The organism is Caulobacter sp. FW305-C-30-S16 (assembly GCF_058783025.1).
This window is the reverse complement of record NZ_JBYSYH010000001.1, coordinates 972,912-1,081,531: the sequence shown is the minus strand read 5'-3', so window position 1 is coordinate 1,081,531 and position 108,620 is coordinate 972,912. Positions and strand designations below refer to the sequence as shown.

At 68.8% G+C, this 108,620-nt stretch carries 113 protein-coding genes (2 of these 113 cut by a window edge); 65 read left to right on the top strand and 48 right to left on the bottom strand.

Features of this window, described 5'->3' with window-relative positions; all coding sequences use genetic code 11:
• Positions 1-711 carry the beginning of a tetratricopeptide repeat-containing sulfotransferase family protein gene (locus AC3WJT_RS05310; RefSeq protein ID WP_492342024.1) on the bottom strand. Its footprint begins 1,305 nt before the window's first position, so only the first 711 of its 2,016 coding nucleotides appear in the window; the start codon lies at positions 709-711; its stop codon lies beyond the left edge, outside the window.
• Between the two features lie 136 nt (positions 712-847).
• Here AC3WJT_RS05310 and AC3WJT_RS05305 point away from each other — a divergent pair, with 136 nt between their 5' ends.
• The 11 genes from AC3WJT_RS05305 to AC3WJT_RS05255 all read left to right on the top strand — a co-directional run bounded on the left by AC3WJT_RS05305 (position 848) and on the right by AC3WJT_RS05255 (position 7,300).
• Positions 848-1,702: an urease accessory protein UreD gene (locus AC3WJT_RS05305; RefSeq protein WP_492342023.1), complete on the top strand. Its 855-nt coding sequence runs from the start codon at positions 848-850 to the stop codon at positions 1,700-1,702.
• On the top strand, positions 1,702-2,004 hold the full coding sequence (locus AC3WJT_RS05300; RefSeq protein WP_492342022.1) for an urease subunit gamma: 303 nt from the start codon (positions 1,702-1,704) through the stop codon (positions 2,002-2,004). The genes AC3WJT_RS05305 and AC3WJT_RS05300 overlap by 1 nt, the downstream gene beginning before the upstream one ends.
• An 8-nt stretch (positions 2,005-2,012) precedes the next feature.
• A complete protein-coding gene (locus AC3WJT_RS05295) occupies positions 2,013-2,321 on the top strand; it encodes a hypothetical protein (RefSeq protein WP_492342021.1) in 309 nt (102 codons plus the stop codon).
• Positions 2,318-2,623, top strand: a complete 306-nt coding sequence (locus tag AC3WJT_RS05290; protein ID WP_492342020.1) for an urease subunit beta — start codon at positions 2,318-2,320, stop codon at positions 2,621-2,623. The genes AC3WJT_RS05295 and AC3WJT_RS05290 overlap by 4 nt, the downstream gene beginning before the upstream one ends.
• Positions 2,623-4,329 (top strand): urease subunit alpha, encoded by a 1,707-nt coding sequence (gene ureC, locus AC3WJT_RS05285; RefSeq protein ID WP_492342019.1) that lies wholly within the window; start codon positions 2,623-2,625, stop codon positions 4,327-4,329. Before AC3WJT_RS05290 ends, ureC begins: the two co-directional genes overlap by 1 nt.
• 9 nt (positions 4,330-4,338) lie before the next feature.
• On the top strand, positions 4,339-4,827 hold the full coding sequence (locus AC3WJT_RS05280; protein ID WP_492342018.1) for an urease accessory protein UreE: 489 nt from the start codon (positions 4,339-4,341) through the stop codon (positions 4,825-4,827).
• Positions 4,817-5,473: an urease accessory protein UreF gene (locus AC3WJT_RS05275; protein ID WP_492342017.1), complete on the top strand. Its 657-nt coding sequence runs from the start codon at positions 4,817-4,819 to the stop codon at positions 5,471-5,473. Before AC3WJT_RS05280 ends, AC3WJT_RS05275 begins: the two co-directional genes overlap by 11 nt.
• Positions 5,470-5,892: a DUF3995 domain-containing protein gene (locus tag AC3WJT_RS05270; protein ID WP_492342016.1), complete on the top strand. Its 423-nt coding sequence runs from the start codon at positions 5,470-5,472 to the stop codon at positions 5,890-5,892. Before AC3WJT_RS05275 ends, AC3WJT_RS05270 begins: the two co-directional genes overlap by 4 nt.
• The gene (ureG, locus tag AC3WJT_RS05265; RefSeq protein ID WP_492342015.1) at positions 5,889-6,512 is read left to right on the top strand and encodes an urease accessory protein UreG; all 624 of its coding nucleotides are present in this window, start codon (positions 5,889-5,891) and stop codon (positions 6,510-6,512) included. Before AC3WJT_RS05270 ends, ureG begins: the two co-directional genes overlap by 4 nt.
• Positions 6,513-6,578: 66 nt before the next feature.
• Positions 6,579-6,935 carry a hypothetical protein gene (locus tag AC3WJT_RS05260; protein WP_492342014.1) on the top strand — a complete coding sequence of 119 codons (357 nt, stop codon included), beginning with the start codon at positions 6,579-6,581 and terminating at the stop codon, positions 6,933-6,935.
• A 20-nt stretch (positions 6,936-6,955) separates the two neighbouring features.
• Positions 6,956-7,300, top strand: a complete 345-nt coding sequence (locus AC3WJT_RS05255) for a hypothetical protein (RefSeq protein WP_492342013.1) — start codon at positions 6,956-6,958, stop codon at positions 7,298-7,300.
• Here AC3WJT_RS05255 and alc read toward each other — a convergent pair.
• Genes alc through puuE form a run of 3 tightly spaced genes read right to left on the bottom strand, consistent with a single transcriptional unit; the run spans position 7,294 to position 9,657 of the window.
• Entirely contained in the window at positions 7,294-8,280 is a 987-nt protein-coding gene (alc, locus tag AC3WJT_RS05250) for an allantoicase (RefSeq protein ID WP_492342012.1), read from the bottom strand. The genes AC3WJT_RS05255 and alc overlap by 7 nt on opposite strands.
• The gene (gene uraD / locus AC3WJT_RS05245) at positions 8,277-8,759 is read right to left on the bottom strand and encodes a 2-oxo-4-hydroxy-4-carboxy-5-ureidoimidazoline decarboxylase (RefSeq protein WP_492342011.1); all 483 of its coding nucleotides are present in this window, start codon (positions 8,757-8,759) and stop codon (positions 8,277-8,279) included. The genes alc and uraD overlap by 4 nt, the downstream gene beginning before the upstream one ends.
• Positions 8,749-9,657 (bottom strand): allantoinase PuuE, encoded by a 909-nt coding sequence (puuE, locus tag AC3WJT_RS05240; RefSeq protein WP_492342010.1) that lies wholly within the window; start codon positions 9,655-9,657, stop codon positions 8,749-8,751. The genes uraD and puuE overlap by 11 nt, the downstream gene beginning before the upstream one ends.
• 136 nt (positions 9,658-9,793) lie before the next feature.
• Between puuE and uraH the strand changes: the two genes are divergently transcribed.
• From uraH to AC3WJT_RS05205, 7 genes are read left to right on the top strand one after another with little or no spacing between them, the layout of a single operon-like run.
• Positions 9,794-10,135, top strand: coding sequence for a hydroxyisourate hydrolase (gene uraH, locus AC3WJT_RS05235; RefSeq protein WP_492342009.1), 342 nt, complete (start codon positions 9,794-9,796; stop codon positions 10,133-10,135).
• 2 nt (positions 10,136-10,137) lie between these two features.
• On the top strand, positions 10,138-11,550 hold the full coding sequence (gene xdhA / locus AC3WJT_RS05230) for a xanthine dehydrogenase small subunit (RefSeq protein ID WP_492342008.1): 1,413 nt from the start codon (positions 10,138-10,140) through the stop codon (positions 11,548-11,550).
• Positions 11,543-13,843 carry a xanthine dehydrogenase molybdopterin binding subunit gene (xdhB, locus tag AC3WJT_RS05225; protein ID WP_492342007.1) on the top strand — a complete coding sequence of 767 codons (2,301 nt, stop codon included), beginning with the start codon at positions 11,543-11,545 and terminating at the stop codon, positions 13,841-13,843. Before xdhA ends, xdhB begins: the two co-directional genes overlap by 8 nt.
• Positions 13,840-14,943 (top strand): XdhC family protein, encoded by a 1,104-nt coding sequence (locus AC3WJT_RS05220; RefSeq protein WP_492342006.1) that lies wholly within the window; start codon positions 13,840-13,842, stop codon positions 14,941-14,943. Before xdhB ends, AC3WJT_RS05220 begins: the two co-directional genes overlap by 4 nt.
• On the top strand, positions 14,940-15,353 hold the full coding sequence (locus AC3WJT_RS05215) for a hypothetical protein (RefSeq protein WP_492342005.1): 414 nt from the start codon (positions 14,940-14,942) through the stop codon (positions 15,351-15,353). Before AC3WJT_RS05220 ends, AC3WJT_RS05215 begins: the two co-directional genes overlap by 4 nt.
• 19 nt (positions 15,354-15,372) lie before the next feature.
• Positions 15,373-16,554, top strand: coding sequence for a urate hydroxylase PuuD (locus AC3WJT_RS05210; protein ID WP_492342004.1), 1,182 nt, complete (start codon positions 15,373-15,375; stop codon positions 16,552-16,554).
• Positions 16,551-17,048, top strand: coding sequence for an ureidoglycolate lyase (locus AC3WJT_RS05205; RefSeq protein ID WP_492342003.1), 498 nt, complete (start codon positions 16,551-16,553; stop codon positions 17,046-17,048). Before AC3WJT_RS05210 ends, AC3WJT_RS05205 begins: the two co-directional genes overlap by 4 nt.
• Before the next feature lie 363 nt (positions 17,049-17,411).
• On the opposite strand, the gene aceB is transcribed toward AC3WJT_RS05205, so the two are convergent.
• Complete coding sequence (aceB, locus tag AC3WJT_RS05200; RefSeq protein ID WP_492342002.1) at positions 17,412-18,998, bottom strand: malate synthase A; 1,587 nt, start codon at positions 18,996-18,998, stop codon at positions 17,412-17,414.
• Between the two features lie 69 nt (positions 18,999-19,067).
• On the opposite strand from aceB, the gene AC3WJT_RS05195 reads away from it, so the two are divergent.
• The gene (locus AC3WJT_RS05195) at positions 19,068-19,919 is read left to right on the top strand and encodes a MaoC/PaaZ C-terminal domain-containing protein (RefSeq protein WP_492342001.1); all 852 of its coding nucleotides are present in this window, start codon (positions 19,068-19,070) and stop codon (positions 19,917-19,919) included.
• A gap of 119 nt (positions 19,920-20,038) precedes the next feature.
• On the opposite strand, the gene AC3WJT_RS05190 is transcribed toward AC3WJT_RS05195, so the two are convergent.
• Positions 20,039-21,613, bottom strand: a complete 1,575-nt coding sequence (locus tag AC3WJT_RS05190) for an AMP-binding protein (protein WP_492342000.1) — start codon at positions 21,611-21,613, stop codon at positions 20,039-20,041.
• A gap of 105 nt (positions 21,614-21,718) precedes the next feature.
• Here AC3WJT_RS05190 and AC3WJT_RS05185 point away from each other — a divergent pair, with 105 nt between their 5' ends.
• From AC3WJT_RS05185 to mhpA, 4 genes are read left to right on the top strand one after another with little or no spacing between them, the layout of a single operon-like run.
• Positions 21,719-22,366, top strand: a complete 648-nt coding sequence (locus tag AC3WJT_RS05185; RefSeq protein WP_492341999.1) for a TetR/AcrR family transcriptional regulator — start codon at positions 21,719-21,721, stop codon at positions 22,364-22,366.
• Entirely contained in the window at positions 22,363-23,289 is a 927-nt protein-coding gene (locus AC3WJT_RS05180) for a VOC family protein (RefSeq protein WP_492341998.1), read from the top strand. The genes AC3WJT_RS05185 and AC3WJT_RS05180 overlap by 4 nt, the downstream gene beginning before the upstream one ends.
• Before the next feature lie 11 nt (positions 23,290-23,300).
• Positions 23,301-24,149 (top strand): fumarylacetoacetate hydrolase family protein, encoded by an 849-nt coding sequence (locus tag AC3WJT_RS05175; RefSeq protein WP_492341997.1) that lies wholly within the window; start codon positions 23,301-23,303, stop codon positions 24,147-24,149.
• On the top strand, positions 24,149-25,570 hold the full coding sequence (gene mhpA / locus AC3WJT_RS05170) for a bifunctional 3-(3-hydroxy-phenyl)propionate/3-hydroxycinnamic acid hydroxylase MhpA (protein WP_492341996.1): 1,422 nt from the start codon (positions 24,149-24,151) through the stop codon (positions 25,568-25,570). The genes AC3WJT_RS05175 and mhpA overlap by 1 nt, the downstream gene beginning before the upstream one ends.
• A gap of 335 nt (positions 25,571-25,905) precedes the next feature.
• Here the strand turns inward: mhpA and AC3WJT_RS05165 are convergent, their stop codons facing one another.
• Positions 25,906-26,499 carry a malonic semialdehyde reductase gene (locus tag AC3WJT_RS05165; RefSeq protein WP_492341995.1) on the bottom strand — a complete coding sequence of 198 codons (594 nt, stop codon included), beginning with the start codon at positions 26,497-26,499 and terminating at the stop codon, positions 25,906-25,908.
• 87 nt (positions 26,500-26,586) lie between these two features.
• On the opposite strand from AC3WJT_RS05165, the gene rutB reads away from it, so the two are divergent.
• Genes rutB through AC3WJT_RS05140 form a run of 5 tightly spaced genes read left to right on the top strand, consistent with a single transcriptional unit; the run spans position 26,587 to position 30,129 of the window.
• A complete protein-coding gene (gene rutB, locus AC3WJT_RS05160; protein ID WP_492341994.1) occupies positions 26,587-27,291 on the top strand; it encodes a pyrimidine utilization protein B in 705 nt (234 codons plus the stop codon).
• Positions 27,292-27,302: 11 nt separating this feature from the next.
• Positions 27,303-27,692, top strand: a complete 390-nt coding sequence (gene rutC / locus AC3WJT_RS05155) for a pyrimidine utilization protein C (protein WP_492341993.1) — start codon at positions 27,303-27,305, stop codon at positions 27,690-27,692.
• A 4-nt stretch (positions 27,693-27,696) separates the two neighbouring features.
• Positions 27,697-28,506, top strand: coding sequence for a pyrimidine utilization protein D (rutD, locus tag AC3WJT_RS05150; RefSeq protein ID WP_492341992.1), 810 nt, complete (start codon positions 27,697-27,699; stop codon positions 28,504-28,506).
• Positions 28,507-28,520: 14 nt separating this feature from the next.
• Positions 28,521-29,591 carry a pyrimidine utilization protein A gene (gene rutA / locus AC3WJT_RS05145; protein WP_492341991.1) on the top strand — a complete coding sequence of 357 codons (1,071 nt, stop codon included), beginning with the start codon at positions 28,521-28,523 and terminating at the stop codon, positions 29,589-29,591.
• A 10-nt stretch (positions 29,592-29,601) separates the two neighbouring features.
• Positions 29,602-30,129: a P-loop NTPase family protein gene (locus tag AC3WJT_RS05140; RefSeq protein ID WP_492341990.1), complete on the top strand. Its 528-nt coding sequence runs from the start codon at positions 29,602-29,604 to the stop codon at positions 30,127-30,129.
• An 89-nt stretch (positions 30,130-30,218) separates the two neighbouring features.
• On the opposite strand, the gene AC3WJT_RS05135 is transcribed toward AC3WJT_RS05140, so the two are convergent.
• The 4 genes from AC3WJT_RS05135 to AC3WJT_RS05120 form a co-directional block, all read right to left on the bottom strand.
• Positions 30,219-31,142 carry an isopenicillin N synthase family dioxygenase gene (locus AC3WJT_RS05135; protein ID WP_492341989.1) on the bottom strand — a complete coding sequence of 308 codons (924 nt, stop codon included), beginning with the start codon at positions 31,140-31,142 and terminating at the stop codon, positions 30,219-30,221.
• Between the two features lie 175 nt (positions 31,143-31,317).
• Positions 31,318-32,172 carry a ribokinase gene (locus tag AC3WJT_RS05130; protein ID WP_492341988.1) on the bottom strand — a complete coding sequence of 285 codons (855 nt, stop codon included), beginning with the start codon at positions 32,170-32,172 and terminating at the stop codon, positions 31,318-31,320.
• The gene (locus AC3WJT_RS05125; protein ID WP_492341987.1) at positions 32,169-33,107 is read right to left on the bottom strand and encodes a nucleoside hydrolase; all 939 of its coding nucleotides are present in this window, start codon (positions 33,105-33,107) and stop codon (positions 32,169-32,171) included. The genes AC3WJT_RS05130 and AC3WJT_RS05125 overlap by 4 nt, the downstream gene beginning before the upstream one ends.
• A gap of 11 nt (positions 33,108-33,118) precedes the next feature.
• On the bottom strand, positions 33,119-33,784 hold the full coding sequence (locus AC3WJT_RS05120) for a glutathione S-transferase family protein (RefSeq protein ID WP_492341986.1): 666 nt from the start codon (positions 33,782-33,784) through the stop codon (positions 33,119-33,121).
• Positions 33,785-33,899: 115 nt separating this feature from the next.
• Between AC3WJT_RS05120 and AC3WJT_RS05115 the strand changes: the two genes are divergently transcribed.
• The 4 genes from AC3WJT_RS05115 (at position 33,900) to AC3WJT_RS05100 (ending at position 38,596) form a co-directional block, all read left to right on the top strand.
• Positions 33,900-35,771 carry an acyltransferase family protein gene (locus AC3WJT_RS05115; protein WP_492341985.1) on the top strand — a complete coding sequence of 624 codons (1,872 nt, stop codon included), beginning with the start codon at positions 33,900-33,902 and terminating at the stop codon, positions 35,769-35,771.
• A 9-nt stretch (positions 35,772-35,780) separates the two neighbouring features.
• Complete coding sequence (locus AC3WJT_RS05110; protein WP_492341984.1) at positions 35,781-36,479, top strand: GDSL-type esterase/lipase family protein; 699 nt, start codon at positions 35,781-35,783, stop codon at positions 36,477-36,479.
• 64 nt (positions 36,480-36,543) lie between these two features.
• Positions 36,544-38,238, top strand: a complete 1,695-nt coding sequence (locus tag AC3WJT_RS05105; protein ID WP_492341983.1) for an alpha/beta hydrolase family protein — start codon at positions 36,544-36,546, stop codon at positions 38,236-38,238.
• Positions 38,239-38,248: 10 nt separating this feature from the next.
• A complete protein-coding gene (locus tag AC3WJT_RS05100) occupies positions 38,249-38,596 on the top strand; it encodes a hypothetical protein (RefSeq protein WP_492341982.1) in 348 nt (115 codons plus the stop codon).
• Here the strand turns inward: AC3WJT_RS05100 and AC3WJT_RS05095 are convergent.
• The 5 genes from AC3WJT_RS05095 to AC3WJT_RS05075 form a co-directional block, all read right to left on the bottom strand.
• Entirely contained in the window at positions 38,593-39,429 is an 837-nt protein-coding gene (locus tag AC3WJT_RS05095) for a TauD/TfdA dioxygenase family protein (protein WP_492341981.1), read from the bottom strand. The genes AC3WJT_RS05100 and AC3WJT_RS05095 overlap by 4 nt on opposite strands.
• Positions 39,430-39,508: 79 nt before the next feature.
• Complete coding sequence (locus AC3WJT_RS05090) at positions 39,509-40,438, bottom strand: formylglycine-generating enzyme family protein (protein WP_492341980.1); 930 nt, start codon at positions 40,436-40,438, stop codon at positions 39,509-39,511.
• Positions 40,435-41,043: a TetR/AcrR family transcriptional regulator gene (locus AC3WJT_RS05085; RefSeq protein ID WP_492341979.1), complete on the bottom strand. Its 609-nt coding sequence runs from the start codon at positions 41,041-41,043 to the stop codon at positions 40,435-40,437. Before AC3WJT_RS05085 ends, AC3WJT_RS05090 begins: the two co-directional genes overlap by 4 nt.
• Before the next feature lie 39 nt (positions 41,044-41,082).
• The gene (locus tag AC3WJT_RS05080) at positions 41,083-41,499 is read right to left on the bottom strand and encodes a hypothetical protein (RefSeq protein ID WP_492341978.1); all 417 of its coding nucleotides are present in this window, start codon (positions 41,497-41,499) and stop codon (positions 41,083-41,085) included.
• A complete protein-coding gene (locus tag AC3WJT_RS05075; RefSeq protein ID WP_492341977.1) occupies positions 41,499-42,404 on the bottom strand; it encodes a haloalkane dehalogenase in 906 nt (301 codons plus the stop codon). The genes AC3WJT_RS05080 and AC3WJT_RS05075 overlap by 1 nt, the downstream gene beginning before the upstream one ends.
• A gap of 105 nt (positions 42,405-42,509) precedes the next feature.
• Between AC3WJT_RS05075 and AC3WJT_RS05070 the strand changes: the two genes are divergently transcribed.
• Positions 42,510-43,580 carry an MBL fold metallo-hydrolase gene (locus tag AC3WJT_RS05070; RefSeq protein WP_492341976.1) on the top strand — a complete coding sequence of 357 codons (1,071 nt, stop codon included), beginning with the start codon at positions 42,510-42,512 and terminating at the stop codon, positions 43,578-43,580.
• A gap of 14 nt (positions 43,581-43,594) precedes the next feature.
• Positions 43,595-45,247, top strand: coding sequence for a sulfatase-like hydrolase/transferase (locus tag AC3WJT_RS05065; protein ID WP_492341975.1), 1,653 nt, complete (start codon positions 43,595-43,597; stop codon positions 45,245-45,247).
• On the opposite strand, the gene AC3WJT_RS05060 is transcribed toward AC3WJT_RS05065, so the two are convergent.
• The 5 genes from AC3WJT_RS05060 to AC3WJT_RS05040 all read right to left on the bottom strand — a co-directional run bounded on the left by AC3WJT_RS05060 (position 45,240) and on the right by AC3WJT_RS05040 (position 49,483).
• On the bottom strand, positions 45,240-46,040 hold the full coding sequence (locus tag AC3WJT_RS05060) for a TrmH family RNA methyltransferase (RefSeq protein WP_492341974.1): 801 nt from the start codon (positions 46,038-46,040) through the stop codon (positions 45,240-45,242). The genes AC3WJT_RS05065 and AC3WJT_RS05060 overlap by 8 nt on opposite strands.
• Positions 46,041-46,083: 43 nt before the next feature.
• Positions 46,084-46,857, bottom strand: a complete 774-nt coding sequence (locus AC3WJT_RS05055; RefSeq protein WP_492341973.1) for a DUF6985 domain-containing protein — start codon at positions 46,855-46,857, stop codon at positions 46,084-46,086.
• A 5-nt stretch (positions 46,858-46,862) separates the two neighbouring features.
• Positions 46,863-48,017: an acyl-CoA dehydrogenase family protein gene (locus tag AC3WJT_RS05050; protein ID WP_492341972.1), complete on the bottom strand. Its 1,155-nt coding sequence runs from the start codon at positions 48,015-48,017 to the stop codon at positions 46,863-46,865.
• A gap of 231 nt (positions 48,018-48,248) precedes the next feature.
• Entirely contained in the window at positions 48,249-49,307 is a 1,059-nt protein-coding gene (locus AC3WJT_RS05045; RefSeq protein ID WP_492341971.1) for a threonine aldolase family protein, read from the bottom strand.
• Positions 49,308-49,312: 5 nt separating this feature from the next.
• Positions 49,313-49,483 (bottom strand): hypothetical protein, encoded by a 171-nt coding sequence (locus AC3WJT_RS05040; RefSeq protein ID WP_492341970.1) that lies wholly within the window; start codon positions 49,481-49,483, stop codon positions 49,313-49,315.
• A 206-nt stretch (positions 49,484-49,689) separates the two neighbouring features.
• On the opposite strand from AC3WJT_RS05040, the gene AC3WJT_RS05035 reads away from it, so the two are divergent.
• Complete coding sequence (locus AC3WJT_RS05035) at positions 49,690-50,967, top strand: MFS transporter (protein ID WP_492341969.1); 1,278 nt, start codon at positions 49,690-49,692, stop codon at positions 50,965-50,967.
• Between the two features lie 79 nt (positions 50,968-51,046).
• On the opposite strand, the gene AC3WJT_RS05030 is transcribed toward AC3WJT_RS05035, so the two are convergent.
• On the bottom strand, positions 51,047-52,195 hold the full coding sequence (locus AC3WJT_RS05030; RefSeq protein WP_492341968.1) for an epoxide hydrolase family protein: 1,149 nt from the start codon (positions 52,193-52,195) through the stop codon (positions 51,047-51,049).
• A gap of 151 nt (positions 52,196-52,346) precedes the next feature.
• Complete coding sequence (locus AC3WJT_RS05025) at positions 52,347-52,949, bottom strand: TetR/AcrR family transcriptional regulator (protein ID WP_492341967.1); 603 nt, start codon at positions 52,947-52,949, stop codon at positions 52,347-52,349.
• Between the two features lie 68 nt (positions 52,950-53,017).
• On the opposite strand from AC3WJT_RS05025, the gene AC3WJT_RS05020 reads away from it, so the two are divergent.
• Entirely contained in the window at positions 53,018-54,082 is a 1,065-nt protein-coding gene (locus AC3WJT_RS05020) for a DUF2855 family protein (RefSeq protein WP_492341966.1), read from the top strand.
• Positions 54,083-54,224: 142 nt separating this feature from the next.
• Here the strand turns inward: AC3WJT_RS05020 and AC3WJT_RS05015 are convergent, their stop codons facing one another.
• On the bottom strand, positions 54,225-55,292 hold the full coding sequence (locus AC3WJT_RS05015) for a beta-N-acetylglucosaminidase domain-containing protein (protein WP_492341965.1): 1,068 nt from the start codon (positions 55,290-55,292) through the stop codon (positions 54,225-54,227).
• A gap of 112 nt (positions 55,293-55,404) precedes the next feature.
• Between AC3WJT_RS05015 and AC3WJT_RS05010 the strand changes: the two genes are divergently transcribed.
• Positions 55,405-56,796, top strand: a complete 1,392-nt coding sequence (locus tag AC3WJT_RS05010; protein WP_492341964.1) for a carotenoid oxygenase family protein — start codon at positions 55,405-55,407, stop codon at positions 56,794-56,796.
• Positions 56,797-56,996: 200 nt separating this feature from the next.
• Here the strand turns inward: AC3WJT_RS05010 and secA are convergent, their stop codons facing one another.
• Positions 56,997-59,768, bottom strand: a complete 2,772-nt coding sequence (gene secA / locus AC3WJT_RS05005) for a preprotein translocase subunit SecA (RefSeq protein ID WP_492341963.1) — start codon at positions 59,766-59,768, stop codon at positions 56,997-56,999.
• 304 nt (positions 59,769-60,072) lie between these two features.
• Between secA and AC3WJT_RS05000 the strand changes: the two genes are divergently transcribed.
• The 5 genes from AC3WJT_RS05000 to AC3WJT_RS04980 all read left to right on the top strand — a co-directional run bounded on the left by AC3WJT_RS05000 (position 60,073) and on the right by AC3WJT_RS04980 (position 63,802).
• Positions 60,073-61,080: a peptidylprolyl isomerase gene (locus tag AC3WJT_RS05000; RefSeq protein ID WP_492341962.1), complete on the top strand. Its 1,008-nt coding sequence runs from the start codon at positions 60,073-60,075 to the stop codon at positions 61,078-61,080.
• Entirely contained in the window at positions 61,077-62,516 is a 1,440-nt protein-coding gene (gene argJ / locus AC3WJT_RS04995) for a bifunctional glutamate N-acetyltransferase/amino-acid acetyltransferase ArgJ (protein WP_492341961.1), read from the top strand. Before AC3WJT_RS05000 ends, argJ begins: the two co-directional genes overlap by 4 nt.
• Before the next feature lie 91 nt (positions 62,517-62,607).
• Positions 62,608-63,171 carry a lysophospholipid acyltransferase family protein gene (locus AC3WJT_RS04990; RefSeq protein WP_492341960.1) on the top strand — a complete coding sequence of 188 codons (564 nt, stop codon included), beginning with the start codon at positions 62,608-62,610 and terminating at the stop codon, positions 63,169-63,171.
• Between the two features lie 50 nt (positions 63,172-63,221).
• The gene (gene mutT, locus AC3WJT_RS04985; RefSeq protein WP_492341959.1) at positions 63,222-63,641 is read left to right on the top strand and encodes an 8-oxo-dGTP diphosphatase MutT; all 420 of its coding nucleotides are present in this window, start codon (positions 63,222-63,224) and stop codon (positions 63,639-63,641) included.
• A complete protein-coding gene (locus AC3WJT_RS04980) occupies positions 63,557-63,802 on the top strand; it encodes a Flp family type IVb pilin (RefSeq protein ID WP_492341958.1) in 246 nt (81 codons plus the stop codon). The genes mutT and AC3WJT_RS04980 overlap by 85 nt, the downstream gene beginning before the upstream one ends.
• Before the next feature lie 48 nt (positions 63,803-63,850).
• Here AC3WJT_RS04980 and AC3WJT_RS04975 read toward each other — a convergent pair whose 3' ends face one another.
• Positions 63,851-64,765 (bottom strand): methyltransferase domain-containing protein, encoded by a 915-nt coding sequence (locus AC3WJT_RS04975; RefSeq protein ID WP_492341957.1) that lies wholly within the window; start codon positions 64,763-64,765, stop codon positions 63,851-63,853.
• On the opposite strand from AC3WJT_RS04975, the gene AC3WJT_RS04970 reads away from it, so the two are divergent.
• Genes AC3WJT_RS04970 through AC3WJT_RS04950 form a run of 5 tightly spaced genes read left to right on the top strand, consistent with a single transcriptional unit; the run spans position 64,764 to position 67,696 of the window.
• A complete protein-coding gene (locus AC3WJT_RS04970) occupies positions 64,764-65,546 on the top strand; it encodes a ComF family protein (protein WP_492341956.1) in 783 nt (260 codons plus the stop codon). The two genes, AC3WJT_RS04975 and AC3WJT_RS04970, sit on opposite strands and share 2 nt — an antisense overlap.
• Before the next feature lie 29 nt (positions 65,547-65,575).
• Positions 65,576-65,833: a glutaredoxin 3 gene (grxC, locus tag AC3WJT_RS04965; RefSeq protein WP_492342372.1), complete on the top strand. Its 258-nt coding sequence runs from the start codon at positions 65,576-65,578 to the stop codon at positions 65,831-65,833.
• Positions 65,830-66,651, top strand: a complete 822-nt coding sequence (locus AC3WJT_RS04960; protein ID WP_492341955.1) for a carbon-nitrogen hydrolase family protein — start codon at positions 65,830-65,832, stop codon at positions 66,649-66,651. Before grxC ends, AC3WJT_RS04960 begins: the two co-directional genes overlap by 4 nt.
• On the top strand, positions 66,648-67,082 hold the full coding sequence (locus AC3WJT_RS04955; RefSeq protein WP_492341954.1) for a DUF1178 family protein: 435 nt from the start codon (positions 66,648-66,650) through the stop codon (positions 67,080-67,082). The genes AC3WJT_RS04960 and AC3WJT_RS04955 overlap by 4 nt, the downstream gene beginning before the upstream one ends.
• A 17-nt stretch (positions 67,083-67,099) precedes the next feature.
• Positions 67,100-67,696: an SMI1/KNR4 family protein gene (locus AC3WJT_RS04950; protein WP_492341953.1), complete on the top strand. Its 597-nt coding sequence runs from the start codon at positions 67,100-67,102 to the stop codon at positions 67,694-67,696.
• Between the two features lie 22 nt (positions 67,697-67,718).
• On the opposite strand, the gene AC3WJT_RS04945 is transcribed toward AC3WJT_RS04950, so the two are convergent.
• Positions 67,719-68,231 carry a GNAT family N-acetyltransferase gene (locus AC3WJT_RS04945; RefSeq protein ID WP_492341952.1) on the bottom strand — a complete coding sequence of 171 codons (513 nt, stop codon included), beginning with the start codon at positions 68,229-68,231 and terminating at the stop codon, positions 67,719-67,721.
• On the bottom strand, positions 68,231-68,986 hold the full coding sequence (gene ubiG, locus AC3WJT_RS04940) for a bifunctional 2-polyprenyl-6-hydroxyphenol methylase/3-demethylubiquinol 3-O-methyltransferase UbiG (RefSeq protein ID WP_492341951.1): 756 nt from the start codon (positions 68,984-68,986) through the stop codon (positions 68,231-68,233). The genes AC3WJT_RS04945 and ubiG overlap by 1 nt, the downstream gene beginning before the upstream one ends.
• Before the next feature lie 164 nt (positions 68,987-69,150).
• Between ubiG and AC3WJT_RS04935 the strand changes: the two genes are divergently transcribed.
• From AC3WJT_RS04935 to AC3WJT_RS04910, 6 genes are all read left to right on the top strand, one after another.
• On the top strand, positions 69,151-70,413 hold the full coding sequence (locus AC3WJT_RS04935) for an aspartate kinase (RefSeq protein ID WP_492341950.1): 1,263 nt from the start codon (positions 69,151-69,153) through the stop codon (positions 70,411-70,413).
• Positions 70,414-70,576: 163 nt separating this feature from the next.
• On the top strand, positions 70,577-72,841 hold the full coding sequence (ptsP, locus tag AC3WJT_RS04930) for a phosphoenolpyruvate--protein phosphotransferase (protein WP_492341949.1): 2,265 nt from the start codon (positions 70,577-70,579) through the stop codon (positions 72,839-72,841).
• 145 nt (positions 72,842-72,986) lie between these two features.
• Positions 72,987-73,988, top strand: a complete 1,002-nt coding sequence (locus AC3WJT_RS04925; protein ID WP_492341948.1) for a helix-turn-helix domain-containing protein — start codon at positions 72,987-72,989, stop codon at positions 73,986-73,988.
• A gap of 57 nt (positions 73,989-74,045) precedes the next feature.
• On the top strand, positions 74,046-75,188 hold the full coding sequence (gene ispG, locus AC3WJT_RS04920) for a flavodoxin-dependent (E)-4-hydroxy-3-methylbut-2-enyl-diphosphate synthase (RefSeq protein WP_492341947.1): 1,143 nt from the start codon (positions 74,046-74,048) through the stop codon (positions 75,186-75,188).
• A gap of 131 nt (positions 75,189-75,319) precedes the next feature.
• Entirely contained in the window at positions 75,320-75,781 is a 462-nt protein-coding gene (locus AC3WJT_RS04915) for a hypothetical protein (RefSeq protein WP_492341946.1), read from the top strand.
• A 462-nt stretch (positions 75,782-76,243) separates the two neighbouring features.
• Positions 76,244-76,681, top strand: a complete 438-nt coding sequence (locus AC3WJT_RS04910) for a hypothetical protein (RefSeq protein ID WP_492341945.1) — start codon at positions 76,244-76,246, stop codon at positions 76,679-76,681.
• 172 nt (positions 76,682-76,853) lie between these two features.
• Here AC3WJT_RS04910 and AC3WJT_RS04905 read toward each other — a convergent pair whose 3' ends face one another.
• Positions 76,854-77,927, bottom strand: coding sequence for a Zn-dependent alcohol dehydrogenase (locus AC3WJT_RS04905; RefSeq protein WP_492341944.1), 1,074 nt, complete (start codon positions 77,925-77,927; stop codon positions 76,854-76,856).
• Positions 77,928-78,072: 145 nt separating this feature from the next.
• Here AC3WJT_RS04905 and AC3WJT_RS04900 point away from each other — a divergent pair, with 145 nt between their 5' ends.
• Both AC3WJT_RS04900 and AC3WJT_RS04895 read left to right on the top strand, forming a co-directional pair.
• Positions 78,073-79,674, top strand: coding sequence for a carboxylesterase/lipase family protein (locus tag AC3WJT_RS04900; RefSeq protein ID WP_492341943.1), 1,602 nt, complete (start codon positions 78,073-78,075; stop codon positions 79,672-79,674).
• Between the two features lie 85 nt (positions 79,675-79,759).
• Complete coding sequence (locus AC3WJT_RS04895; protein ID WP_492341942.1) at positions 79,760-80,380, top strand: TIGR02466 family protein; 621 nt, start codon at positions 79,760-79,762, stop codon at positions 80,378-80,380.
• 12 nt (positions 80,381-80,392) lie between these two features.
• On the opposite strand, the gene AC3WJT_RS04890 is transcribed toward AC3WJT_RS04895, so the two are convergent.
• A complete protein-coding gene (locus AC3WJT_RS04890) occupies positions 80,393-81,022 on the bottom strand; it encodes a DUF998 domain-containing protein (RefSeq protein ID WP_492341941.1) in 630 nt (209 codons plus the stop codon).
• Positions 81,023-81,197: 175 nt separating this feature from the next.
• Here AC3WJT_RS04890 and AC3WJT_RS04885 point away from each other — a divergent pair, with 175 nt between their 5' ends.
• Positions 81,198-81,893 carry a hypothetical protein gene (locus AC3WJT_RS04885; RefSeq protein ID WP_492341940.1) on the top strand — a complete coding sequence of 232 codons (696 nt, stop codon included), beginning with the start codon at positions 81,198-81,200 and terminating at the stop codon, positions 81,891-81,893.
• Between the two features lie 33 nt (positions 81,894-81,926).
• Here the strand turns inward: AC3WJT_RS04885 and AC3WJT_RS04880 are convergent, their stop codons facing one another.
• Genes AC3WJT_RS04880 through AC3WJT_RS04870 form a run of 3 tightly spaced genes read right to left on the bottom strand, consistent with a single transcriptional unit; the run spans position 81,927 to position 83,604 of the window.
• The gene (locus tag AC3WJT_RS04880; RefSeq protein WP_492341939.1) at positions 81,927-82,463 is read right to left on the bottom strand and encodes a hypothetical protein; all 537 of its coding nucleotides are present in this window, start codon (positions 82,461-82,463) and stop codon (positions 81,927-81,929) included.
• A gap of 9 nt (positions 82,464-82,472) precedes the next feature.
• Entirely contained in the window at positions 82,473-83,255 is a 783-nt protein-coding gene (locus AC3WJT_RS04875) for an SDR family oxidoreductase (RefSeq protein ID WP_492341938.1), read from the bottom strand.
• A gap of 25 nt (positions 83,256-83,280) precedes the next feature.
• Positions 83,281-83,604: an Mpo1-like protein gene (locus AC3WJT_RS04870; RefSeq protein WP_492341937.1), complete on the bottom strand. Its 324-nt coding sequence runs from the start codon at positions 83,602-83,604 to the stop codon at positions 83,281-83,283.
• 116 nt (positions 83,605-83,720) lie between these two features.
• Here AC3WJT_RS04870 and AC3WJT_RS04865 point away from each other — a divergent pair, with 116 nt between their 5' ends.
• Positions 83,721-83,930, top strand: a complete 210-nt coding sequence (locus AC3WJT_RS04865; RefSeq protein WP_492341936.1) for a flagellar hook protein FlgE — start codon at positions 83,721-83,723, stop codon at positions 83,928-83,930.
• Here AC3WJT_RS04865 and AC3WJT_RS04860 read toward each other — a convergent pair.
• Positions 83,927-84,388, bottom strand: a complete 462-nt coding sequence (locus AC3WJT_RS04860) for an SRPBCC family protein (protein ID WP_492341935.1) — start codon at positions 84,386-84,388, stop codon at positions 83,927-83,929. The two genes, AC3WJT_RS04865 and AC3WJT_RS04860, sit on opposite strands and share 4 nt — an antisense overlap.
• A gap of 12 nt (positions 84,389-84,400) precedes the next feature.
• Positions 84,401-84,757 (bottom strand): ArsR/SmtB family transcription factor, encoded by a 357-nt coding sequence (locus AC3WJT_RS04855; protein WP_492341934.1) that lies wholly within the window; start codon positions 84,755-84,757, stop codon positions 84,401-84,403.
• A 229-nt stretch (positions 84,758-84,986) separates the two neighbouring features.
• Here AC3WJT_RS04855 and AC3WJT_RS04850 point away from each other — a divergent pair, with 229 nt between their 5' ends.
• A complete protein-coding gene (locus AC3WJT_RS04850; protein WP_492341933.1) occupies positions 84,987-85,184 on the top strand; it encodes a hypothetical protein in 198 nt (65 codons plus the stop codon).
• A 6-nt stretch (positions 85,185-85,190) separates the two neighbouring features.
• Here AC3WJT_RS04850 and AC3WJT_RS04845 read toward each other — a convergent pair whose 3' ends face one another.
• From AC3WJT_RS04845 to AC3WJT_RS04825, 5 genes are all read right to left on the bottom strand, one after another.
• Positions 85,191-85,805 carry a hypothetical protein gene (locus AC3WJT_RS04845; protein ID WP_492341932.1) on the bottom strand — a complete coding sequence of 205 codons (615 nt, stop codon included), beginning with the start codon at positions 85,803-85,805 and terminating at the stop codon, positions 85,191-85,193.
• A gap of 263 nt (positions 85,806-86,068) precedes the next feature.
• On the bottom strand, positions 86,069-88,021 hold the full coding sequence (gene rpoD, locus AC3WJT_RS04840) for an RNA polymerase sigma factor RpoD (RefSeq protein ID WP_492341931.1): 1,953 nt from the start codon (positions 88,019-88,021) through the stop codon (positions 86,069-86,071).
• Between the two features lie 71 nt (positions 88,022-88,092).
• Complete coding sequence (gene dnaG / locus AC3WJT_RS04835; protein ID WP_492341930.1) at positions 88,093-89,994, bottom strand: DNA primase; 1,902 nt, start codon at positions 89,992-89,994, stop codon at positions 88,093-88,095.
• Positions 89,995-90,213: 219 nt separating this feature from the next.
• A complete protein-coding gene (locus AC3WJT_RS04830; protein ID WP_492341929.1) occupies positions 90,214-90,831 on the bottom strand; it encodes a glutathione S-transferase family protein in 618 nt (205 codons plus the stop codon).
• 27 nt (positions 90,832-90,858) lie between these two features.
• Positions 90,859-91,779: a hypothetical protein gene (locus AC3WJT_RS04825; RefSeq protein WP_492341928.1), complete on the bottom strand. Its 921-nt coding sequence runs from the start codon at positions 91,777-91,779 to the stop codon at positions 90,859-90,861.
• A 106-nt stretch (positions 91,780-91,885) separates the two neighbouring features.
• On the opposite strand from AC3WJT_RS04825, the gene AC3WJT_RS04820 reads away from it, so the two are divergent.
• Positions 91,886-93,205, top strand: a complete 1,320-nt coding sequence (locus AC3WJT_RS04820; RefSeq protein WP_492341927.1) for an amino acid permease — start codon at positions 91,886-91,888, stop codon at positions 93,203-93,205.
• A gap of 126 nt (positions 93,206-93,331) precedes the next feature.
• Here AC3WJT_RS04820 and AC3WJT_RS04815 read toward each other — a convergent pair whose 3' ends face one another.
• From AC3WJT_RS04815 to AC3WJT_RS04805, 3 genes are all read right to left on the bottom strand, one after another.
• Positions 93,332-95,065, bottom strand: coding sequence for an N-acyl-D-amino-acid deacylase family protein (locus AC3WJT_RS04815; RefSeq protein WP_492341926.1), 1,734 nt, complete (start codon positions 95,063-95,065; stop codon positions 93,332-93,334).
• Positions 95,066-95,195: 130 nt separating this feature from the next.
• On the bottom strand, positions 95,196-95,894 hold the full coding sequence (locus tag AC3WJT_RS04810) for an HAD family hydrolase (RefSeq protein ID WP_492341925.1): 699 nt from the start codon (positions 95,892-95,894) through the stop codon (positions 95,196-95,198).
• A gap of 151 nt (positions 95,895-96,045) precedes the next feature.
• Positions 96,046-96,276: a DUF1272 domain-containing protein gene (locus AC3WJT_RS04805; protein ID WP_492341924.1), complete on the bottom strand. Its 231-nt coding sequence runs from the start codon at positions 96,274-96,276 to the stop codon at positions 96,046-96,048.
• Positions 96,277-96,358: 82 nt separating this feature from the next.
• Between AC3WJT_RS04805 and carA the strand changes: the two genes are divergently transcribed.
• Complete coding sequence (gene carA, locus AC3WJT_RS04800) at positions 96,359-97,528, top strand: glutamine-hydrolyzing carbamoyl-phosphate synthase small subunit (protein ID WP_492341923.1); 1,170 nt, start codon at positions 96,359-96,361, stop codon at positions 97,526-97,528.
• A gap of 92 nt (positions 97,529-97,620) precedes the next feature.
• On the opposite strand, the gene AC3WJT_RS04795 is transcribed toward carA, so the two are convergent.
• On the bottom strand, positions 97,621-97,971 hold the full coding sequence (locus AC3WJT_RS04795) for a hypothetical protein (RefSeq protein WP_492341922.1): 351 nt from the start codon (positions 97,969-97,971) through the stop codon (positions 97,621-97,623).
• A 220-nt stretch (positions 97,972-98,191) separates the two neighbouring features.
• On the opposite strand from AC3WJT_RS04795, the gene carB reads away from it, so the two are divergent.
• Positions 98,192-101,479, top strand: coding sequence for a carbamoyl-phosphate synthase large subunit (gene carB / locus AC3WJT_RS04790; protein ID WP_492341921.1), 3,288 nt, complete (start codon positions 98,192-98,194; stop codon positions 101,477-101,479).
• A gap of 66 nt (positions 101,480-101,545) precedes the next feature.
• Here the strand turns inward: carB and AC3WJT_RS04785 are convergent, their stop codons facing one another.
• On the bottom strand, positions 101,546-102,310 hold the full coding sequence (locus AC3WJT_RS04785; RefSeq protein ID WP_492341920.1) for a class I SAM-dependent methyltransferase: 765 nt from the start codon (positions 102,308-102,310) through the stop codon (positions 101,546-101,548).
• On the opposite strand from AC3WJT_RS04785, the gene AC3WJT_RS04780 reads away from it, so the two are divergent.
• Positions 102,309-102,431 (top strand): hypothetical protein, encoded by a 123-nt coding sequence (locus tag AC3WJT_RS04780; protein WP_492341919.1) that lies wholly within the window; start codon positions 102,309-102,311, stop codon positions 102,429-102,431. The two genes, AC3WJT_RS04785 and AC3WJT_RS04780, sit on opposite strands and share 2 nt — an antisense overlap.
• Before the next feature lie 116 nt (positions 102,432-102,547).
• Positions 102,548-103,213 carry a glutathione S-transferase gene (locus AC3WJT_RS04775; protein ID WP_492341918.1) on the top strand — a complete coding sequence of 222 codons (666 nt, stop codon included), beginning with the start codon at positions 102,548-102,550 and terminating at the stop codon, positions 103,211-103,213.
• Positions 103,214-103,219: 6 nt separating this feature from the next.
• On the opposite strand, the gene AC3WJT_RS04770 is transcribed toward AC3WJT_RS04775, so the two are convergent.
• Positions 103,220-104,527, bottom strand: a complete 1,308-nt coding sequence (locus AC3WJT_RS04770) for an ammonium transporter (RefSeq protein WP_492341917.1) — start codon at positions 104,525-104,527, stop codon at positions 103,220-103,222.
• A gap of 222 nt (positions 104,528-104,749) precedes the next feature.
• Here AC3WJT_RS04770 and AC3WJT_RS04765 point away from each other — a divergent pair, with 222 nt between their 5' ends.
• Entirely contained in the window at positions 104,750-105,535 is a 786-nt protein-coding gene (locus AC3WJT_RS04765) for a glucose 1-dehydrogenase (protein WP_492341916.1), read from the top strand.
• Between the two features lie 28 nt (positions 105,536-105,563).
• Positions 105,564-107,444, top strand: a complete 1,881-nt coding sequence (locus AC3WJT_RS04760) for an acyltransferase family protein (protein WP_492341915.1) — start codon at positions 105,564-105,566, stop codon at positions 107,442-107,444.
• Here the strand turns inward: AC3WJT_RS04760 and AC3WJT_RS04755 are convergent.
• Together AC3WJT_RS04755 and AC3WJT_RS04750 are read right to left on the bottom strand one after the other, a co-directional pair.
• A complete protein-coding gene (locus AC3WJT_RS04755) occupies positions 107,404-107,925 on the bottom strand; it encodes a GNAT family N-acetyltransferase (RefSeq protein ID WP_492341914.1) in 522 nt (173 codons plus the stop codon). The genes AC3WJT_RS04760 and AC3WJT_RS04755 overlap by 41 nt on opposite strands.
• Positions 107,888-108,620, bottom strand: the 3' portion of a protein-coding gene (locus AC3WJT_RS04750; protein WP_492341913.1) for an EamA family transporter. 188 nt of this gene lie beyond the right edge of the window; the window shows 733 of its 921 coding nt (coding positions 189-921); its start codon lies off the right edge, out of view — the gene reads right to left on this strand; the stop codon is at positions 107,888-107,890. Before AC3WJT_RS04750 ends, AC3WJT_RS04755 begins: the two co-directional genes overlap by 38 nt.

Here is a 108,620-nt window from a genome sequence, read left to right as displayed (position 1 = left end):
GTCCAGCTCCGCCAGCGCCTCCTCGGACCGGTTCAGGCGATAGAGGATGGTCGCGTGGTTGTGACGTGCTTCGACGAACCCCGGAGCCAGCTCCACGCAGCGGGCCAGCAGAACCGCCGCATCCTCGTTTCGGCCGAGTCGCGCCGCCACCTCCGCCAGCATTCGGATGGCGGCGGCGTTGGTCGGATGGTCGGCGAGATAGGGCTTGAGCAGCCGCTCGGCCGCCGCCAGGCGGTTGTCGCAAAGGGCCGAGGCCGCCTCAAGCAACGCGGGGTCGCTGGTCGAGGCGCGGATCTGCTGGGCGCGAGCCTTCTCGGCGCCGGTCTCGTCGCCGGCCAGCAACAGCTGGTCGGCCAGCGCGCCCCAGGCTGCCGTCAGCTTAGGATCAAGGGCCACGGCGCGGCTGAAGGCGACCACAGCTGCCCGGACGATCCCCAGGGATGCGAGGCAGAAGCCGGCTTCCTGATGCACGGGCGGCCAGTTGGGCTCGGCCCGGATCACCGGCTCCAGCACGGTCAGGGCCGCCTCCGCTCGCCCTTGCCGGCGCAGGGCGATCGCGAGAATCAGCGCCGCCTCCGGGTGACCGGGCATGACGCGCAGGATTTCGCGCGCCTGGGCCTCAGCCAGCGACGGGTCCTGGCCCAGCAGTCCTGCGGCGTGCGTGAGCGCCGTGGCGAGCGTTCCGGTGGTGGGGGCGTTGTCCTGCGTCATGCGAGAGCCAGCCGTGCACAGGTTCCGGCGATCTGTCGACTCCCCCCGCTGCCCAAAAGAGAGGCGCCGCGCTCGCAAGCCTGCGGGAAGCCGGGCGCCGCTTGCGCTTTGACGACGGGACCGGGACAGTCCGGGCATGGCCCTCGCCGCCGTCCTTCCGTTTCCGGTTCAGCCGGAGCCGCCCGCACCGGCCCCCGCCCCGCAACGCTCGCGCGGCCGCGGCCGGCTGGCCGTTCGCAGCGACGGGATCGAGACCCGCCTCGTCGAAATGTTCCAGGAGGGCTCGGCCAAGCTGCGCCTGCCACGCACGCGGACCGGCGCGGTCGAGGCGGTGATGATCAACTCCGGCGGCGGCATGACCGGCGGCGACCGGTTCAGCTGGACGGTAGAGGTCGGCGACGGCGCGACGGCCGTGCTGACCACCCAGGCCTGCGAGAAGGTCTATCGGGCCGATGAGGGCCCTGCGGAAGTCGCCGCACAGCTGACGGTCGGCGCAGGGGCGCGGCTCGACTGGTTGCCGCAGGAGACGATCCTGTTCGACCGCTCCGCCCTGTCCAGGACCATCGAGGCTGACGTCGCCGGGGACGGCCGGCTGCTGATCGTGGAATCGGTCGTGCTCGGGCGACGGGCGATGGGCGAAACGCTGTCGCGGGCCTTTTTCCAGGACCGCTGGAGGGTCCGGCGCGACGGCCGGCTCGTCTTCGCAGACGCCCTCAAGCTGGACGGCGACATTCCCGCCCGCGCCGCATCGTCGCCCTTGCTCGGCGGGGCGGGCGCTTTCGCCACCCTGCTGCTGGTCGCGCCAGATGCCGCCGCCCCCCTGGACGCGGTGCGTGCGGCCACCGGCGACCTCGGCGGGGCCAGCGCCTTCGACGGCAAGCTGGTCGCCCGGATCGCCGCCCCCGATGGTCTGACCCTGCGCCGCGCCCTCCTGCCGGCCATCGCCGCCCTCAGCGGCGGCCGCCCCGCTCCCAGCGTCTGGACCCTCTGATGAACCTGACACCCCGCGAAAAGGACAAGCTGCTGGTCTCGATGGCCGCGATGGTCGCCCGGCGGCGGCTGGAGCGCGGGGTGAAGCTGAACCATCCCGAGGCCATCGCCCTGATCACCGACTTCGTGGTCGAGGGCGCGCGCGACGGCCGCGCCGTCGCCGAACTGATGGAGGCCGGCGCCCATGTCATCCGCCGCGATCAGGTCATGGGGGGCATCGCCGAGATGATCCACGACATCCAGGTCGAGGCCACCTTTCCCGACGGGACCAAGCTGGTCACCGTCCATCATCCGATCCGTTGAGGCTCGCCATGAAAGCTCCGCTCAAGCAACGTCCCGATCATCCCGGCGAAGGCCGGGACCCAGGTGTTTGTGGCTTTCTGTCCACCGCCCGCGAACTTCAGAAAAAAGCCTGGGTCCCGGCCTTCGCCGGGATGAGCGGATTGTGGGGACTGCCCGCGCTGGCGCACGATCAGGACCATCATGGCCTGCCCGGAGCGTTGCATTCGGTGAGCGCCGACCACTCGGGCTGGATCTTGTTGGGCGCCGTCGTGCTGCTGGGCCTGCATGTCCTGCGCAGACCGATTTTGAAGGCGTTCAGGGTCCGGAGCCGCAAATGATCCCCGGCGAGGTCATCACGGCGCCGGGCGACATCCAGCTCAACGCCGGCGCGCCGACCCTTACCCTGGAGGTAGCCAACACCGGCGACCGGCCGATCCAGGTCGGCAGCCACTACCATTTCTTCGAAACCAATCCGGCGCTGAGCTTCGACCGCGAGGCCGCTCGCGGCCGGCGGCTGGATATCGCGGCCGGGACGGCGGTGCGGTTCGAGCCCGGCCAGACGCGGGAGGTGACGCTCGTGCCGATGCTCGGAGACCGCCGTGTCTTCGGTTTCCGTCAGGCCGTGATGGGGGACCTCTGATGGCCCGCATTTCCCGCGCGCTCTACGCCGACATGTTCGGGCCGACGACCGGAGACCGGGTGCGGCTGGCCGACACCGAGCTGTTCGTCGAGGTCGAGAAGGACTTCACCACCTACGGCGAGGAGGTGAAGTTCGGCGGCGGCAAGGTGATCCGCGACGGCATGGGCCAGAGCCAGCACAGCCGGGCCCAGGGCGCCGTCGACACCGTCATCACCAACGTCCTGATCATCGACCACTGGGGCATCGTGAAGGCCGACGTGGCGCTGAAGGACGGCCGCATCGCCGCCATCGGCAAGGCCGGCAATCCGGACACCCAGCCGGGCGTGACGATCATCATCGGCCCGGGCACGGAGGCCATCGCCGGCGAAGGCAAGATCCTCACCGCCGGCGGCATGGACGCCCACATCCACTTCATCTGCCCGCAGCAGATCGAGGAGGCGCTGATGAGCGGGATCACCTGCATGCTCGGCGGCGGCACCGGCCCGGCCACCGGCACCAAGGCGACCACCGCGACGCCGGGCCCCTGGCACCTGGAGCGGATGATCCAGGCCGCCGACGGCATCCCGATGAACCTGGCCTTCGCCGGCAAGGGCAACGCATCCCTGCCGGGCGCCCTGGTCGAGCAGGTGCTGGCCGGCGCCTGTTCGCTGAAGCTGCACGAGGACTGGGGCACCACCCCGGCGGCCATCGACTGCTGCCTGTCGGTCGCCGACGAGTACGACATCCAGGTGATGATCCACACCGACACGCTCAACGAGTCGGGCTTCGTCGAGGACACCATCGACGCCTTCAGGGGCCGCACGATCCACGCCTTCCACACCGAGGGCGCGGGCGGGGGTCATGCGCCGGACATCATCAAGGTCTGCGGGCTGAGCAACGTGATCCCGTCGTCGACCAATCCGACCCGGCCCTACACGGTCAACACCATCGCCGAGCATCTCGACATGCTGATGGTGTGCCACCACCTCGACCCGTCGATCCCCGAGGACATCGCCTTCGCCGAAAGCCGGATCCGCAAGGAAACGATCGCGGCCGAGGACATCCTGCACGACATCGGGGCCTTCTCGATCATCAGCAGCGACAGCCAGGCCATGGGCCGCGTCGGCGAGGTGCTGATCCGAACGTGGCAGACCGCCGACAAGATGAAGCGCCAGCGCGGCGCGCTGCCCGGCGACGGGGCCGCCGACAACAACCGGGTCAAACGCTACATCGCCAAATACACGATCAACCCGGCCATCGCGCAGGGCCTGAGCCGGCACATCGGCAGCGTTGAGGTCGGCAAGCGGGCGGATCTCGTGCTGTGGGACCCGGCCTTCTTCGGGGTTAAGCCGGACCTCGTGCTGCTGGGCGGGTCCATCGTCGCCGCGCCGATGGGCGATCCCAACGCCTCGATCCCGACGCCGCAGCCGGTGCACTACCGTCCGATGTTCGGCGGGTTCGGCAAGGCGGTGACACGCTCGTCCGTGACCTTCGTCTCGAGGGCCGCGGCGGAGAACGGTCTGCGCGAGCGGATCGGCGTCGAGAAGGAGTTGCTGGCGGTCGAGAACACCCGCGGCGGCCTCTCGAAGGCTTCGATGATCCACAACAGCGCCCTGCCGCATATCGAGGTCGATCCGGAGACCTACGCGGTGCGCGCCGACGGCGAGCTGCTGACCTGCGAGCCGGCCACGGTGCTGCCGATGGCCCAGCGCTATTTCCTCTTCTAGGCTGGTCCCATGAGTACACAGTTGAAAGCGGGATCAGTGAAGCGGCGGGGCGCCTACGAAGGCATTCCGTTCGACATCATCCTGCTGGCCCATGACGAGCGCCGGCTGCGGCGCAAGCTGCTGACCTGCATCCACGACGATACGGTGATGGTCGACCTGCCGGAGACCACAACCCTCGACAGCGGCGACGTGCTGGTGCTCGACGACGGGCGGCTGGTCGAGATCATCGCCTGCGAAGAGGCGCTGCTGGAAGTGCGGGCCCGTGACGCGCGGCGCCTGTCGGTGCTCGCCTGGCACATCGGCAACCGGCACCTCGCGGCGCAGGTCGAGGACGACCGTATCCTGATCCTCTACGACCACGTCATCGGCCATATGCTGGAACACCTCGGGGCGACGGTCTCTCGTATCTCGGAACAGTTCTATCCCGAGGGCGGCGCCTACGGCGGCGCGCATCAGGCGCATGATCACGGTCCCGCCGAGCATGACCATGGCCACTGACGTCGCCCTGCTCCGTCTGCTCACCTGGCTGTCGCCGGCGTTTCCGGTCGGCATGTTCGGCTGGTCGCACGGACTCGAGCAGGCCATCGCGCAGGGGGTGGTCAAGGACGGCGACGCCCTGATCGACTGGATCAGCGGCCTGATCGAGTTCGGCTCGGGCTGGACCGACGCGGTGCTGCTGGCCGAAGCACATGCGGCGGCAACCGATCCCGTGCGGTTGGCCGAGGTCGCCGGGCTCGCCGCGGCGCTGGCCCCCTCAGCGGAACGGCTGGGCGAGACGCTCGGACAGGGAACCGCCTTCCTGAAGGCCGTCAGCGCCTGGCCCGACGCCGCCCCGGCCCTGGATCGGGCGCCGTGGCCCGTCGCTGTCGGCGCCGCCTGCGGTCTGGCCGGCATCAGCCGGCAGGATGCCGTCACCGCGACACTGCACGCGTTCGCCTCCAACCTCGTCTCGGTCGCCCTGCGCACGATTCCGCTCGGCCAGACCGAGGGCGTGCGGGTGATGGCCGCCGTAGAGCCGGTCATCCTCGCCACCGCCGCCCGGGCCGCGCGATCAACACTGGACGACCTGGGCTCCATCGCCCTGATGTCGGATATCGCCGCCATGCGGCACGAAACCCTGCAGCCGAGGCTGTTCCTGTCATGAACATTGTTGCGCCCGCGGTCATCGTGACCCTCGTGGCGATCGCCCTGCTGCATCTGGCCTGGGGACTGGGACTGCCCTGGCCGGGCGCCGATGAGGCGCAGCGCGCAGCGACGGTCATCGGCATGCGCGGCGTCACGCGCATGCCGGGCCTGATCCCCTGCCTGGTGGTCTGCGCCGCCCTGCTGACCGTCGCCGCCCTGGCGTGGTGGCAGGTCAAGGCGCCGGGCCTGCTGCCGCAGCTCGCCGTGCTGGCCGCCGCCTGCGTGTTCCTGGTCCGGGGCGTGGCGGCCTGGACCCCGTTCTGGCGCGCCATGGCGCCGCAGCAGCCGTTCGCCCGCCTCGATGCCCTGGTCTACGGTCCGCTCTGTCTGGCGCTCGGCGCCGGCCTTGTCTTCATCGCCACGAGGGCCCGCGCATGATCTCGAAGAATGGTCCCCTGCGCGTCGGCATCGGCGGTCCGGTCGGGTCAGGCAAGACCACGCTGACAGAGAAGCTCTGCAAGGCGATGCGCGACCAGTGGAGCGTCGCGGTGGTGACCAACGACATCTACACCAAGGAAGACGCCCTGATCCTCGCCCGACTGCAGGCCCTGCCCGAGGAGCGGATCATGGGGGTCGAGACCGGCGGCTGTCCGCACACCGCGATCCGCGAGGACGCCTCGATCAACCTGGCCGCCATCGCCACGATGAGCGCCCGCTTCCCCGACCTGGACGTGATCTTCATCGAGAGCGGCGGCGACAATCTGGCCGCCACCTTCTCGCCGGACCTCGCCGACCTGACCCTCTATGTCGTCAGCGTCTGCCAGGGCGAGAAGATCCCGCGCAAGGGCGGCCCGGCGATCACCCGCTCGGACCTGCTGATCATCAACAAGACGGATCTGGCGCCGCATGTGGGAGCCGACCTGGCGGTGATGGAATCCGACGCCCGCATCCAGCGTGGCGCGCGACCTTTCGTCATGACCGACCTCTCACGGTTGAAGGGTCTGGACGAGGTGATCGCCTTCATCGCACGTGAGGGCGGATTGCCCGCGGCCGCATGACCAATCCTTAAGCTGCCCACGAGGGCGGACCGGGTTAGAAAATCGGCGCTGTTCAGGAGCTGCCCTGTGAAGACCCTCGCCGCGCTGGCGTTCATCGCCACCCTGGCTTCCGCCGGCCCCGCCCTCGCGGTCTCGCCCCAGCAGGCGGAAGCGGCCCTGAGCGGAGTCATCGCCGATCTCCAGGCCGGCAATCCGGACTTCACCAAGATGACGCCGCCCATCGCCGACGCGGTGCGGGCCAGCCCCGACACCGGCCAGCAGCTGGCGGCCCTCGGTCCGGCCCGCGCACTCGTGCCGGTCAGAAAGACCGACCCCTTCACCTTCATCGTCACGTTTGAAAGCGGCGTGGTGATGAACTGGACCATCTCTTTCGACGCCGCCGGCCGGATCAACGGTCTCGACGCTGTCGGCAAGGCCCCCTGATCTCTACCAAGGACACAGCCATGAAAATCCTCGCCGCCCTCGCCCTCGCCGCCGCCCTCGGCGCCGCCAGCCCCGCCTTCGCCGAAACCCCGGCCCAGGCCGAAGCGACGCTGCGCACGACCATCGCCGCGATCCAGTCCGGCTCGCCCAACTTCGACATCATGGTTCCGGAGCTGGTCGACGCCATCAAGAAGATGCCGAACGCCCCGGCCCAGCTGGCCGCCCTCGGCCCGGTGACGGCCGTCACCGCGACCACCGACACCGATCCGTTCATGTACAACGTCACGTTCCAGAACGGCGCCGTGCTGCACTGGATGCTGTCGTTCAACGCCGACGGCAAGATCGCCGGCCTGCAGGTTCAGTAAGCCAGCCTGCCCTTGAGCCGCAGGCGGCTTACGCCGCCGTCCGGATAGATGTTCAGCCGCACGAACCGGATCGGATCGTGCGGCTGAATTTCGCCGGTGAAGACGTGGATGTGGTCCATCTGCAGCTTCGTCTCGGGCAGCAGAACGGGCCACCCCTCCGCCTGCGCCGCGATCTCCTGCGGCGAACCGCTCGCGGTGGCGGTCGCCTGGATCGAGCAGCGGTCCGGGTAGTTGCCCTTGAAATGCGCCGTATCGACGGTGATCTCGCTTATCGTCCCGAGGTGGCCAAGCTCGAGGATCGCCCAGTCGTGACCCGGCTCGCGGCGGCGGCGGGTCTCCCAGCCGTCGCCCATGTCCTTGCCGCGCCCGGGGGCGGTCAGGTTCTCGACACGACCGAAGTGTTCGTCGTTGGCGATCAGGCCGCGGCCGCCGTTCTCCATCGCCAGCAGGTCTATCACCGCGTCGTCGCCGACCCGCGTCCAGTCCTTGTGGATCCGGCCGTACACCCGCAGCCGGGCGACGCCGCCGTCCGGGAAGATGCTCAGGCGGACGTGGGTCCAGACGCCGCCGGCCTGCGACTTCACCCAGCGCCTGTCGTTGCCGTTCAGATCCAGAACCGGGACCAGCGTGGTCCAGTCGGCGTCCTCTGGCGGAATCACCGCGTCTGAAACGCAGCCTTCGATCGACGCGCGGGGCGGGTAGTTGCCGGTGAAGTTGCGGGTGTCGATCTCGAAGCCGGCGATCTCGCCGGGGGCGCCGAGCCGCACGATCGCCCAGTCGTGGCCGGGGATGCGCTTGCGGCGGCTTTCCCAGCCATCCATCCACTTGCCGTTGTCGTCATACTTGCCGGGGATGAATACCGGCTCGGCGGGATCGATGAGGCGCGCCTTGTCGGCAAAGAAGTCGTCAGTCACGTAGACGACGTCCCCGCCGAGCCGCGGCTGGGCCAGGTCGATCAGGCCGGTGAAGGGGTTACTCAAGACGCATCCTCGAACAGGTCTGCCAGCCGGAAGGCGGCGATACGGTGGATCTGGCGGATCGCCTCGTCGAACTCGACGTCCGGGTCATTGCCCAGCCGCGCGGCGAACGCATCGAGGATGTCGTGCCGGGTCAGCCCCTTCACGGCGATGATGAAGGGGAAGCCGAAGCGATCGTTGTAGGCGGCGTTCAGCCGCTGAAAGTCGGCGAACTCCTGCGGCGAGCACTGGTCGAGGCCCGCGCCCGACTGTTCGCGAACCGAAGCGTCGGCCATGCGCGCGCGGCTGGCCAGCTGGGGATGGGCGCGGATCAGCGCCAGCCTGTCCTCGCGGGTCGCGGAATCGACGACCGCCGCCATGGCGCCGGCCAAGGCCTGGGCGTTGCGCAGCGCGCCGGCGCCTGGCCAGACCGCCTCGGCGACCCAGGGCGAGTCCTCGTAGACCGCGCCGAAGCGCTGGATGAACCCCTCCTTACCCGACATGGGGATGCCGCTTGCGCCAGTGCCGGGCGATGTCGATGCGCCGGGCGAACCAGACGTCGGGATGCGACAGGGCGTGACGCAGGAACCGCTCCAGCCCGGCCATCTTGCCCGGTCGCCCGGCCAGCCGGCAGTGCAGGCCGATGGACATCATCCGCGGCCGCTCCTCGCCCTCGGCATAGAGCACGTCGAACGCGTCGCGCAGGTAGCTGAAGAACTGGTCGCCGGTGTTCAGGCCCGTGCCGGAGAAGCGCATGTCGTTGGCTTCGAGCGTGTAGGGCACGATCAGGTGCGGCGTCGCCGTCTGCGTGGACCAGAAGGGCAGGTCGTCGGAATAGTCGTCGGCGTCATAGAGGAAGCCGCCCTCCTCAGCCGCCAGCCGGCGGGTGTTGGGGCTGGTGCGGCCGGTGTACCAGCCGAGCGGCCGCTCTCCGGTCAGGCGGGTGTGGATCTCGATAGCCCGGGCCATGTGCTCGCGCTCGATGGCCTCGGGCACGGCCTGGTAGTTGATCCAGCGCCAGCCGTGGCTGGCGATCTCGTGCCCCGCCTGCAGGAAGGCCTCGACCACGGCGGGATGACGCTCCATCGCCATGGCCACGCCGAACACGGTCAGCGGCAGGTCGTATTTGTCGAACAGCCGCAGCAGCCGCCAGACACCGGCGCGCGATCCGTACTCGTAGAGCGACTCCATCGACATGTTCCGGTCGCCCTCGACCGGCCCGGGGAAGATCATGTCGGACAGGAAGGTTTCGGCCCGGGGATCGCCGTGCAGGACGGTGTTCTCGCCGCCCTCCTCGTAGTTCAGCACCACCTGCACCGCGATGCGCGCGCCGCCGGGCCAGTCCGCGTGCGGCGGATTGGGGCCGTAGCCGATCAGGTCTCTGGGGTAGGTGTCGCTCATGGGACGCCCATAGCAGGCCCGCGAGACGCCCATCGTCAAGGTTACTGCGCGCCAAAGGGCCGCAGATGGTTGCATTCGGGCCATTCGGGGGAGATTCTGACCGGCTCCCCTGCGCTTCGCGGGGCCAGGAGCCGCGATGACCGGTCTGACCACGCACGTTCTGGACACGACCCACGGCCGGCCGGCGGCGGGGATGGTCCTGCGCCTGATCCGCGACGAGGCGGTGCTGGTCGAGACCGTGACGAACAGCGACGGTCGTTGCGATGCGCCACTGCTGACCGGCGAGACAATCCGGCCGGGGATCTACCGTCTGGAATTCGAGGTCGGCGACTATTTCCGCGGGCTGACGGTCGAGCTGCCGGAGCCGGCGTTTCTGGAGACGGTGGTCATCGATTTCGGCGTCGCGGACCTGGCAGCCCACTATCATGTGCCGCTGCTGGTCTCGCCGTTCGGCTACTCGACCTACCGGGGGAGCTAAGCGTGCGCGACGTCGTCCGGTTCGTGCTTGATGGCGAGGTGCGCGAGCTGCGCGACATCGACCCGACGACGACGGTTCTGAACCTGCTGCGCTACGATCTGCGCCGGACGGGGACCAAGGAGGGGTGCGCCGAGGGCGACTGCGGCGCCTGCACCGTGGCGTTCGGCGAACTGGACGGCGACCGCGTGAAGTGGCGGGCGGTCAACGCCTGCATCCTGTTCGCGCCGATGCTGGACGGCAAGGCGCTGAAGACGGTCGAGAGCCTCGGCGGCGATCACCCGGTGCAGACGGCGCTGGTCGAACATCACGGCTCGCAATGCGGCTTCTGCACGCCGGGGTTCGTGATGAGCCTGTGGGCCCGCGGCCGCGAGGATGCGCCGCCGCCGGTCGTCGACAGCATCGCCGGCAACCTGTGCCGCTGCACAGGCTATGGTCCGATCATCGCGGCGGCGGAGGCGGCGGGAACGCGCGCGGAGGACGATCCGGTCGAGGCGCTGAAAGCGCTGGCGGACGACGCGCCGCTGGCGCTGACATTCGGCGACCGGCGTTGGCTTGCTCCGACCTCGCTCGAAGATCTGGCGGTGCTGGTCGAGGCGCATCCGGACGCGGTGGTCCTCGCCGGCGCGACTGATGTGGGCCTCTGGGTGACCAAGCAGCATCGGGATCTGAAGACGATCGTCTCGATCAGCGAGGTCGCCGAGCTCAAGACCATCACCGACACCGCCGAAGGCGTCCGGATCGGCGCCGGGGTCCGCTACAGTGATGCGCTGGCGACCCTCGCCAGGCTGCATCCCGACCTCGGCGAACTGCTGCGGCGGCTGGGCTCGGTGCAGGTGCGCAACAGCGGCACGCTCGGCGGCAACATCGCCAACGGCTCGCCCATCGGCGACATGCCGCCGGCCCTGATCGCCCTCGGCGCGACGCTGGTCCTGCGCAAGGGCGCCACGACACGGGAAATGCCGCTGGAGGACTACTTCCTCGCCTACAGTAAACAGGACCGGCAGGCCGGGGAGTTCGTCGAGGCGGTGATCGTGCCACGACCGGCACCTGCCACACTCTACCGCGTGTTCAAACTGACCAAGCGGTTCGACCAGGACATCTCCGCCGTCTCCGGCGGCTTCGCCCTGACCGTAAAGGACGGCGTTGTCGAAAATGCCCGGATCGCCTTTGGCGGCATGGCCGCGACACCGAAGCGGGCCGCTGCCTGCGAAGCCGCGCTGACCGGCGCACCCTGGGCCGAAGCCGCGATCGAAGCCGCGGCCGCAGCGCTGGCGCAGGACTTCCAGCCGATCGATGACATGCGCGCGTCCGCCGCCTATCGCCTGACCGTCGCGCAGAACCTGCTTCGCAAGCTGTTCGCCGAGTCCGCGGGAACGCCGGTCAGGGTGCTGGACGCGGAGCCGGTCCGTGGCTGACGGCGTCGTCCATACTTCGGTCCGTCACGACAGCGCCGAGCGGCACGTCTCCGGCCGGGCGCTGTACATCGACGACATCCCCGAGCCGCGCGACCTGCTGCATGTGGTCCTGGGCATGAGCGAACGCGCGCATGCCCGGATCGCCTCGATGGATCTGACCGCCGTCCGCGCCGCGCCGGGCGTGGCCGATGTGGTCTGCGCCGGCGACATTCCCGGAACCAACGACGTCAGCCCGGTTGCCGGCGACGATCCCCTGTTCACCGACGGCTTCGTCCAGTACGTCGGCCAGTCGCTGTTCGCCGTGGCGGCGGAGACCCGCGACCAGGCGCTGGCCGCCTCGATGCTCGCGAAGGTCGTCTATGAGGACCTGCCCACGGTCCTGACCATCGCGCAGGCGCGGGCGGCAGGCAGCGTCATCGAACCGGCCCAGACCATGCGGCTGGGCGACGCTTCAGGCGTCATCGCCGCCTCGCCGCACATCCTCAAGGGTCGGCTCGCCATCGGCGGCCAGGACCACTTCTACCTCGAGGGACAGATCGCCCTGGCCACGCCCCGCGAGGACGGCGACGTCCACGTCTGGTCCTCGACCCAGCATCCGACCGAGGTGCAGCACAACGTCGCCAAGGTGCTGGGGGTGCGAGACCACTGCGTCACCGTCGAGATCCGCCGCATGGGCGGGGGGTTCGGCGGCAAGGAGAGCCAACCAGCCCTGTTCGCCGCCGCCGCCGCCCTGATCGCCGTCCGCACCGGCCGGCCGGCCAAGGTCCGCGTCGACCGCGACGACGACATGGTCATGACCGGCAAGCGGCACGACTTCGAGACCGGCTGGTCGGTCGGCTTCGACGACGACGGCAGGCTGACCGGCGCGGCCTTCGATCTGGCCTCGCGCTGCGGCTACTCCGCCGACCTGTCGATGGCGATCAACGACCGGGCGATGTTCCATTCGGACAACGCCTACGCCCTGCCGACGGCGCAGATCGTCTCGCACCGCTTCCGCACCCACACAGTCTCCAACACCGCCTTCCGGGGGTTCGGCGGGCCGCAGGGGATGATGGGAATCGAGCGGGCGATGGATGCCATGGCCCTGCATCTGGGCAAGGACCCGCTCGATGTGCGCAAGGCCAACCTCTATGGCGTGGTGGGTGACCGGACTCCCTACGGCCAGACCGTCGACGACAGCCCGGCGCTTGCCCTGATCGAGCAACTGGAGGCCAGCAGCGACTACCGCGCGCGCCGGGCGGCCATCCAGCGGTGGAACGCGGAGAACCGCTGGCTGAAACGCGGCATCGCCCTGACGCCGGTCAAGTTCGGCATCAGCTTCACCGCCACCCACCTGAACCAGGCCGGGGCGCTGGTGCACGTCTACACCGACGGCAGCGTCATGCTGAACCACGGCGGCACGGAGATGGGCCAGGGGCTGTATGTGAAGGTCGCCCAGGTGGTCGCCGACGTGTTCGGCATTGATCTGGACCGCGTGAAGATCACCGCCACGGCGACCGACAAGGTGCCCAACACCTCCGCCACCGCCGCCTCGTCGGGCACGGACCTCAACGGCATGGCGGCGCTGGACGCGGCGATGCAGATTCGCGACCGGCTGGTCGAGGTCGCTGCGAGGGAACTGGGCGTCGCCGAAGGACAGGTGGTGTTCGCCAGCAACGCGGTCAGCGCGGGCGACAAGCGGATGACCTTCGCCGAGCTGGCGAAGAAGGCCTGGTTCAGCCGGGTCTCGCTGTCGGCCGCCGGCTACTACCGCACGCCGAAGATCCACTACGACCGCGCCAGCCATCAGGGCCGGCCGTTCCTCTACTTCGCCTGGGGCGCCGCCGTATCCGAGGTGATCATTGATGCGCTGACCGGCGAGAACCGCTGCCTGCGCACCGACATCCTGCACGACTGCGGCCGGTCGCTGAATCCGGCCATAGACCTGGGCCAGATCGAGGGCGGCTTCGTCCAGGGCATGGGCTGGCTGACCACCGAGGAGCTCGTCTTCGACGACAGGGGCGTCCTTAAGACCCACGCTCCCTCGACTTACAAGATCCCGACCGCCTCGGACCGGCCGGGTGTGCTGAACATCGACTTCTGGCAGCAACCGAACGCCGAGCCGACGATCCACCGGTCGAAGGCCGTCGGCGAGCCGCCGCTGATGCTGGCGATCTCGGTGTTCTCCGCCCTGACCCAGGCCGTGGCGGCGGCGGGCGATAACCGGGTCATGCCCGACCTCGACGCACCGGCGACGCCCGAGCGCATCCTGATGGCGGTGGACGATGTCCGTCGCCGGGCGGGTCTCGCATGAGCTGGGCCGCGCAAGCCCTGACCGCCGTGCAGCACGGCGAGGCGCTGGCCATGGTCACCGTGGTGGCGGCCGAGGGCTCGACCCCGCGCGAGGCAGGAACCCGGATGCTCGTCGGCGAGCGCGGCCAGAGCGGCACCATCGGCGGCGGGGCGCTCGAGTTTCGCGCAGCGGATCAGGCGCGGCGAATGCTGGCGTCTGCGCGAAGCTGGGCGCTTCAGGACTACCCGCTGGGGCCGTTCCTGCAGCAGTGCTGCGGGGGGCATGTGCGGCTGCTGCTGGAGCGGCTGGATGGCGGGAGTGCGGGCTGGCTTGGCGAGGCGGCGCGGCTGGAAACGGCGGGGGAGCGGTATCAGCTTCAGGCGCGTGTGAGGGGCGACCAACTTCAACGTTCAATCCTCCCCAGCTTGCTGGGGAGGGGGACCGACGAAGCCGGTGGAGGGCAGTCCGTGCACCGACTCCCCTCCACCATGCTCCGCATGGTCCCCCTCCCCGCAGAGCGGGGAGGATTGGTCGCAGTCGATCAATGGCCCGGCGCCCTCATCCGCATGGTCGACGCCGACGGCCAGCCCCTGCCCGGCCGTCGGCCGATGCTCTCCGACGGCGACGCCCTGATCGAACGCATTGACGCTCGCAGGCCGCGCGTGCTGATGTTCGGCGCAGGCCATGTCGGTCAGGCCATCGCGCGGGCCTTCGCGCCCCTGCCCTTCAGCCTCGACTGGCACGACAGCCGCGAGGAGGCCGCCGCGCCGGGCGTGGCGATCCATGACGAGGAGCGACTGGTCGAGATCGCCGGCGACATCGCGGACAGCGACCATGTCCTGATCCTGACCCACGATCACGACCTCGACTACCGGCTGACCCGGGCGGCCCTGACCGCCGGAACCTTCCGCTATTGCGGCCTGATCGGATCGGAGACCAAGCGCGCCCGCTTCCTGCGCCGCCTGCGCGAGGACGGTGTCAGCGAGACCGCCATCGTCCGCCTGACCAGCCCGATCGGCCTGCCGGGCCTGAAGAGCAAGGCGCCGGAGGTGATCGCCGTGGCCGTGGCGGCGCAGTTGCTGCAACTGGCCGCGTCGAACGGCGGGAGCTCCCCCGAATGATCGGCGCCGAGCTCATCAACGGCGAGCCGCCACCCCTCGCGGGGGTCGTCTGCGAGGCCCTGATCTGTACCGCCTGGTGGCGCGAGGGCGCGCTGGAAGATCCGGCGCAGCAGATCTCGCTCCGCATCAACAACGGCTGGCACCGGCTCTATTTCGACCAGGGTTTCGTCTTCTGGCGCCCCCTGCCCGGGCCGCCGGAGCCGAACGTCAGTCCGGACAACGACTGGTTCTACCCCCTCCAGGATCTGGGAACCGAACAGGGTCTCGCCGGACAACGGATCGAGGGCCTGGACGTCGTCGAACAGCAAGACGTCACGATCGTCACACTCCGGTTCGTGGACGGGCGGCGACTGGTGCTGACCAGCAGCCACGCCGTGGACCGGACCGAGGTCGAGGTCGTGGGCCGATGACAGAGCGGGATACCCGACCATGATCGCCGACCTTCTCGCCTGGCTGAACCTCGGCATTCGCTGGCTGCACGTCATCGCCGGCATCGCCTGGATCGGCTCGTCCTTCTACTTCATGTGGCTGGACGCGCGGCTGAAGGCCGACGCGACGACGCCGCAGGGCGTCCAGGGCGATCTGTGGGCCGTCCACGGCGGCGGCTTCTATCACAAGCGCAAATACCTCTCGGTCCCGCCGGACATGCCGGACGATCTGCACTGGTTCAAATGGGAGGCCTACACCACCTGGCTAAGCGGCTCGGCGCTGCTGGTGCTGATCTACTATCTGGGCGCGCCGACATACCTGATCGACATGTCGAAGATGGACCTCGCACCCTGGCAGGCCATCGGTATCGGCCTTGGTTTCCTGGCCGGCGGCTGGATCCTCTACGACGCCCTGTGCCGCTCGCCACTGGGCCAGCGGCTGCGGCTGTTCGGGGTCGTCTGGTTCCTGATCCTGACCGGCGCGGGCTTCGCGCTGAGCCACATCTTCAGCAACCGGGGCGCCTTCATCCATCTGGGGGCGATCATCGGCACGGTGATGGTCGCCAACGTCTTCCTGATCATCATCCCCAACCAGCGGAAGATCGTCGCCGCCATGCTGGCCGGGGAGCCGGTCGATCCGGCGCTGGGCAAGCGCGGCAAGATGCGCTCGGTGCACAACAACTACATGACCCTGCCGGTGCTGTTCCTGATGGTCAGCAACCACTACCCGATGGTCATCGACCATCCGCTGAACTGGCTGCTGGTGGCGGGGATCGGGCTCGCCGGGGTGACCATCCGGCATTTCTTCAATCGCCGGAACGCGGGCGTCAGCGAGCCGATGATCCTGGCCGGCGGGGTGTTCGTCTTCCTGATGGTGATGCTGGTGGCGATCGGCACGAAGCCAAAAGCAGCCGAGGTTGCGGGGGTCGTGCCGTTCACCGAGGCGCAGGCCATCATCCGCAAGCACTGCATCGCCTGCCACTCGGCCAGCCCGAAGGATCCGGCGTTCGCCATGGCGCCCAATGGTGTGACCTACGACACTGAAGCGGAAATCCGTCGCTACGCCCCGCGCATTCTGGAGCGCGCGGTAGCCACCGACAGCATGCCGCTGGGCAATCCGACCGGTATGACCGCCGCCGAGCGGGCGCGGCTGGGGGCATGGATCCAGGCGGAGATGAAATGATGCGCCGGGTGACGCCCAGACCCCTGACCGCCGAGGCTTTCACCCCCTATGGCGAGGTGATCTCGGCCCGCGATGGCGTGGATCAGTATCCGATCAACTACGGCGCCACGACGCGGTTCAATGCGCTGGCGCGGGTGGACGCCACGACCGACGGCGGCGCGCCGATCATCAGCCTTTTCCGCTCGACGCCCCTGCCGGCGCTGGAGCTGAAGATCATGGAGCGCCACCCGGTCGGCAGCCAGGCCTTCATGCCGCTGAACGGCCGGCCCTATCTGGTGGCCGTGGCGCCCGCGGGCGAGCTGGACCCGGCGAAGATCGAGGTGTTCCTTGCGGGCGGCGACCAGGGCGTGAACTACGCCGCCGGAACCTGGCACCACTATTCACTGGCGCTGGGCGAGGTGAGTGACTTCCTCGTGGTGGATCGCGCGGGGCCGGGGACGAACCTGGACGAGGTTGAGCTGGGACCGGACGAACAGATCATCGTCGATCTCTGACCTGACGTCCTCCCACGCCTCCCCCTGCCGGGGGAGAGGGGGACCAGCCGAAGGCTGGTGGAGAGGGAGGAGCCGGTGGTGGGAAGTTGGCGGCGCCCTTACGGCAGGCCTGCCCTGATGTCTTGACGGCCAGTGTTGCTCCGGCGGACGGCCTGCTCAAGGACCGCTTCGCGGCCGCGCAGCGGCGACCCCGCAGGGGTCGTCCTTGACCAGGACGACCGTCCGGAGCGCATCATTCCATCAAGGCCAAAGGGCCAAATTCATCCGGTCGGTCAGAGCGGAGTGCGAAGCCGTCCACCCCCGCGTCTCCCTCTCCACCATGCTCCGCATGGTCCCCCTCCCCCAGGTGGGGGAGGAAGGCGATCAAAGCCGCTCGTACGCACTCAGCGTCAAAAACTCCGCAAACTCGTCCTGCAGGCAGAGGTCGCGCATGAGGTCCGCCGCCTCGGTCCAGCGGCCCGACGCCCAGCGATCCTCACCGACCTCGCTGCGAACCACGGCCAGTTCCTCCGTGAAGGTCCGCTCGAACAGCGCCGGCGTCACCGCCGCGCCGTCGTCGAGCGTCACGCCGTTCTTCAGCCATTGCCAGATCGAGGCGCGCGAGATTTCCGCCGTCGCGGCGTCTTCCATCAGACCGTAGATCGCTACGGCGCCGGAGCCGCCGAGCCAGGCCTCGATATACTGCACTGCGACCCGCTGGTTGTGGCGCAGGCCGGCCTCCGTCAGCGGTCCCGGCGGGGCAGCGAGGAGGTCGGCCTCGGTGACCTTTGCGTCGTCCGTCCGGCTGATCTCCAGCTGGTTGGTCTTTCCCGGCGCGAAGGCCGCGCCGTAGACATCGTTGACCACGTCCGACAGGCCCGGGTGGGCGATCCAGCTGCCGTCATGGCCGTTGGCCGCCTCGCGCGCCTTGTCGGCCCGCACGCGCTCCAGCACCTGGGCGTTCTCGTCCGGATCCTTGCGCGGAATGAAGGCGCTCATGCCGCCCATCGCCAGGGCGCCGCGGCGGTGGCAGGTGCGGATCAGCAGGCGCGAGTAGGCGTCGAGGAACGGCTTGTCCATCGTCACCGAGGTCCGGTCCGGCAGCAGCCGGTCGCCATGCCGGCGCAGCGTCTTGATGTAGCTGAAGATGTAGTCCCATCGGCCGCAGTTGAGCGCCGCGGCGTGGTCCCTCAGCTCGTAGAGGATCTCGTCCATCTCGAAGACCGCCGGCAGTGTCTCGATCAGCATCGTCGCCTTGACCGTACCGACGGGCACGCCGTGATGCTCCTGGGCGAAGACGAAGACGTCGTTCCACCAGCGCGCTTCCTCGTAGTGCTCCAGCTTGGGCACATAGAGGTAGGGACCGCTGCCGATGGCCTTCAGGGCCGCGTGGTTGTGGTGGAAATAGAGGCCGAAATCGACGAGGCCGCCGGGGACCTTCTTCCCGTTCCGCAGGATGTGCTTTTCGTCGAGGTGCAGGCCGCGCACCCGGGCGACCAGGGTCGCGAGCTTCGGCCCCAGGGCATAGTGCTTGCCGCTGGCGGGATCGTCATAAGTCAGCGTGCGGGCGATCGCGTCGCGCAGGGCCCGCTGGCCGCCGACGACATTGGCCCAGGTCGGCGACAGGGCGTCCTCGAAGTCGGCCATGAACAGCTTCACGTCGCTGTTCAGGGCGTTGATGACCATCTTGGCCTCGGCCGGACCGGTGATCTCCACGCGGCGGTCGAGCAGGTCGGCGGGCAGGGCGCCGACGGTCCAGTCGCTCTCGCGCACGGCCAGGGTCTCGGGCCGGAATCCGGGCAGGCCGCCGCCGTCGATCCGCGCCTGCCAGACCTTGCGCGCAGCCAGCAGTTCCGCGCGGCGATCAGCGAAACGGTCGACCAGCTCACCGAGGAAGGCCAGGGCCTCGTCGGTGAGGATCTCGCGATCCGCGTCCGTCAGCGGCTGGGTAAAGGTGAATCCCGCGGCCATGTCTCACTCCTTCAGGGTCGATGGTGATAGACCCGTGGGGACAGGGGCGACAAGGCAGGGGAGTCGATCATGCCGTTCAACGCCGGGCTTGCGGGCGCGACCTGGGGACCGATCCGCTGGGAGATGACGCCGCGCCGGGCCCTCGCCTACCGCGCAGCCCTGGCGCCGCAGGACGCGGCCGGGCTCGACGATGCAGCGGCGGAGGGACTGTTCGCCCTGCCGATGCAGGTGGTTTCGCCGGAATGGGTGCTGGTGCTGATGGCCCGGGAGCATCCGGACCAGACCCTCACAGCAGGCGAAGGGCGACAGGCCGTGCATGCCGGCCAGGACAGCGTCTTCCTGCGGCCGATCCGCGCCGGCGACCAGCTTGAAGTGACCGCGACCCTGCTGGGCGCGAGGTCGAGCCGCGCGGGCGTGGTCACCGCCACCCGGTTCGAGACGCGGAACGCCAGGACCGGCGACCTGATGGTCGAGACCCTCTCGACGACGGTCTATCGCGAGGTGGCCCTGACCGGCGTCGACTCCGCAGACGTCCCCGCTCCGGCCTATGCGGCGCCGGACGCCGGCGCCGCCGAGGTGGTCATTCCTACCAGCCCCGCGCTGCCGCACATCTATTCGGAATGCGCCGAAATCTGGAACCCGATCCACACCGAGCGGCAGGTGGCGCTGGCGGCGGGTCTGCCGGACATTATCATCCATGGCACGGCGCTCTGGGCCCTTGCGGGGATCGAGGCGGCGCGGATCTACGCCGGTGGCGACACACGGCGACTGACCCGGCTGGCGGCGCGGTTCACCGGCCAGGCGCTGCCGGGAAGGCCGATGACGCTGGCGCACGAGCCGGTGGGCGGCGACGTACGCCTGGCGCTGCGGTCGGACGATGGGCGAGTGCTGCTGACGGGGCTGGCGGGGTTTAGCGCATAATCAATGCTCCCCACGCTTGTGGAGAGCTGTCAGGCGGAGCCTGACTGAGGGGTGTCGGTGCACGGCAACTCCCCTCCACCGCCTCCGGCGGTCCCCCTCCCCAGCAAAGCTGGGGAGGATCAGCCTTTCGCTTCCGCCGCCAGCACCGCTCGCAGCTCGGCCTTGGCGATCTTTTCGAGGGTTGAGCGCGGCAGTTCGGGCACCAGCCGAACCTCGTGCGGCCGCTTGAAGCTGGCCAGGGTGGCGGCGCAGGCTTCCAGCACTCTCTCCGGCAAACCCGTGTCCGCCGGATCAACCGGGATCACGAACGCGACGGGAACCTCGTCGAGCATCGGATGACGCCGGCCGACCACGGCGCATTCCCGCACGCCCGCGACGGAACCCACCACCCGCTCGATCTCGGACGCCGCGACGTTCTCGCCGCCGACCTTGAGCATGTCCTTGCTGCGGTCGGCGAAATACAGGAACCCGTCCTCGCCCAGCCGCACGCGGTCGCCGGTGATGAACAGGCCGCCCTCCGTGTAGGCCTTCGCTGTGGCATCCGGATCGTTGGCGTACTCCAGAAACAGCGACACGCCACGCCAGCCCTCGACGTGCAGGTCGCCGGTCTCGCCCGGCTTCACCGGCCGGCCCTCGTCGTCGAGCACGTGAATGCGGTAGCCCGGCGACGGCCGGCCCATCGACATCGGCGCGTCCTTCAGATGCGGACTGCCGACCGTGCCCTGGGTAATGGTCTCGGTCATGCCCCACCAGCCGATGGTCTTGACCCCGAACAGGGCGTCGGTCGGCGGCTCGCAGACGCCGTTGCCCCAGAAGCGGTAGCTGTGCCGCTCGGGTTTGGGCTGCTCGGCGATCGCCTTCAGACAGAAGGGCACCATCGAGGCCCAGGTGCAGCCGTGCTTCAGCGAAACCGGCCAGAACCGCGAGGCCGAGAACTTCGGCTGCAGCACCAGGGTCGCCCCGGCCCACAGCGCGGCGGCCACCGAGTAGGACTGGGCGTTGGTGTGGAACAGCGGCAGCGTCACCAGATGCACGTCGTCCGGCCGCAGGTCCTCGTGCAGGGCGCACATCTTCGCGCCCCAGAGGAAGTTGGCGTGGGTCCAGAGCACCGCCTTGGGCCGGGCCGTGGTGCCCGACGTGTACTGGATGGCGAAGTGAGCCATCGGGTCGTGCGGCCGCGCGGTCAGGGCCGCCGGATCGCCGTCGAGGGCCGAGAAGGGCTCAAATCCACCCATGTCCGCCTCGGCGGGCGCGCCGTTGTCGTCGGCCGTGACCACCAGCCAGCCGAGACCCGGCGCCGAATCCCGCACCAGGGCCGCGAACTTCGGCTGGGTGATCCCGCCGACCGCGCCGCTGTGGCTGGCGAAGTAGCTGATCTCGTCGGCGCTGGACTTGGCGTTGGTGGTCACCGCCACGGCGCCCGCATAGGCGCAGCCCAGCCAGGCGATGACCGACTCAGGACAGTTGTCGAGATGCACCAGCACGCGGTCGGCCGGCTTCACGCCGCGCGCCTGCAGTCCCGCGGCGAAGCGTCGGACGGCTCCGGCGAACTGCGCGTAGGACCAGGTCCGCCCCTCCGCGTCGAACGGCTCCCAGATGAGGCAGGGGTGATCGCCGCGCGCCGTCGCCTGCAGATCGATCAGGCTGCGGACATCCATGCCCGCGAAGGGATTGATCGGCGTGGGCATGGTCATGGCGTTTCCCCTTCGAAGCCCATGGCGAATGCCCCATTGGACGGCGACTTGCAATTCTGACTGATTAGTCTAATAGTGACCAAATAGTCAATTATGTGACGCCCCATGATCGCCCAGGCTGATATCAGGACCGACCGCCGCCGCGCCCGCACCCGTGCCGCTCTGCTGCAGGCCGGCGAGAGCCTGTTCGCGGCCCAGTCGGTCGAGGCGGTCAGCATCGACGAGATCGTCGCCGCCGCCGATGTGGCCAAGGGCAGCTTCTACAACCACTTCAGCGACCGTGAGGCTCTGGCCCGCGAAATCGCCGTGGCGGTCCGGGCCGAGGCCGAAGCCCAGGTCGACCAGGCCAACGACAGCATCGTCGATCCCGCGCGGCGCATGGCCCGCGGTCAGATGGTGTTTGCCCGCTTCGCTCTGCAGCACCCGCAGCGGGCGCGGGCGATGATGCGGCTGTTCGCCGGCGCGACCCAGCCCAACGCGCCGCTGAACCGCGGGGTAAGGGCCGATATCGAGGCGGGCCTGGCGACGGGCGCCTTCCGCGACCTGTCGGTCGAGACCGGCGTGCTGATGGCGATGGGCATGGCCATGGTGGCGGTCGGACGTGTCCTCGAACCTCGCGGGAACACCTCGGCGGCGGAGATCTGCCGCGACCTGAATTTCGGCCTGCTGCGCGGCCTCGGCGTCCCTGAGGACCTTGCCCGCGCGGTCAGCGACGCCGCCGCCGACGACATTTTCACGGAGACCCGTCCATGAGTGTGATCCGCATCGAGGACATCGCCCACGTCCGCTTCCGCGCGCCCGACCTGGCCGCGATGCAGGCGTTTCTGGAGCAGTTCGGCCTCGAGGTCGCACAGGCTGACGGCACACGGCTGTTCATGCGCGGCCAGGGCGGCGCGCCGTTCCTGCACGTGACCGAACAGGGTGACGCCGGCTTCGCGGCCGTCGGCTTTCGGGCCGCCAGCCTCGCCGATCTGCAGACGCTGGCCACGGCCGAAGGCGTCGTCGTCGAGCCCCTGGACGCGCCGGGTGGCGGATCCGTCGTGCGCCTGACCGATCCGGACGGCCACCAGGTCGAGGTCGTCGCCGGCCAGGCCTGGGGGGAGCCAGCCACCTTCGCGCCCCGCCCGCCGTGGAACAGCGTCGAGACCCGCGCCCGCCTGCGCGCGGTCAAGCGCACCGGGCAGGGGCCCGCCCACGTCATCCGGCTCGGCCACGCCGTCCTCGGCGTGTCCGACTTCCGGGCCTCCGAGGCCTGGTACAAGGAGCGCTTCGGCTTCCTGACCTCCGACGAGATCGCCGTCGCGCCGCAGTTCTCCATCGGCGCCTTCATGCGCTGCGACCGGGGTGAGACGCCGACCGACCACCACACCCTCTTCCTGTTGCAGGGGCCGACCGGCCCCGGCTTCAACCACGCCGCCTTCGAGGTGCGTGACCTCGACGACCTGATGGCCGGCCACGACCACCTCAAGGCCGGCGACCGGAAGCTGGCCTGGGGCGTGGGGCGGCATATCCTCGGGAGCCAGGTGTTCGACTACTGGCGCGACCCCTGGGGCCATATCCTGGAACACTGGACCGACGGCGACCTGTTGACCGCCGCCGAGGCTCCCAACACCGCCACCCTTCAGGACCTTCTCGGCGTGCAGTGGGGCCAGCCCTCGCCGCCGGACTTCGGCTAGGAGCCAAGCCCATGAAACTCGCCACCTTCACCGCCGGCGGCGCGCCGGAACTGGGCGCGGTCGTCGCAGACCGTATCGTCCCCCTGAACCGCGCCGCGCCGGGCCTGCCCGTCGACATGATCGGGCTGATCAGGGCCTGGTCGTCCGTCGAGGCCGAGGTCCGCGGCATCGCCGGCGGCGGCGCGGGCGCCCTGGCGCTCGACAGTGTCCGCCTGCTCGCCCCGATCCCGCGCCCCGGCAAGATCTGGGCGATCGGCCTCAACTACGCCGACCACATCGCCGAGAGCGGCGTCGAGACCCCGCCCAATCAGGTCTGGTTCACCAAGGCCGGCACGGCGGTCACCGGTCCGTTCGACCCTGTCCAGGTCCCCACCGCCTTCTGCGACTACGAGGTCGAGATGGTCGCGGTGATCGGCGCCGGCGGGCGCAACATCGCCAAGGCCGACGCGCCCGGCGCAGTGTTCGGCTGGTGCGTCGGCAATGATGTCACCGAGCGGATGTGGCAGCACCGCACGCCGCAGTGGTCGCTGGGCAAGTCCTTCGACACCCACGCCCCGTTCGGTCCCTGGATCACCACCGCCGACGAGATCGCCGATCCGCACGCGCTCGACCTGCGCTGCCTGGTCAACGGCGAGACGCGGCAGAACTCGAACACCAAGCACCTGGTGTTCGACGTCTGGGCGCAGATCGAGCACCTCTCCACGGCCATGACCCTGGAGCCCGGCGACGTGATCTTCACCGGCACGCCGGGCGGCGTCGGCGCGGCGATGAACCCGCGTCAATTCCTCAAGGCCGGCGACGTTATGCGCTGCGAGGTCGAGGGCCTGGGCGGCATCGAAGCGGTCTGCGAGGCGGTCTGATGAGCCACGATTGCGACGTGCTCGTCGTCGGGCTCGGTCCCGTCGGCGCGGCCCTCTGCGCCCTGCTGGCGCGGGAGGGCGTGACCGCCATCGCGGTCGAGAAGGAGTCAGAGGTCTACCCCCTGCCCCGCGCCGCCCATTTCGATCACGAGATCATGCGGCTGTTCCAGAAGCTGGGCATCGCCGCGGAGATGCAGGCCGCGTCGCAGGTCGCGCCGGCCTATGAATTCAGGAACGCCGCCGGCGAGATCCTGATGCGCTACGACCTCATCGCCCAGGGCAGCCCGTCGGGCTGGGCGCCCAGCTACATGTTCCACCAGCCGAGCCTGGAGGTCGCCCTGCGGCGGCTGGCCGGAGCGTCGCCCCATATTCAGCTGCGCCTGCCCCGGACCCTGCGCTCGTTCGCACAGGACCCGGACGGCGTGACCGCGACGATTGACGGACCGGACGGCTCCGAGACGGTCCGCGCGCGCTGGATGGTCGCCTGCGACGGCGCGAAGAGTCCTGTGCGCGAGGCGCTCGGCATCGGACTGGACGACTTCGGCTTCGACGAACCCTGGCTGGTCATCGACGCCCTTGTCAGCGACCCCTCGCGCCTGCCCGCGGCCAACCTGCAGATCTGTGATCCCGCCCGACCGACCACCTGTCTGGTGATGAGCCAGGGCCGCCATCGCTGGGAGTTCATGCTGCTGCCGGGCGAGACGCCGGAGGACCTTCTGGACGACGCGAAGATCCGCGACCTGCTCAAGTCGTGGAACTGCGAGGGTGTCGTCGAGATCGAGCGCAAGGCGGTCTACCGCTTCCACGGACGGGTCGCGCAGCGTTGGCGCGAGGGCCGCGTCCTGCTGGCCGGCGACGCCGCGCACCAGACGCCGCCGTTCGCCGGGCAGGGCATGTGTTCGGGTCTGCGCGATGTCGACAACCTGGCCTGGAAGCTGGCGGCGGTCATCCGCCGCGGCGCAGACCCCGCCCTGCTCGACAGCTACCAGACCGAGCGCGAACCGCAGGTGCGCAGCGTGATCCAGCTGGCCATCACCATGGGCCGGGTGGTCTGCATCAGCGACCCGCAGGCGGCCGCAATGCGCGACGCCGGCATGCTGGCCCAGCGCGCCGCCGGAGGTGAAGCCCCTCCGCCCGCGCCGCTCCGGCTGGGACCGGGCGTCATGCTCGACGGCGGCGGGGAGTATTTCCCGCAGCCCTGGGCGGAGGATGTGCGGATGGATGACCTGCTCGGCGAGGGGCCGTGGCTGATCACGCGGGAGGGGCTGGGCGACGGAGCACTGGCGCCGTTCGCCGCCGATCTGAAGCGTTGGCTGGACAGCCGGCAGGCCGACGCGGTCTTCATCAGGCCCGACCGTTACGTCTTCGGCGTCGGCGCTCCGGAGGCTCTTGAAGACGCCTGGGCTCAGCAAGTTTCCTAACCTCTCCCACTTGGGAGAGGGGGACCACCCGAAGGGTGGTGGAGAGGGAGGCTCGGTGTGGGCCGGCTAGCCCCAACCTCATGGCGGACTGCGCCCTGAGGTCTTGAAGGCCAGCGTTGCTCCGGCGGTCGGCCTGCTCAAGGAACGCTTCGCGGCCGCGGAGCGGCGGCCCGAGGGGCCATCCTTGACCAGGACGACCGGCCGGAGCGCATCATTCCATCAAGGCCAAAGTGCCGGTGTCATCGGGCTGATGGGAAGACGGCGCTTGGCTGTCCGCCACCGCGCATCCCTCTCCACCATGCTCCGCATGGTCCCCCTCCCCCGAGTGGGGGAGGTCAGATGACGGCGCAAGCCTCCTCGAAGCCCAGCCGCGGATTTCTCGGAAACAGCCCCTCGTCGGTCCCGTAGCCGATGTTGCAGACGAAGTTGGCTTCCCAGGTCGTCCCGGCGAAGAACTCGGCATTGATGCCGTCCAGCTTCACGCCGGACATCGGCCCGCAGTCCAGCCCCAGCGACCGCGCCGCCATCATCAGATAGGCGGCCTGCAGACAGCCATTGCGGAACGCCGTCTCCCGCGTCAGCGCTTCGTTCGACGTGACCCAGTCCTTCGCGCCCGGATTGTGTGGGAACAGCTCGGGCAGGCGGTCGGCGAAGGCCATGTCGTAGGCCATGATCACATTGACGGGCGCGGCCAGGGTCCTAGGCCGATTGCCCGAGGACATGTGCGGGGCCAGCCGCGCCTTGGCCGTCTCGCTGGTGATGAACAGGAAGCGCCCTGGCAGACAGTTGCCCGAGGTCGGGCCCATTTTCGCCAGGTCGTACATCTCGCGGATCAGCGCCTCGGAGACCTTCTCCGCCGTCCAGCCGTTGCGCGTGCGGGCGGTGCGGAAAACCTGGTCAAGGCTGGCGTCTGGCAGGCGATCGGACATGGAACGTGACCTCGGGCTCGGGACGGGTTGGCGCCATCGCAGCGTATGCCATGTTACGGCCCCGACAACGCAAGGGCCCGCTTCGGCATGGCTACGCCCGACGACATCATCATGCTGCCCGCCCGGCCTGAGCCGATCCCGGTTTCGGTGTCGCAGACGGCGGTGATCGTCATCGACATGCAGAACGCCTACGCCTCGCCCGGCGGCTACCTCGATCTGGCCGGGTTCGACATTTCCGGCGCCGATCGCGTCATCCGGAACACCAAAGGCGTGCTCGAGGTCGCCCGCGCCGCCGGGATGCCGGTGATCTATTTCCAGAACGGCTGGGACGCCGACTATGTCGAGGCGGGAGGGCCCGGCTCGCCCAACTTCCACAAGTCCAACGCCCTGAAGACCATGCGCCAGCGGCCCGAGCTGCAGGGCACCCTGCTGGCCAAAGGGACCTGGGACTACGAACTGGTCGAGGCGCTGAAGCCCCAGCCGGGCGACATCGTCCTGCACAAGACCCGCTACAGCGGCTTCTTCAACAGCCAACTGGACAGCACCCTGCGCTCGCGCGGCATCCGCAACATCGTCGTGGTCGGCATCGCCACCAACGTCTGCGTCGAGTCGACCCTGCGGGACGGCTTCTTCCTCGAGTATTTCGGCATCGTGCTGGAGGACGCCACCCACCAGGCCGGCCCCGAGTTCGTGCAGCAGGCCGCCATCTACAACATCGAGAAATTCTTCGGCTGGGTGTCCAGCGTCGCCGACTTCAAGGGCGCGTTCGGACAGGTCGCGCCAAAATCCTGAGGAGTTCCCACATGCCCAAGACCGTCATCACCCCGCCGGGGACCCAGACGCCCATCGCCCCGTTCTCGCCCGGCACCCTGGCCGACGGCGTGGTCTACGTCTCCGGCACGCTGGCCTTCGACAAGGACAACAACGTCGCCTGCGTCGGCGACGCGGAGGGCCAGACGCGGATCGTGCTGGAGACGATCAAGTCGGTCATCGAGACCGCCGGCGGGACCATGGATGACGTGACCATGAACCACATCTTCCTCAAGGACTGGGCCGACTATGCCGCCCTGAACAAGGTCTATGCGGAGTATTTCCCGGGCGACAAGCCGGCCCGGTTCTGCATTGTCTGCGGCCTGGTGCGACCCGACTTCCTGGTCGAGATCGCCTCGATCGCCCACATCGGCAAACGCTGAGTCCTTGCCCCGCGCCGGGACCGCCAACGGCCTGTTCCACGAGCTCCAGGACGCGGGGCCGGAGGACACGCGCGAGGTCGTCGTCCTGTCGGCGGGCCTCGGCGGTTCAGGCGCGTTCTTCGCGCCGCAAATGGACGCCCTGACCCCGCGCTACCGCGTCGTGCTTTACGACCAGCGGGGCACGGGCCGCAGCGACCGCGCCCTGCCCTCGCCCTATGCCGTCTCGGACATGGCGGACGACCTCGCCACGATCATCGAGGCGGTCGGCGCGCCGGCCCACGTCGTCGGACACGCCGCCGGCGGACTGGCGGCGCTGCGCCTGGCGCTCGACCGGCCAGAGCTGGTGGGCAAGCTCTGCATCATCAACGGCTGGAGCCGGCCGGACCCGCATATCGCCCGCTGCTTCCGCACACGGATCAGTCTGTTGAACGACAGCGGACCCGAGGCCTACATCCACGCCCAGCCGCTGTTCCTCTATCCGGCCAACTGGATCAGCGCCCATGCGGACCGCCTGGCGGCGGAGGAGGCGCACCACATCGCCGGCTTCCAGGGACGGGACAACATGCTGGCGCGGATCAACGCGCTGCTGGCCTTCGACATCGACGACCGGCTCGGCGAGATCACCCATCCGGTGCTGGTCAGCGCCTCGGCCGACGACATGCTCGTGCCGTCGCTCTGCTCGGAACGGCTGGCCGCGCGCCTGCCCGACGCGACCCTCGACATCGTCCCCTGGGGCGGCCACGGCTTCACCGCGACCGCGCCCGACGCCTTCAACGCCACCCTCGTCGCCTTCCTGAGCGGCGCAGCCCACTGACCGAAGGAACTTCCATGGAAATCGGCGTCTTCATCCCGATCGGCAACAACGGCTGGCTCATCTCCGAGACCTCGCCGCAGTACATGCCGTCCTTCGAACTGAACAAGACGATCACCCAGGCCGCGGACCGCTATGGCTTCGACTTCGCCCTGTCGATGATCAAGCTGCGCGGGTTCGGGGGGAAGACGCAGTTCTGGGAGCACAACCTCGAGAGCTTCACCCTGATGGCCGGCCTCGCAGCTGTCACCGACCGGATCAAGATCTTCGCCACAGCCGCCACCCTGACCTTGCCGCCGGCGATCGTCGCCCGCATGGCCGCGACCATCGACTCCATCGCGCCCGGCCGGTTCGGCATCAACCTGGTCACCGGCTGGGCCGAGGCCGAGTACAGCCAGATGGGCCTGTGGCCGGGCGACAGCCACTACACCAAACGCTACGACTACCTGGCCGAATACGCCCAGATCCTGCGCGACCTGTTCGACACGGGGGTGTCGAACTTCAAGGGCGACTACTTCCAGATGACCGACTGCCGGGTCAGCCCCCAGGCGAAGGACACCAAGATCATCTGCGCCGGCTCCTCGACCGAGGGCCTGGCCTTCACGGCGCAGTACGCTGACTACAGCTTCGCCCTGGGCAAGGGCACCAACACCCCGACCGCCTTCGCCGACGTCAACGAACGCCTGCGGGCGGCGAGGGACAAGACCGGCCGGGACGTCAGCGCCTACATCCTGTTCATGGTCATCGCCGACGAGACCGACGAGAAGGCCATGGCCAAGTGGGAGCTCTACCGCGACGGCGTCGACAAGGAGGCCGTGGCCTGGCTGGTCGGCCAGGCGGCGGGCAATACCTCGGAGGACACCAACACCAAACAGCTGGCGGCCGAGAAGGCGGCGGTGAACCTCAACATGGGCACTCTGGTGGGATCGTACGCGTCCATCGCCCGGATGCTGGACGAGGTGGCGACGGTGCCGGACACGGCGGGCGTGCTGCTGACCTTCGACGACTTCGTGCAGGGGGTGGAAGATTTCGGCACGAAGATCCAGCCGTTGATGACGTGCCGGGCGGGGGTGAAGGTGACAGGCTGACTTCGGGCCAATGACCCGGATATTCATCACCGGAAACGCCGGGAGCGGAAAATCCACTCTGGCCGCGACGCTCGGGCGCAGCCTGGGCCTGCCGGTCTACGGCCTCGACCAGATCGTCTGGCGACCTGGCTGGCGAAAGAGCCCCGCGGACTGGCGCAAGGATCGAGAAGCCGAGCTGGTCGCCCGGCCCAACTGGGTTATCGACGGCGTCTCGCGAACGGTCCTCGATGCGGCGGACTATGTGATCTTCCTCGATGTATCCCGGGCAAGGTCCTTCACCCGGTGCGCCCGACGGAACTGGAAGTATCTGTTTCGCAGCCGCCCCGGCCTGCCGGAGAACTGTCCTGAAATCCTGATCATCCCCAGGCTCATCAAGATCATCTGGCGTTTCCCGATCAACGTGCGGCCCGGCATCCTCGACGCACTCGCCGATCGTGAGGGCGCCTTTGTCGTTCGGGACAAGGCCGGGCTTGATCGCGCTGTTGCTGAAATCGCGCGGGTCGCCAGACCCCAAGGCGCACCGCCCCTGATGTCCTGACGGCCAGCTTTGCTCTGCCATGGGGGTGAGCCGCCGTTTCAAAACACCTGGGTCCCGGCCTGCGCCGGGATGGGCGGTGTTTTCTGGGACTATTTCTTCAGCCCGATTTCCCGCAGCCGCTCGTCCAGAAACGCCCCCGCCGTCACCGGCTCGAACTTCGCGCCCTCCCCCACACAGCTCTCCAGTACGGCCAGCGAGGTCTCCAGCGTCGGGTGCATGAAGAACGGCATCGAGTAGCGGCTCACGTTCGGTCCCGTCGGGTTGACGACCCGGTGTGTGGTGGCCGGGATCACGCCGTTGGTCATGCGCGCGAGCATATCGCCGCTGTCGACGATCAGGTTGGTCGGCTCGGTGACCACCGGCAGCCAGGTCCCGTCGCGGTCGAGCAGCTCGAGCCCAGCGCCCTTGGCGGCGACCATGATGGTCAGGAAATTGATGTCCTCGTGCGCCGCCGAGCGGACCGCGTTCGGGTCGGCGTCCGGGGCCAGCGGCGGATAGTGCAGCACCCGCAGGAGAGAGGTGCCGTAGCGCACCTTGTCGTCGAAGAAGTCGCCCGCCAGACCCAGCTTCGGCGCCAGCGCCCGCAGCAGGGTGATGCCGGTGTCGTTCAGGGCTCCGAACAGGCTCTGGAACGCCGCCTTCACGCCGGGGGCCTCGGCCGGCCAGACGTTGGGCTCCACCCCGTCGCCGGCTTCCGCCGACGGATCATGGCCGACCTGCCAGAACTCCTTCAGGTCCGGATGGCCGCTGTCCTTGGCGTGCTCGACGCCGAACGGCGTGTAGCCGCGCATGCCCTTCGCGTACTGGTGCTTGGTCGCCTCAGGCAGGGCGAACAACCCCTCCGCCTCGGCGTAGGCGCGCTGCAGCAGCTCGAGCGGCACGCCGTGGTCCTTGAGGACGAAGAAGCCGTAGTCCTGCAGGCCGCGCATCATCGCGTCGGAAAAGGCCTGGCGCTGGGCGGCGTCGCCCTGGGTGAAGGCCGTGAGGCTGAGCTCGGGAACGGATCGGGTCATGGGCCCAAGCTAGACCCAAGACGATGGCTGGCAAAGCGTGCGCGGTGCGTGCTTCGAGACGCGGACCGGAGGGTCCGCTCCTCAGCATGACGAATATCTCTGAAGCCAACCCCCTTCGTCATCCTGAGGAGCGGACCCTCCGGTCCGCGTCTCGAAGGACGCACGTCCCCGGGACTCACCCCCGCAATCGCGCCTCCACCTCCGCCCGCGTCGGCAGCGACGGCTGCGCGCCCGCCCTGGTCGCGGTCAGCGCGCCCACAGCGCAGGCGAAGGCCAGCGCGCGCTCCGGCGTCTGGCCCTCCAGCATCGCGACAGTCAGGGCGGCCACGAACGCATCCCCGGCGCCGGTGGTGTCGATGGCCACGACCTCCGGCGGCTCGGCCGTGGCGACGCGCGCGCCGTCGCGGAACAGGCCTGCCCCGCGCGAGCCCCAGGTGATCGCGACCAGGCCCTTCAGCCCATGCAGGCGCTTGCCGTAGACCTCGGCCTCGCCCTCGTTGACGATGATCAGATCGGCGCGCTGCAGCACGCTGTCGGGCACGTCGAGCGCCGGGGCGAGGTTGACGCAGACGAACCCCGAGGCGCGCGCCACCGCTGCGGCCACGGTCGCGGCCGGCAGCTCCATCTGGCAGATCAGCGCGCCTTCGATCGCCGCGGGCAGGTGCTCGGGCAGGAAGGCTGCGTTCGCGCCGGAGGCCACGACGATCTGGTTCTCGGCCTCCGCATCCACCGCGATCAGCGCCGCGCCCGTGGCGAACGCCGGATCCACGGCGACGCCGGACAGATCCACGCCCCCCGCCTTCAGCAGGGCGAGGGCCTCGTCCGCCATCGAGTCGGCCCCGACGCGGGCGATCATCCGGACATCCGCGCCCAGCCGCCGCGCGGCCAGCGCCTGGTTGCCGCCCTTGCCGCCCGGATGACGGGCGAGGGTCGCGCCGGTGACCGTCTCGCCCGGCGCGGGCAGGGTTTTCGCGGTTGCGACGAAGTCGAGGTTCACCGACCCGACCACGGCGATCAGCGGCGCCGTCATCGGGCGAGGATCTCCAGAATCACCGCGAACACCGCTTCGTGGTCGACGTCCGTCACCCATTGGCAGGTCGCGGCCGCGGGATCGGCGAGGCGGAACTCGACGGCGGTATGGCCCATCGTCAGGGGCGACTGCGTCTCGACCTGCAGGTCCACGGGCGCAGCGGTGAAGTACTGCGGCGCCAGCAGGTAGAGGATCGTGCAGGGGTCGTGCTGCGGCGGGCTGTCGCCGCCGACATGGGTCTGCTCGGTCCAGACCGCGAAGTCGAACAGCTGCGCGACGGCTTTCGCCGCCGGGGTGTCGATGGCCTTGACCGCCGCGACCCGGTCCGGCGTGGCCCGCACCTGATGGGTGGCGTCCAGGCCCAGGACGACGGTCTTCACGCCCGACCGGAACACCACGTCCGCGGCGTGCGGGTCGGCGAAGATGTTGTACTCGGCCGAGGCCGTGATGTTGCCGCCCTCGCGGCGCGCGCCGCCCATTACGACCACCGGTCCAAGGCGCGCGGCCAGCGCCGGCTCACGTTGCAGGGCCAGCGCCAGATTGGTCATCGGGCCGGTGACCGCCATCGAGACCGTGCCGGCTGGACGGGACATGACGATATCGATGATCGCCTGGGCCGCCTCGCCCGGGGCCGCCGGCGTATCAGGCTCGAACATCGGCAGGGTCCCCAGACCCGACTCCCCGTGGAAGTGGCTGGCGATAATCGGCGGGCGGACCAACGGGGCGGCGGCGCCGATATACACCGGCACCTCCTGGCGACCCGCGATCTGCCGGATCAGCCGCGCATTGCGCGCAGTCAGATCAGCGGCGACGTTTCCGGCCACCGTCGTGATCGCCAGAATGTCGAGCGCCTCGGGCGCGCCGAACGCCAGCAACAGGGCGACGGCGTCGTCGACGCCGGGATCGCAGTCAATGATCAGGGGTGTGGGGTTCATCCTGCGGCCGCCTACAACTGGTCGACCGGCACGGCGGTCAGCCCCTGCGCAGCCGACGCGGCCTTTTGCGCCGCCTTTGCGCGCTGGAACCCGGGCCGGGCCTGCATCCGCGCCCAGTAGTCTGCGACCGCCGGCGGGAACCGGTCGGCCAGCCCCAGCGAGCGGGCGAGCAGCAGGGCGTAGGCGACCGAGATGTCACCGCCGGTGAATCGTCCCGCCGCGACGAACTCCGCCTGGCCGACGATCGCCTCCAGGCCCCGGAGGCGCGCCAGAAACCACTTGGCGTAGTCGTCGGCCACCTGCGGCTGGCGACGGGCCTCCGGTTCGAGCCGCGTGTAGCGGAGCACCAGCGTCTGCGGGAACGTCAGGGTCGCCTCGCCGAAATGCAGGGCGTTCAGCCAGGCGCCGAACCCGGGCTCCTCCGGTTCGACCGCCAGGCCTCCGGGCTTGCCGTAGCGCCGCGACAGGTATTCCACGATCGCCGCCGACTCGGTCATCCGGGTCTCGCCGTCCACCAGCAGCGGAATGGTCCCGAGCGGATTTTCCTGCAGGTACTCCTTCTTCAGGACCCTCGGCGGGAACGGCAGCATCCGCAGGTCATAGGGAAGTTCGAGTTCCTCCAGCGCCCAGAGCGGCCGGAACGAACGGGCGTCGTGGCAGTGGTACAGCGTGATCATGATCGGCCCCCGGATGCCCTCCGCGGAAGGGCTGTCAGCCCGGGATTATACCGTATAGTGGCCGGGAGAGAGGCACTTCCTCAGGGGCGTGCGGCGACCGGGGTTGGGTATGTCCTTGAAGTATCGTTCCGATGTCGATGGCCTGCGCGCCGTCGCCGTCATCCCCGTAGTGCTTTTTCACATCGGCATCAGCACCGGCGGCTTTGTCGGCGTCGACATCTTCTTCGTCATCTCCGGCTTTCTGATCACCAGCCTGATCGTCCAGGAACAGGCCGCCGGCTCGTTCTCGATCGCCGGATTCTATGAGCGGCGGGTCCGGCGGATCGCGCCGGCGCTGCTGCTGGTCCTGGCGACCTTCCTGGTATTGTCGATCTTCGCGCTGGCGCCGTCGGACCGGGAGAACCTCGGCAAGACGACCCTGTACGCCCTGGCCTCGATCTCGAACGTCTACTTCACCTTCGCGCTCAACTATTTCGAACGGGGCGCGGACGCCCAGCCCCTGCTCCACACCTGGTCGCTGGGGGTCGAGGAACAGTTCTACCTGGTCTTCCCGCTGCTGGTGATCTTCCTTGCCCGGCGCAGGATTTCGATGGCCGCGGTATTCTGGGGCCTGTTCGCCCTGTCGCTGGCGATCAGCACCTACGGCGCCTTCACCGACTCCTCGGCGGCCTTCTATCTGCTGCCGAGCCGCGCCTGGGAGCTGCTGACCGGGTCGTTGCTGGCGATCGGCGCCGTGCCGCTGGTGACATCGCGGCTCTGGCGAGAGTCGCTGGGCCTGGTCGGCCTGGCGCTGGTGGCCGGGTCGATCCTGCTGATCAACACCGTCACCCCGTTCCCCGGCCTCGCCGCCCTGGCGCCCTGCCTCGGCGCCGCCGCCCTGATCCACGCCGGCGCCTCAGGCCCCAACCTCGCCAGCCGCCTGTTGTCCCTCAAGCCGATGATCGCCGTCGGGCTGATCTCCTACTCGCTGTATCTCTGGCACTGGCCGATCCTGACATTCCAGCGGATGGGCTGGACCTTCTTCCCCTACGACTCGAAGATCGGCACGGGCATCGTCGTCGTCGGCCTGTCGTTCCTGGCCAGCTGGCTGACCTGGCGCTTCGTCGAACAGCCTTTCCGCGGCAAGCGGATGCCGACCCGCAAGGTAATGACGATCCTCGGCGCCGCCGCCCTGGCCATCGCCGCCCTGGCCACGGTCCTGTTCGTCACCAAAGGCCTTCCCGATGTGCTGCCGACCCAGGCCGGCCCCTACGCGAAGTACGTCAGCTACAACGCCGACATCAATCAGCGGCGCGGGATCTGCCTGCTGTGGAAGCGCAAGGATTCGCGCCTCGACGACGCCACATGCCTGACCCCCGCCACGGACCGGCCGAACATCCTGATCATCGGCGACAGCCATGCCGCCAATCTCTGGTTCGGCCTGCACGAGGCCTACCCGGAGTACCACTTCCTGCAGGCCACGGCCGCGACCTGCAAGCCGCTGCAGGTGCAGACCGGTCCGACCTACGACCGCTGCGATGAGCTGACGAAGCGGGTCTACGAGGACTTCCTGCCCGGTCGACCGGTCGACGCCGTAGTGATGATGGGCAACTGGAAGGCCGGCGACGTCGAGCCCGTCGCGCAGGCCGCCCTGCGGATCCGCGCCATGGGGATCAAGGTCATCTGGGTCGGCCCGCTGGTGCAGTACGACCAGGAACTGCCGCGTCTGCTGAACCTGGCGGCGAAGCGTCAGGATCCTTCGATCCTCGACCGCCATCGCAAGCCGGGCCCGCGCCAGGTCGACGCCCTGATGGCCGCCAAGGCCCGCGAAATCGGCGTCCCCTATTTTTCGGTGGTCGACATCCTCTGCGACGCGAAGACCTGCCAGACCGTCGCGGGCGACGCGCCCATCCACTACGACGGCGCCCACATGACCGGTGAGGGCTCACGCTTCATCGCGGCCGCCCTGCGCCAGAGGGACGTGTTCAGCGTCCTGGCGGACAAGTAGGAGACGCGCATGGCGCGCTGGCTCACGCTGACCGGGGTCGCCGCCCTGCTGATCCTCAGCTTCGGCGCCGGCCGGTCGATCCCCTGGTTCCAGGCGAAGCGGGAGGCCGAAGCGCTGAGGCAGGAGCGTGTGCCCGACACCATGCGCTCGCAGCTCTATCGCGGCCGCGTCAGCCAGTTCCGCGAACTCCAGAGCAGGCCGACAACGATCATGGTCGGCGATTCCCTGACTTCGAACGGCAACTGGAACGAATGGCTCGGCCCCTCCGTCGCCAACCGCGGGATCAGCAGCGACACGGCCCTCGGCGTGCTCAGCCGCATCGAGGCCTCGACACCGGCGTCGACGACGCAGGTCTTCCTGATGATCGGCCTCAACGACCTGCAGAACTACCGCGTGCCGCCGCCGAAGGTCGCCGCCTGGACGGCCGCGACGGTCAGCAAGCTGAAGGGCCGTCAGGTCTATGTGCAGTCGGTCCTCTACACCCGGCGGCCGAAGCTCAATGAGCGGATCACCGCGCTCAACGCCCTGAACCGCAAGCTCTGCGAGACCGGCGTCTGCACCTATGTCGATCTGAACAGAACCATCGCTCCGGACGGAATCCTGCCGCAGGACCTGACGTTCGACGGCCGCCATCTGGCGGGCCCGGGCTATCGCCTGTGGGCGGACACCATCCGGCCGCTGATCGCCAGGCCTTCCCGCAACGACTGAGCGGTTTCGCGCCCTCGCGCGATTGGGCCTATACAGATCCCCTGCTTCGACGGGGGAGACGACGATGCGCAGATGGGGGCTGTTCCTGGCCGGACTGGTGCTGGTCCTGGCCGGGTCATGGTGGGCGGGCGCCGTCCAGACGTCCGGCGGGGTCACCGTGACGGATGTGCGGTTCAAGGGAACCGGCGGCGTGACAATGAGCGGCCTGCTCTACACGCCGAAGACCGCCACCGCCGCCACGCCGGCGCCCGGCATTCTCGCCGTCCACGGCTACATCAATAGCCGCGAGACCCAGAGCGCCTTCGCCATCGAGTTCGCCCGGCGCGGCTATGTCGTGCTGGCGCTGGACCAGACCGGCCACGGCTACAGCAGCGGCGCGGCCTTTTCCAACGGCTTCGGCGGGCCGGACGGGCTGAAATACCTGCGCGGCCTGCCGATGGTCGACAAGGCCAACATCGGTCTCGAAGGCCACAGCATGGGCGGCTGGACGGTGCTGGCCGCCGCCGCGGCGATGCCCGACGCCTACAAGGCCGTGGTGCTGGAAGGCTCCTCCACCGGCGCGCCGTTCGCCGCCGAGGGAACGCCCGTCTGGCCGCGCAACATGGCGCTGGTGTTCAGCAGATACGACGAGTTCAGCACGATCATGTGGGGCGTGAAGCGGGCGCAGGACGTCGTCGCGTCGCCCAAGCTGAAGACGGTGTTCGGGACGACCGCCGACGTCGTTCCAGGCCAGGTCTATGGCGACATCGCCGGCGGGACCGCCCGGCGGCTGACCCAGCCTGTCACCACCCATCCCGGCGACCACATCTCGACCGCCGCCGTCGGCGACGCGACCGACTGGTTCGCCAAAACCCTCACGGGCGGGACGCCTCGCCCGGCCGCCGACCAGATCTGGATCTGGAAGGAAGTCGCCACCGGCGTCGCCTTCATCGGGTTTGTGGTGGTGCTGCTGGGCGCCTTCAACGGCCTGCTGGGCCTGCCCGCCTTCGCGGCCCTGCGGCATGAGCCGGAGGCGGCCGTACAGTGGCGGACCGGCCGCTGGTGGGCCGGCCTGATGACCACCGCCCTCCTGCCTGTCCTGACCTTCTTCCCGGCCTTCATCGCCGTGACGGTGCTGCTGAAACCCTCAGCGCTGCTGCCGCAGAGCATCACCAACCAGGTGGTCGCCTGGGCCCTGGTCAACGCGGCCCTGACCCTCATCATCGGCTGGTTCGGGCGCAAGCGGGCGATGGCGACGTTCGACAACCGCTGGCTCCCGGCGGTCGCGATCGCCGTCGCCACCGTCGCGGTCGGCTACCTGTCGCTCGTCGCCATGGACGCCCTGTTCAAGGTCGACTTCCGCTTCTGGGTGGTGGCGCTGAAACTGTTCAGCCTCGCGCAGTTCAAGATCGCGCTGGTCTACGTCCTGCCGCTGACCGCGTTCTTCCTGGTCGCGACGCGGGCGCTGCACGGCCGGCTGCCGGTGCTGGGCGACGGGCCGGTGAAGACCTACGCCACGTCCATCGCGGCGATGTCGCTGGGCTTCCTGCTGCTGCTCATCGTCGACTACGGCCTGTTCTTCGCCACCGGCCGCCTGCCGACCGACTTCGACCCGCTGAGCACGGTGGTGGCGATCCAGTTCCTGCCCCTGATGGCCATCGTCGCGCTGATCTCGACCTTCTCCTGGCGGCGGACGGGCAGCTACGTCCCCGGCGCGGTGATCTGCGGCCTGTTCGTGACCTGGTACGTGGTGGCGGGGACGGCGACGCAGGTGGTTTAGCGGACCGGCCATGACCGACCCGCAGCGCCTTGCGGCCATTCGCGCGGTCCATACGGCGATCTATCTGACGAACGCCGCCGCCATACTGCTGATCGACTACGCCGGACTTACAGGCCGGGCGGGCCCCTGGCTGACCGTCGCGCTGGTCCTCGCGGCGGTGGAGGTGATCGTGTTCGCCGGCAGCGGCATGAAGTGTCCGCTCACCGCCATCGCGGTGAAGTACGGCGCGGATCACGGCGCGATCTTCGACACCTTCCTGCCGGAAGCGCTGACGCGAAACACGCTGCGGATCTTCGCGCCATTGCTCGTCGTTGGCCTGGGCCTGCTTGGCGCGCGCTGGCTCGGACTGTTGGCCTAGACCCCCACCGGATCCACCGTCACCCGGCGCATGTGCCGCCGCTGGCCGTGGTAGTCGTTGAGGGCGTAGTGCCAGACCGAGCGGTTGTCCCACATGGCGACCGAGCCGGGCCGCCAGCTGAAGCGGCAGGTGAAGGCCTCCTTGCGGCTGTGCTCGAAGAGGTATTCCAGCAGGGGCTTCGACTCCCGCCGGCTCCAGCCTTCGATGTTCATCGTAAAGGCCGGATTGACGTACAGGGCCTTGCGGCCGGTCTCGGGGTGGACCTTGACCATCGGATGGGCGAAGCGGCCGGCCATGCCTTCGGCGTCGGCGATCTTCATCGACTCGCGTTTCTGGGCCGAGGCGCCGGTGGGGGCGTATTCCCGCTCGGCGGAGTGGACCGCGTTCAGCCCCTCCAGCGTCTTCTGCAGACCGGGTGAGAGCGCCTCGAAGGCCGCCGCCTGGCTGGCGAACAGGGTGTCGCCGCCGAAATCGGGCACCTCGACGGCGTACAGGATCGAGCCGATCGCGGGCGTCTCCAGGAAGCTCATGTCGGAGTGCCAGCCGCCGCCGAAATTGATCCGGTCGGTGGGCTCCTTGATGATCTCCATCACCTCGGGATGGTCGTCCATGCCGGAGACATAGGGGTGGATGTTCAGCGGCCCGAAGCGTCGCCCGAACGCCAGTTGCTGCGCCGGCGTCAGGCTCTGGTCGCGGAAGAAGATCACCTGGTGCCGGGTGAAGGCGCTGCGGATGTCGGCGATGGTTTCGTCGGACAGCGAACCGGACAGATCAACGCCGCTGATCTCCGCGCCGAGCGCGCCGGCGACCTGTCTGACCGTAATCCCGCTCATGGGGCTGCTCCCTCTTCGTTGGAGGCATGATCGCGTGAGGCGATCCCCAGCGCAACGACCTCCCCCACTTGGGGGAGGACTACCGCTTCACCGTCCTGAACCCGACATGGCTGGAACCCGTATCCGGCGGGCCAGGCTGTCGCGCGGACGGGCGGTAGCGGTAGCAGAAGTTGTCGGCGCAGAGGAACGAGCCGCCCTTGATCAGATGGCTGCGGCCGTTCGGCGACGGCGCCTCGTACCAGTCCTTCGTCCACTCCCAGACGTTGCCGCTCATGTCGAACAGGCCGTAGGCGCTGGCCGGGTAGCAGCCGACCGGGGCGGTCCGGGCCTTGTAGCCGTCGTCGCCGGTGTCGACGGCCGGGAAGACGCCCTGCCAGCTGTTGGCGCGCGGCGCGCCGGGCGCGGGCTTCTCGTCGCCCCATTCGTAGCGGGCGCCGTCGAGGCCGGCGCGGGCGGCGAACTCCCACTCGGCCTCCGTCGCCAGGTCGCGGCCCTTCCAGCGGGCGTAGGCCAGGGCGTCGTCGAACGCGATCTGCACCACGGGATGGCGCTCGCGGCCGACGATTGTGCTGCCCGGTCCCTCGGGATGTTTCCAGCTCGCGCCGTCGACGATGCGCCACCAGCCGGACGGATCGCCCGAGCCCAGCCCCTCGGCGCCGACGAACACCAGCGACGACGGGTTGAGCTTGCTCGCCGGAACGCCGGGATAGAGTTTCGGGTCCGGCCGGCGCTCGGCGAGGGTCACATAGCCGGTGGCCGCGACGAAGGCGGCGAACTGGGCGTTGGTCACCTCGGCGCGGTCGATCGAGAAGGGACCGACCGTCACGGTGCGGGGCGGGCCTTCGTCGTTATGTTCGGGCCGGGCGCCGAGAACGAAAGTCCCGCCCTTGAGCGCCACCTCCCCGATCGGCGCGCCGCCCGGGCAGGCGCGGGTCGGCTCGGCCAGTTCCACCGGCTTGGCGCCGCATCCCGCCAGCAGCAGGGCGGCAAGGAGCGCGAGCCGCTTCACGCGAGGCCGCGGGTGAGGGCCCCGGCGATATGGCGCATCACGGCCCGGGCCTCCGTGGTGTCGGCGCCCTGGTCGTTGCGCAGCCGCCGCCAGGCTTCAAAACTCAGCGCCAGATCGAGCGCCTGGACCAGTTCGGCGTCGCCCCGGATCGCGGCGGGCAAGACTGCCAGCAAGGTATCGCGCTGCGCCCGGACCAGTCGAACCCGACCGTCGCGAAGAGCCGCTGAGCGCGTCCGCGCGCTGTCGGCGGCGATCTGCAGCGGGAGAATCAACTCGAAAGCTGCGGCGCGCCGGTCGATCAGGATGTTGATGGCGTCTCGCCAGTCCGCAGCTTCGATCGGCCCTTCCAGCAGGCTGCCGAGCCGTTCGGTCATCACCGCCTGCATGCCGCGATAGAGGCCGTCCATATCCTCGAACAGCCGGAACACCGTGCGCAGACCGACGCCGGCGCGCGCGGCCACGGCCTCGGCCGGCGGCATGGTCAGGCCTTCCGACACCAGCGCGATCATCGCCTCGACGATGCGCAGGCGGCTGGCCTCGGATCGCAGCCGGCGGCCGTCGACAACGGGGCCGGGATCGAGCGGCGTGGTGGGCTGGACGGTCATGCGATCAGGCCTACCATCCCGGGCGCATCCTGCAAGGGATCAGGCCTTCGGCCGCGGGCGGGCGACCTCCCAGATCACCGCGACGGTCAGCACGACGGCCGAGATCGCGATGCCCTTCGCGCCCGGATAGCCGGCTCCGACCGACTTGGAGACGAAAGCGATGTAGACGGCCAGCAGGGCGCGCAGCAGTTCGATCGCCAGGAGCGGCGCCGCCAGGGCTCGAAAGCGGGCGACGACCAGCCACTCGACCAGCCCGGAAGCGATCTGTCCGGCGCCGACCATGGCCAGCAGGAAAACGATCGTCCGGCCGCCCTGCGTGAGGTCGAAGTGCGCGATAACGCCCGCCCCGCTGTCCGGCAGGAAGACGTGGATCGCGCCGCGGACGAGATTGATCAGCCCAAGGGCGGCCAGCAGCCCGAGCGTGATCCGCGACGGGGCGCGGGCCGCGGCGCCCATCAGCCGCGGGTCCCGGTGATGAAGCCGTCGATCAGGGCGGCGATCTCGGCGGGCCGGTCTTCCTGCAGAAAGTGGCCGCCCCCCTCGATGATGGTGTGCTTCTGGCCTTTCGCGCCCGGCACCCGCTGCTGGAACGGTACGTCGCCGCCCTTGGACACAGGGTCGCCGTCGCTGAACGCGGTCAGGAACGGCTTGTCGAAAGCCTCCAGCACCTGCCAGGCGGCCTTGTTCTCGGCGACTGACGGATGCTCGGGCGTCACCGGCACGAAGGTCGGGAAGATCCGGGCGCCGGCCTTGTAGGTTTCGTCCGGATAGGGCGCGTCGTAGGCGGCAACCTCTTCGGGGCTGAGGTCGCGCAGCGAGCCCATGTTGACGATCATCCCCGCCGGGAAGACCGGGATGGTCTGGCTCATCGTCAGCCAGGCCTTGAAGGCGTCGCTCATGCCCGAGCCGGTCGGCATGCCGGTGTTGGCCACGATCACCCGGGCGAACCGTTCCGGGAAGGCCGCGACCAGACGCAGCCCGATCAGGCCGCCCCAGTCCTGGCAGAACAGCGTTATGTCCTTGAGGTCCAGCGCGACCAGCCAGTCGCTCATCCAGGCGACGTGCTTCTCGTAGCTGTAGTCGCTCATTTCCGCCGGCTTGTCCGACCGGCCGAAGCCGACGAGGTCGGGGGCGACGACCCTGTGGCGGCCCATCAGCGGAGCAATGATCCCGCGATACAGATAGGACCAGGACGGCTCGCCGTGCATCAGCAGCACCGGCGCCGCATCGCGGGGACCCTCATCGATGTAGCCGATCCGCAGGTCGACGCCCGATGCGTCCCGCACGGTCGCGTAGTGTGGCGCGAACGGGAAGTCCGGCAGGTTGGCAAAACGATCGTCGGGGGTTCGGAAAACCTGCATGCTCAATCTCGCGGGGTATCATGAAGCCGGGTTGACCGACCGGAAAACTAATGGCACAAACTATGCCAATATAATTCCGGCACGCAAGCGGAATTGGGGGGCGAGATGAAACGGATCCTGACTGGGCTGCTGGTCCTCATCGTGCTGGCGGGGGTCGGGGCGTGGTTCCTGCGCGGCGACCTGGCGATCCGGCTCATGGAACGCCGGCTGGCGGCGGGGATGTCGACCAACGTCGTCGCCAGCCTTCCCGATGGCCTGCACGTGGCCGTCTGCGGCTCGGGCGGCCCCTTCCCGGACGGGGATCGCGGCGCGCCCTGCACCGCGGTGATCGCCGGCAAGCGCCTGTTCATCGTCGACACGGGCGAGGCCGCCGGGCGGACGCTGGGCCGGATGGGCATCGCCGGCGACTCGGTAGTCCTGCTGACCCACTTCCATTCCGATCACATCGACGGTCTGGGCAACGTCGCCATGCAGCGCTGGGCGGGCGGCAACCTGCCGACGCCGCTGAAGCTCTATGGGCCTCAGGGCGTCGAGCAGGTCGCCGCCGGATTCACCCAGGCCTATGTGGCGGACTCCAGCTATCGCACCGCGCACCATGGCGAGGCCGTCGCCCCGCCGTCGGGCGCGGGCATCGAGGCCCGCCCGTTCGCCTTCCCGGAGGGCCAGGATTCCGTCGTGGTCCTGCAAGAGGACGGTGTGAAGATCACGGCGTTCAAGGTGAACCACGGCCCGGTCGAGCCCGCGGTCGGCTATCGTTTCGACTACAAGGGACGCAGCGTCGTCATCAGCGGCGACGCGTCGCCCTCGCCCGCCGTCACCCGCTTCGCCACGGGCGCCGATCTGCTGGTTCATGAAGCCCTGTCACCGCGCCTCGTCGGCCTGATCGGGAAGGCGGCGCTCAAGGCCGGGAACACCAAGCGCGCCAAGATCATGGACGACATTCTCAACTATCACACCACCCCGGACCAGGCGGCCGGCATCGCCACGAAGGCCGGGGTGAAGGCGCTGCTGCTCAACCACATCGTGCCGCCGCTGCCGCTGCGGGCGCTGGAGGGTCCGTTCCTCGGCGAGGCCCGCAAGATCTTCACCGGCCCGCTGTGGATCGCCCGCGACGGCGACCTCATCAGCCTGCCCGCGGGCGGCTCCGACATCACCCGTAAACGCCTTCTGCGCTGACGCGAGACCTGACCATGAACCGCAAACTGACCGTGACCCTGGGGGTCGTCGCCCTGGTGCTGGTGGCCGGCATTGTCGCCTTTCAGCAATTCTGGATCTACATCCCTGGCGTGATCGGGCGGATCAAGAACCCGATCCAGCCCTTCCATGAAGTCACCTGGGCCTCGGGCGCCGCGCCCGCTCCGGCCGCGGGCGCCAAGCGACCGCCCAACGTCATCGTCATCGTCGCCGACGACCTGGGCATCAACGACCTCCAGTCGACCGGCGAGGGCGTGGCCAACGGCGCCGTCGACACGCCGAGCATCGACTCCCTCGCCCGCGACGGCGTCAGCTTCGTCAACGGCTATGCCGGCAACGCCACCTGCTCGCCCTCGCGGGCGGCGATGATGACCGGCCGCTATCCGACCCGGTTCGGCTTCGAGTTCACCTCGGTGCCGGTGTCCTTCGCCCGCAACATCGTCAGGCTCGGCGGTCACGGGCCGATCAAGCCGATCTTCTACGAGGACCGCGTCGCCGCCATGCCGGCGGTCGAGGACCTGGGCGTTCCGGCCAGCGAAGTCACGCTCGCCGAGACCATGAAGTCCGCCGGCTATCGCACCCTGCACATCGGCAAGTGGCACCTGGGCGAGGCCGAAGGTCTGCGTCCGCAGGACCAGGGCTTCGACGACACGCTCGGCTTCTACGCCGGCGGAGGCATGTTCCTGCCGGCCAACGACCCCAACTCCGTCAACTCGAAGCAGGACTTCGACGCGATCGACCGGTTCCTGTGGGCCAACCTGCCCTTCTCCGTCCGGTTCAACGGCAGCAAGCCGTTCCACCCGCGCAACTACATCACCGACTACTTCGGCGACGAGGCGGTCAGCGCGATCCGGGCCAACAAGGATCGTCCGTTCTTCATGTACCTGGCGTTCAACGCCCCGCACACGCCGCTCCAGGCCCTGAAGTCCGACTACGACGCGCTGTCGTCGATCAAGGACCACCGGCTGCGCGTGTACGCCGCAATGATCAAGGCTCTCGACCGCAATGTCGGGAAGGTGCTGGCCGAACTCGAAGCCCAGGGCCTGACGGACGACACCATCATCATCTTCACCAGCGACAACGGCGGGGCCAACTACATCGGCCTGCCGGACATCAACAAACCCTACCGCGGCTTCAAGGCGACCTTCTTCGAGGGTGGCGTGCGGGTGCCGTTCTTCGTCAAGTGGCCGGGCCAGATCCAGCCGGGCTCGACGACGCCCGCGCGGGCGATGCACTTCGACATCTTCGCCACGGCGGCGGCGGCGGCGCGCGCGCCGGCGGCCAAACCCGGCGTGCTGGACGGTGTCGACCTGCTGACCCTGGCCAAGGGCGGCGCGGCGGACCGGCCGCTGTTCTTCCGCTCGGGCCACTACCGCGTGGTCATCTCCGGAGACTGGAAGCTGCAGCTGTCCGAGCGGCCGAAGAAGGCCTGGCTGTTCAATCTGAAAGCCGATCCGACCGAACAGTCCAACGTCGCCGCGGCCAATCCTGCGGTCGTGGCCTCGCTGACCGCGATGCTCGACGCCCAGGACCGGCGCGCCGCCAAACCGATCTGGCCGGCGCTGATCGAGGGCCCGATCTGGATCGACAAGCCGGTCGACGGCACACCGATGCCGAAGGACGCGGAATACGTGATGTGGGCTAACTGATCCGCAGCTGATGCAGGGCGATCCCGGCGGCGACCGCGACATTGAGCGAGTCGAAGCCGGGCGCCATCGGGATCGAGACCGTCCGGCAACGGGCCAGGGTTGCGTCAGGCAGGCCTGGCCCTTCCGCTCCGAGAAGCAGGGCCGGTCGGCCGATCGCAGGCAGCGCGGACAACGCGACGCTGCCGGACGGACTGAGCGCGACGGGCTCGAACCGGTGACGCTCCAGCAGGCCGATCAGGTCCTCGCCGTCGTCCAGTGACGCGTAGGGAACCCGCAGCACGCCCCCGACCGAGACCCGGATGGCCTTGCGATAGAGCGGGTCGCAGCAGGTCGGGTCGAGCAGCACCGCGTCGACGCCGAAACCGGCGGCGTTGCGAAACAGGCCGCCCATGTTGTCGTGATTGGCGATCCCGACCAGCGCCAGCACCAGCGCCGCCTCGGGCAGGCCCGCCAGCAGGGCGTCGGCCGGGAGCGGCGGCGCCCGCTCGGCCAGCGCCAGGATGCCCCGGTGCAGTTCGAACCCGACGATCGTGTCCAGCACGGGCTGGCTGGCCAGGTAGACGGGAACCGTCTCGGCCAGCTGCTCCAGGATCGGCGTCAGCTTCTCCAGCCGCTTGGCCGCGATCAGCACGGACAGCGGCCGGAACCTGTCCTGCCCGGCCAGCACCCGCAGCACGGTCTCGCCCTCGGCGATGAACCGCCCCTGGCGCCCGACCAGGTCCCGCTCGCGGATATCGCGATAGGCGTCCAGGCGGGCGTCGGCGGGATCGTTGATGTAGATGAACGTCGGCACAGGCGAGCGATACCGCCCCGCGAGACGGAAGCCCAGACCGGCCTCAATCCTGGTCGTAGGTCCAGAGGTCGGTGTCGTACTCGCGGACGGCGACCGGCCGACCGTCCCGGATCACGACATACAGACCATGGCTGGAGTCCCAGGGCGCCTCCAGCGCCATCGCGCTCATCCTGTGGCGGGTCTCGTCAGTCTCGTCGATGAGGATATCCGCCCCGCAGACGATATCCTCGATCTCGTCAGGTCCGGCGTCCAGATGCCCGTCAGGATCATCGCCCCAGGTCTCGCGCGTGGTCTGCGCATAGTCCACGAGCAGACTGCGGATCGTTAGCCGGTCGGCCGCCGTCCAGCCGATGACGTCGTTGATCGCGTCCACGGTCTTTGACGACAAACCCTGCCATCGATCGGCCAGCTCCGGGCGAATCCGGAAGCTGCGGCCATAGGCGGGCACGAACAGGTCGAACCATATCCACTCGCTCTCGCGCGGATCCGGCAACAGAGCGTCCAGATCGGCCTTGGACCAGCAGGTGACCGGAGAAGCGGGCGGCGAAGGATCAGTCCGCGACAGCGGGGTGAACGGCCTCCAGAACGCCTTCGGCGGATACTTCACCTTCGTATCAGCACGCATCGCCAGCGCCACCTGGCCAAGCTTGGTCGCAAGCCCCGCCAGCAGCAGACCTCCGCCGAGCCACGGCGCCGGCGACCAGATCGCGGCCAGCCACGGCAGGGTGACGGCGATGGCGATCAGCACCCACAGTCCCAGCCGCCCCTCGAAGAAGAAGTCGACGAACGCGACCCAGACCCCGAAGAGCCTCCGCATGCCGGTCAGAAGCTCTTGGGCATACCCAGCACGTGGGTTCCCACATGGCTGAGGATCAGGTTCGTGCTGATCGGGGCCACCTGGTAGAGGCGCGTCTCGCGGAACTTGCGCTCGATGTCGTATTCCTCGGCGAAGCCGAAGCCGCCGTGGGTCTGGATACAGGTGTCGGCGGCCGCCCAGCTGGCCTCGCTGGCCAGCATCTTGGCCATGTTCGCCTCGGTGCCGCAGGGCTTTCCGGCGTCGAACAGGGCGGCGGCGTGGTCAACCGCCAGAGCGGCCGCGGAGAGCTGGACGTAGTTGCGGGCGATGGGGAACTGCACCCCCTGGTTCTCGCCGATGGCCCGCCCGAACACCGAGCGTTCCTTGGCATAGGCGCTCGACCGGTCGATAAAAAACCGCCCGTCGCCGATGCACTCGGCGGCGATCAGGATGCGCTCGGCGTTCATGCCGTCGAGGATGTAGCGGAAGCCCTTGCCCTCCTCGCCGACGAGATTCTCGACCGGCACCTCAAGGTTGTCGAAGAACAGCTCGGTGGTGGCGTGATTGAGCATCGTACGGATCGGGCGGATGGTCAGGCCATTGCCGACCGCCTTGCGCATGTCGACCAGCAGCACGCTCATGCCGTCGGCCGGCCGGGCGGCGTCCTCGCGCGCCGTGGTGCGGCAGAGCAGGACCATCAGGTCGCTGTGCTCGGCGCGGGAGATCCAGATCTTCTGGCCGTTGACGATGTATTTGTCGCCCTCGCGGCGGGCGAAGGTGGAAATGCGGGTCGTGTCGGTGCCGGCGGTCGGTTCGGTGACCCCGAAGGCCTGCAGCCGGATTTCACCGCTGGCGATCTTCGGCAGGTAGGCCTCCTTCTGCGCCTGGCTGCCGTGCTTGAGCACCGTGCCCATGGTGTACATCTGGGCGTGACAGGCGCCGCCGTTGCAGCCCGACCGGTGGATCTCCTCCAGCACCGCCGTCGCCGCTGACAGGCCGAGCCCCGAGCCGCCGTATTCCTCGGGGATCAGAACCGACAGGAAGCCGGCCTCCGTCAGCGTCTTCACGAATTCCGTCGGATAGGTCCGGTCGCGATCCAGCGCGCGCCAGTACTCGCCAGGAAAGCCCGCGCACAGCTTGCGGACGGCGTCTCGGATCTCGGGATGGGACTGCTCGCTCATGCCCGCGAGCTAACGGGCGGACGCAGGGTGAGGCAAGAGGCGCTGTTCGGTCTGTATGCCCCAAACATCGTCATGGCCCGACTCGTTCGGCCCACCCAAGCACGCGGTAGCGCAGGGTATCCCCGACGTGTCCGCTCTACCGGCTGACTTCGGTGCGCTTGGGTGGCCCGGACAAGCAGGGCCATGACGCAGCATTTTTCGCGCACCAAAGCGCCGCCCCGACGGCGGTGATCAGCCAGGTCGTTCCGGCTGTGGCTTGCCGCCTGTCGCGCCAGCCCCGCCATCAGCCACCGCCTTCAACGCCTCACCCAGCTCATCGACCATCTCCGGCGTCGTCGCCCAGCTGCACATGAAGCGCACCGTGCCGTCGATGAAGCGGTAGACGAACCAGCCGGTCGCCGCGAGGCGATCCAGCGTCGGCTGGTCCATCTCGACAAAGACGCCGTTGGCCTCGACCGGATGGACGATCGGGAACGGCATCAGCGCCGCCAGCCGCTGCGCCATGGCGTTGGCGTGGGCGGCGCGGGTCTGCCAGGCGCCCGTCTCCAGCAGGCCGATCCACGGAGCGGCGAGGAAGCGGCCTTTCGACACCAGCTGGCCGGCGTGCTTGAGCCGCGCGTCGAACCGGCGAGCCAGACCCTTGTTCAGCAGGACGATGGCCTCGGTCGGGGTCGAGCCCGCCTTGGTCCCGCCCATGATCAGGATATCGACGCCGAGCTTCGGCACGGCCTTCAGGTCGAACCCGGCCGCCACGGCGTTGGCCAGCCGCGCACCGTCGAGGTGTACGCCATAGCCGCGCGCCTTCACCGGGTCGATCAGCGCCTTGAAGCTCTCGACCGAACAGACGGTGCCGTACTCGGTGGTGTTGGTCAGCGACAGCGCGGCCGCCGGCTGGCGATAGGAAACTTCGGGCTGGGCCAGGGCCTGCGCGAGGGCGGAGGGTTCAATGCGTCCGCTGGCGCCCGGCAGGCCGATCAGTCCGACGCCCGCGCCGAAATAGCCGGGGGCGCCGGTCTCGTCGGTCAGGATGTGCGCGTGCTCATGGGCCAGCACAGCCTCATGCGGCTGGGCGAGCGTGGCGCACGACAGGGCGTTGGCTGCGGTGCCCGAGGCGACGAACCGGATGTCGGCGTCGGCGTCCAGCGCCGCCCGGATCAGGTCGGCCGCGCGGGCGCTGACGTGATCGGTTCCGTAGCCGGAGGCGGTTCCCGCGTTGGCGGCGATCAGGGCGTCGATCACCTCGGGCATCGCGCCGGCGACGTTGTCGGAGGCGAAGTCGTAGCGGGCCATGGCGACTACTTCCGCAGGGCCGGCTTTGATTTCGAGAACGAGCGGGCGGCGGCGAGCGCCTCGCCCTGCTTGCCGCTGGCGGCCCCGCTGCCCTGGCCGGCGCGCGCGGCGCCACCCTGTTTGGCGGCCAGGATGGCCTTCATCTTCTCGGCGGGGGTCTGGGGGGCGTCGGTCATGAAGCGGGCTATAGCACAGCTGTGCAGGGGTGCGTCCTTCGAGACGCGATCCTGACGGATCGCTCCTCAGGATGACGTAGAGGGTGGAAGCCAAAATCTTCGTCATGGTGAGGAGCGAGGCCCCAGCCGAGCGTCTCGAACCACGCACGCTTGACCCGCAACCCTTCCCCCCGCCATTCAGGGAACAACGAACCGGGGGGAACGACATGGCGAGCGACACTCAGGGCAAGACCGCCCCCTCCAACCGCACGGTGCTCACCGCCAGCCTCGTCGGCACGGCGGTGGAGTTCTACGACTTCTACATCTACGCCACGGCCGCCTCGCTGGTGTTCGGGCCGCTGTTCTTCCCGTCGAGCTCGCCGACAGCGCAGCTGATGAGTTCCTACGCCACCTTCGCCATCGCCTTCATCGCGCGGCCGGTCGGGGCGGTGTTCTTCGGCCATTTCGGCGACCGGATCGGGCGCAAGTCGACGCTGGTCGCCTCGCTGTTGCTGATGGGCGGTTCGACCACATTGATCGCCTTCCTGCCCGGCTATGCGATGGCCGGCTGGATCGCGCCGCTGCTGCTCTGCATCCTGCGCTTCGGCCAGGGCTTCGGTCTCGGCGGGGAATGGGGTGGCGCGGCGCTGCTGGCGGTGGAAAACGCCCCGCCGGGCTGGAAGGCGCGGTTCGGCATGTTCCCGCAGCTGGGCGCGCCGGTCGGCTTCCTGGCAGCCAACGGTCTGTTCCTGATCCTCGGCCTGACCCTGACGTCGGAGCAGTTCCTCAGCTGGGGCTGGCGCATTCCGTTCCTGCTCAGCGCGGTGCTGGTGGCGATCGGCCTGTGGGTGCGGCTGAGCCTGACCGAGACCCCCGCCTTCAAGGCAGCCCTGGAGGAAGCCCCGCCGCCGACCGTACCGCTCGGCGAGGTGATGCGGACCAACTGGCGCGAGGTGCTCGGTGGCACCTTCGGCGTCGTGGCCTGCTTCTGCATCTATTACATCTCGACCGCCTTCGCGCTGGGCTACGGCACCAAGACGCTCGGCTACAGCCGCGAGGCGTTCCTCGGCGTTCAGCTGATCGCCATCCTGTTCATGGCCGGCGGGATCATCTGGGCCGGCTACTGGTCGGACGCGACCAACCCGCGCCGTGTGCTGATGATCGGCTGCGCTGCGGCGGTGCTGGGCGGCTTTGCGCTGGCGCCGCTGCTGGGCTCGGGCTCGCTGCTGCTGGTGGGCGCGTTCCTGTCGGTGGCGATGGTGCTGATGGGGCTGGTCTACGGACCGCTCGGCGCCTGGCTGCCCGGGCTGTTCCCGGCCCGGGTGCGCTACACCGGGGCCAGCGTGGCCTTCAACGTCGGCGGCATCATCGGCGGCGGCATGACCCCGCTGATCGCCGAGGGCCTCGCCAAGGCCGGCGGCCTGACCTACGTCGGCTACTACCTCAGCGCCGCGTGCGTGCTGAGCCTGGTGGCGCTGCTGTTGCTCAAGCCGAAGGCGGAATAGCGCGGGGACATGTACCGAAGGTACGTGTCCCCTGATCGTGCTGCTGGTTTGGGGGACACGTACCTGCGGTACATGTCCCCTAGACCTCCCGCGCCCAGGCCCGCACATCGGCCACGAACAGGTCCGGCTCTTCCATCGCGGCGAAGTGGCCGCCGCTGGGCATGTCGGTCCAGCGGGTGATGTTGTAGGCGCGGTCGGCCCAGCTGCGCGGCGGGGCCTTGTAGAGCGCTTCGCCGGGGAAGTTGGCGAAGGCGGTCGGGGTCTCGCAGCGCTGCCCCTCCATGGCCGCGATGCCGCCCTCTTCCATCAGGCCGCGGTAGTACCAGGCGCCGGTCGTGAAGCTGCCGGTCATCACATAGATCATGATGTTGGTCAGCAGCTGGTCGCGCGTGTAGGCGCCGATCAGCGGCTTGGTCCGCAGATCCGACCAGTCATAGAACCGCTCAAGGATCCAGGCCGCCTGCCCAACCGGGTTGCCGGCGCCGAGCCAGGCCAGCGACTGCGGCTTGGACGCCTGCAGGCTGAAATAGGCGCCGAGCATCTGCATCATCATCTGGCTGTGCTGCAGCCAGGCGATCTCCTCGGGCGACTGCGGCCCGCCCTTGGGCCGGAAGCCGATCATGTTGAGGTGAATCGCCTTCGCATGGGCGCCGTGGTCGAAACCGATCCAGCTGGTGACGAGGCCGCCCCAGTCGCCGCCCTGCGCAAGGTAGCGGTCGTAGCCGAGCACGTCGGTCATCAGGGTGTTGAACAGTTTGGCCGTCAGCCGTTGGCCGATCGGGCGCGTAGGCTTCGAGGAGAAGCCGAAGCCGGGGAGACTCGGAACCACGACGTCGAACGCGTCCTCCGCCTTGCCGCCGTGCTTGCTGGGGAAGGCCAGCTTGTCGATGGACGCCCAGAACTCGTAGTGGCTGCCCGGCCAGCCGTGGGTCAGCAGCAGCGGCCGCTTGCCGCCGGCCTCGCCGACCACATGGACGAAGTGCAGGTCGAAGTCCTCGACCCGGGCGGTGAACTGCGGAAAGCGGTTGAGGTCGGCGACGGCCGCCCGCCAGTCATAGTGATCGGCCCAGTGCGCGCAGGTCTCCTCCAGGAAGGCCGCGTCACAGCCGTACAGCCAGCCGTCTTCCACCGCCGGCGCCGGCGGCCAGGGATAGTGCCGCACCTGATCCAGCACGCGGCGCACGTCTGTCTCGGACCAGTCAACGGTGAAGGGCTTGGGCTGGGTCATGGGTGCGTCCTTCGAGACGCGATCCTGAGGGATCGCTCCTCAGGATGACGCGCAGGGGTGGGTGGCAGATCTCTTCGTCATGGTGAGGAGCGAGCCTCAAGCGAGCGTCTCGAACCACGCAGTCAGCTTCAGCGACCTTCCCCGACGACCGTCAAGCGTCCGGACGCAGCCCGCGCAGGATCGCTTCGAACGCCTGCCGCCTGAGCGCCGAGGGGTCGATGTCCGGCGACAGCTTGCCGGCCATCTGCAGCACCAGTCCGCCGTGCAGCGCGGCCCAGAGCATGTGGGCGATCATCATCGGGTCGCCGCGCGCCGCGCCCGACGCGACCAGCGCCTGGGCATGCCGCGCCATCATCGTTCGCGCCCGGGCGGACGCCTCGACCAGGTCCGGATACTCGGACTCATTGGGCTGGGAGAAATCGAACATCAGACGGTAGGCGTCGGAATTGCCCAGCGCGAACCGGACATAGGCGCGGCCCGTGGCCTCGGACTGCTGCTGCGGATCGGTGATCCCGGCGGTCGCCTGCTCCATCGCCTCGGCGAAGCGGGCGAAGCCGCTGGCCCGCACGGCGGCCAGGATCGCGTCCTTGTCCTTGAAGTAGCGATAGGGGGTCATCGGACTGACGCCGAGCTCGGTCGCCAGCTGGCGCATCGTCACTCCGTCCGGGCCACGCTCGCCGAACAGCCGCTCGGCCGCGGCGATCAGGCGCTCGCGGAACTCGGCGACGTCGGTTTCTGACAGCAGGCGGGGCATGGAGCGTTGGACTCTGACGGTCGGGCAGATTTACAGTGTACGCGCATCATCACGCAAGGACACCGCACATGGCCGCGCAGGGCTGGGACTTTCTCGTGCTTCGAAGCGATCTTCACCAGACGAAGATCGCCCCGGTGACCCTGGCCGAACCGGCGGACGGCGAGGTGCTGTTCCGGGTCGAGTCCTTCTCGCTGACCGCCAACAACGTCACCTATGCGGTGGCCGGCGACCAGATCGGCTACTGGCGGTTCTTCCCCAAGCCGGACGGCTGGGGCTGCATCCCGGCCTGGGGCTATGGCGTGGTCGAGTCCTCGGCCAATCCGGACTTCAAGGCCGGTGAGCGGTTCTACGGCTACTGGCCGATGGCCAGCCATCTCCTGGCGTCGCCGCGCCGGTCGCGGGCCGGGTTTGTGGACGAGGCCACCTGTCGCGCCGACCTGCCGCCGACCTACAACCAGTATGTCGAGGCGCCCGCCGACGCGCCGCACCAGGACCACCGGTCGCTGCTCAATCCGCTGTTCATGACCTCGTTCCTGATCGATGACCTGCTGGTCGACAACGGCGACTTCGGCGCGAAAACTGTGATCCTCGCCAGCGCCTCCAGCCGCACGTCTATGGGCCTCGCCTGGCTGCTGAAGCAGTCCGGACGGGTCAAGGTGCTGGGCCTGACTTCGCCGCGAAACCGGGCCTTCGTCGAGGACCTCGGCTACTACGACCAGGTTGTCCTGTACGACGACCTGCCGACCGCGCCGGTCGAGACGCCGGCCGTGCTGGTCGACTTCGCCGGCGATCAGGCCGTGCGCGCGGCGGTCCACAATCGCTTTGGAGACGACCTGGCCTACAGCTGCCTCGTCGGCATCACCCACTGGGAGGCGCGTAGCGCGCCGGCCCCTCTGCCCGGCCCCGCGCCGACGTTCTTCTTTGCCCCCGACCGGGTGGTGAAGCGCCGACAGGACTGGGGCCCTGGCGGACTGGAAACCCGCTACGGCGAAGCCTGGGAGGGCTTCGTCGCCGACACGCCCCGCTGGCTGACGCTCAAGGACTTCGCCGGCGCGGAGGGGGTGAAGGCCGCGTACCTGGATGTGCTCGGCGGCAAGGCGCCCTCGAGCGAGGGGCTGATCTGCCGGCCGTAACCCTGACTGTCATCCCGGCCGAAGCGCAGCGAAGAGTCGGGACCCAGATTCGGCTCAACGCATGGCGGTCGGGCCTTGATCTGGGTCCCGGATCGCCCCTTCGGGCCGTCCGGGATGACCGTCGGTGGGTGAGCCTCAGCGCCTACCCCTCCTCCATCATCTCGCGGGTAATCCGGTACTCGCCATCCAGAAACGCGACGATCTCCCGCGCGCCCGGATGCTCGAACGCGGCGTAGCGGGCGCGCAGCGAGGCGATCGTATCCGCCTCGGTCAGCGGCAGGCCGAACTGCTGGAAGCGGGAGATGTGGACCTGCAGCTGCGCCGCCAGCGGTTCGCCCAGAACCCGCCGGGCGGCCTCGTTGAACGCCGCGCCGTACTGGTAGGCCTCGCCCAGGCGATAGCTGTCCGCCAGGGTCAGCAGCGGGATGCGTGACAGCACCGGCTGCAGGGCCGGGTTCACCGCATGGGCCGCCAGGTGCTGGCCCATCGCCGCCGGCCGGCCGGTCATGGCCCGCAGATGCAGGTACTGGCTCATCCGCGGCCCGTCATTGACCGGATAGTTGTCCCAGAGGATCGGCTTGCGGCGCAGCTGCGCGGCGACCCGCGCCAGATGGCCGGGGCTGTATTCGGCTGAACAGACCTCCTCGCCGGTCCAGAACACCCCGATGGCCGGATCGAGCGCCGCGCCGAGGGTCTCCAGATAATCCGCCGGGCGCTCGCCGAAGAACCGGTCCAGCACTGGATCGTCGGTGTAGTAGGTCGGGCAGGTGACCACGCGGCTGGCCGCCGTTCGCTCCGCGATCCAGTGCAGGATGTCGGCCTGGCTTCGCGCCAGACCAGGCAGGTCACCGCGCATGTCGTCGAACAGGATGCCCAGGTCGTCGATCCCGATGTCATCCAGCCAGGCCAGCTTGCGGGCCAGGTCCGCCTTGGCCGCCTCGCCGAAGTCGCGATAGAGCTCGTAGGGGCTGAGGCCCACGCCGAAGCGCACGCCCTGCGACCGGCAATGGGCCGAGAAGGCCGCCAGCGCCTCGTTCTCCGCCGCCGGGTGCTCTTCGCGCCAGCGCTTGCGCAGAAAGGCGTCGGCCTTGGGGGCGTACATGAAGAAGCTGTAGCCGTGGGGTGCGAGGAAGCTGACCTGGTCCGCCCGCTCCTGCCAGGTCCAGGGTTTCCCGTAGTAGCCTTCGATGATTCCGAGTTCGGTCGCCAAGCCGTCGTCCTCCGCCCCGCCGTATCCGGCCCTGACAATCGCCGCTTGCCAAGCCCCGATTCCGGGATCATAAATTTACGACGTAAATAACAAGATGCCCCGGGAGGCCGACATGGACCGTGACGTGCGCGTGAACCCCTATCTGGCGGGCGCCTTCGCTCCGGTCCGGTCGGAAGACGACTTTGAGCTGACGGTCGAGGGCGAGATCCCCGCCGGCCTGCGCGGCGCCCTCTACCGCATCGGACCCAACCCGCAGTTCGACCCGCGCGACCCGAACCACCACTGGTTCGCGGGCGACGGGATGGTCCACGGCTTCTGGGTCGACGGCGGCAAGGTCAGCTATCGCAACCGCTACGTCCGCACGCCGCGCTGGGAGACCGAGAACAAGGCCGGCAAGTCGCTGTTCGGCACCTTCGGCAACCCGATGACCACAGACCCCGAGGTGTTCGGCAAGGTCGACTCGGGCGTCGCCAATACCAACGTCGTCTGGCACGGCGGCCGCCTGCTGGCGCTGGAAGAGGGTCACGAACCGTTCGGCCTCGACCCCGACACCCTGGAGCCGCGCGGCTACCAGCCGTTCGGCGGCAAGGTCACCGCCCACCCCAAGGAAGACCCGGTGACGAAGGACCTGGTGTTCTTCGGTTACGCCGACGCGCCGATGCCGTTCTCGCCCAATGTAAGCTACGGCGTGATGGGGGCGGACGGGGTGCTCAAGCGCCGCGACACCTTCCAGGCGCCCTACTGCTCGATGATCCACGACTTCATGGTCACGGGCAGCCACGTACTGTTCCCGATCCTGCCGCTGAGCGGCAGCCTGGACCGGGCGATGAAGGGCCTGCCGCCCTTCGCCTGGGAACCGGAAAAGCCGGCCATGGTCGGGGTCATGGCGCGCGACGCGTCCGTCGACAGCATCCGCTGGTTCCAGACCGACGCCTGCTACGTCTTCCATGTCATGAACGCCTGGGATGAGGACGGGAAGATCGTCGCTGACGTGATGAAGTACGCCGTCGCGCCGCTGTTCCCGCTGGCGGACGGCAGCCGCGGAACCCAGGCCGGCGCCTATCTGGTGCGCTGGACCTTCGACCTGAACGACCCCTCCGACGTCATCCGTGAGGAGCAGCTGGACGACCTGGCCGGCGAATTCCCGCGCTACGACGAGCGCTTCACCTTCAAGGCCAATCGCCACGGCTGGTACTCGACCCAGACGGCCAAGCCCGGCGACATCCGCACCAACGGCCTCAGCCACATCGACCTGACGTCCGGCAAGCGCACCGACTGGGTCAGCGGCGCCGGCGACGCGGTGTCAGAGCCGGTGTTCGTGCCCCGCTCGGCCGACGCGCCGGAAGGCGACGGCTGGATCGTGGCGGTGCAGTTCATCGCCGCCGAAGCCCGCAGCGACTTCGTGGTGTTCGACGCCCAGGCCATGGACAAGGGCCCGATCGCGAGGGCGAAGGTCCCCCGGCGCGTGCCGCTGGGCTTCCACGGGAACTGGGTGGGGGCTTAGGATTCGGAAAATCCTCCCCGCTTTGCGGGGAGGGGGACCGCTGGAGGCGGTGGAGGGGCGGCGCTGTCGCCACCGAAGGATTCTGAAAGCCGCTGTCGGCCAAACTCAGCGTTCCTGGTCCGACCGCCGCCTCCTGCGCAGCCCCTCAGTCAGGCTCCGCCTGACAGCTCCCCGCGAAGCGGGGAGCGTCCGTCTTCACGTTAGATCAGCCGCCCGTGGCAGTGCTTGAACTTGCGGCCTGAGCCGCAGGGGCAGTCGGCATTGCGGCTGGTGCGTTCCCAGCCGGCCGGCAGGGCGCTGATCGGCAGGGCCGCGCGCTGTTCGCCGTCCATGTCGGCGCCCGCGCCGGCGAAGGACAGGGCCCGCTCGTTCTCGCCGGTCTGGGGGTCCATGTGGACCTCCTGGAACTGCAGCGGCTGGTGCTCAGGCTCGGGATCGGCGAACTGGAACTCGACCGTCATCAGCCAGCGGGTGACGTTGGTGCGCAGGTCGATCAGCAGCTTCTCGAACAGGCTGAAGGCCTCGGTCTTGTACTCGTTCAGCGGGTCACGCTGGCCGTAGCCGCGCAGGCCGATGACGTTGCGCAGGTGGTCCAGGTGCACGAGGTGTTCGCGCCACTGCATGTCGACCATCTGCAGCAGGAAGTTCTTCTCGAAGCCGCGCATCTGGCCGGCGGAGACCAGCTCCTCGCGCTCGGCGGCCCGCTTGTTGGCGGCCTCGTCGAGGCGGTCGCGCATCTCCTCGTTGGCGATGCCTTCCTCGGCCGCCCACTCGCGCAGCGGCAGTTCCATGCCCAGAACCGTGCGGACGCGTTCGTCCAGATCGTCGAGGTCCCACTGCTCGGCGTAGGCCTTCGGCGGCAGGTCGCGGGCGACCATGTCGTCGATCACGTCCTGGCGCATCTGGGCGACGATCTCCGACAGATCGGTCGCCTCCATGAACTCCTGGCGCTGCTCGAACACGGCCTTGCGCTGGTCGTTCACGACGTCGTCGTACTTGAGGAGGTTCTTGCGGATCTCGTAGTTGCGCTGCTCGACGCGCTTCTGGGCGGTGGCGATGGCCTTGTTCAGCCACTTGTGGGTGATCGCCTCGCCCTCCTGCACCCCGAAGGAGCGCATGATCGCGTCCAGCCGCTCGCCGGCGAAGATGCGCAGCAGGTCGTCCTCGCAGCAGAGGAAGAACTTCGACTTGCCGGGGTCGCCCTGACGGCCGGTGCGGCCGCGCAGCTGGTTGTCGATACGGCGGCTTTCGTGACGTTCGGTGCCGAGCACATAGAGCCCGCCGGCGGCGAGGGCCTTCTGCTTGGCTTCCGCGATTTCCGCCTCGAAGCGGTGCTTCTCTTCCATCTCGGCGTCATGGTCGACCGCGAGGCCGAGGCCGAGCTGGTCCTGGCGCCACTTGGCCATATGCATCTCGACGTTGCCGCCGAGCTGGATGTCGGTGCCGCGACCGGCCATGTTGGTGGCGATCGTCACCGCGCCCGGGAAGCCGGCGTCCGCGACGATGTAGGCTTCCTGTTCATGGTAGCGCGCGTTCAGCACGTTGTGCGGAATGCCCTTGACCTTCTTGCCGTCGATTTCGAACTCGTGCTTCGACAGCAGCTCGGACAGAACCTCGGACTTTTCGATCGACACCGTGCCGACCAGGATCGGCTGGCCGCGACGATGGCAATCCTCGATCTGGGCGAGGATTGCCCGGTTCTTCTCGTCGGCCGTGCGATAGACCTCGTCGTCGTCGTCGATCCGCGCGACCGGACGGTTGGTCGGGATCTCGGTGACGTCCATCTTGTAGATGTCGAGGAATTCCTGCGCCTCGGTCGCGGCCGTGCCGGTCATGCCGGACAGCTTCTTGTAGAGGCGGAAGTAGTTCTGGATCGTGACCGAGGCCAGGGTCTGGTTCTCGGGCTGGATCTCGGCGCCTTCCTTGGCCTCGATGGCCTGGTGCAGGCCCTCGGACAGGCGACGGCCGGTCATCATGCGACCGGTGAATTCGTCGATCAGGATCACCTCGCCAGCCTTGACGATGTAGTCCTTGTCCTTGGTGTAGAGCACGTTGGCCCGCAGGGCCTGGTTGATGTGGTGCACCACCGAGATGTTCACCGGGTCGTAGAGACCGGCGGAATCGGGCGCCAGGCTGCCGCCGTCCTGCAGGATCTGTTCGACCTTTTCCGAGCCGTACTCGGTCAGCAGCACCTGACGCTGCTTCTCGTCGTGTTCGTAGATGCCCTCTTCCTGGATCAGGGCTTTCACCACCACGTCCATCGTCCGGTAGAACTCGGACCGGTCTTCGGTCGGGCCGGAGATGATCAGCGGCGTGCGGGCCTCGTCGATCAGGATCGAGTCCACCTCGTCGACGATCACGAAGTTATGGCCGCGCTGGACCATCTCGCGGGCGTCGTAGACGAGGTTGTCGCGCAGGTAGTCGAAGCCGAACTCGTTGTTCGTGCCGTAGGTGATGTCGCTGTTGTAGGCTTCCTGACGCTGGGCCTGGCTCAGGCCGTTGACGATCACCCCGACCGACAGGCCGAGGTACCGGTAGACCTGACCCATCCACTCGGCGTCGCGCTTGGCCAGGTAGTCGTTGACCGTGATGACATGGACGCCCTTGCCCTCGAGCGCATTGAGGTAGGTCGGCAGGGTGGCGACCAGGGTCTTGCCTTCGCCGGTGCGCATCTCGGCGATGCCGCCTTTGTGCAGCACCATGCCGCCGACCATCTGTACGTCGTAGTGCCGCTGGCCGAGCGTGCGCTTGGACGCCTCGCGGACGACCGCGAAGGCTTCCGGCATCAGGTCGTCCAGCGACTCGCCGGCCGCCAGTCGCGCCTTGAACTCACCGGTCTTTGCCCGCAGCTGCTCCTCGCTGAGGGCCGCGTACCCGGCCTCCAGTCCGTTGATCTTCGCAACCCGCGCGGAGAGTTGCTTGACCTTGCGGTCATTGGAGGAACCGAAGAGGGTTTTGGCGAAGCCGAGCATGCTTTGGGAAATCCGGTGTTGCGTATGGGCGCGGCGGCGGTTGGCGTGGTCGTGCAAGCCCTTTCGGCCGCACGGAAAACCGTCCGTTTAAGCGCGCCGGAGACTTAAGCAGCGGGTACCCCAGTGTCAACGCGAGGGCGTTGCACGGCTGCCGCAGCGTGTCCCGTTTGCGCCACCCTGAAATCAGGGCTCTGGGTCAGCTGTCCACGGGCCGGCCCGGCCTGTCCCCGCTTCGCGTGCATTCCACTCCGCCCGAAACCGCGCTAGGACCGTTGCTCGAGGCTCCCGTGGAGAAATGGCCGCCATGAAGACCGCAACGACCGGCGTCTGGGGCGTTATCGCCGCCCTGACCGTGGCCCTGACCCTGACCGCCTGCGGGCGGCAGGAGGGCAACGAGAAACCGCCGCAGGCCGGCGACACCGCCGTGGCGCGCATCGACGGCAAGACGGTCTGGGCCTCGGACGTCAAGCGCGAGGCCGTCGCACAGGGCCTGATCAGCGAAGGCGAGCCGCTCGACACCTCTTCCGACCTGTTCCGCCGCGTGATGGACGAGGTGGTCGACCAGAAACTGCTGGCCGCCGAAGCCCTGACCAAGAAGCTCGACCGCGATCCGGTCGCCCAACGCCGTCTGGCCGCCGCCCGCGAGCGGATCCTCGGCGACATGCTGGTCGAGAGCGTGGTCGAGAAGGCGGTGACGCCCAACGCCATCCGCGACCTCTACCAGGAGCAGCTGAAGCTCTCGAAGGTCTCCGAGGAGCTGAAGGCCCGCCAGATCGTCGTCGCCACCCAGGCCGAAGCCGAGCAGATCAAGAAGCTGCTGGCCGCCGGCGCCTCGTTCGAGGCCCTGGCGATGGAACGGTCGGCCGACACCGCGACCCGCTTCAGCGGCGGCGACATCGGCGGTTACTTCACGCTCGATGTCATGCCTGAACCCTATGTGGTCGCGCTCAAGGACGCCCAGCCGGGCGGCTTGGTCGGACCGTTCGCGGTCGAGGGCGGATGGGCCCTGATCAAGGTCGAGGAGAAGCGCCAGGAAGCGCCGATCACCTTCGAGGCCGCCCGTCCGCAGATCGTCCGCTTCCTGACCTACGACAAGGTCCGCGACCTGCTGGAGAAACTGCGCGCCGAAGCGCGGGTCGAGGTGTTGCTCGGCAAGCCGCAGGAAGTGCCCGGCGCGCCGCGTGAACCGGCCTCGGCCCCGCCCCCGCCGGCTGCCCCCCCCGCCGGCGCTCCGGCGCCCGGGCAAGCGCCGACGCCGTCGGCGACCGCACCTGCCGCCAAGCCCGCTCCCGCCGCGCCGGCGAAGAAATGACCCGGCCGCCGTCGAAAACGAAGGCCGGCGGAAAGCTGACTCCGGCCCGCGCGCTGGAAGTCGCCGCCAAGCCGGCCGAGATGGTCGGCAACGCGATGCAGCAGGCCCTCGACCCGCTGGCCTCGGCGATCAAGCGCGCCACGACCCGGCGGCCGGAGAAGGTCGCCGAGCCGGAGGCCCCCGCGTCGCCCGGCAAGCCCGGCCTGGCCGTGTCGCCGCTGGCGACGCCGTTTCCGAAGATGCCGCCCGTCGGCGGGGTCCAGATCGGCATCGGCCGGGCGGGCTTCTACAAGCACGAGCGCCCCGACCTGCTGGTCATGCGCTTCGCCAAGGGCACCAGCTGCGCCGGCGTGTTCACCCGGCACGGCGTGGGCTCGGCTCCTGTCGACTGGTGCAAGAAGCAGCTCGAGGCCTCGGGCGGCGAGAACGTCCAGGCGCTGGTGGTCAACGCCGGCTGCGCCAACAGTTTCACCGGCAAGCCGGGCGCGGACGCCGCCCGCCGGGTCGCCGGCGCCCTGGCCAAGCGATTCGACTGCCGCCAGCGCGACGTGATGATGGCCTCGACCGGGGTCATCGGCGTGCTGCTCGATGACAGCAAGATCACCGCGCGCCTGCCCGAGATCGAGCACCGGCTGGCCGACGACGCCTGGGCCGACGCGGCGCGGGCGATCATGACCACCGACACCTTTCCCAAGGGCGCCACGGCCACCGCCCGGATCGACGGCAAGAGCGTGCGGATCAACGGCATCGCCAAGGGTTCGGGCATGATCGCGCCGGACATGGCGACCATGCTGGCTTTCGTGGCGACCGACGCGGACATCGCGCCCAAGGCCCTGCAGACCCTGGTCAGCCTCTACACCCGCACGACCTTCAACAGCGTGACCGTCGACGGCGACCGCTCGACCAACGACACCCTGCTGCTGTTCGCCACCGGAACCTCCTCGGCGCCGCGCATCACCCGTGCGGGCGACCACCGGCTGGCCGACTTCCGCGAGAAGCTGGAGGCCCTGTTGCTCGATCTGGCGATGCAGCTGGTCCGCGACGGCGAGGGCGCGACCAAGTTCGTCCGGATCAACGTCTCCGGCGCCGAGAGCGCGGCCAGCGCCCGCAAGATCGCCCGTACGGTGGCGGAAAGCCCGCTGGTCAAGACCGCCTTCGCCGGTGAGGACGCCAACTGGGGCCGCATCGTCATGGCCGTCGGCCGCGCCGACGAACCGGTCAATCGCGACCGGATCAGCGTGAAGTTCGGCAAGCTGGTCGCGGCCCAGGACGGCCTGGTTTCGCCGACCTACTCCGAGGCCAAGATGAGCGCCTACATGAAGAAGCCGGAGCTCGAGGTCAGCATCGACGTCGGCGTCGGCCGGGGCTCGGCGACCATGTGGACCTGCGACCTGACCAAGCAGTACGTGGCGATCAACGGGGATTACCGGAGCTGACCGGGGCGGACCGGACTTCGTGTTCCTTGGGACTTGATGTCCTGCCCCCGCCGCTCCACCCTCCCCTCAATCCTGGGGAGGACGTCCAACGATGAGCTGGCTGGCGCTGACGGTGCAATGGGCGCTGGCGACCTTTTTCAGGCTGCAGGGATGGACGGTCGAGGGGACCGCGCCGATCCCGCGGAAGTTCGTGATCATCGCCGCGCCGCACACCAGCAACTGGGACTTCGTCTATTTCGTCGGCGGGGCGGACGCGCTGAACCTCAAGCTCAGCTTCATCGGCAAGTCGTCACTGTTCGCCTGGCCGTTCGGACGGATGATGCGTGATCTGGGCGGCATTCCGGTCGACCGCGCGCAGTCGAAGGACATGGTCGGCGCGATGGTCGCCGAGTTCGCCAAGCGCGACGAGTTCATGCTGACGATTGCGCCGGAGGGCACGCGCGGCAAGGCGCGGCAGTGGAAGACCGGCTTCTATCATATCGCCATGGGCGCCGGCGTGCCGATGGTCTGCGGGATGATGGACTACAAGCGCAAGGTAGTCGGCCTGGGCGCGGCGATCATGCCGACCGGCGACTATGAGGCGGACATGGTCACCCTGGCTAAGATCTACAGCCAGTGCTCGCCGAAGCATCCGCAGCAGGCCACCGCGTTCTGAGCGCCCGCCGCCCGCTGGCGCGGCCCCTGCGTGGCTGCTAGGTCCGGGACATGTCAGAGATCGCCGATCCGAAGCCCACCCTGCTCGTCGCCGCCGCGGCGCTGATCGACGCCGATGGCCGGGTGCTGATCTGCAAACGGCCCCAGGGCAAGCAGCTGGCCGGTCTGTGGGAGTTTCCGGGCGGCAAGGTCGAGCCCGGCGAGACGCCGGAGGCCTGCCTGATCCGCGAGCTGAAGGAAGAGTTGGGCATCGGCGTCACGCACGCCTGCCTCGCCCCGTTCGTATTTGCCTCGCACAGTTACGATTCGTTTCACCTGCTCATGCCACTCTACCTGTGCAGGCGCTGGGACGGGTTTGTCACGGCGCTCGAACACGAGGCGCTGGCGTGGGTGAAGCCCGACAAGCTGACCGACTATCCCATGCCGCCGGCGGACGCGCCGCTGGTGGCCTGGCTGCGCGATCTCGTCTGAAGGCGTTCTGGCGCAACGAGTCCGGCGCGACCGCCATCGAGTACGGCCTGATCGCCTCGCTGGTGTTCCTGGTGATCGTCACGTCCGTCACGGTGTTCGGCAACAAGACCACCGAGAAGATGCAGTACGTCAGCGACGCCGTGGCCGGCGCGATCAACTAGACCAAATCCCCGCTCATCCCGGCGGATGCCGGGAGGTTCGGTTCAGGGTTAGCCTGCCTTGTCCCCGGTCTTGATCTCCACCGTCCCCAGCGCGTCCGCCAGGCGCATCTTGGCCGAGCCCGGCTTCAGCGGCTTCTGCTGGCTTTCGTGCGGCGCCCAGCCGGTGACGGTGATGATCTCGAAGGTGGCGACCACCTTGCCGTCCGGACCACTGAACCGCTGGGCGTAGAGCTCCATCGCCCGCAGCAGCACCCGCCGGGTCAGAGGGCGTCTGGGACGGTCGCGCAGGACGTTGGTCTCGCCCATCGCCCGCAGGTCGCGCAGCAGGGCCAGCGGATGGGCGTAGCGGACGGTGACGCTGTCCACATCGGCCACCGGCAGGGCCAGTCCGGCCCGCTGCAGCAGGGCGGCGGCGTCAAAGGCGTCGGCGAACGGCGAGATTCGCAGGCCGGCGCCGCCGCTGATCTCGGCTTCCGCCTCAAGCAGGCACTGGCGAAGTTCGGTCAGGGTCGCCCCGCCCAGCACCGAGCCGATGAACAGCCCGTCCGGCTTCAGGGACCGGCGAATCTGGATCAGCGCGCCGACCAGGTCGTTGGTCCAGTGCAGCGAGAGGGTCGAGATGATCAGGTCCAGGCTTTCCGGCGCAAAGGCCGACAGTTCCTCGTCCATCGCCAGCCGGGGTCCCGGCCGGTCCGCCAGCATGGCCGCCGACAGGTCCGTCTCGATCAGCAGATCGACCTTGGCGGCTGCATCGCTCCGGGCCAGCGCGCGGGCGAAGGCGCCGTGGCGCGCGCCCATGTCGACGGCCAGCGGAAACCGACGCATGATCGCCTCCAGCCGCGCCACCGCGTCCTGCGCCGCCCGTTCCTTGAGGAAGTCGGCGGTCGCGTATCCGGGCGCGGCGCGGTCGAGCCGCCGCCGATGCAGGGCGCGGTCGAACAGATTGGGAGGGCTGGCGGTCATGCGCGCGGAAGATGGCCTGTCACGGCCGGTTTTGAAACCGGGTCCGCGCGTCATCGGCGCGGGACGGGCGCTTCTGGACCTCATCCTGCCCCCGCTGGACGCCACCGGAGCGCCGGCGCTGACGGGCGGGCTGACCGCGGACATCTGGAGCCGGATCACGTTCCTGGAAGCCCCGGTCTGCGACGGCTGCGGCGCGCCCTGGGAATACGACCCCGGCCCCGGCGTGCGCTGCGCGGCCTGCGCTGCGCGGCCGAGGGCCTTCGACCGGGCGCGGGCGGCCTGCCTCTATGACGAGAACAGCCGCGACCTGGTGCTCAAGCTCAAGCACGCCGACCGCACGGATCTCGCGCCGGTGCTGGCGCGCTGGCTGCTGCGCTCGGCGCGCGACCTGCTGGGCGAGGCGGAGGTGATCGTGCCGGTGCCGCTGCACCGCTGGCGATTGCTGTCGCGACGCTACAACCAGATGGCCGAGATCGCCCGTCCCCTGGGCGCGCTGGCGGGTGTGACCGTGGCGCCGGACGCCCTCGCCCGGGTGCGCCGCACCGAAAGCCAGGGCGGGAAGTCGGCGGCGGGCCGACGTCGCAACGTCGCCGGAGCCTTCGCCGTGCCGCCGGCGCGCCGGGCCCGGATCGAAGGCCGCCGCGTCCTGCTGATTGACGATGTTCTGACCACCGGAGCCACTGCCCATGCCTGCGCCAGGGCGCTGAAGGCCGCCGGAGCGGCCGCCGTCGACCTGGCTGTCATCGCAAAGGTGCGCGCCGGGGCGGACACCACTATATGAGGTCCATCAACCGTCAGCGTTCCGAGACCATGGCCCACGTCACCATCTACACCCGACCCTTTTGCGGCTACTGCGCCCGCGCGCTCAGCGTGCTCGGCCAGAAGGGCGCGGACTTCACCGAGATCGAAGCCGGCATGGACCCGGCCCTGCGCAAGGAAATGATGGACCGCTCCGGCGGCCGGTCGACCTTCCCGCAGATCTTCATCGGCGAGGATCACATCGGCGGCTGCGACGACATGCTGGCCCTCGACCGCGACGGCAAGCTGGACGCCCTGCTGACCGCATGACCCTGCGCGTCGGCCTCGTCCAGACCCGCACGCCCGCCACCCACGCGGCGGCGCTGGCGCACGTCGTCCCGCTGGTGCGGGAAGCGGCGGCGCAGGGCGCGACCTTCATCCTGACGCCCGAGGCGACCAACATCCTCGAACGGAACCGCAAGACGCTGCTGCCGCAGCTGACCCTGCTGGCGGACGATCCGGTGGCGACCGGGCTGCGGGCGCTGGCGGCGGAGCTCGGCGTCTGGCTCGACATCGGCTCGGCGCTGGTCCGGCGCGACGACGGCAAGGCGGCCAACCGTCAGGTGCTGGTCAACCCGCGCGGCGAGATCACCGCGACCTACGACAAGCTGCACATGTTCGATGTCGACCTGCCGACCGGCGAGACGGCGCGGGAGTCGGCGACCTACGAGCCCGGCGAGCGGGCCGTGACAGCCGACATCGACGGCGCCCGGCTGGGTCTGAGCATCTGCTACGACATGCGCTTTCCAGCCGTCTATCGGGCGCTGGCGACCGCCGGGGCGACCGTCCTGACCATTCCGGCCGCCTTCACCCGCCCGACCGGCGAAGCGCACTGGGAAGTGCTGCTGCGCGCCCGGGCGATCGAGACCGGCAGCTTCGTGCTGGCGGCGGCCCAGGGCGGCTTCCATGAGGACGGCCGCGGCACATGGGGTCACTCGACCATCGTCGCGCCCTGGGGCGAGATCATCGGCAAGCTGGATCACGACGAGCCCGGCGTGCTGGTCGCCGATCTCGATCTGGCCGAGGTCGACAAGGCCCGGGCGGCCATCCCCGTGCTCACCAACGCCCGCGCGTTCGTCGGCCCATGATCAAATACGCCCTCGCCTGTGAGCACAGCCACGAGTTCGAGGGCTGGTTCGGGACCTCCGCAGACTTCGATGACCAGGCGGCGCACGGCCTTCTGGAGTGCCCGGTCTGCGCCAGCAAGGCCGTGCGCAAGCAGATCATGGCCCCGGCCGTGGCAGGCACCAAGGCGCAGGCGTCCGGCGCCGGCCTGCCACCCGAAGCGCGCCAGATGATGATGGAAGCCATCGGCAAGGTCCGCGCGCACGTCGAGGAGACCTTCGACTATGTCGGCGATGCGTTCGCCCGCGAGGCCCGCGACATCCATGAGGGCCGGAGCGAGGAGCGCGGAATCTACGGCGAGGCCTCGCCCGCCGAGGTGAAGGCGCTGGTGGAGGACGGCGTGCCCGTCGCGGCCCTGCCGCCCGCCCCGCCGAAGAAGACGGACCTGAACTAGATCGTGCGGAGCGCCGGATGAGCGAGATGATGCTGGTGTTCGAGCAGGTCGACGCCCTGACGGCCCAGTTGCGCCGGCTGAACCGGCCCGCCGTGGCGATGCTGCAGCCGGGTATCGCGCCCTACGATGTCGAGGACGCGGTCGCCCCCGCCGGCCGCGCGCCGGAGGACCTGACCGCCATGTACGGCCGCCATGACGGGGTCGATCTGCCGGTCGGCCGGACTCTGGGCGACGGCCATGTCATCCCCGGCCACTACTGGATGCCGATCGCCGAGGCCGCCCTGCACTACAAGGGCTTCGCCGGCCTGGCCGACCTGTGGCCGTCCAGCTGGTTCCCGATCCTGACCGACGGCGGCGGCGGCTATCTGGCCGTCATCTGCGACCCGGAATCGGCAGACTACGGCTGCGTGGTCGAATTCCTGCCCGGTGAGGACGAGCATGAAATCATCTTCGACAGTGTCTCGATGATGCTGGCCACGGCCATCCGCTGCTTCGAGCAGGGCGCCTATACAGCGAAGGGCGGCTACCTCGACGAGGACTACGAACAATCGGGCCTGATCGCGGATCTGCTGAACAGCGCGCGGCGGATGGTCGACGCCAGCGACTACCGTTGAGCGCCGCAAGCGCGACCTTGAGCTATCGATCCAGTCGCCAGCGCCAGATCGGGCCGTCGTCCGGGTCGTCGAGCGCCTGGATGAACTGCAGCCCCAGCCGCCGCAGGATCATCGTCGAGGGGCTCTCTTCCGGCAGGGTGTGAGCCAGGACGTGGTCGACCTCCGGGTTCGACAGCGCGTGATCGACCATCCCCTGCGCGGCCTCGGTGGCCAGGCCCTGGCGGCGATAGCCGGGCGCGATCTCGTAACCGATCTCGACCTGGCCGCCCGACGGCGCACCCTTGAAGCCGCCGAGCCCGATCAGGGTGTTGTCGGCCTCATGGATGATGAAATGCATCCACCACCGGGCCAGCGCCGGGTCGTCCGCGAGCATGTCGCGGCTGCGGCTGATGGCGTCCATGGCGTCCGCACCGGCCCAGTCCGTGGCGATGGCGACGCCGAGCGTCTCTGACAGGACCTCATTGCCCAGCCCGACGGCGAGAAGGTCGCCGTACTGCGCTGGCGCAAGGCGGAGGCGGGCCGTACGGATCACCATCAGCCCCGGGTCACCGTCATCATGTAGTTGACGTCGGCGTCGGACGACCGGACCCACTTGCCCGCCAGGGGGTTGTAGGACACGCCGAACGGCCCGTGCATGTCGAAGGGATGGCCCTCAAGGAAGGAGCGCAGCTCCTCCGGCGTGAGGAACTGCTTCCAGTCATGCGTGCCAGCCGGCACCCAGCGCAGCACGTACTCGGCGCCGATCTTGGCCAGCGCCAGCGCCTTGAGCGTGCGGTTCAGCGTCGCAACGATCATGATCCCGCCCGGCGCCAGCAGCTTCGCCGTCGTGCGCAGGAACTCGCCCGGGTCGGCGACATGCTCGATCACCTCCATATTGAGGATCACGTCGAACGGCCCGGCCTTCTCGGCCAGCAGCTGTTCGGCGGTCGAGGCGCGGTAGGCGATGTCGAGGCCCTGCTCGGCCGCGTGGGTCGAGGCCGTGCCGATGTTGCGCTCCGAGGCGTCGACGCCCGTGACATCGAAGCCCAGTCGGCTCATCGGCTCGCTGAGCAGACCGCCGCCGCAGCCGATGTCGAGCAGCTTCAGCCCCTCGAAGGGCCGGCGCAGGCAACCGTCGCGGCCGAATCTGGCCAGCGCCTGTTCCCGGATGAAACCCAGCCGGATCGGATTGAATTTGTGCAGCGGCGCGAATTTCCCGCGCGGGTCCCACCATTCGGCGGCGATACGGGAAAACCGTTCGACGTCGGCTGGATCGACACTCGTGCGGAGCTCTGCGGCGGGGGCGGACATGCCTTCTATCTAGTCCGCCTTGGTCGGGACGTCGACGGCAAGCGATCTGGCGCATTGCGGCGCCGCGAAAGCCTCGCTAGAAGGCGACCTCTTGCGTGGCTTGGGCGTTCCAATCGCTGAACGCGCAAGAAAAAACCGCCAAACGAGGGGGCGAGCGGCCTGACGTGTCACGGCTGGTGATGAAATTCGGCGGCACGTCGGTGGCCGACCTGGAACGTATCCGCCGCGTCGGGCGGCTGGTTGCGGCTGAGGTCGCGACCGGAAAGCGGGTCGCCGTCGTGGTCTCGGCCATGGCCGGCAAGACCAACGAGCTGGTCGCCTGGACCGACGGCGCGGGTCCTGCCGCCCAGGGTCTGCCCGCGAGCGACGACGAATACGACATGGTGGTCGCCAGCGGTGAACAGGTCACCGCCGGCCTGCTGGCCATGACCCTGCGCAACATGGGGCTGAACGCCCGCTCCTGGCTGGGCTGGCAGGTTCCGATCCTGACTGACGAGGCTCATGGCCGCGCGCGGATCGACGAGATCCCGCCCGAGAAGCTGGCCGCGGCGATGGACGCCGGAGAGATCGCCGTGATCGCCGGCTTCCAGGGCGTGACCCGCGACGGCCGCATCGCCACCCTCGGCCGCGGCGGCTCGGACACCAGCGCGGTCGGCATCGCCGCCGCGCTCGGCGCCGCCTGCGACATCTACACGGACGTGGACGGGGTCTACACCACCGACCCACGCATCGAGAGCAAGGCCCGCAAGCTGGCGCGCATCTCCTACGAGGAGATGCTCGAGATGGCGTCGCTGGGGGCCAAGGTCCTGCAGACCCGATCGGTCGAACTGGCCATGTCGCAGCATGTTCCGCTGCGCGTGCTGTCCAGCTTCATCGAGCCGGGAGAAGAAGCCGGCCATACTTCCGAAGGGAAGGGCACCATCGTCTGCGACGAGGAGGAGATCGTGGAAAAGCGCATCGTGAGCGGCGTGGCCTACAGCCGCGACGAGGCCAAGATCAGCCTGTTCGGCCTGCCGGACACGCCGGGCGTCTCCTCGAAGATTTTCGGCCGCCTGGCCGACGCGAACGTCAACGTCGACATGATCGTCCAGAGCCACGCCCGCAGCGAGGGCGCGGCCAATATGGAGTTCACGGTCGGCAAGCGCGACGCCGGCCGCACGGTCGACATCCTGCGCGCGGGACAGGGCGAGATCGGCTTCGAGGACGTTCAGCTGAACGAGGATGTCGCCAAGGTCTCGGTTATCGGCGTGGGCATGCGCAGCCATGCCGGTGTCGCCAAGACCATGTTCACCGCCCTCGCCGAAAAGGGCGTGAACATCCAGGTGATCTCCACCAGCGAGATCAAGATCAGCGTGCTGATCGACGAGGCCTACACCGAACTGGCCGTCCGCGCCCTGCACAGCGCTTACGGCCTGGATCAGCTCTGACGGCGCTCCGCCCTCGAACCGCCTGATTAGGCGGCAATTGCACGTCGGCTGACGGATCGCCGGGAGATTGTCGCCTGTTGACGCCGTTTGCCCGGTCGGGGTCACTGTTCCGCAGCGGAAATCTGCTATAGGCGCCGCTCAGGACGGGAGAACACCTACGCCGATGGTCGCGACGGGCCTTTCCATTCGTGGTCCACGCAGTCTGCTCCGGCAGATCCGCGAAGCCATGGCCGGCGGCGCGCCGGCCCAGGCCAAGCTGGACATGGTCGTGCAGATCATCGCCCGGTCGATGGTCGCCGAGGTCTGCTCGATCTATCTGCGCCGCGCCGGCGGCGAGCTGGAGCTGTTCGCCACCGAGGGCCTGTCGCGCGACGCCGTGCACGTCACCCGGCTGAAGACCGGCGAAGGTCTGGTCGGCGAAATCGTCCGGCTCGGCAGGCCGCTGAACCTCAGCGACGCCCCCAACCACCCGGCCTTCGCCTACCGGCCGGAAACCGGCGAAGATCCCTATCACTCCTTCCTCGGCGTGCCGCTGCTGCGCGGCGGCCGGCCGATCGGGGTTCTGGTCGTCCAGAACCGAACCGAACGCAGCTACGGCGAGGAAGAGGTCGAGGATCTGCAGATCATCGCCATGGTGCTGGCCGAAATGGTCGGCGCCGGCGAGCTCTTGAGCAACGAGGCGCTCAAGGACGTCGAGATCGCGCCGCACAAGCCCGAGCGGCTCAAGGGCGCCCGGTTCTCGGACGGCCTGGCCTACGGCACGGTGGTCCTGCACGACCATCCGGTGGCGCCCGAGCAGCTGCTCTCGGACGACTCCGCCGCCGAGGAGGTTCGCCTGGCCTCGGCCGTCGCGGCGCTGCAGAAGCAGATCGACGACATGCTCGAAGGCCACCACGGCCTTGTCGGCGCGCCTTATGAGGTGCTTGAGACCTACCGCATGTTCGCCCATGACCGCGGCTGGAACCGGTCCCTGGAAGAAGCGGTGCGCTCCGGCCTGACCGCCGAGGCGGCCGTCGAGCGGGTCCGCAGCGAGCACCGCGCCCGGCTCGGCCAGGCCCGGGACCCCTATCTGCGCGAACGGCTGCACGATCTGGAGGACCTGAACGACCGCCTGCTGCGCCACCTTTCGGGCGACGGCGTGGTGTCTCGGGAGCTGCCCGACGACGCCATCCTGGTGGCCCGGAACCTGGGCCCCGCCGATCTGCTGGAATACGATCGCACCCGGCTCAAGGGCCTGCTGCTCGAAGAAGGCTCGACCGCCAGCCACGCGGCGATCGTCGCCCGCGCGCTGGACATTCCGTGCGTCGGCCGCCTCGCCGGCCTGCGCGACAAGGTTTCGCAGGGCGACGCGGTGATCGTCGACGCCGAGACGGGCGAGGCGTTCCTGCGCCCCCGGCCTGACGTCGTGAAGGCGCTCAACAGCCGGCTGGAGGTGCGCGCCCAGCGCAAGGCCCAGTTCGCGAAGCTGCGCGACACCCCGGCCTTCACGAAGGACGGCTCAAAGGTCACCCTGCTGATGAACGCGGGTCTGGCCGTGGATCTCGACATCCTCGGCGAGACCGGGGCGGAGGGCATCGGCCTGTTCCGCACCGAGTTCCAGTTCATGGTCGCCGAGGACATGCCGCGCCTCGATGCGCAACGGGCGCTCTACGAAAAGGTGCTCGACGCCGCCGGCGACATGCCCGTGACCTTCCGCACGCTGGATCTGGGGGGCGACAAGCTGTTGCCCTACATGGAACTGGAGCGGGAAGAGAACCCTGCCCTCGGCTGGCGGGCCGTCCGCATGGGCCTGGACCGCCCCGCCCTGCTGCGGTTGCAGCTTCGCGCGCTGATCTGGGCCTCCCACGGCCGGCCGCTGCGGATCATGTTCCCGCTGGTGGCCAGCGTGGATGAGTTCCGCGCCGCGCGTGCGTTCGTCGACGCCGAGATCGCCTGGGCTCAGCGCCGGGGCCGCCCTGCGCCCTCGCGGCTGGACGTCGGGGCGATGATCGAGGCGCCCTCCCTGATCTGGCATCTGGACGCCCTGCTGCCGATGACCGACTTCGTTTCGGTCGGCACCAACGACCTGATGCAGTACCTGTTCGCCGCCGACCGCGGGAACCCGCGCGTGGCGGATCGCTATGACCCGCTGTCGCCGCCGGCGCTGCGCGCCCTGAAGCAGATCCAGGACGCCTGTGCCGAAACGGGAACGCCTGTCTCAGTCTGTGGTGAAATGGCCGGCCGGCCGCTGGAGGCCTTCACCCTCGTCGCCCTCGGCTTCGACCGCCTGTCGATGCCGCCCGCGGGTATCGGCCCCGTGAAGCAGATGGTGCTTTCCTGCGACCGGGAAGCCGCCAGACGCGGTGTGGAGTCCCTGATCAGGGGCACCTCCGGATCGGTCCGCAACGAGATCGAGACTCTGGCCCGGAAATTGTATGTCGCTGTGTGACGGTTAACCAGCAGCGACGGATTACCACATTGAATTCCGGGCGTTATTTTGTTATCCACAACCCAGCGTTAAGACTTCCCCGTGTAGGGGAAAATGGATGCGCCGCGCTCCCGCGTGGCGCGAGTAAGTGGGGGCGTCGGTAGCCATGCCGCTCGATTCTGGCGGGGTTACGCAACTGTACCGTTCCGGGGATATGGAGTCGGTCGACCACTACGGGCCGACCGAGGAGCCTTCCCTGCACTACGGACCTGACATCGGAGCGGCGCTGAAGGCGGCGCGGGAATTCCGCGGCCTGTCGCTGCAGGACGTCTCGGACGCCACGCGCATCCGTCGCACCTATCTGGCTGCGGTCGAGGACATGCGGCTGGACGAGCTGCCGTCGCGGCCGTTCACGCTCGGCTACATCAAGGCCTACGCCAAACATCTGGATCTCGACCCCGAAGAGGCGGTCGCCCGGTTCAAGGACTCCTCGCCCGATCCCGACGAGCCGCTGCGCGCGCCGGTCGGCGTCCGTCGCGAGCGTGATCCCCGGATGGGCATGATCCTGGCGGTCGGCGTGCTGATCGTCTCGGCGATCGTGCTCTGGAACATCGCCCAGCGCGCCATCAGTGAAGAAGCGCCGCCGCCGCCGACCGCGCCCGAAAGCGTGGCCGGCGCCCTTCCCGTCAATCCGACCGGCACGATGCCGCTCGGCGCGCCGCTGCCCGCCCCCGTCGAGGCCTCGACGCCCGAGGTCTACAAGACGCCCGGGCTGGAAGCCGCCGCCGCCGCTGACGGCTCGGCCGACGCCGTCGCCGCCGCCGCGAAGATCCGCAAGGACGCCGAAGCCGCGGCCGCCGCCAACGCACCGCCGCCCGTTTCGCCGGGCACGCCGTTCGTCGCCCGCGGGCCGATCCACGGCGCCGACGCCGGCGCCTCGCTGGTCACGCTGCAGGCCCGCAAGCCCACCACGCTGATCGTTCGCGGTCCCGACGGCTCGGTCTATTTCGCCCGCGCCCTGCCGGCCGGCGAAGCCTACCGCGCGCCCAACATCAAGGGCCTTGCGGTGGAGACGGGCGACCCGGCCGCAATGGACGTCTATGTCGGCGGCAAGCTGAAGGGCGCCATGACGGCCCCGACCGCCACGGTGTCCTCGCTCGCGGGCTGACGAAGTTTCCATGACGGGGTTGGGAAACGGCCCGCGCGGGCTTACCTTGACGGTCGCATGAGCCACGACGATCACACCCACCTCCGCCCCTGGCGGCACATCGACCGGCGCAAGTCCCGCCAGATTCACGTCGGGAAGGTGCCCGTCGGCGGCGACGCGCCGATCACCGTCCAGTCGATGACCAACACGCTGACCGCCGACGCGGCCGCGACCATCGACCAGATCCGTCAGCTCGAGGAGGCCGGCGCGGACATCGTCCGCGTCTCCTGTCCGGACGTAGAGTCGACCGCGGCCCTCTCGGCCATCGTCAAGGCCTCCAAGGTCCCGATCGTCGCGGACATCCACTTCCACTACAAACGTGGCATCGAGGCCGCCAAGGCCGGCGCTGCCTGCCTGCGGATCAATCCCGGCAACATCGGCAGCCCGGATCGCGTGCGCGAGGTCATCCAGGCGGCCCGTGACCACGGCTGTTCCATGCGCATCGGCGTCAACGCCGGCTCGCTGGAGCGCGAGCTGCTGGAGAAGTACGGCGAGCCCTGCCCCGATGCGATGGTCGAGAGTGCGCTGAGCCACGCCCGCATCCTGCAGGACCACGACTTCCACGAGTTCAAGATCAGCGTGAAGGCCTCGGACATCTTCATGACCGTGGCCGCCTATCACCAGCTGTCCGAAGCCATCGACTGCCCGCTGCACCTGGGGATCACCGAAGCCGGCGCGCTGCGCACCGGAACGGTCAAGTCCGCCATCGGCATGGGCAGCCTGCTCTGGGCCGGGATCGGCGACACCATCCGGGTCAGCCTGGCGGCCGATCCTGTCGAGGAGATCAAGGTCGGGTTCGACCTGCTCAAGTCGCTCGGCCTGCGCCACCGCGGGGTCAACATCATCGCCTGCCCGTCCTGCGCGCGGCAGGGGTTCAATGTGATCAAGACGGTCGAGGCGCTGGAGAGCCGGCTGGCGCACATCTCCACGCCGCTGTCGCTGTCGATCATCGGCTGTGTGGTCAACGGCCCGGGCGAGGCCTTGATGACCGACATCGGCTTCACCGGCGGCGGCAAGGGCTCAGGCATGGTCTACATGGCCGGCAAGCCGGACCATAAAATGGACAACGAGCAGATGGTCGACCACATCGTCGAACTCGTCGAGGCCCGCGCGGCGCAGATCGACGCCGAGGCATTGGCGAATCTTCAGGCCGCCGAGTAGCCGCCGCGACGTCTGGTCGCGCTGAAAATCCTCAAATCGGGTAGGTTGGCGTTTGGAATTTCAACGGGTTGCCTCCTAGAACGCTGGTACTGGTTACTAGCCAGTCACACTGATTCGTGGAGATCGTCGCCGTGCCCAACCGTAGCGACAAGCGCCGTGATCGCCTCGCCCTCAGGGCGTCGACCACCTACTTCCTCAACTCGGTGGACCTGATGGCCCGCATGGTCGGCGGCGACATTCTGCGTGGCGTGATCTTCACCGCCATCGTCGACGCCAATACCCGCCACATCCGGCCGTCGGGGGTCGAGGGCCAGACCTATTCGGAAGCCACCGATCAGGTCCCCGACGAGATTCGCCGGCCGATCAGCGTCCATGCCCTCGCTCTGGAACTCGACATTCCCTACGAGACCACACGGCGGCACGTGAACGCCCTGATCTCGGAAGGCTACTGCAAGCGGACCGAGACGGGCGTCCTGGTCCCGGCGGAAGTCATCGCCCGTGAGCCGATGACCATGGCGCTTCGTCGCAACTTCGAGAACCTGCGCCGCCTGATCGGCGACCTGCGCGACGGCGGCGTCGAATTCGCCCTCTAGAGCATTTGCCGGCGCAGTAGCGCCCCCCGGCTCCGGAAGAAGCCGGGAGGCGCCCGTCGGCGGCCTATCGGGGGGGGGGGCAGGCGGCCGCCGTCGTTCTGTTTGCGCCGGGTCAGACAGGCGCGGGGCGTGCTTCGTCGACCAGCATAGCGGACGCTTCAGCAGCCCCGGAGACCATGGCGCCGGCGCCTCTTGCCCTGCGGCGAAGCCGGTCCATTTCATTTCGGATGATCGTAGTCCCGCCCGTCCACTCCGACGCGGACCCCGAGCGTTGCACCAGGTCGACCGCTTCCGGTCGCCCTTTCGCTGCACGTATCTGTTTCACCTTTTCGCGCCTTCCGCGCCCGCTCCGCAGCAAGGATAGGTCGACAAACGCCCGATGGCAGGCGCTTAATACCCAAATTGGGGAATGGGCGACCACCCGAAACCGAGCAGGGCCGGACGCGATCCGGGGAGGAAGCCTTGGCCTCTGAACGTGAAACGGCGGCGGCAAGTCCGGGGGACGATTTCGCCATTGCCGCCCGGCTGGCCGGTGAGTTCTTCGTCCGCGGCGTCGAGATCGTCGCCCGTGCTCATGGCGGCGACCTCCTGCGGGGGATCATTTTCACCGCGATCGCCGTCGCCAATGGCGAAGCCGCGCCGGTCTCCGGCGGCGGACCGCGCCGGCCCGTCAGTGTGATGTCGATCGCGCATTCCATCGGCGTGCCCTACGAAACCACCCGCCGCTATGTGAACATGCTGGTGGCGGACGGCCTCTGCGTCCGCGATGGACGTCGCGGCGTGCTGATTCCCGAAACCGCCCTGCTGCGGCCCGAGATGGAGGTCGCCTACCGGGAGACCTTCGCCAGCATCAACCGCCTGGCCTCCGCGCTCCGCCGCATCAACTACGCGCCGCAATAGCCGGACAGGGAGGCGGTTCGGCTATCCTCTCCCGCGGGGCAGGACGCCACGCCGGCCTCGGGGACATGTACCAAAGGTACGTGTCCCCTAAACCCGCAGCCTATCGATTGGGGGACACGCACCTGCGGTACATGTCCCCGGCGCTGACCGTCCCGGCCGGCGTGTTCGCGTCCTAGTCGAACACGATGACCGAACGGGCCAGTTCGCCGCGCTTCAGTTCCTCAAAGGCGTCGTTGACCTGCTCCAGCTTGATCCGCTGGCCGATCATCTCGTCGAGCTTGAGCTTTCCGGACATGTAGAAGTCCACCAGCCGCGGCATGTCGACCGGGAAGCGGTTGGAGCCCATCAGCGAGCCCTGGATGCGCTTCTCGCCGAGGAAGTCGGCGCCGTGCAGCTCGATCATCGTGCCTACCGGGATCATGCCGATCACGTTGCAGGTGCCGCCGCGGGCCAGCATCTTGAAGGCCTGCTCGGTGGTCTTCTTCAGGCCGATTGCCTCGAAACTGTGGTCGACGCCGCCCTTGGTCAGTTCCATCACGGCCTTGACCGGGTCCTCCTGGCTGGCGTCGATCACGTCGGTCGCGCCGAAGTGCTTGGCCAGGTTCAGTTTGGACGCGTGCATGTCGATGGCGATGATCCGGCCGGCGCCGGCGATCGCCGCGCCGTTGACCGCCGCCAGACCCACGCCGCCGCAGCCGATGACCGCCACGGTCTCGCCGGCCCGGACGCTGGAGGTCTGCACCACCGCGCCGACGCCGGTGGTCACCGAACAGCCGATCAGGGCCGCGCGGTCGAACGGCATGTCCTTGCGGATCGCGACGCAGGCGTGCTCGTGGATCAGCATCTGCTCGGCGAACGACGACAGGTTGAGGAACTGGTTCAGGCCGTTGCCCAGGCGCGGCTCGTCGTCCTTGGCGCGGCGCACGTCGCCGCTGACGCAGCGGGCCATATGGCCGGTGACGCAGTGATTGCAGTGGCCGCAGAACGCCGACAGGCAGGTGATGACATGGTCGCCCACCTTCACGGTGCGCACTTCAGAGCCGATGGCCTCGACGATGCCGGCGCTCTCGTGGCCGAGCACGGCCGGCAGCGGATGGGGATAGGAGCCTTCGACGAAGTGAAGGTCTGAATGGCAGACGCCTGCCGCCTTTGTGCGGATCAGGACCTCGTGCGGGCCCGGCTTGTTGATCGAGATGGTTTCGATCTGAAGCGGCTTGCCCACTTCGCGAAGGACCGCAGCCCGCATGGTGTTTCTCCCCTGATTTGGTTGCCGGTGAGGTTATCGCCGTTCACCGGTCCAGCGAAAGGCCTGCCGAACGGTAACAGGGGAAGAATCTCGACCTTCGGGGCCGCTTCCGATACCCATGGTTAACGGGCGCAGGAGTGAAGCGATGGAAGAGCGGTCTGACATCTCTAGGCGGGGCCTTCTGGGCCTGACGGCGTCGGTCGCGGCCCTCGCCCATCCCGCGCTGGCCGCCGAACCGCAGCCGGTTCCGCGGATCCTGTTCACCGGCCTCGACGCCGGCAAGGGCGTCACGGCCTACAAGGGCATTCCCTACGCAAAGCCGCCGGTGGGCCCGCTGCGTTTCGCGCCGCCCGAGCGTGTCGGCTTCCCGCTGGACAAGCGCGCCTGGACCAAGTTCGGCCCGCCGGCGATCCAGAACCCGACCCCCTCATCGGTCAATCCGACCTCGGAACTGGGCCGGGCGCTGCAGACCATCTTCCCGACCGCCGCCGAAGTCGCCGCCCAGAGCGAGGACTGCCTCTATCTGAACGTCTGGACCAACGCCAAACAGCCGGAAACCGGCCGCCCGGTTATGGTCTGGCTGCACGGCGGCGGCTTCTCCACCGGCTCCGGCGCCTGGCCGATCTATGACGGCGCGAACCTCGCCGCCGAAGACGTCGTGGTGGTGACGCTGAACCACCGCCTGAGCGTGTTCGGCTATGCCGACCTGCCGGAAGTCGCCAGTTCCGGCAACGCCGGGATGCTCGACATCGTCGCCGCGCTCGAATGGGTGCGGGACTACATCTATCTGTTCGGCGGCGACCCCTGCAACGTGACCATCTTCGGCGAGTCCGGGGGCGGCGCGAAGGTCAGCTACCTGCTGGCCATGCCGCGCGCACTGGGCCTGTTCCACCGGGCGATCATCGAAAGCGGACCAGGCGTGAAGGCGGTTCCCGCCGACCGGGCGGCCGCCCTAACGGCCGACCTCTATGCGGAACTCGGGATCACGCGAGGCGACATCAAGGCGCTGCGGGCGGTTCCCGCCGAACGCCTCGTAGCCGCCGCCGCCGCCGCCGAGAGCCGGCAGCCGGTCGCCGGCTTTGACCGCACCGGCTTCGCGCCGGTGGTCGATGGCCGGATCCTGCCGGCCCAGCCCTGGGACCCGGCAGCGCCCGAGACGGCGAAGAACATCCCGGTGATGATCGGCATCAACCGCGACGAGATGACCCTGTTCATGGCCTCGGCGCCCTGGTTCGGCCAGCTGGACGACGCCGGTCTGCAGAAGATGGCGGCCGCAATTCTCGGTCCGAAGGCGCCGGCGGTCCTGGCCGCGCTGCGCAAGGACTTCCCGAACGACTCCCCGACCTACCTGGCGACGCATCTGGTGACCTATGGCCGGATGTTCGCCGGCTCGGTGCAGATCGCCGAGCGCAAGGCGGCCCAGGGCGGAGCGAAGGCCTACATGTACCTGCTCGAGTGGGGCACGCCGGTCGGGCCGTTCCGCGCCACCCACACCCTCGAGATCCCGCTGGTGTTCGACAACGTCGACAAGGCCCGCGTGCTGGTCGGCGAAGGCCCCGAGCCGCAGGTTCTGGCCAAGCAGATGAGTGCGGCCTGGGTCGCCTTCGCCCGCACCGGCCATCCGAATACGCCTCTGGTCCCGTTCTGGCCGTTCTACGAAGCGGAGAAGCGGTCGGTCATGGTGTTCAACATCAAGAGCCGCGTGGTCGAGGACCCCTATGCCGCGACGCGCAAGGCCGTGAGCTGATTGTGTCCTTCGCGCCCCGGACCCGATCCGGGGCTCATGCCACGCGTGCTTTGACAGCCGCCGTGGCCCGGCATAACGGCAAGCCATGACCAGCCGCGCCCTCTTCGTCACCCGACTGCATGAAGCCAGCCTCGCCGCCGACAAGGGTTTCGACGCCCTGAACGGCGATCTTGAAGACGCCTGCCTGATGCTGGCGGCCGAGGACCAGGCCGGCCGCGCCTGGTGCAAGGCCAACGCCTACCCCGGCTACACCTCCTACGCCTCGCTCAACGACCTGCCGCAGCGGGTCACGGCCTTCGCCGATCTGAAGAAGCGCCTCGACAAACAGGCCGCCGCCTTCGCCGTCGACCTGGCGTTCGACCTCAAGGGCCGGCGGCTGGTGATGGACAGCCTGTGGGTCAACGTCCTGAAACCGGGCGGGGCTCACACCAGCCACATCCATCCCCACAGCGTGATCAGCGGGACCTACTATGTCGTCACGCCGCCCGGCGCCTCGGCGCTGAAGCTGGAGGATCCCCGGCTGCCGATGATGATGGCCGCGCCGTCGCGCATGAAGAAAGCGCCGGAGGACCTGCAGACCTTCGTCTACGTCACTCCGGCGCCCGGGACCGTTCTCATGTGGGAGAGCTGGCTGCGGCACGAGGTGCCGGCCAACGGCGCCAGAAGCAACCGCATCTCCGTGAGTTTCAACTACGCCTGGGCGTAGTCGACGCCCGTTCTAGTAGGCGCTGGAACGCTTGCGTTCCCTGGCCGCCACCGCAGCCGGGATCGACAGGAAGGCCGAGACCATCCACAGCGTCGTGGCCAGGATCAGGCCACGCTGCCAGAGACCGGCGTCGGCCGCCTTGACGAGGTTCAAGCCGCCGACGTTCATCAGCAGCGCCAGAAGGACTCCCCCGGCGAGGAAGCTGACGACCGCCAGGGTCTTGGCGCCGGAGACTTCGCTGCGATCACCGAGCGACAGGAAGGCCAGCAGCGGGGCCGCGATGCCGGCGTAGCCGAGGTGATAAGCGCCGTGCAGCGCCGACGGCATCGGATGCAGGCCCGCGATCACGAACGACGCGCCGAACAGGCCGATCGCCACGGCGGTCAGCAGCGGCATCACGACTCCGACGCCCAGCTTGCGCATGCCGAGGAAGAAGCCGAGGCCGCCCACGATGATCGCGCCGCCCGCGGCCATCATGCCGTAGTTGAACAGCGTCGCCGCGGGAGCGCCGGCCTGGCCGAGCTCGCTGACCTGCTGGGTCATGTGGTTGTAGCCGGGTGTCATGAAACCGCCCACGGCGATGGCGGCATAGAATGCGAGAGGACCAAGGGCCCCGAGACGCAGCAGCAATGAGGCTAGCATCGTGGCCTCCCCCTTATTGTTTTTACCTTCGAGGACGCTCGCAGTCCGCGGACCCGGCGTCAACGAGATGCCCGCCGTGGGTGAACAGCGGCTGACAGATCTCTACCGGGAAAGGTTCAGCCAGACCGGTGTTCTCTGGGCGCCAGAGGGGCTTGGCCCTCGTTGGGAGGCTACTATGAACAAGGTTTCGCTTGGTATCGCCGGGGCGGCTGCCGCCCTCATCACCCTCGCCGCTCCGGCCATGGCGAGCGCCGCGGAAATCAACTGTCCGGCGTCTCAGGTCCGGCGCGAGATCACCACGCCGCTGCCGGGCGGCTGGTGGAACACCCCGATCGTCAACTCGCTGACCAACACCGCGGTGGTCAACATCGGCGGGTCTCCGGCCCTGCAGTGCCTGTACGGCCCAGCCGGCAGCATCCAACGCAACGCGCCCGCCGGCATGGCCTGCACCGCCCGGCCCGGCGGCTTCAGCTGCCATCCGCTGGGCCCGCCGCCCCCGCCGCCGACTCCGCCGACCTTCTCGACCGGCGGCGTGGAGCTGCCGCAGACCTACCTGGTCAACTTCGACAACGGCGCGGTCGGCGGCGGCGGCGGTTCCGACCTGTGGTTCCAGGCGGCCACGCCGGCGATGATGTTCCTGACCCCCCGGAACGGCGCGATGATGGCTGTGGGCGACCGCAGCAACCGCGGGTTCGCCGGCTGCAGCACGGCCAGCTTCAGCACGGCCCGCGTGCCGCTGCTGGCGGTGCCGGTCGGCAGCTACGTCTGCATGAAGACCAACACCGGCCGCATCAGCCAGTTCAGGGTCAACGGGATCAACCCCGGCTACCCGAAGGTTCTGCAGCTCGGCTACACCACCTGGGGCTTCTAGGGACCCCGGAGCGCCCTCCCTTCGGGGAGGGCGTTACGCTTCCGCTTCCCGCGCACCCAGCAGACGCAACAGGCGCGGCCAGACCTGGAAGAAGGACGACAGGAACCCGACCACCGTCGCCACGCCCTGGAACACCGCCCAGACGGTCTCCATCAGGGGGTTGGCGAACATCAGCCCGGCCAGTCTGAACAGCGCCTGGCTGATCTGGATGCGGAACTGCGCGTAAACGGCCGAGTACTCGATCGAGGCCTGGCCGATCCAGGCGGCCGTGATCGCGCCCAGCACCGGCCCCCAGAGCAGCGGCAGGAACATCAGCACCGCCAGCACCAGCACGACCAGCCGCGTGGCCACCGTCTCGCGACCGTTGAGCAGGGTCACGACCATCACCGCCACGACAGCCAGCGTCAGGGCGACGAAGGCCACGGGCAGGATCAGATCGGCGACCTCGACCAGCCGGATTTTCGCCAGCGCGCTGCCCGCCAGGATGCCGAGCACCGCCACCACGAAGCTGATCAACCAGGCGGCGCCGTACTGGCCGAGCCGCTTGCGAATGAGCGCGCCGTTGAACATGACCGCCTCCTACATCGACGCGACGGCGTAGGAGACCCCGCCGTCGACCGCGATGGTGATGCCCACGCAGTAGTCGCCGGCGCGGGACGCCAGATAGATCGCCGCGCCCTGCATGTCCTCGTCCGTGCCGATCCGGCGCGACGGAATGCGCGCGGCGACAGCCTCGGCCTGGTCACGGGCGACGGTGTTCATCTCCGAGGCGAACGCGCCCGGCGCGATGGCCGTGACGACGATGTTGTCCTCGATCAGCCGGCCGGCCATGCGGCGGGTCAGATGGATCAGCCCCGACTTGCTGGCCTGGTAGCTGTAGGTCTCCTGCGGATTGGGCCGGATGCCGTCGATCGAGGCGATGTTGATCACCTTGGCCGGCCGCTCATGGCTGGCCGACGCGCGCAGCGCGGGCGCCAGCGCCTGGGTCAGGAAGAACGGCGACTTGAGGTTCAGGTTCATCACCTTGTCCCAGCCGGCTTCGGGGAAGCTGTCGAACTCGGCCAGCCAGGCGGCACCGGCGTTGTTGACGAGGATGTCGAGGCTGGTCTCGTACTTGCCGTAGGCCTGGGCCAGCAGATTGCAGCCCTCGACCGTCGAGACATCCTGCGGCAGCGAGATGCAGACCCCGCCGCCCGCCGACAGCTCCGCCGCCGTGGCGTCGCAGGCGCCGGCCTTGCGCGAGGAGATGTAGACCCGCGCACCGGCGGCGATGAAGCCCGCGGCGATCATCTTGCCGATGCCGCGCGAGCCGCCGGTGATCAGGGCCGTGCGGCCCTTTAGGGAGAAGAGGTCGGTGCTCATGGATCTGTCCTGTGGTGTGAGGGCGCTACCAGCGCCGCTTGCCGGTGACCGTCTCGAAGAACAGGCGGAAATCGCCCATCAGGCTCCAGAGCGGATATTTGAAGGTGGCGGGGGTGTTCTTCTCGAAGACGAAATGGCCGACCCAGGCGAAGCCGTAGCCGATCAGCGGCATGGCCGCGAACCACCAGGGATTGCGGGTCGCCAGCGCGGTGACGAAGGCGGCGATGACCAGGCCGGTTCCCACCACGTGGATTCGCCGGCAGGTGCGGTTCGAATGCTCGTGGATGTAGAACGGATAGAAGGCCTCGAACGAGGCATAGCGACCGGTCGCGGGGTCTGGCTGGCTCATGGCGCGAAAGGTGCGCGAGGGCCGCGGTCATGGCAAGCGGGCCGTTCACCATCCCTGCCGACGGACCGTTAAGCGCGACGGCGTAGTCTGGCGGCTCGCCAACGGGAGAACCCGCCATGCAGGCCCTGCCCATCGCCGCCGCCGGCCTCAACGACGCCGCCGCCCGCTTCGACGCCAGCGCCCGCCGGACGGCCGCCGCGCCGCTGGAAAACCCGGTTCGTGACGTGGTCGACCGCGTCGAGGCCAAGGCCGCCATCAGCGCCAATGCGGCGGTGATCCGCGCGGCCGATGAAATGACCGGGCGTCTGCTGGACATGCTGGCCTAGGCCTGCCGCTCCAGCTCCTCGCCCAGCCGCGCCATCAGCCCTTCGGTGCCTTCGATCCGGCCGTCGACATTGCCGTCCAGGTAGACGCCCTGTTCGGTGAAGACCAGGCGCGTGCCTTTGCCCTCCGGCTGGAACTCCACCGTCGACAACGACGAGGAGAGCGGCGCGCCGCCGAGGGTCATGGCGTAGGCGTAGATCACCCGCTCGTTCGGAACGACGTCCAGGTAGAGGCTGTCGTTGGTGATGATTACCTCCGCGCCGGGCGGGCTGAAGCGGCTGGACTCCGCCTTGCCGACGCCGGGTTCGCCGCCGCTGTGCGCGTGGAGCGTCCAGTCGTGGACCCGGAAGAACCAGCGCTTTCGGGCGTCCGGATCCGTGAAGGCGTGGAACACCCGCGCGGGCGGGGCGTCATAGACCCGCTCGACGCAGAAGGTGGCGTGGGTCAGGGCGGAGGGCATGATCGGCGTCCTTCAGACTTCGTCGGCGGGCTTTGTGGCCGCCAGATACTCGCCCAGCCGGTCAAGCTGTTGCTCGACGGCGATGCGGCGGGCGTTGATCCATTTCTCGGCCTGGGTCAGCACGGTGGTGTCGAGCGTGCAGGTCCGCACCCGGCCGACCTTCTGGCTCGTCACCAGCCCGGCGGCTTCAAGCACCGCGATGTGCTGGCCGACGGCGGCCAGGCTCATGGGCAGCGGCTCGGCCAACTGGCTGACCGACGCGGGGCCGATCGTCAGGCGCTCCAGCATGCTGCGCCGCGCGGGATCCGCGAGCGCCTGGAACACCGCATCGAGTGGCGGCTGAGCGGGACGGGGCTGATGCTGAAGCATTTCCTTTAGTATCTCGTGGCGGATCGCGGCGCAAGCCATAACTAAAGGACGCGCTTTAGCGACGAGACGGGGCGGAAGTCCCGCAAATGTCCCGTGATATCCCCGGAGTATTGGTATCGGGAGTCTCGCTGCTCGCTGGCGGAACAGTGGTCTCTGTGAGGCGTTCATGACGGACCGGAAGCGCATCGCCGCCGGTCAGCGCCGAGGCGCACATCCGGAAGGACACCCCATGGCCAATCGCAGCCCCTCGCTGATGCTGACCGCCCCCTCGACGCCGCTGTTCCTGGTGGCCGTCGTTCTGGCCCTGGCCGCCGCCATCGCCCACTACGGCAACGTCGGCATCCCGCTGATCAGCGCCAATGTCATCGAGACGCTGTTGCTGGCGTTCGGCGTCCTGACCGCCGGCGTTTTGATGCGCGGGGCGTAGGCGCGCTCAGCGCGCCGTCGCCAACCAGTCGATCACCATGGCCTCGTAGTCTGCGTATGGGATGTTGATCGGGTCGAACCCGGCAGCCACTGCGATGCGGGGCAGATCCCCGCGGAATCGGCCCCAGGCATCCACCGCGGAGACAGGTCCGGCGATCTTGCGGCCCGACACGTTGCGCAGCCAGGTTCGAACCTCGCCGACAGCGACGCCGGCATCGCCCCGATGGCTCTTGGGGTCCATGCCTGCGAGATCGGAAATGAACTTCTGGTACCGATAGGGCTCCACGTCCAAGATCAGGGTGCGCTTTCGCTTCTGCTCTGAATCGCCAAACCGCTTCGCCCCGAGAAACAATCCCAGTTCGAGCGGCATGTTGAAGCGGGGAAGCTGATTGTCGTCGTCAAGCTCGGTTCGCGACAGATCGTGGACGCCGTAACGGCACTGTTCGATGATGTCGTTCAACTTCTCGATGCGGACACCGTCGTCCAGCTCGCGAGCGCATCTGGGGGTGAAGCCGCAGAAACGCACGGCAAATATCAGCGCCTGAAATATCTCGGCATAGTGGGGGTCGAACGGGCAATTGATGAAGACCTGATCGGTCGATCGCTCAGAGCCGTCGCTCAAACCTGCTGTTCCGCAAGCACTTTCCGGACGGCGTCACGAATCCGACGGGCCCGCTCGGCTGTCGTCTTTGTGACCGGCTTTGTAACCCATTGACCGCTGATCGCGCTGCGCCCGAGGCGGACCGGCTTCCCCGCCCTGACTGGCCTTGCAGCGCCTATGGTCTTCGACATAGCCAGATATTACTCAACCTATCCGACTTCGCAAGCACGTTCGGGGACAGAAAGTCGTGCCCTCAAGGGACACGAAATCCTGTCCCCTGAACCCTACGAGTCCAGGAAGCTGCGCAGCTTCCGCGAGCGGCTCGGGTGCTTGAGCTTGCGCAGGGCCTTGGCTTCGATCTGGCGGATGCGTTCGCGGGTGACCGAGAACTGCTGGCCGACTTCTTCCAGGGTGTGGTCGGTGTTCATGCCGATGCCGAAGCGCATGCGCAGGACGCGTTCCTCGCGCGGCGTCAGGGACGCCAGCACGCGGGTGGTCGTTTCGCGCAGGTTGGACTGGATCGCCGCGTCGATCGGCAGGATCGCGTTCTTGTCCTCGATGAAGTCGCCCAGGTGGCTGTCTTCCTCGTCGCCGATCGGCGTTTCGAGCGAGATCGGCTCCTTGGCGATCTTCAGGACCTTGCGGACCTTTTCCAGCGGCATGGCCAGCTTTTCGGACAGCTCTTCCGGGGTCGGCTCACGGCCGATCTCGTGCAGCATCTGGCGGCTGGTGCGGACGATCTTGTTGATCGTCTCGATCATGTGCACCGGGATGCGGATGGTCCGCGCCTGGTCGGCGATCGAGCGGGTGATCGCCTGGCGGATCCACCAGGTGGCGTAGGTCGAGAACTTGTAGCCGCGGCGGTACTCGAACTTGTCGACCGCCTTCATCAGACCGATGTTGCCTTCCTGGATCAGGTCGAGGAACTGCAGGCCGCGGTTGGTGTATTTCTTGGCGATGGAGATCACGAGGCGCAGGTTGGCCTCGACCATTTCCTTCTTGGCCTGACGGGCCTCGCGCTCGCCCTTCTGCACGGTCTGGACGATGCGGCGGTAGTCGTCGATCGGCACGCCGGTCTCGGTGGCGAGGGCGGCGACTTCCTGGCGGATGTCGCGGATCGAGGAGTCGTCGTTCTCGCTAAACTTGGTCCAGCGCACGCCCAGCGCCTTGACCTTTTCCGACCAGTTGGGGTCGAGCTCGGCGCCGAAATAGGCCTTGAGGAACTCGGCGCGGCTGATGCCGTAGCTGTCGGCCAGACGCAGCAGGCGGCCTTCCAGCGCGATCAGGCGACGGTTGATCGCGTACAGCTGATCGACCAGCGCCTCGATGCGATTGTTGTTCAGCTTGAGAGTCTTCAGGCGCGTGACGATGGCGAGCGAGGCGCCTTCATAGGCTTTGCGGTCCTCGTCCTTCAGGTCGCCGCCCTTCAGACGGCGCTCGACCAGCTTTTCCTGCAGGCGACGGAAGGCGTCGAACTCGGAGGCGATGGCGTCCAGCGTCTCCATGACGCTTTCGCGCAGCTCGCCTTCCATCGCGCTGACCGTCGGACCGGCGCCGTCATCGAAGTCGTCGTCGTCGTCCTCGCCCTCGGGCTTCTCCTCGCCCTCGACCGCTTCCTTGGGCTCGGCCGGCTCGGCATCCTCGGTGGGCACGATCACCGGCGCGGCCGGGAACATCACGCCGTAGGTGCCTTCCAGGTCGATCACCTCGCGCAGCAGAATCCGGCCGGTGCCGAGCTCCTCGCGCCAGACCATGATCGCCTCGAAGGTCAGGGCGCTTTCGCACAGGCCGCGGATCATCGTGTCGCGACCGGCCTCGATACGTTTGGCGATGGCGATTTCGCCCTCGCGCGACAGCAGTTCGACGCTGCCCATCTCGCGCAGATACATCCGCACGGGGTCGTCGGTGCGGTCATAGGCGCCCTTGGTCTCGGCCTCGGTGACGATCGCCGTCTCGCCGGCCGCGACGACTTCGCCGCCCTCGCCCTCGGCCGCGTCTTCTTCGGCCTCAACGACGTTGACGCCCATCTCCGACAGCATGGCCAGCGTGTCCTCGATGGACTCGGAGGTCACTTCCTCGCTGGGCAGCACCTTGTTCAGCTCGTCCATCGTGACGTAGCCGCGGGCTTTCGCCTGCTTGATGAACTTCTTGACCCCGGCGTCGGTGAGGTCGAGCAGCGGGCCGTCCTTCTCGGGGGCCTCGGGTGCGTCGGTCTGGTCGGTGGCGGTCGTGCTCATTGCGATCTCCAGCGTGCCGCGGCGGGGATGCGGGACGCCCAAAAAATTCGGTCGTGACGCGACAAAGCGTCTCAGGGAGAGGTTTCACCGTCCGTCCACAGGGCTCCCGAGCGAACCGTGCGCTTGAGGGTATCCCGCTCGGCCTTGAGCCGCTCCAGCGCCGCCATGTCCGATCGCCCGCCCAGGTTGCCCTTGGCGGAGGATACGGCAGCCTCGAGCGCAGCCAATCGGTTCAGAACCTCAAAAGCGTACGTCCACTGGGACCTGGCGGTGGCGAGGGTGACATCCTGTTTCAGGAAGGGCGCGCCTGCTTGAGCAGCGGCCCGGTCGATGTCAGTCAGCAGCCCGGCAAATCCACGATCCCGCAGATGGCGTGCGAGAGCCCCTGAGTCAAGGTGATCAGCGTCAAGACGAAGCCGAATGATCTCGGCGGCCAGGGCGGAAAGCGCCGGATCGCCGAAGCCGTCGCGCTCGAACGTCTCCAGGTGATCGTCCAGCCGGTGCGGGTCATCGAGCACGCCGCGGGCCAGGGCGGCGGCCAGTGGATCGAGCGCGGTGGACAGCCGTTTGGCCGCCGCCTTGCCTTCCGGCGTCGGGAAGCTCGCCTCGAACATCTGCCCCGGTCGCCCGCCCGGCTTCCACGGCCGGTTCGGAACGAACGGCTGCCGCGCGCCCTGCTGCGGCTTCTGGAACAGGGCGTCAAACCGGCCCAGCAGATCGTCGCGATAGGCCTGGGCCAGGTCCTTGTCGGCGATGGTGTTGGCGCGGTCGCGCAGCCGTGCCTTCAGGCCAGCCTTGCGCTCCGGCGAGTCCAGCGGCTCCTGGTCGCGCTCGCGGACGAACAGGGCGTCGGCGAAGGGCGTCGTCTGGGCGAGCTGGGCGCGCAGGGCGGCCGGGCCCTGTTCGCGCAGGACGTCATCGGGGTCCTTGCCGCCGGTGACGATGGCGAAGCGGAAGCTCTTGCCCGGCTTGAGCAACGGCAGGGCGCGGTCGATGGCCCGGCTGGCGGCCCGCCGGCCGGCGCCGTCGCCATCGAAGCAAAGCGTCGGCTCCGGATGCAGGCGCCACAGCACCTCCATCTGCTCCTCGGTCAGGGCCGTGCCCATCGGCGCCATGGCCGCGACGCCCGCCCGCTGGCAGGCGATGACGTCCATGTAGCCCTCGACCACCACCAGGGCGTTGTCCTCGCCGTCAGCAGACGGCGGCCCCGCGTGGAGGATCTTGCGCGCCTCGGGCAGGCCGTAGAGCAGCCGGCCCTTGGAAAAGATGCTGGTCTCCGGGCCGTTCAGGTATTTGGCCCGCGCCTCGGGATCCATCGCCCGGCCGCCGAACGAGACGGTCCGGCCGCGCTGGTCGGCGATCGGGAAGATGATCCGGTCGCGGAACCGGTCATAGGGGGCCCCGCCATCCTCGGGCGATATGAGGAGACCCGCCTCGACCAGCTCGGCCGGGCGGGCGCCCTTGGCGATCAGGTAGTCCTTCAGGGCGGTGCGGCCGGACGGCGCGAACCCCAGCCGGAAGCGGCTCCATTCGGTCTCGGGCAGGCCCCGGCGGATCAGCGTTTCGCGGGCCTCCCGACCGGCCGGCCGGCGCAGCTCGCCCTCGAACCAGGTCGCGGCCAGCTCCAGCCATTCGGCCAGGCCCTGGCGCTTCTTGTCCTGCTCGGCGGCCTGGGGATCGGGCGCCGGCATCTGCATCCCGGCCTCGCCGGCCAGGCGCTCGACGGCCTCGACGAAGCTGAGCCGTTCGGTCTCCTGCAGGAAGCTGATCAGGTCGCCGTGCTTGCCGCTGGAGAAGTCGTGGAAGAAGCCCTTGTCGTCGTTGACGAAGAAGCTCGGCGACCGCTCCTTGGTGAACGGCGACAGGCCGACGAACTCGCGTCCCTGACGCTTCAGCTTCACGGTCTTGCCGATCACGTCCGACAGGCGGAGGCGCGACTTGATCTCTTCGAGGAAGCGGTCGTCGAAACGCATTTGGGCAGCATATCGCGGAAGGCGCTGCGTGGCGCTAGCCGCTCTGCAATTCCTTCTGCCGGAGGGAGACGGAGGGGCCCGCCCGCGAGCTTGCGAGCAGGGTGTGAGGTTGAGGGATTGCGGCTCGTGCAGGCTCGGCCATGCCGCAACCCCTCACCCTCCCGTCGCTTCGGCGCCGGGCCCTCCCTCTCCCTTCCGGGAGAGGGTCACGGTGGAGGATCAGGCCGCCGCGCTGGGCCGGGCCTTCATCCGCTCGAACCAGGCGTTGACCCAGGCGGCTTCGGCCGGGATCGGCTGGCCGACGGAGGCCCCGAAGTCGAGGAAGGCGAACAGCAGCAGATCAGCAAGGCTGAGGCGGTCGCCGCAGACGAAGGCGCGGCCGGCCATCTGGCCGTCCAGCCACAGGATCCGGTCGCGCGCGATGTCCTTCAGTTCCGCAGCGCCTTCCGCCCCGACCAGCTTCATGCGCGGCGCGAACAGGCGACGGCCTTCCGAGGCGCGGAAGCCGCTGGCCAGCGGCTCGCAGATGTTGAGGTCGATGCGGCGCGTCCACATGCGGGTCTCCGCCCGCTCCTCGGCCGTCGCGCCGATGAGCGACGGCGTCGGGTGCTTTTCCTCGAGGTACTCGCAGATGGCCGTGATCTCGGCGACCACCTGGCCGTCGGCCAGCTGCAGCGCCGGGGTCTGGCCGGCGACATTGACCGCGCCGGCATAGGCAGGCTGGCGGTTCTCGCCGCCCATCAGGTCGATCTCGACCGTGGGCAGGGTGACGCCCTTCTCGGCGGCGAACATCCGGACCATCCGCGGGTTCGGGCCGACGGAGTTGTAGAGTTTCATGGTGCGTTTCCCTGATGTTGTTTTGAGTCAGACCGGCGCGGCTTCCGCGTAGCCGGCATAGCTGTCCTTGAGCGTCGCGTGGTTCAGCAGCATCTCGGCCAGCTGGCGCGTGCCCGTGGCGTCGAAGATCCGCGTGCGGACCCAGTAGGACTCGGTGCGGCGGCTGTCGGCCAGGGCGGCGATCTCGCGGCGGATCAGATAGGTCTCGCCGACGAACAGCGGCCCCTCGATCATGCGGATTTCCTGGTCGGCGAACAGGCCGACGGCCGGGCCCTTCACCGGGAACTTCGCGCTGTGGCTCGAGTATTCCGCGAGCACGCTGACCATCTCCAGCGGGATGATCGCACGTCCCCAGGGGGAGGCGTCGGCGTCGCTGTACCAGGGCGAGGTCTCGGTGATCTTCGCCAGCTTGTCGTTGAGGGAGAACGGGTAGAGCGCGCCCATGTGCTGGTCGGGCGCCATGGTCACCAGCTCGTCGACGGCGCCCTTCAGGCCGACCTTCAGGTCTTCGAGGATCAGCAGTTTGCCCGGCGGACGCAGGCCGGCCATGCGAGCTTCCAGCAGGGTCTGGCCGTGATCGGGGCCGAGACTGGCGGACGCTTCCAGCACCGGCGTGCCGTCGGCCTTCTCGGCGCGGACCAGGGTGCGGGTTGCGCCTTCGGCCGGGATCTCGACGATGGCCCGGACCTCTTCGCCCTCGACGACCATGTTCTGGTAGTGGGCCGACAGGCAGCCGCGCTCGAACCAGGCGTTGCCCCAGATCTTCGCCAGCAGCGGCGGGAACAGACTGAAGTGCGTCGGCCCCTCGATCGGCCCGGCGCGGAAACCGAGCTTCTCGGCCATGGCGTCGTCGTGGATCGAGCTGTGACCGCCGTATTCCTGCTCCTGCAGCATCTGGCGCGGCGCGCGCAGGGGACCCACCAGGGTCAGGGGCGTGTCGAAGCTCATGGCGGTCTCTCGCAGCTGATGCCCCGCCTTTGAGCGCCGCCGGGCGCGGGCCGTCAAGCGAACAACGGTCGTTGACGGCCCGCTCAAACTGCGAGCCACTTCGCTCATGACAGACACGCCTTCCGCCGCGCGACGCATCGGCCCCCTGCTGGCCACCGTCCTGGTGGCGGGCAACATGATCGGATCGGGGGTATTCCTGCTCCCCGCGACCCTCGCCGCGATCGGCTCCTCGACGATCATCGGCTGGGTCATCGCCTCGGCCGGCGCGATGCTGCTGGCGGGGGTGTTCGCCCTGCTGGCGACGCTCAGGCCCACACCCGACGGCATCGTGGATTACCCGTCGCAAGGGCTCAGCCCGTTCTTCGGGTTCGCCAACTGGCTGCTGTACTGGCTGTCCTGCTGGGTCGGCTCGCCGGCCATCGCGCTGGCGGTGACCGGCTATCTGGCCTTCTTCTTCCCGGTCCTTTCCAATCCGCTGATCTCGGTCTGGACCACCATCGGCGTCATCTGGCTGATGACCCTGGCCAACGTGATCGGCGCGCGCACGGTCGCCAGGCTCGGCGGCCTGACCCTGGTGATCGGCCTGGCGCCGGTCGCCGTGGCGACGGTGCTGGGCCTGCTGGCCTTTGACTCCGCGACCTTCGCCGCCGGCTGGAACGCGACGGGCAAGCCGCTGGCCCAGGCGGTCGGTGGCTCGCTGGCGCCGATCTTCTGGGCCTTTCTCGGCCTGGAAAGCGCGACCATCGCCGCCGCTGTGGTGCGCGACCCGCAGCGCAACGTCGCCCGCGCGGCGCTCGGCGGCGTCGGACTGGCGGCGCTGATCTACATGGCCGCCTCTGTCGCGCTGATGGGCTCCATTCCAGTCGCCGTCCTGGCGAAGTCGACGGCCCCCTTCGCCGACTCGATCCGGATTCTCGCCGGCTCCACCCTGGCCTCGGTGATCGCCGTTTGCGCCCTGCTCAAGGCCGCAGGGACCATGGGCGGCTGGCTGCTGCTGACGGCCGAGACCAGCCGCAGCGGCGCCGCCTACGGTTTCCTGCCGCGCGCCCTGACCAGCCCGGACCCGGCCCGCACGCCGGTTCGCAACCTGCTGCTGTCCGCCGGACTGATGTCGCTGGTTATCGCCTCCAGCATGTCGCCGACGCTGGGCAAGCAGTTCGGGGTGCTCATCAACATCGCCGTCAATCTGAGCATGGCCATGTACGCCCTCTGCGCGCTGGCGCTGGTGAGCTTCGCCCGCCAGATCGCCGACCCGGGCAAGCGCCTCGCCGCGCGGGCCATGGCGCTCGGCGGCGCGGCCTTCGCGGTCTGGGTCGTGGCGGCCTCCGACCCGGGCATGCTGGCGCCGAGCCTGTGGGCGTTCGCGGCGACCGTTCCGATGTACGGGTTGGTGTTGCTGGCGCGGCGGCTGAAGGCGAAGGCCTAGGCAGCTTGCGTGGTTCGAGACGCTCGGCTGAGGCCTCGCTCCTCACCATGACGAATAGCGGTGAAGCGCACCAACGCTCGTCATCCTGAGGAGCGATCCCTCAGGATCGCGTCTCGAAGGACGCACTCACCACGCCCAGGTCCAGTCCTTCGCGCTGGCGCGGCAGCCGCCGTCGGGCCAGCCTTTCCAGCCTCGGCCGCGGACGACACGGCCGGTCGCCAGCGCCGTCGGCTCGCCCTCCTTCAGCGCCACGCCGCCGTTGACCAGAACCCAGCGGACACCGGTGGCGAACTGCTTCGGCGACTCATAGGTGGCCGTGTCGCCAATGGTCGCCGGATCGAAGATCACCACATCGGCGAAATTGCCCGCCTTGAGCAGGCCCCGATCCCGCAGGCCGAGGTTCTGCGCCGGCAGGGCCGACAGGCGGCGCACGGCGTCGGCGAGGGTCAGCGCCCGCTCGTCCCGCACATACTTCCCGAGCAGCCGGGCGACGTTGCCGTAGGCGCGCGGGTGGGTGCTCGACTGGAGGAACACGCTCTCCGGCGCCAGGGCGGCGGCGTCCGAGCCGAAGCTCATCCACGGCAGGGCGACCTGTTTGCGGACGTTCTCCTCGCTCATCAGGAAATAGACGACCTGCACGCGGCTGCCGTCCTCGATGACCAGGTCGATGGCCGCGTCCTCGGGGCTCACCTTCCGTTCGGCCGCGACCTGCGCCAGGGTCTTGCCGGTCAGGTGCTTGAGCTTGGGATTGCGGAAGCCGACCAGCAGCGTCCCCTCCGGACCGGCGAAGCGGTAGAGGTTCTCGAACGCGGGACTGTCGACGCGCATCTCGGCGATGACCTCACGGCGGGTGGCCGGGTCCTTGAGGCGCTTGATCCAGGCCTCGCGGCCACCGGCCTGGACCCAGGTGGGCATGGCGGCGTCCAGGCCCGTCGAGCCGGCGGTGTAGGTGTACATGTCGGCGCTGATCCGCAGCCCGGAGGCGCGGGCGGCCTCGATCTTCGCGATGGCGGCGTCGATCTTGTACCAGTTGCCCTTGCCGGCCGCCTTGAGGTGATAGATCTCGGCCGGCGCGCCGGAGCGGCGGGAAATCTCGATCAGCTCGTCGACGGCCTCCAGCAGCCGGTTGCCCTCGCTGCGCATGTGGCTGGTGTAGATCCCGCCGCAGCGACCGGCCTCGGTGACGAGCGCGACCAGTTCGTCGGTGTCCGCATAGCTGCCCGGCGCGTAGATCAGCGACGAGCCGACGCCGAGCGCGCCGTCCTCCATCGCCTGGACCACCAGAGCCTGCATCTTCGCCAGCTCGGCCGGCGAGGGATCGACGTCCTCCTCGCCGAGCACATGGGTGCGCACCGTCTCGGCGCCGACCATCGAGGCGACGTTCTGGGCGATGCCCATCGTTTCCAGCTTGCTCAGATACTCGTCGAGGGTCGCCCAGGTGACCTGGTACTTGATGTCGCCCTGCCGCTCGGTCTCCTGGCGGCGCATCTTCTCGTTCCAGGGGCCCATCGAGGAGCCCTCGCCCATCACCTCGAGGGTCACGCCCTGCTTGAGGTCGGAGAGGCCCCGCCCGTCGGCCAGCAGGCTCTCGTTCGCCCAGCTCAGCATGTTGATGAAGCCGGGCGAGACGGCCAGGCCCGTGGCGTCGATCTCGGTCAGCCGCGCCCCGCGCAGCTTGCGACCGACCGCGACGATCCGGTCGCCGCGGATGGCCACGTCGCCGACGAACGGCTGCCCACCCGAGCCGTCGTAGACCGTGCCGCCCCGGATCACGATGTCGAACGGCGCCTGGGCGGCCGGCGTGGCGCAGGAGAGGAGCAGGAGGGCGCCGGCGAGGGCCGCGATCGGGGCAAGTCTCAAGTCGGATACTCCCTGCGTGGTTCGAGACGCTCGCCGGAGGGCTCGCTCCTCACCATGACGAACCTTAGTGCAGCACAACCCCGTTCGTCATCCTGAGGAGCGGCGAAGCCGCGTCTCGAAGGATGCACGCCTAGCGCGGGAGGCTGTCGATCCATCCCGGAAGGTCGGCGATCGCGGCCAGTTCCACATAGCGCGGGTGGTCGGCGGGTGCGTCGGCGGCTTCGTGGGCCCAGACCAGCGGATAGGGAATCAGCGCGCCCCAGCAGCCGGCCTCGAGCGCTGGGATGACGTCCGACCGCATCGAGTTGCCGGCCATCACCGCCTGCTCCGGCCCCGTGCCATGGCGGGCGAAGACCCGGCGGTAGGTGTCGGCGTCCTTCTCGCTGACGATCTCGACCGCCGCGAACAGGTCGCCCAGGCCGCTGGCCGCCAGCTTCTGTTCCTGATGCAGCAGGTCGCCCTTGGTGATCAGGACCAGCCGGTAGCGCTCCGACAGCTGCGCCAGCGCATGGTCGACGCCCGGCAGCGGCTCGACCGGCTCGGTCAGCATCTCGCGACCGGCGGCGAGGATCTCCCGGATCACGGACGTTTCGACCGCGCCGTCGGTCAGCTCCATCGCCGTCTCGATCATCGACAGGGTGAAGCCCTTCACGCCGTAGCCGTAGAGGCGAAGGTTGCGCTTCTCGGTCTCGGCCAGCCGCGCCTCGAGCGTCGCCTCGTCGCAGTGCGGGCTGAGCAGGTCCGTGAACCGCTTGTGGGTCAGACGGAACAGCGTCTCGTTGTGCCAGAGCGTGTCGTCGGCATCGAGGCCGACCGTGGTGATGGTCATGGGGCGGGTTCTAGCGTCCTTCTCCCGGAGGGAGAAGGTGGCCTGCGGAGCAGGTCGGATGAGGGATTACGGAGAGGATCAGTTCACACCGTAACCCCTCACCCTCCCATGCTCCGCATGGGCCCCTCCCTCTCCCGTCCGGGAGAGGGGACTAATGCGCCTTCTTCACCCGCTCCGTGCTGCCCGGGAACTTCGCCAGCAGGGTGGTCGGGCGGGGCGGGCGGACGACCAGGTCGCCGCCGCAGTTGGGGCAGCGGCCTTCGAAGCGGTCGCCCGCGCAGTCCGCGCAGAAGGTGCATTCGAAGCTGCAGATTCGCGCGTCGCCGGCGTTCGGCGCCAGGTCGCGATCGCAGCATTCGCAGTTGGGGCGCATCTGGAGCATAAGCCCTCCGATAAGCGTTTGACCGATCTGGTCCGACTCACTACCAACGCGCCCGTTTGTCCATCCGCCAGGAACCGATCCCATGACGCAGACCCTTCTCCCCGGCGTCACCGGCGTTCTGGCGCTGGCCGACGGCACGATCCTGCAGGGGATCGGGGTCGGGGCGACCGGGGCCGCGGTCGGCGAGGTCTGCTTCAACACCGCCATGACCGGCTATCAGGAAATCCTGACCGACCCGTCCTACATGGCCCAGATCGTCGCCTTCACCTTCCCGCACATGGGCAACGTGGGGACCAACGTCGAAGACCTGGAACAGATCAGCGGCGGCAGCGAGACGGCGGCGCGCGGCGCGATCTTCCGCGATGTGCCGACCGACCCGGCCAACTGGCGCGCCGACAGCGATCTGGCGGGGTGGATGAGCCGTCGCGGCGTCATCGGCCTGGCCGGAGTCGACACCCGTGCCCTGACCCGGCTGATCCGCGAGAAGGGCATGCCGCACGCGGTGATCGCCCATAGCCCGGACGGGACCTTCGACCTCAACGCTCTGGTCGCCCAGGCCCGCAGCTGGTCTGGCCTCGAGGGGCTGGACCTGGCGAAGGACGCCACCACCCGCCAGACCTTCGTCTGGGACGAGCAGCTGTGGGAATGGGGTGAGGGCTACGGCAAGCTTGAGACGCCGAAGTACGAGGTCGTGGTCCTGGACTACGGCGTGAAGCGCAACATCCTGCGCTCGCTGGCGTCGATCGGCGCGCGGGCGACCGTCGTGCCGGCCGACACCTCGGCGGAAGACATCCTGGCGCGCAAGCCTGACGGCGTCCTGCTGTCGAACGGGCCGGGCGATCCGGCCGCGACCGGGCAATACGCCGTGCCCGAGATCCGCAAGCTGGTCGAGAGCGGCACGCCGGTGTTCGGCATCTGCCTCGGCCACCAGATGCTGGCGCTCGCGCTGGGCGCGAAGACCGTGAAGATGGAGCAGGGTCACCATGGGGCGAACCACCCGGTGAAGGACCTGACCACTGGCAAGGTCGAGATCGTCTCGATGAACCACGGCTTTACCGTCGACCGGGACAGCCTGCCGGCGCCCGTCACCGAGACGCATGTGTCGCTGTTCGACGGCACCAACGCGGGCCTGGCGCTGGCCGACCGGCCGGTGTTCAGCGTCCAGCACCACCCGGAAGCCTCGCCCGGTCCGACCGACAGCCTCTATCTGTTCGAGCGGTTCGCCGGGCTGATGGACAAGGCGAAGGCGTAACGCGAGGGGACATGTACCCTCCTGGGTACGTGTCCCCTAAACGTGTTCCGCTCGATTGGGAGACACGTACCTGCGGTACATGTCTCCTGCCCCTACTGCTTGCCTTCAACCAGCTGGACCGTGAACGGGCCGCTGGTCCAGCTGTCGCCGACATTGCGGGCCGAGACCGGCGTGCAGATCGGGTTCGGATAGCCCGGAGGCGGCTCGGTGCTGAACGTCAGGCAGACTTGGCTGCCCTTGACCGCCCAGGTCCCCGCCAGCTGCAGGTCGCCCTGGACGCCCGTGAAGCTGTGGTCCGCCTCGTAGTAGATCTTCGAGGACATGCCGCTGGCGTCAGTGGTGATGGTTGTATTGCCGATCCGCGAGGCCATGACGTCCTCACCGGCCAGAACGGCAGAAGCCGAGAGCGCAAGCGCCGCGATGGCGCCGAGCAGAATACGCATGAACTTCCTCCCTGTTGTTTTCGTCCCCTGGGCGAGTCGTAGCGGGCGGGAGAAGGCATGGTCAATTCCCCGCGGCGCTTCCTCCCCTCGCTGCGCTCCGAAGAGACACTTTGGAGGGTTGTCGCGAAGCGACTCCCTCTCTAAACCGGCCCCTTAACCAGCAGTTTGAACGGGGCCGGGCGCGCAGATCTGCGCGACCGCCCTTGTGCGCGAGACGAGCATGCCCAAGCGGACCGACATTTCCTCGATCCTGATCATCGGCGCGGGACCGATCGTCATCGGCCAAGCCTGCGAGTTCGACTATTCCGGCGTCCAGGCCTGCAAGGCGCTGCGGGCCGAGGGCTACCGCATCATCCTGGTCAATTCGAACCCGGCCACGATCATGACCGACCCGGATGTGGCCGATGCGACCTACATCGAACCGATCACCCCGGAGATGGTCGCCAAGATCATCGAGAAGGAGCGGCCCGACGCCCTGCTGCCGACCATGGGCGGCCAGACGGCGCTGAACACGGCGCTGGCGCTCGACGCCGACGGCACGCTCAAGAAATGGGGCGTGGAGATGATCGGGGCCAAGGCCGACGTCATCGACAAGGCCGAGGACCGCCAGAAATTCCGCGACGCCATGGACAAGCTGGGCCTCGAAAGCCCCAAGTCGAAGGCCGCCCACACGCTGGAAGAGGCCCGCGAGGGCCTGGCCTTCGTCGGCCTGCCGGCGATCATCCGGCCCAGCTTCACCCTGGCCGGCACCGGCGGCGGCATCGCCTACAACCTCGAGGAATTCGAGGAGATCGTGCTGCGCGGCCTGGACCTCTCTCCGACCACCGAGGTGCTCATCGAGGAGAGCGTCCTGGGCTGGAAGGAATATGAGATGGAGGTCGTCCGCGACACGGCGGACAACTGCATCATCGTCTGCTCCATCGAGAACATCGACCCGATGGGCGTGCACACCGGCGACTCGATCACCGTCGCTCCGGCCCTGACGCTGACCGACAAAGAGTATCAGCGGATGCGCAAGGGCAGCATCGACGTGCTGCGCGAGATCGGCGTCGAGACCGGCGGGTCGAACGTCCAGTGGGCGATCAATCCGGCGGACGGCCGGATGGTGGTCATCGAGATGAACCCGCGGGTGTCGCGGTCCTCGGCCCTCGCGTCCAAGGCCACCGGCTTCCCGATCGCCAAGGTCGCCGCGCGCCTGGCCGTCGGCTACACCCTGGACGAACTGGCCAACGACATCACCGGCGGCGCGATGCCGGCTTCGTTCGAGCCGAGCATCGACTATGTCGTCACCAAGATCCCCCGCTTCGCCTTCGAGAAATACCCGGGCGCCGAGCCGCACCTGACCACCTCGATGAAGTCGGTCGGCGAGGTCATGGCCATCGGCCGCACCTTCGCCGAGAGCCTGCAGAAGGCGCTGCGCGGCCTGGAGACCGGCCTGTCAGGACTCGACGAGATCGACATTCCCGGCGCGGACGATCCCGACACCGCCCACGGCGCCGTCCTGCGCGCCCTGGCCATGCCGACGCCCGACCGGCTGCTGGTCATCGCCCAGGCCTTCCGCCACGGCCTGACCGTCGAGGAGATCAACGGGGCCTGTTCCTACGAGCCGTGGTTCCTGCGCCAGATCGCCGAAATCGTGCGGCAGGAGGGCGTCGTTCGGGCGCTCGGCTTGCCCGCCGCGGACGGCCTGCGCAAGCTGAAGGCCATGGGCTTCTCAGACGCCCGGCTGGCGAAACTGACCGGCCTGACCGAGATGGAGGTTCGCGCCCGGCGCCACGCCATGGACATCCGCCCGGTGTTCAAGCGCATCGACACCTGCGCCGGCGAGTTCGCCGCGACCACGCCCTACATGTATTCGACCTATGAGACCGGGGCGCTGGGCCAGCAGCCCGACTGCGAATCGGAGCCCTCGAACCGCAAGAAGGCGATCATCCTCGGCGGCGGTCCCAACCGGATCGGTCAGGGTATCGAGTTCGACTACTGCTGCTGCCACGCCGCCTTCGCGCTGGACCAGATCGGCATCGAGTCGATCATGGTCAACTGCAACCCCGAGACCGTCTCGACCGACTACGACACCTCCGACCGCCTGTACTTCGAGCCGCTGACGGCCGAGGACGTGCTGGAACTGATCCACGTCGAGCAGAAGAACGGGACCCTGGCCGGGGTCATCGTCCAGTTCGGCGGGCAGACGCCGCTGAAGCTGGCCCATCCGCTGGAGCAGGCCGGCGTGCCGATCCTGGGCACCAGCCCCGACGCCATCGACCTGGCCGAGGACCGCGAGCGCTTCCAGCAGCTGCTGCATCGCCTGGACATCGCCCAACCGGTCAATGCCCTGGCCCGCAGCGCCGAGGAATGCTTCACCGCCGCCCATGAGGTCGGCTACCCGATCGTAATCCGTCCGTCCTACGTGCTCGGCGGGCGGGGCATGGAGATCGTCCGCGACGACGAGCAGCTGGAACGCTACGTGCGCACCGCCGTCGAGGTCAGCGGCGACGCGCCGATCCTGATCGACCAGTATCTGAGCCGCGCCACCGAGGTGGACATCGACGCCCTCTGCGACGGCACGGACGTGTTCGTCGCCGGGGTGCTGGAGCACATCGAGGAAGCCGGCGTGCATTCGGGCGACAGCGCCTGTTCGATGCCGCCCTTCTCCCTGCGCGCCGAGACCATCGCCGAGCTCAAGCGCCAGACGGTCGAGATGGCGCTGGCCCTGAACGTCCGCGGGCTGATGAACGTGCAGTTCGCGATCGAGGATCCGCACGGCGAAGCGCCGCGCATCTTCGTGCTTGAAGTGAACCCGCGCGCCTCGCGGACCGTTCCGTTCGTGGCCAAGACCATCGGCCAGCCGGTGGCCGCCATCGCGGCCAAGATCATGGCAGGCGAGACGCTCAAGAGCTTTGGCCTGGTCGACAAGCCTTACGACCACATCGCGGTGAAGGAGGCGGTCTTCCCGTTCGCCCGCTTCGCCGGGGTCGACACGGTGCTCGGCCCGGAAATGCGCTCGACCGGCGAAGTTATGGGCCTGGACTGGAAGCGCGACGGTGAGGCCGACATGGCCCCCGCCTTCGCCCGCGCCTTCGCCAAGAGCCAGCTGGGCGGCGGCGTGACCCTGCCGACGGCGGGCGCGGCGTTCGTCTCGGTCAAGGACAGCGACAAGGTCTGGATCATCGAGCCGGTGAAGCTGCTGCAGGCGGCCGGCTTCAAGGTGCTGACCACCGCCGGCACCGGCGAATGGCTGCGCTCGCAGGGCGTCGAGACGACCCACGTCCGCAAGGTGCTGGAGGGCCGGCCGCACATCGTCGACGCGATGAAGAACGGCGAGGTCCAGCTGGTGTTCAACACCACCGAGGGCAAGCAGTCGCTGTCCGACAGCTTCGAGCTGCGGCGCACGGCGCTGATGATGAAGATCCCCTACTACACGACGAGCGCGGGGGCTCTGGCGGCGGCGCAGGCGATCACAAGCGCGCCGCTGGCCGCGTTGGAAGTGCGGGCGCTGCAGAGCTACTAGGGGTCACCCGCCGACGCGACTCTGGGGTGTGAGGGCCGGTCGCGATCCGGACCCGCGGCGGCGGCGCTACAACGCCGTCGCCTCGAAGGTCAGCACCCGGCTCGACGACCGCACGCCGCGCGAGCGGTTGTAGTCGCCGGTGACCCGCACCTCGCCGAAACCACAGTGCGCCAGCGCCAGTTCGAACTCCGTCCGGCCCCAGGCGCGCTGGATCATGGGATCGATCTGGGTCTCGACCAGCCGGTGGTCGCGCCAGCGCTCGTAGCGGTAGCGAGCCTCGTACGTCTGGCGCAGCCAGTCCGTGCTCGTGCCGATCCCTTCAAGGGTGAGCAGGTCGCCGTCCGGCGTCGTCCAGCTGCGGCGGTCCTGGATCGGCCTGCTGAGCATCGACAGTGGCGGCAGGTCGATCATCAGCAGGCCGCCGGGCTCCAGGGCGGCGTGGAACCGCCTCAGCACCGCCAGCGCCACCGCGACGTCGCCGATCAGGGTGAACGACCCGACCGGCAGCACGACGGCCGCGAACGGCCGGTCATAGGCGAAGTCCTCGAACCCCTGTTGCGACAGGTGCGTCGTCACGCCGGCGGCGTCGCAACGGGCCTGGGCGCGCGTCAGCATCTCCTGGCTGGTATCGAAGCCACTCACGGCGTGGCCGGCCTGGGCCAGTGGAACCAGGGCGCGTCCGGACCCGCAGGCGGGCTCGAGGATCGGGCCGGTCACACCGGACAGGCGGTCGAGGTAGAAGGCCGTGTCCGGCAGGGCGCCGACCGGCTTGTCGATGTCGTAGATTTCCGCGGCGATGGAGCCGTAGAGATTGGTGGTCTGAATGGACATGAAGGGTCTTTCGCAGTCCGCGACACGCGTCGTGTTCAGCGGACGAGACTGGGATCGCGCCGACGAGGTCGCCGGAGCGGGCGTCATGCCGGCGGATATCCGCGGCGCATATGTCGCCTAGGCCTTCATGCGGGGCAGTCTAGGCGGGCACTGACGACGGTCAAGCCGCCCGCAGGATATCGGGCTGGACAGCCCGGCCGGGGGCTCTAGCTTCGCGGGCCAGTCCGGGGTTCCGCCATGCTCACTGTCCATCACCTGAACAACTCCCGCTCACAGCGCGTGCTGTGGCTGCTGGAGGAACTGGGGCTGCCGTACGAGATCAAACACTACCAGCGGGACGCCAGGACCATGCTGGCGCCGCCGGAGCTGAAGGCGGTGCATCCGCTGGGCAAGTCGCCGGTGATCACCGACGGGGCGGCGACCCTGGCCGAGACCGGCGCCATCGTTGAGACCATCGTCGACGCCTACGGCGCCGGGCGGCTGAAACCCCCGCCGGGCAGCGAGGACCGGCTGCGCTGGCTCTACTGGCTGCACTACGCCGAGGGCTCGGCCATGCCGCCGCTGCTGCTGAAGCTGGTCTTCACCGCGCTTCCCGAGCGTGCGCCGGGCCTGGTCCGCGGTCTGGTGAAGGGCATCTCCAGCCAGGCGTTGAAGAGCTTCGTCGACCCGCAGTTGAAGGATCACTTCGACTACTGGGAGGCCGAGCTCGGCAAGGCCGAGTGGTTCGCCGGCAAGGACTTCAGCGCCGCCGACATCATGATGAGCTTCCCCGTCGAGGCCGCCGCCGACCGGGCTGGCGCGCTTGAAGGGCGACCGCGCCTCAAGGCGTTCCTCGAGAAGATCCACGCTCGCCAGGCCTACAAGGCGGCGCTGGAGAAGGGCGGGCCCTACGCCTACGCCTGAGGCCGATCAGACCTGGCTGGCGCGCTCGCCGTGTTCAGCGAGGTCGAGCCCGTCCTCGATGTCGAAGTCGCTGGCGCGCAGCCCGACCAGCCTGCGGGTGAGGGTCAGCAGCCCCCAGCTGGCGACCACCGACCAGGCGACCACCGCCGCCACGCCGAGGACCTGGACGCCCAGTTGCGCCGCCATGCCGTGGCCCAGCGGGAAACCGGCGCCGCCGAGCCCCGGACTGGCCAGCACCGCGACCAGCAGCACGCCGAGAATACCGCCCACGCCGTGGACGGCGAACACGTCCAGGGAGTCGTCGATCTGCAGCCGCTCCTTGACCAGGCCGACGCAGAAGAAACAGACCACGCTGCCCGCCGCGCCCAGAACGAGACCGCCCGCCGGGCTGATGAAGCCGGAGGCCGGAGTCACGGTGGCCAGGCCGGCGACCACGCCGGTGACCGCGCCGATCATGCTCGGCCGGCCGAACCGGATCCACTCCAGCCCGCCCCAGACCAGACCGGCCATGCAGGCCGACAGATGGGTGGCGGCGATGGCCATGCCCGCGTCGGCGTTGGCGGCCAGGGCGCTGCCGCCGTTGAAGCCGAACCAGCCGACCCACAGCAGGCCGGCGCCGAACATGGTCATGCCCGGATTGTGCGGCGGGATCGCCGACCTGGGAAAGCCGTCGCGCGGGCCGGCCATCCTGGCGAACAGAAGGGCAGAAGCCCCGGCCGTGGCATGCACCACCAGGCCGCCCGCGTAGTCCATGACGCCCAGCTTCGCCAGCCAGCCGCCGCCCCAGATCCAGTGGGTCACCGGGGCGTAGACGACCAGCAGCCAGAGGCCCGAGAACAGCAGCACCGCCCGGAACCGCACCCGCTCGACCACCGCCCCGACGATCAGCGCCGGGGTGATCACCGCGAACGTGGTCTGGAACATGAAGAACACCGGCTCGGGCAGGGCGCCGACCAGACTGCCGCGCGGCGCGGCGCCCAGGAAGGCCTTGGCCAGATCCCCCAGCACCGGGCCGGAGCCGGAGAAGGCCAGGCTGTAGCCGAGGGCGAACCACAGCACCGATCCCAGACAGGCGATGGCGACGCACTGCATCATCACCGAAAGCACGTTCTTCTGTCGCACAAGGCCGCCGTAGAACAGGGCCAGTCCCGGCAGGGTCATCAGCAGCACCAGGGCGGTAGACGACAGCACCCAGGCGGTGGCGGCAGGATCGCTGGCGACCGCTTCCGCGGCCTGCGCCAGACCCGGAGCCAGCACCCCCGCCACGAGAACGAGCGCCGCAGCGGCGCCGCGCCAGATGCGTTGTGTGGTCATCTTCGTTTCCCCGCCCCGGAGCCCTGCAGGCCCTCTTGCTGTCCGGCATAGCTACCAGAGGCGTGGCCACAGACAACCGCCAACCGCCCAGGCCGGTCGGGCGGTCCGCCCGCCTGCCCGGGGAAATGGGCGAACCGTCCCCCACTTGCCGGCGATGACTGGACGCGCCCCCGACTCGCCGTCACCTTATCGCTGATAACAAAACAGCCGTGGGAGGCAGAGATGACGGGTCGGGTCGCGGGCAAGGTCGCGCTGGTGACAGGCGGGGCGAGCGGTATCGGGCAGGGCTGCGCCGAGCTGCTGGCCGGCGAAGGGGCGAGCGTCGTCGTCACCGACCTGCAGGACGACAAGGGCCGGGCCGTCGCCGCGGCGATCGGCGGGCTCTACCTGAACCACGATGTCACCGATGAAGACGCCTGGATCGCCGTCATCGCCGAGATCGAAAAGCGCCTCGGCCGGCTCGACATCCTGGTCAACAACGCCGGCATCGCCATCGGCGGGCCGGTCACCGAATACAGCCTGGCCGACTGGCGCAAACAGCAGGCGGTCAACGTCGACGGGGTGTTCCTGGGCGTGAAGCACAGCCTGCCGCTGATGCGGCGCAGCGGCGGGGGCAGCATCATCAACATGTCCTCGGTCGCCGGCATGAAGGGCTCGCCCAACATGAGCGGCTATTGCGCCACCAAGGGCGCGGTGCGGCTGTTCACCAAATCGATCGCCATGGAATGCGCCGCTGCCCAGGACGGGGTGCGGGTCAATTCCGTGCATCCGGGCATCATCGACACGCCGATCTGGGACGGCATAACCCGCACCATCGGCGGCGAGGCGGGCAACAACGCCCCCGCCAGGCCGGCCACGGTCGACGACATCGCCGCTCTTGCCGCGCCGCTCGGGTTCAAGGGTCTTCCGGCCGATATCGCCGCCGGGGTGCTCTATCTGGCGTCAGAGGAGTCCCGCTATGTGACCGGCATCGAGCTGGTCATCGACGGCGGCATGATCACGCGCTAAAGGCCGCCCGCTGAAGGGCCGGGGGCGCATGAAGTACAGGGCGGATGTCGATGGACTGCGCGCGGTCGCGGTGCTGGCGGTGGTCGGTTTTCACGCTGGCGTTCCCTGGCTGACCGGCGGATTCGCCGGCGTCGATGTGTTCTTCGTCATCTCGGGATTTCTGATCGGCGGGGTCGTCGCTGAGCGACAGGCCCAGGGCGACTTCTCGCTGGGCTGGTTCTGGGAGCGGCGCATCCGGCGCATCTTCCCGTCGCTTATGGTGGTGCTCGCGGTGACGACCGCGCTGTCCGCCTGGCTGCTGCTGCCCGGGGATTTCATCCAGTACGGCCAGTCGATGGGCGCGGCGCTGGTCTCGCTGTCGAACGTCTTCTTCTGGAGCACCAGCGACTATTTCGCCGACGAGAACCTGATCCGGCCGCTGTTGCACACCTGGTCGCTGGCAGTCGAAGAGCAGTTCTATCTGGTCTTCCCGGTTCTGATGCTGCTGACCGCGCGGTTCGCGGCGGGGCGGGTTCGGACGGTGCTCGGCGTGCTGGCGGCGGCGTCGCTGGCCTTCGGCGTCTGGCAGACGTCCAGCCATGCCGAGGCCGCCTTCTACCTGCCCTTCGCACGGGCCTGGGAGCTGCTGGCCGGAGTGTTGCTGGCCGTCTGGAAGCCGGCCATCCGCCGCCCGGCGCTGCAGCATGCGACCGGCGTCATCGGCCTGGGACTGATCGTCGTCGCCTGCCTGCTGTTCACCAAGGATACCGACTGGCCGGGCGTGGCCGCCATCGTGCCGGTGCTGGGCGCGGTGCTGGTGATCGCGGGTGAAGGTGGGATCGCCGGACGCCTGCTGGCCGCAAAGCCGATGGTCTGGATCGGCCTGCTGTCCTACTCGCTGTATCTCTGGCACTGGCCGCTGCTGACCTTGCAGCGGTTCGTCTTTCCCGGCGGCTGGCCGACAGTCTTCACGGTGCTGGCGTCCTTCGTGCTGGCGGCCCTGTCGCTGCGCTACGTCGAGCGGCCGTTCAGGAGCAGCGCCTTCCTGACCCGCCGCCAGGTCTTCGCCGCCGGCGCGGCGTCTATCGCCGTTCTGGGGCTGGTCGCGGGCGGCATCCTGCTGGCAAAGGGCTTCCCGGCGCGTTTCGACGCCCGGTCGCTGGCGATGGCGGATTCCCGGCTGGAGCGGTCACGCGGCAGCTATCGGGACGGGACCTGCTTCATCTCCTACCGGTTCGACGCGAAGGACTACCGCAAGGACCTGTGCAACCGGCGCGACCCGGCAAAGCCCGACTGGCTGCTGGTCGGGGACAGCCACGCGGCCCACCTGTGGTCCGGGTTGAAGGCCGCCAATCCCGACCTGAACATCATGCAGGTGACCTCCTCGGGTTGCGAGATCACGCTGACCAAGGACCCTGTCGAGCGCGATGTCTGCACCCGCATGGCGAAGCTGGTGTACGGCGACCTGCTGATAAACAGCCGGCCCGACGGCGTCATTCTGGCCGGACGCTGGTGGGGGAAGGACCTGCCGCGCCTGACCGAGACGCTTGACTGGTTCAAGGCCCGCGACATCCCGGTGATCCTGGTCGGCCCAATACCGCAGTACAGCAGCGACCTCACGCGACTGCTCATCCTCTCATGGCGATTCAATGATCCGGGACTGCCCGCCCGGCGCCGGCTGGACTGGCCGAAGACCGTCGACGCCGACCTCCGCACGCTCGCGGGGGACAGGGGCGTGCCCTACATCTCGCTCTACGACCTGCTGTGCGACGCGAAGGACTGCACCATGCTGGTCGACGCCGAGACGCCGCTGCAATGGGACTACGGCCACATGACGCCGGAGGGCTCGCGGTTCGTCGCCGACCGCCTTCGCGCCCGGGGCCTGTTCCCTAGAGGTCCAGCGCCAGCACCCAGTCCTGGTAGTCGTTGACGCCGACGTGGAACAGGCGCTCGCCGACCTTCCGGAAGCCTGACTTTCGGTAGAAGGCGTTCGCGCGGTCATTCCGGCTGTAGACCGCCAGCAGCAGACGCCGCCTGCCCGCCGCCCGCGCCGTGTCGATTGCGGTCTGCATCAGGCGCGCGCCCAGACCCTGGCCGTGGAAACGGTGCAGGGCGTAGATCCGGGTCAGCTCCATGTCGCCAGGACCGGTCGCCACCGGCAAATCCGGCTCTCCCATCAGCAGGAAGCCGACCGGCGCCTCGCCCGGGTCCATCACCGCAAGGAACAGCCGTCGGGACGGATCGGCGAGCAGGCCCGCGTAGGCCTCCGGCGCATGGGTGCTGTGGCAATGGGCGATCAGGTCGTCGCCGTCGACGATGCCCGCATAGGTCTCGATGAAGGTCGCGGCCGCTACCACCGAGAGGCGGGCGGCGTCAGCGGATGTGCAGGGACGGATCGTGATCTCGCTCATGGGCGCCTTCTAGCCGGGCGGTTGCATCGGGGACAGGCCTTGCTGTCCCTTGGCCGAGCAACAGCAGCGCCGCGCCGCCGGCGATGGCGAGCGTGCCCGCGATGCGGCCGGGCGTCAGCTTTTCGCGCAGGAAGAAGACCGCGATGGCCACGCCGAACAGGATCGAGGTCTCGCGCAGGGCCGCCAGCCGGGGCGTATCGCCGAGCCGGTAGGCCCACAGCGCCAGGCCGTAGGTGACGATGCTCAGGGCTCCGGCGATCAGGCCGGGCTTCCACTCTTCGCGCGCCGTCAGCAGGAAGCGCGGGCCCCGCCAGAGCGCGAACAGCAGGCCGATGCCGCCGCCGAGGCTCAGGTAGACCCAGACGATGTAGCTGAACGCTGACGGCGCTGCCCGCACGCCCTGGGCGTCGATGACCGTGTAGAGGGCGATGCTGACTCCGGTCGCTGCGGCCCAGCCGAGGCCGCGCCGGTCGACCTGGCGGCCAAGGCCGACCGCCATCACGCCGCAGGAGATCAGGCCGATGCCGCAGGCGACCAACACCGTGATCGGCTCGGCGAACAGGCTGACCGCGACGACCGCCGCCAGCGCCGGCGCCACGCCCCGTGAGATCGGATAGGCCACCGACATGTCGGCCCGCTCGAACGCCTTGATCAGGCAGACGAGATAGACCAGGTGCGTCGCCCAGCTGCCCGCC

Excerpts from the sequence above, each read along its gene's own strand:
- AC3WJT_RS04925 (WP_492341948.1), top strand. The coding sequence starts at position 72,987 with ATGCCGCTCGATTCTGGCGGGGTTACGCAACTGTACCGTTCCGGGGAT.
- AC3WJT_RS05020 (WP_492341966.1), top strand. The coding sequence starts at position 53,018 with ATGGCCGCGCAGGGCTGGGACTTTCTCGTGCTTCGAAGCGATCTTCAC.
- AC3WJT_RS04865 (WP_492341936.1), top strand. The coding sequence starts at position 83,721 with ATGCAGGCCCTGCCCATCGCCGCCGCCGGCCTCAACGACGCCGCCGCC.
- ptsP (WP_492341949.1), top strand. The coding sequence starts at position 70,577 with ATGGTCGCGACGGGCCTTTCCATTCGTGGTCCACGCAGTCTGCTCCGG.
- AC3WJT_RS05305 (WP_492342023.1), top strand. The coding sequence starts at position 848 with ATGGCCCTCGCCGCCGTCCTTCCGTTTCCGGTTCAGCCGGAGCCGCCC.
- AC3WJT_RS05215 (WP_492342005.1), top strand. The coding sequence starts at position 14,940 with ATGATCGGCGCCGAGCTCATCAACGGCGAGCCGCCACCCCTCGCGGGG.
- aceB (WP_492342002.1), bottom strand. The coding sequence starts at position 18,998 with ATGGCCGCGGGATTCACCTTTACCCAGCCGCTGACGGACGCGGATCGC.
- uraH (WP_492342009.1), top strand. The coding sequence starts at position 9,794 with ATGACCGGTCTGACCACGCACGTTCTGGACACGACCCACGGCCGGCCG.
- AC3WJT_RS05095 (WP_492341981.1), bottom strand. The coding sequence starts at position 39,429 with ATGAGCGGGATTACGGTCAGACAGGTCGCCGGCGCGCTCGGCGCGGAG.
- carB (WP_492341921.1), top strand. The coding sequence starts at position 98,192 with ATGCCCAAGCGGACCGACATTTCCTCGATCCTGATCATCGGCGCGGGA.
- AC3WJT_RS05185 (WP_492341999.1), top strand. The coding sequence starts at position 21,719 with ATGATCGCCCAGGCTGATATCAGGACCGACCGCCGCCGCGCCCGCACC.
- AC3WJT_RS04895 (WP_492341942.1), top strand. The coding sequence starts at position 79,760 with ATGACCAGCCGCGCCCTCTTCGTCACCCGACTGCATGAAGCCAGCCTC.
- AC3WJT_RS04900 (WP_492341943.1), top strand. The coding sequence starts at position 78,073 with ATGGAAGAGCGGTCTGACATCTCTAGGCGGGGCCTTCTGGGCCTGACG.
- rpoD (WP_492341931.1), bottom strand. The coding sequence starts at position 88,021 with ATGAGCACGACCGCCACCGACCAGACCGACGCACCCGAGGCCCCCGAG.
- AC3WJT_RS05135 (WP_492341989.1), bottom strand. The coding sequence starts at position 31,142 with ATGACCCGATCCGTTCCCGAGCTCAGCCTCACGGCCTTCACCCAGGGC.
- rutA (WP_492341991.1), top strand. The coding sequence starts at position 28,521 with ATGGAAATCGGCGTCTTCATCCCGATCGGCAACAACGGCTGGCTCATC.
- AC3WJT_RS04945 (WP_492341952.1), bottom strand. The coding sequence starts at position 68,231 with ATGGTGATCCGTACGGCCCGCCTCCGCCTTGCGCCAGCGCAGTACGGC.
- AC3WJT_RS05205 (WP_492342003.1), top strand. The coding sequence starts at position 16,551 with ATGATGCGCCGGGTGACGCCCAGACCCCTGACCGCCGAGGCTTTCACC.
- AC3WJT_RS04870 (WP_492341937.1), bottom strand. The coding sequence starts at position 83,604 with ATGAGCCAGCCAGACCCCGCGACCGGTCGCTATGCCTCGTTCGAGGCC.
- AC3WJT_RS04780 (WP_492341919.1), top strand. The coding sequence starts at position 102,309 with ATGAAGGGTCTTTCGCAGTCCGCGACACGCGTCGTGTTCAGCGGACGA.
- AC3WJT_RS05050 (WP_492341972.1), bottom strand. The coding sequence starts at position 48,017 with ATGAGCGAGCAGTCCCATCCCGAGATCCGAGACGCCGTCCGCAAGCTG.
- AC3WJT_RS05040 (WP_492341970.1), bottom strand. The coding sequence starts at position 49,483 with ATGACCGACGCCCCCCAGACCCCCGCCGAGAAGATGAAGGCCATCCTG.
- AC3WJT_RS05180 (WP_492341998.1), top strand. The coding sequence starts at position 22,363 with ATGAGTGTGATCCGCATCGAGGACATCGCCCACGTCCGCTTCCGCGCG.
- AC3WJT_RS05035 (WP_492341969.1), top strand. The coding sequence starts at position 49,690 with ATGGCGAGCGACACTCAGGGCAAGACCGCCCCCTCCAACCGCACGGTG.
- AC3WJT_RS05105 (WP_492341983.1), top strand. The coding sequence starts at position 36,544 with ATGCGCAGATGGGGGCTGTTCCTGGCCGGACTGGTGCTGGTCCTGGCC.
- AC3WJT_RS04825 (WP_492341928.1), bottom strand. The coding sequence starts at position 91,779 with ATGAGCTTCGACACGCCCCTGACCCTGGTGGGTCCCCTGCGCGCGCCG.
- ureG (WP_492342015.1), top strand. The coding sequence starts at position 5,889 with ATGATCTCGAAGAATGGTCCCCTGCGCGTCGGCATCGGCGGTCCGGTC.
- AC3WJT_RS05030 (WP_492341968.1), bottom strand. The coding sequence starts at position 52,195 with ATGACCCAGCCCAAGCCCTTCACCGTTGACTGGTCCGAGACAGACGTG.
- dnaG (WP_492341930.1), bottom strand. The coding sequence starts at position 89,994 with ATGCGTTTCGACGACCGCTTCCTCGAAGAGATCAAGTCGCGCCTCCGC.
- AC3WJT_RS04785 (WP_492341920.1), bottom strand. The coding sequence starts at position 102,310 with ATGTCCATTCAGACCACCAATCTCTACGGCTCCATCGCCGCGGAAATC.
- AC3WJT_RS05140 (WP_492341990.1), top strand. The coding sequence starts at position 29,602 with ATGACCCGGATATTCATCACCGGAAACGCCGGGAGCGGAAAATCCACT.
- AC3WJT_RS04950 (WP_492341953.1), top strand. The coding sequence starts at position 67,100 with ATGAGCGAGATGATGCTGGTGTTCGAGCAGGTCGACGCCCTGACGGCC.
- AC3WJT_RS05270 (WP_492342016.1), top strand. The coding sequence starts at position 5,470 with ATGAACATTGTTGCGCCCGCGGTCATCGTGACCCTCGTGGCGATCGCC.
- AC3WJT_RS05280 (WP_492342018.1), top strand. The coding sequence starts at position 4,339 with ATGAGTACACAGTTGAAAGCGGGATCAGTGAAGCGGCGGGGCGCCTAC.
- carA (WP_492341923.1), top strand. The coding sequence starts at position 96,359 with ATGACGCAGACCCTTCTCCCCGGCGTCACCGGCGTTCTGGCGCTGGCC.
- AC3WJT_RS05195 (WP_492342001.1), top strand. The coding sequence starts at position 19,068 with ATGCCGTTCAACGCCGGGCTTGCGGGCGCGACCTGGGGACCGATCCGC.
- AC3WJT_RS05130 (WP_492341988.1), bottom strand. The coding sequence starts at position 32,172 with ATGACGGCGCCGCTGATCGCCGTGGTCGGGTCGGTGAACCTCGACTTC.
- mhpA (WP_492341996.1), top strand. The coding sequence starts at position 24,149 with ATGAGCCACGATTGCGACGTGCTCGTCGTCGGGCTCGGTCCCGTCGGC.
- AC3WJT_RS04850 (WP_492341933.1), top strand. The coding sequence starts at position 84,987 with ATGGCCAATCGCAGCCCCTCGCTGATGCTGACCGCCCCCTCGACGCCG.
- AC3WJT_RS04775 (WP_492341918.1), top strand. The coding sequence starts at position 102,548 with ATGCTCACTGTCCATCACCTGAACAACTCCCGCTCACAGCGCGTGCTG.
- AC3WJT_RS04805 (WP_492341924.1), bottom strand. The coding sequence starts at position 96,276 with ATGCTCCAGATGCGCCCCAACTGCGAATGCTGCGATCGCGACCTGGCG.
- AC3WJT_RS05080 (WP_492341978.1), bottom strand. The coding sequence starts at position 41,499 with ATGGGCGCCGCGGCCCGCGCCCCGTCGCGGATCACGCTCGGGCTGCTG.
- AC3WJT_RS05165 (WP_492341995.1), bottom strand. The coding sequence starts at position 26,499 with ATGTCCGATCGCCTGCCAGACGCCAGCCTTGACCAGGTTTTCCGCACC.
- AC3WJT_RS05120 (WP_492341986.1), bottom strand. The coding sequence starts at position 33,784 with ATGATCACGCTGTACCACTGCCACGACGCCCGTTCGTTCCGGCCGCTC.
- AC3WJT_RS04955 (WP_492341954.1), top strand. The coding sequence starts at position 66,648 with ATGATCAAATACGCCCTCGCCTGTGAGCACAGCCACGAGTTCGAGGGC.
- AC3WJT_RS04860 (WP_492341935.1), bottom strand. The coding sequence starts at position 84,388 with ATGCCCTCCGCCCTGACCCACGCCACCTTCTGCGTCGAGCGGGTCTAT.
- AC3WJT_RS05190 (WP_492342000.1), bottom strand. The coding sequence starts at position 21,613 with ATGACCATGCCCACGCCGATCAATCCCTTCGCGGGCATGGATGTCCGC.
- grxC (WP_492342372.1), top strand. The coding sequence starts at position 65,576 with ATGGCCCACGTCACCATCTACACCCGACCCTTTTGCGGCTACTGCGCC.
- argJ (WP_492341961.1), top strand. The coding sequence starts at position 61,077 with ATGACCCGGCCGCCGTCGAAAACGAAGGCCGGCGGAAAGCTGACTCCG.
- AC3WJT_RS04880 (WP_492341939.1), bottom strand. The coding sequence starts at position 82,463 with ATGTTCAACGGCGCGCTCATTCGCAAGCGGCTCGGCCAGTACGGCGCC.
- AC3WJT_RS05125 (WP_492341987.1), bottom strand. The coding sequence starts at position 33,107 with ATGAACCCCACACCCCTGATCATTGACTGCGATCCCGGCGTCGACGAC.
- AC3WJT_RS04855 (WP_492341934.1), bottom strand. The coding sequence starts at position 84,757 with ATGCTTCAGCATCAGCCCCGTCCCGCTCAGCCGCCACTCGATGCGGTG.
- AC3WJT_RS05110 (WP_492341984.1), top strand. The coding sequence starts at position 35,781 with ATGGCGCGCTGGCTCACGCTGACCGGGGTCGCCGCCCTGCTGATCCTC.
- AC3WJT_RS05065 (WP_492341975.1), top strand. The coding sequence starts at position 43,595 with ATGAACCGCAAACTGACCGTGACCCTGGGGGTCGTCGCCCTGGTGCTG.
- AC3WJT_RS05255 (WP_492342013.1), top strand. The coding sequence starts at position 6,956 with ATGAAAATCCTCGCCGCCCTCGCCCTCGCCGCCGCCCTCGGCGCCGCC.
- AC3WJT_RS04990 (WP_492341960.1), top strand. The coding sequence starts at position 62,608 with ATGAGCTGGCTGGCGCTGACGGTGCAATGGGCGCTGGCGACCTTTTTC.
- AC3WJT_RS04905 (WP_492341944.1), bottom strand. The coding sequence starts at position 77,927 with ATGCGGGCTGCGGTCCTTCGCGAAGTGGGCAAGCCGCTTCAGATCGAA.
- AC3WJT_RS04770 (WP_492341917.1), bottom strand. The coding sequence starts at position 104,527 with ATGACCACACAACGCATCTGGCGCGGCGCCGCTGCGGCGCTCGTTCTC.
- puuE (WP_492342010.1), bottom strand. The coding sequence starts at position 9,657 with ATGAGCGACACCTACCCCAGAGACCTGATCGGCTACGGCCCCAATCCG.
- AC3WJT_RS04890 (WP_492341941.1), bottom strand. The coding sequence starts at position 81,022 with ATGCTAGCCTCATTGCTGCTGCGTCTCGGGGCCCTTGGTCCTCTCGCA.
- AC3WJT_RS04875 (WP_492341938.1), bottom strand. The coding sequence starts at position 83,255 with ATGAGCACCGACCTCTTCTCCCTAAAGGGCCGCACGGCCCTGATCACC.
- AC3WJT_RS05055 (WP_492341973.1), bottom strand. The coding sequence starts at position 46,857 with ATGCGGAGGCTCTTCGGGGTCTGGGTCGCGTTCGTCGACTTCTTCTTC.
- AC3WJT_RS05290 (WP_492342020.1), top strand. The coding sequence starts at position 2,318 with ATGATCCCCGGCGAGGTCATCACGGCGCCGGGCGACATCCAGCTCAAC.
- AC3WJT_RS05275 (WP_492342017.1), top strand. The coding sequence starts at position 4,817 with ATGGCCACTGACGTCGCCCTGCTCCGTCTGCTCACCTGGCTGTCGCCG.
- AC3WJT_RS04760 (WP_492341915.1), top strand. The coding sequence starts at position 105,564 with ATGAAGTACAGGGCGGATGTCGATGGACTGCGCGCGGTCGCGGTGCTG.
- AC3WJT_RS05210 (WP_492342004.1), top strand. The coding sequence starts at position 15,373 with ATGATCGCCGACCTTCTCGCCTGGCTGAACCTCGGCATTCGCTGGCTG.
- AC3WJT_RS04820 (WP_492341927.1), top strand. The coding sequence starts at position 91,886 with ATGACAGACACGCCTTCCGCCGCGCGACGCATCGGCCCCCTGCTGGCC.
- AC3WJT_RS05220 (WP_492342006.1), top strand. The coding sequence starts at position 13,840 with ATGAGCTGGGCCGCGCAAGCCCTGACCGCCGTGCAGCACGGCGAGGCG.
- secA (WP_492341963.1), bottom strand. The coding sequence starts at position 59,768 with ATGCTCGGCTTCGCCAAAACCCTCTTCGGTTCCTCCAATGACCGCAAG.
- AC3WJT_RS05085 (WP_492341979.1), bottom strand. The coding sequence starts at position 41,043 with ATGACCGTCCAGCCCACCACGCCGCTCGATCCCGGCCCCGTTGTCGAC.
- AC3WJT_RS05175 (WP_492341997.1), top strand. The coding sequence starts at position 23,301 with ATGAAACTCGCCACCTTCACCGCCGGCGGCGCGCCGGAACTGGGCGCG.
- uraD (WP_492342011.1), bottom strand. The coding sequence starts at position 8,759 with ATGTCGGGTAAGGAGGGGTTCATCCAGCGCTTCGGCGCGGTCTACGAG.
- ureC (WP_492342019.1), top strand. The coding sequence starts at position 2,623 with ATGGCCCGCATTTCCCGCGCGCTCTACGCCGACATGTTCGGGCCGACG.
- AC3WJT_RS04810 (WP_492341925.1), bottom strand. The coding sequence starts at position 95,894 with ATGACCATCACCACGGTCGGCCTCGATGCCGACGACACGCTCTGGCAC.
- AC3WJT_RS05045 (WP_492341971.1), bottom strand. The coding sequence starts at position 49,307 with ATGGCCCGCTACGACTTCGCCTCCGACAACGTCGCCGGCGCGATGCCC.
- AC3WJT_RS04830 (WP_492341929.1), bottom strand. The coding sequence starts at position 90,831 with ATGAAACTCTACAACTCCGTCGGCCCGAACCCGCGGATGGTCCGGATG.
- rutB (WP_492341994.1), top strand. The coding sequence starts at position 26,587 with ATGGCTACGCCCGACGACATCATCATGCTGCCCGCCCGGCCTGAGCCG.
- AC3WJT_RS04970 (WP_492341956.1), top strand. The coding sequence starts at position 64,764 with ATGCGCGCGGAAGATGGCCTGTCACGGCCGGTTTTGAAACCGGGTCCG.
- mutT (WP_492341959.1), top strand. The coding sequence starts at position 63,222 with ATGTCAGAGATCGCCGATCCGAAGCCCACCCTGCTCGTCGCCGCCGCG.
- AC3WJT_RS05295 (WP_492342021.1), top strand. The coding sequence starts at position 2,013 with ATGAAAGCTCCGCTCAAGCAACGTCCCGATCATCCCGGCGAAGGCCGG.
- AC3WJT_RS05075 (WP_492341977.1), bottom strand. The coding sequence starts at position 42,404 with ATGCAGGTTTTCCGAACCCCCGACGATCGTTTTGCCAACCTGCCGGAC.
- AC3WJT_RS05100 (WP_492341982.1), top strand. The coding sequence starts at position 38,249 with ATGACCGACCCGCAGCGCCTTGCGGCCATTCGCGCGGTCCATACGGCG.
- ubiG (WP_492341951.1), bottom strand. The coding sequence starts at position 68,986 with ATGTCCGCCCCCGCCGCAGAGCTCCGCACGAGTGTCGATCCAGCCGAC.
- AC3WJT_RS05025 (WP_492341967.1), bottom strand. The coding sequence starts at position 52,949 with ATGCCCCGCCTGCTGTCAGAAACCGACGTCGCCGAGTTCCGCGAGCGC.
- AC3WJT_RS04795 (WP_492341922.1), bottom strand. The coding sequence starts at position 97,971 with ATGCGTATTCTGCTCGGCGCCATCGCGGCGCTTGCGCTCTCGGCTTCT.
- AC3WJT_RS04765 (WP_492341916.1), top strand. The coding sequence starts at position 104,750 with ATGACGGGTCGGGTCGCGGGCAAGGTCGCGCTGGTGACAGGCGGGGCG.
- AC3WJT_RS05300 (WP_492342022.1), top strand. The coding sequence starts at position 1,702 with ATGAACCTGACACCCCGCGAAAAGGACAAGCTGCTGGTCTCGATGGCC.
- AC3WJT_RS04960 (WP_492341955.1), top strand. The coding sequence starts at position 65,830 with ATGACCCTGCGCGTCGGCCTCGTCCAGACCCGCACGCCCGCCACCCAC.
- AC3WJT_RS05000 (WP_492341962.1), top strand. The coding sequence starts at position 60,073 with ATGAAGACCGCAACGACCGGCGTCTGGGGCGTTATCGCCGCCCTGACC.
- rutC (WP_492341993.1), top strand. The coding sequence starts at position 27,303 with ATGCCCAAGACCGTCATCACCCCGCCGGGGACCCAGACGCCCATCGCC.
- AC3WJT_RS05070 (WP_492341976.1), top strand. The coding sequence starts at position 42,510 with ATGAAACGGATCCTGACTGGGCTGCTGGTCCTCATCGTGCTGGCGGGG.
- AC3WJT_RS04755 (WP_492341914.1), bottom strand. The coding sequence starts at position 107,925 with ATGAGCGAGATCACGATCCGTCCCTGCACATCCGCTGACGCCGCCCGC.
- ispG (WP_492341947.1), top strand. The coding sequence starts at position 74,046 with ATGAGCCACGACGATCACACCCACCTCCGCCCCTGGCGGCACATCGAC.
- AC3WJT_RS05010 (WP_492341964.1), top strand. The coding sequence starts at position 55,405 with ATGGACCGTGACGTGCGCGTGAACCCCTATCTGGCGGGCGCCTTCGCT.
- AC3WJT_RS04975 (WP_492341957.1), bottom strand. The coding sequence starts at position 64,765 with ATGACCGCCAGCCCTCCCAATCTGTTCGACCGCGCCCTGCATCGGCGG.
- AC3WJT_RS04885 (WP_492341940.1), top strand. The coding sequence starts at position 81,198 with ATGAACAAGGTTTCGCTTGGTATCGCCGGGGCGGCTGCCGCCCTCATC.